This is a genomic window from Kitasatospora sp. YST-16 (assembly GCF_026802215.1).
Taxonomy (GTDB): domain Bacteria; phylum Actinomycetota; class Actinomycetes; order Streptomycetales; family Streptomycetaceae; genus Kitasatospora; species Kitasatospora cineracea.
This window is the reverse complement of record NZ_CP113837.1, coordinates 2,045,068-2,159,216: the sequence shown is the minus strand read 5'-3', so window position 1 is coordinate 2,159,216 and position 114,149 is coordinate 2,045,068. Positions and strand designations below refer to the sequence as shown.

At 73.6% G+C, this 114,149-nt stretch carries 100 protein-coding genes, 3 tRNA genes and 2 pseudogenes (1 of these 105 running past the window's edge); 62 read left to right on the top strand and 43 right to left on the bottom strand.

What is annotated here, in order from left to right; translation table 11 throughout:
• Window positions 1-93: 93 nt before the first annotated feature.
• Complete coding sequence (locus OU787_RS09785) at window positions 94-2,844, top strand: ComEC/Rec2 family competence protein (protein WP_268659121.1); 2,751 nt, start codon at window positions 94-96, stop codon at window positions 2,842-2,844.
• 119 nt (window positions 2,845-2,963) lie between these two features.
• Here OU787_RS09785 and OU787_RS09780 read toward each other — a convergent pair whose 3' ends face one another.
• Window positions 2,964-3,227, bottom strand: coding sequence for a hypothetical protein (locus OU787_RS09780; protein WP_030458214.1), 264 nt, complete (start codon window positions 3,225-3,227; stop codon window positions 2,964-2,966).
• Window positions 3,228-3,405: 178 nt separating this feature from the next.
• Here OU787_RS09780 and holA point away from each other — a divergent pair, with 178 nt between their 5' ends.
• Complete coding sequence (gene holA, locus OU787_RS09775) at window positions 3,406-4,401, top strand: DNA polymerase III subunit delta (RefSeq protein WP_268659120.1); 996 nt, start codon at window positions 3,406-3,408, stop codon at window positions 4,399-4,401.
• Between the two features lie 514 nt (window positions 4,402-4,915).
• On the opposite strand, the gene rpsT is transcribed toward holA, so the two are convergent.
• Window positions 4,916-5,179 (bottom strand): 30S ribosomal protein S20, encoded by a 264-nt coding sequence (gene rpsT / locus OU787_RS09770; RefSeq protein ID WP_030458212.1) that lies wholly within the window; start codon window positions 5,177-5,179, stop codon window positions 4,916-4,918.
• Window positions 5,180-5,391: 212 nt separating this feature from the next.
• Window positions 5,392-5,697: an antibiotic biosynthesis monooxygenase family protein gene (locus tag OU787_RS09765; protein WP_268659119.1), complete on the bottom strand. Its 306-nt coding sequence runs from the start codon at window positions 5,695-5,697 to the stop codon at window positions 5,392-5,394.
• A 104-nt stretch (window positions 5,698-5,801) separates the two neighbouring features.
• Between OU787_RS09765 and lepA the strand changes: the two genes are divergently transcribed.
• Window positions 5,802-7,670, top strand: coding sequence for a translation elongation factor 4 (lepA, locus tag OU787_RS09760; RefSeq protein ID WP_030458210.1), 1,869 nt, complete (start codon window positions 5,802-5,804; stop codon window positions 7,668-7,670).
• Window positions 7,671-7,815: 145 nt separating this feature from the next.
• Here lepA and OU787_RS09755 read toward each other — a convergent pair whose 3' ends face one another.
• From OU787_RS09755 to OU787_RS09740, 4 genes are all read right to left on the bottom strand, one after another.
• Window positions 7,816-8,886 carry an NAD(P)/FAD-dependent oxidoreductase gene (locus OU787_RS09755; protein WP_123555736.1) on the bottom strand — a complete coding sequence of 357 codons (1,071 nt, stop codon included), beginning with the start codon at window positions 8,884-8,886 and terminating at the stop codon, window positions 7,816-7,818.
• A 101-nt stretch (window positions 8,887-8,987) separates the two neighbouring features.
• The gene (gene sigJ, locus OU787_RS09750; RefSeq protein WP_268659118.1) at window positions 8,988-9,905 is read right to left on the bottom strand and encodes an RNA polymerase sigma factor SigJ; all 918 of its coding nucleotides are present in this window, start codon (window positions 9,903-9,905) and stop codon (window positions 8,988-8,990) included.
• A 127-nt stretch (window positions 9,906-10,032) separates the two neighbouring features.
• Entirely contained in the window at window positions 10,033-11,931 is a 1,899-nt protein-coding gene (locus OU787_RS09745) for an ABC transporter ATP-binding protein (protein ID WP_030458207.1), read from the bottom strand.
• Between the two features lie 140 nt (window positions 11,932-12,071).
• On the bottom strand, window positions 12,072-13,805 hold the full coding sequence (locus OU787_RS09740) for an ABC transporter ATP-binding protein (protein WP_081966732.1): 1,734 nt from the start codon (window positions 13,803-13,805) through the stop codon (window positions 12,072-12,074).
• Between the two features lie 250 nt (window positions 13,806-14,055).
• Here OU787_RS09740 and OU787_RS09735 point away from each other — a divergent pair, with 250 nt between their 5' ends.
• From OU787_RS09735 to OU787_RS09720, 4 genes are all read left to right on the top strand, one after another.
• On the top strand, window positions 14,056-15,957 hold the full coding sequence (locus tag OU787_RS09735) for an AMP-dependent synthetase/ligase (protein WP_268659117.1): 1,902 nt from the start codon (window positions 14,056-14,058) through the stop codon (window positions 15,955-15,957).
• 81 nt (window positions 15,958-16,038) lie between these two features.
• On the top strand, window positions 16,039-17,268 hold the full coding sequence (hemW, locus tag OU787_RS09730) for a radical SAM family heme chaperone HemW (protein WP_268659116.1): 1,230 nt from the start codon (window positions 16,039-16,041) through the stop codon (window positions 17,266-17,268).
• Between the two features lie 139 nt (window positions 17,269-17,407).
• Complete coding sequence (locus OU787_RS09725; RefSeq protein ID WP_268659115.1) at window positions 17,408-18,043, top strand: RNA polymerase sigma factor; 636 nt, start codon at window positions 17,408-17,410, stop codon at window positions 18,041-18,043.
• Window positions 18,040-18,840, top strand: coding sequence for a hypothetical protein (locus OU787_RS09720; RefSeq protein WP_268659114.1), 801 nt, complete (start codon window positions 18,040-18,042; stop codon window positions 18,838-18,840). Before OU787_RS09725 ends, OU787_RS09720 begins: the two co-directional genes overlap by 4 nt.
• Before the next feature lie 15 nt (window positions 18,841-18,855).
• On the opposite strand, the gene OU787_RS09715 is transcribed toward OU787_RS09720, so the two are convergent.
• Entirely contained in the window at window positions 18,856-19,701 is an 846-nt protein-coding gene (locus OU787_RS09715) for a DUF3097 domain-containing protein (RefSeq protein WP_030458201.1), read from the bottom strand.
• A 30-nt stretch (window positions 19,702-19,731) separates the two neighbouring features.
• Window positions 19,732-20,502, bottom strand: a complete 771-nt coding sequence (locus OU787_RS09710; protein ID WP_030458200.1) for a DUF2785 domain-containing protein — start codon at window positions 20,500-20,502, stop codon at window positions 19,732-19,734.
• 92 nt (window positions 20,503-20,594) lie between these two features.
• On the opposite strand from OU787_RS09710, the gene OU787_RS09705 reads away from it, so the two are divergent.
• Window positions 20,595-21,260 carry a hypothetical protein gene (locus OU787_RS09705; RefSeq protein ID WP_268659113.1) on the top strand — a complete coding sequence of 222 codons (666 nt, stop codon included), beginning with the start codon at window positions 20,595-20,597 and terminating at the stop codon, window positions 21,258-21,260.
• Window positions 21,261-21,270: 10 nt separating this feature from the next.
• Here OU787_RS09705 and pspAB read toward each other — a convergent pair whose 3' ends face one another.
• On the bottom strand, window positions 21,271-21,858 hold the full coding sequence (gene pspAB / locus OU787_RS09700) for a PspA-associated protein PspAB (protein ID WP_268659112.1): 588 nt from the start codon (window positions 21,856-21,858) through the stop codon (window positions 21,271-21,273).
• Window positions 21,859-21,895: 37 nt separating this feature from the next.
• Window positions 21,896-22,816: a zinc metalloprotease HtpX gene (gene htpX / locus OU787_RS09695; RefSeq protein ID WP_030458641.1), complete on the bottom strand. Its 921-nt coding sequence runs from the start codon at window positions 22,814-22,816 to the stop codon at window positions 21,896-21,898.
• Window positions 22,817-23,118: 302 nt separating this feature from the next.
• Here htpX and hrcA point away from each other — a divergent pair, with 302 nt between their 5' ends.
• From hrcA to OU787_RS09595, 20 genes and pseudogenes are all read left to right on the top strand, one after another.
• On the top strand, window positions 23,119-24,192 hold the full coding sequence (gene hrcA / locus OU787_RS09690) for a heat-inducible transcriptional repressor HrcA (RefSeq protein WP_051816650.1): 1,074 nt from the start codon (window positions 23,119-23,121) through the stop codon (window positions 24,190-24,192).
• 81 nt (window positions 24,193-24,273) lie between these two features.
• Window positions 24,274-25,413 carry a molecular chaperone DnaJ gene (dnaJ, locus tag OU787_RS09685; RefSeq protein WP_030458639.1) on the top strand — a complete coding sequence of 380 codons (1,140 nt, stop codon included), beginning with the start codon at window positions 24,274-24,276 and terminating at the stop codon, window positions 25,411-25,413.
• Between the two features lie 117 nt (window positions 25,414-25,530).
• A complete protein-coding gene (locus OU787_RS09680; RefSeq protein ID WP_030458638.1) occupies window positions 25,531-26,274 on the top strand; it encodes a 16S rRNA (uracil(1498)-N(3))-methyltransferase in 744 nt (247 codons plus the stop codon).
• Window positions 26,275-26,603: 329 nt separating this feature from the next.
• Window positions 26,604-29,798: a S41 family peptidase gene (locus OU787_RS09675; protein WP_268659111.1), complete on the top strand. Its 3,195-nt coding sequence runs from the start codon at window positions 26,604-26,606 to the stop codon at window positions 29,796-29,798.
• 115 nt (window positions 29,799-29,913) lie between these two features.
• The gene (locus OU787_RS09670) at window positions 29,914-30,222 is read left to right on the top strand and encodes a WXG100 family type VII secretion target (protein WP_107066487.1); all 309 of its coding nucleotides are present in this window, start codon (window positions 29,914-29,916) and stop codon (window positions 30,220-30,222) included.
• 66 nt (window positions 30,223-30,288) lie between these two features.
• On the top strand, window positions 30,289-31,845 hold the full coding sequence (locus OU787_RS09665) for a peptidoglycan-binding protein (protein ID WP_268659110.1): 1,557 nt from the start codon (window positions 30,289-30,291) through the stop codon (window positions 31,843-31,845).
• Between the two features lie 82 nt (window positions 31,846-31,927).
• Window positions 31,928-32,323, top strand: a complete 396-nt coding sequence (locus OU787_RS09660; protein WP_030458634.1) for a hypothetical protein — start codon at window positions 31,928-31,930, stop codon at window positions 32,321-32,323.
• Window positions 32,324-32,334: 11 nt separating this feature from the next.
• Window positions 32,335-32,742, top strand: coding sequence for a hypothetical protein (locus OU787_RS09655; protein WP_030458633.1), 408 nt, complete (start codon window positions 32,335-32,337; stop codon window positions 32,740-32,742).
• A gap of 52 nt (window positions 32,743-32,794) precedes the next feature.
• A complete protein-coding gene (locus OU787_RS09650; RefSeq protein ID WP_030458632.1) occupies window positions 32,795-33,148 on the top strand; it encodes an HIT domain-containing protein in 354 nt (117 codons plus the stop codon).
• A 3-nt stretch (window positions 33,149-33,151) separates the two neighbouring features.
• Window positions 33,152-34,069: a ribonuclease Z gene (locus OU787_RS09645; protein WP_030906350.1), complete on the top strand. Its 918-nt coding sequence runs from the start codon at window positions 33,152-33,154 to the stop codon at window positions 34,067-34,069.
• A 195-nt stretch (window positions 34,070-34,264) separates the two neighbouring features.
• Window positions 34,265-35,368, top strand: a complete 1,104-nt coding sequence (locus OU787_RS09640) for a PhoH family protein (RefSeq protein ID WP_380366605.1) — start codon at window positions 34,265-34,267, stop codon at window positions 35,366-35,368.
• Between the two features lie 14 nt (window positions 35,369-35,382).
• On the top strand, window positions 35,383-35,877 hold the full coding sequence (gene ybeY / locus OU787_RS09635; RefSeq protein WP_014135684.1) for an rRNA maturation RNase YbeY: 495 nt from the start codon (window positions 35,383-35,385) through the stop codon (window positions 35,875-35,877).
• Window positions 35,878-35,890: 13 nt separating this feature from the next.
• Complete coding sequence (locus tag OU787_RS09630; protein ID WP_268659109.1) at window positions 35,891-37,222, top strand: hemolysin family protein; 1,332 nt, start codon at window positions 35,891-35,893, stop codon at window positions 37,220-37,222.
• A 165-nt stretch (window positions 37,223-37,387) separates the two neighbouring features.
• Window positions 37,388-37,627, top strand: coding sequence for a hypothetical protein (locus tag OU787_RS09625; protein WP_030458628.1), 240 nt, complete (start codon window positions 37,388-37,390; stop codon window positions 37,625-37,627).
• Window positions 37,627-38,166 carry a DUF4383 domain-containing protein gene (locus OU787_RS09620; RefSeq protein WP_030458627.1) on the top strand — a complete coding sequence of 180 codons (540 nt, stop codon included), beginning with the start codon at window positions 37,627-37,629 and terminating at the stop codon, window positions 38,164-38,166. Before OU787_RS09625 ends, OU787_RS09620 begins: the two co-directional genes overlap by 1 nt.
• Window positions 38,167-38,293: 127 nt before the next feature.
• Window positions 38,294-39,283, top strand: coding sequence for an aldo/keto reductase (locus OU787_RS09615; RefSeq protein WP_030458626.1), 990 nt, complete (start codon window positions 38,294-38,296; stop codon window positions 39,281-39,283).
• 96 nt (window positions 39,284-39,379) lie between these two features.
• Window positions 39,380-39,744 (top strand): annotated as a pseudogene (locus tag OU787_RS09610) (cytidine deaminase).
• A 165-nt stretch (window positions 39,745-39,909) separates the two neighbouring features.
• Window positions 39,910-40,068 (top strand): hypothetical protein, encoded by a 159-nt coding sequence (locus OU787_RS09605; protein WP_157852182.1) that lies wholly within the window; start codon window positions 39,910-39,912, stop codon window positions 40,066-40,068.
• 56 nt (window positions 40,069-40,124) lie between these two features.
• A complete protein-coding gene (gene era / locus OU787_RS09600; RefSeq protein WP_035954266.1) occupies window positions 40,125-41,054 on the top strand; it encodes a GTPase Era in 930 nt (309 codons plus the stop codon).
• Between the two features lie 31 nt (window positions 41,055-41,085).
• The gene (locus tag OU787_RS09595) at window positions 41,086-41,799 is read left to right on the top strand and encodes an alpha/beta fold hydrolase (protein ID WP_268659108.1); all 714 of its coding nucleotides are present in this window, start codon (window positions 41,086-41,088) and stop codon (window positions 41,797-41,799) included.
• 20 nt (window positions 41,800-41,819) lie between these two features.
• Here the strand turns inward: OU787_RS09595 and OU787_RS09590 are convergent, their stop codons facing one another.
• Window positions 41,820-42,086 carry a protealysin inhibitor emfourin gene (locus OU787_RS09590; RefSeq protein ID WP_030458622.1) on the bottom strand — a complete coding sequence of 89 codons (267 nt, stop codon included), beginning with the start codon at window positions 42,084-42,086 and terminating at the stop codon, window positions 41,820-41,822.
• 362 nt (window positions 42,087-42,448) lie between these two features.
• Between OU787_RS09590 and leuA the strand changes: the two genes are divergently transcribed.
• The 4 genes from leuA to OU787_RS09570 all read left to right on the top strand — a co-directional run bounded on the left by leuA (window position 42,449) and on the right by OU787_RS09570 (window position 47,051).
• Entirely contained in the window at window positions 42,449-44,233 is a 1,785-nt protein-coding gene (leuA, locus tag OU787_RS09585; RefSeq protein WP_030458621.1) for a 2-isopropylmalate synthase, read from the top strand.
• Window positions 44,234-44,685: 452 nt separating this feature from the next.
• Window positions 44,686-45,231, top strand: coding sequence for a TerB family tellurite resistance protein (locus OU787_RS09580; protein WP_327059369.1), 546 nt, complete (start codon window positions 44,686-44,688; stop codon window positions 45,229-45,231).
• A 231-nt stretch (window positions 45,232-45,462) separates the two neighbouring features.
• Window positions 45,463-46,209, top strand: coding sequence for a DNA repair protein RecO (gene recO / locus OU787_RS09575; protein WP_030458619.1), 747 nt, complete (start codon window positions 45,463-45,465; stop codon window positions 46,207-46,209).
• Between the two features lie 2 nt (window positions 46,210-46,211).
• Window positions 46,212-47,051, top strand: a complete 840-nt coding sequence (locus OU787_RS09570) for an isoprenyl transferase (RefSeq protein ID WP_268659106.1) — start codon at window positions 46,212-46,214, stop codon at window positions 47,049-47,051.
• 203 nt (window positions 47,052-47,254) lie between these two features.
• Here OU787_RS09570 and OU787_RS09565 read toward each other — a convergent pair whose 3' ends face one another.
• Genes OU787_RS09565 through OU787_RS09550 form a run of 4 tightly spaced genes read right to left on the bottom strand, consistent with a single transcriptional unit; the run spans window position 47,255 to window position 50,698 of the window.
• Window positions 47,255-47,674, bottom strand: a complete 420-nt coding sequence (locus tag OU787_RS09565) for a Fur family transcriptional regulator (RefSeq protein ID WP_030458617.1) — start codon at window positions 47,672-47,674, stop codon at window positions 47,255-47,257.
• Window positions 47,675-47,709: 35 nt separating this feature from the next.
• Window positions 47,710-48,759: a metal ABC transporter permease gene (locus OU787_RS09560; RefSeq protein WP_268659105.1), complete on the bottom strand. Its 1,050-nt coding sequence runs from the start codon at window positions 48,757-48,759 to the stop codon at window positions 47,710-47,712.
• On the bottom strand, window positions 48,756-49,688 hold the full coding sequence (locus OU787_RS09555) for a metal ABC transporter ATP-binding protein (RefSeq protein WP_268659104.1): 933 nt from the start codon (window positions 49,686-49,688) through the stop codon (window positions 48,756-48,758). Before OU787_RS09555 ends, OU787_RS09560 begins: the two co-directional genes overlap by 4 nt.
• A gap of 41 nt (window positions 49,689-49,729) precedes the next feature.
• A complete protein-coding gene (locus OU787_RS09550) occupies window positions 49,730-50,698 on the bottom strand; it encodes a metal ABC transporter substrate-binding protein (protein WP_268659103.1) in 969 nt (322 codons plus the stop codon).
• A 298-nt stretch (window positions 50,699-50,996) separates the two neighbouring features.
• Here OU787_RS09550 and OU787_RS09545 point away from each other — a divergent pair, with 298 nt between their 5' ends.
• Window positions 50,997-52,379: a glycine--tRNA ligase gene (locus OU787_RS09545; RefSeq protein WP_030458613.1), complete on the top strand. Its 1,383-nt coding sequence runs from the start codon at window positions 50,997-50,999 to the stop codon at window positions 52,377-52,379.
• A 170-nt stretch (window positions 52,380-52,549) separates the two neighbouring features.
• On the opposite strand, the gene OU787_RS09540 is transcribed toward OU787_RS09545, so the two are convergent.
• The 3 genes from OU787_RS09540 to OU787_RS09530 all read right to left on the bottom strand — a co-directional run bounded on the left by OU787_RS09540 (window position 52,550) and on the right by OU787_RS09530 (window position 57,005).
• Window positions 52,550-53,239 carry a hypothetical protein gene (locus OU787_RS09540; protein ID WP_268659102.1) on the bottom strand — a complete coding sequence of 230 codons (690 nt, stop codon included), beginning with the start codon at window positions 53,237-53,239 and terminating at the stop codon, window positions 52,550-52,552.
• A 1,203-nt stretch (window positions 53,240-54,442) separates the two neighbouring features.
• Window positions 54,443-55,021: an NADAR family protein gene (locus OU787_RS09535; protein WP_268659101.1), complete on the bottom strand. Its 579-nt coding sequence runs from the start codon at window positions 55,019-55,021 to the stop codon at window positions 54,443-54,445.
• A gap of 1,483 nt (window positions 55,022-56,504) precedes the next feature.
• Entirely contained in the window at window positions 56,505-57,005 is a 501-nt protein-coding gene (locus OU787_RS09530; RefSeq protein WP_268659100.1) for a hypothetical protein, read from the bottom strand.
• Between the two features lie 135 nt (window positions 57,006-57,140).
• Here OU787_RS09530 and OU787_RS09525 point away from each other — a divergent pair, with 135 nt between their 5' ends.
• The 9 genes from OU787_RS09525 (at window position 57,141) to OU787_RS09485 (ending at window position 67,379) form a co-directional block, all read left to right on the top strand.
• Window positions 57,141-58,415 carry a sensor histidine kinase gene (locus OU787_RS09525; protein WP_268659099.1) on the top strand — a complete coding sequence of 425 codons (1,275 nt, stop codon included), beginning with the start codon at window positions 57,141-57,143 and terminating at the stop codon, window positions 58,413-58,415.
• A complete protein-coding gene (locus OU787_RS09520) occupies window positions 58,403-59,050 on the top strand; it encodes a response regulator (RefSeq protein WP_030458607.1) in 648 nt (215 codons plus the stop codon). Before OU787_RS09525 ends, OU787_RS09520 begins: the two co-directional genes overlap by 13 nt.
• A 134-nt stretch (window positions 59,051-59,184) precedes the next feature.
• Window positions 59,185-59,928, top strand: a complete 744-nt coding sequence (locus OU787_RS09515; protein WP_268659098.1) for a DUF4097 family beta strand repeat-containing protein — start codon at window positions 59,185-59,187, stop codon at window positions 59,926-59,928.
• A gap of 267 nt (window positions 59,929-60,195) precedes the next feature.
• On the top strand, window positions 60,196-61,383 hold the full coding sequence (gene dusB / locus OU787_RS09510; protein WP_442788446.1) for a tRNA dihydrouridine synthase DusB: 1,188 nt from the start codon (window positions 60,196-60,198) through the stop codon (window positions 61,381-61,383).
• A 566-nt stretch (window positions 61,384-61,949) separates the two neighbouring features.
• Window positions 61,950-64,658 carry a pyruvate, phosphate dikinase gene (gene ppdK, locus OU787_RS09505; protein ID WP_268659097.1) on the top strand — a complete coding sequence of 903 codons (2,709 nt, stop codon included), beginning with the start codon at window positions 61,950-61,952 and terminating at the stop codon, window positions 64,656-64,658.
• 336 nt (window positions 64,659-64,994) lie between these two features.
• Window positions 64,995-65,879: an IS5 family transposase gene (locus tag OU787_RS09500; protein WP_442788627.1), complete on the top strand. Its 885-nt coding sequence runs from the start codon at window positions 64,995-64,997 to the stop codon at window positions 65,877-65,879.
• 30 nt (window positions 65,880-65,909) lie between these two features.
• On the top strand, window positions 65,910-66,422 hold the full coding sequence (locus tag OU787_RS09495) for a ribonuclease (RefSeq protein ID WP_268659096.1): 513 nt from the start codon (window positions 65,910-65,912) through the stop codon (window positions 66,420-66,422).
• A gap of 118 nt (window positions 66,423-66,540) precedes the next feature.
• Window positions 66,541-67,038, top strand: coding sequence for a hypothetical protein (locus OU787_RS09490; RefSeq protein WP_268659095.1), 498 nt, complete (start codon window positions 66,541-66,543; stop codon window positions 67,036-67,038).
• Complete coding sequence (locus OU787_RS09485; RefSeq protein WP_268659094.1) at window positions 67,035-67,379, top strand: transcriptional regulator; 345 nt, start codon at window positions 67,035-67,037, stop codon at window positions 67,377-67,379. The genes OU787_RS09490 and OU787_RS09485 overlap by 4 nt, the downstream gene beginning before the upstream one ends.
• 219 nt (window positions 67,380-67,598) lie before the next feature.
• Here the strand turns inward: OU787_RS09485 and OU787_RS09480 are convergent, their stop codons facing one another.
• Entirely contained in the window at window positions 67,599-68,354 is a 756-nt protein-coding gene (locus OU787_RS09480) for a GNAT family N-acetyltransferase (protein WP_268659093.1), read from the bottom strand.
• Window positions 68,355-69,007: 653 nt separating this feature from the next.
• On the opposite strand from OU787_RS09480, the gene OU787_RS09475 reads away from it, so the two are divergent.
• The gene (locus tag OU787_RS09475) at window positions 69,008-69,949 is read left to right on the top strand and encodes a PAC2 family protein (protein ID WP_030458598.1); all 942 of its coding nucleotides are present in this window, start codon (window positions 69,008-69,010) and stop codon (window positions 69,947-69,949) included.
• A complete protein-coding gene (locus OU787_RS09470; RefSeq protein WP_268659092.1) occupies window positions 69,950-70,900 on the top strand; it encodes an SGNH/GDSL hydrolase family protein in 951 nt (316 codons plus the stop codon).
• Window positions 70,901-70,996: 96 nt separating this feature from the next.
• Here OU787_RS09470 and nirD read toward each other — a convergent pair whose 3' ends face one another.
• Both nirD and nirB read right to left on the bottom strand, forming a co-directional pair.
• Window positions 70,997-71,344 carry a nitrite reductase small subunit NirD gene (gene nirD, locus OU787_RS09465; protein WP_030458596.1) on the bottom strand — a complete coding sequence of 116 codons (348 nt, stop codon included), beginning with the start codon at window positions 71,342-71,344 and terminating at the stop codon, window positions 70,997-70,999.
• A complete protein-coding gene (gene nirB / locus OU787_RS09460) occupies window positions 71,341-73,968 on the bottom strand; it encodes a nitrite reductase large subunit NirB (protein ID WP_035954255.1) in 2,628 nt (875 codons plus the stop codon). The genes nirD and nirB overlap by 4 nt, the downstream gene beginning before the upstream one ends.
• Window positions 73,969-74,419: 451 nt before the next feature.
• Between nirB and OU787_RS09455 the strand changes: the two genes are divergently transcribed.
• The 3 genes from OU787_RS09455 to OU787_RS09445 all read left to right on the top strand — a co-directional run bounded on the left by OU787_RS09455 (window position 74,420) and on the right by OU787_RS09445 (window position 78,254).
• Window positions 74,420-77,023 (top strand): tetratricopeptide repeat protein, encoded by a 2,604-nt coding sequence (locus OU787_RS09455; protein ID WP_268659091.1) that lies wholly within the window; start codon window positions 74,420-74,422, stop codon window positions 77,021-77,023.
• Window positions 76,963-77,307: a hypothetical protein gene (locus tag OU787_RS09450; protein ID WP_268659090.1), complete on the top strand. Its 345-nt coding sequence runs from the start codon at window positions 76,963-76,965 to the stop codon at window positions 77,305-77,307. The genes OU787_RS09455 and OU787_RS09450 overlap by 61 nt, the downstream gene beginning before the upstream one ends.
• Window positions 77,308-77,501: 194 nt before the next feature.
• The gene (locus tag OU787_RS09445) at window positions 77,502-78,254 is read left to right on the top strand and encodes a sirohydrochlorin chelatase (protein ID WP_268659089.1); all 753 of its coding nucleotides are present in this window, start codon (window positions 77,502-77,504) and stop codon (window positions 78,252-78,254) included.
• A gap of 72 nt (window positions 78,255-78,326) precedes the next feature.
• Here OU787_RS09445 and OU787_RS09440 read toward each other — a convergent pair whose 3' ends face one another.
• Both OU787_RS09440 and OU787_RS09435 read right to left on the bottom strand, forming a co-directional pair.
• Window positions 78,327-79,730 carry an MFS transporter gene (locus OU787_RS09440; protein WP_442788626.1) on the bottom strand — a complete coding sequence of 468 codons (1,404 nt, stop codon included), beginning with the start codon at window positions 79,728-79,730 and terminating at the stop codon, window positions 78,327-78,329.
• A 131-nt stretch (window positions 79,731-79,861) separates the two neighbouring features.
• A complete protein-coding gene (locus tag OU787_RS09435; RefSeq protein ID WP_327059368.1) occupies window positions 79,862-80,485 on the bottom strand; it encodes an ArsR/SmtB family transcription factor in 624 nt (207 codons plus the stop codon).
• Window positions 80,486-80,743: 258 nt separating this feature from the next.
• Here OU787_RS09435 and OU787_RS09430 point away from each other — a divergent pair, with 258 nt between their 5' ends.
• The 3 genes from OU787_RS09430 (at window position 80,744) to OU787_RS09420 (ending at window position 85,310) form a co-directional block, all read left to right on the top strand.
• Window positions 80,744-82,027 (top strand): deoxyguanosinetriphosphate triphosphohydrolase, encoded by a 1,284-nt coding sequence (locus OU787_RS09430; RefSeq protein WP_268659087.1) that lies wholly within the window; start codon window positions 80,744-80,746, stop codon window positions 82,025-82,027.
• Window positions 82,028-82,108: 81 nt separating this feature from the next.
• On the top strand, window positions 82,109-84,016 hold the full coding sequence (gene dnaG / locus OU787_RS09425) for a DNA primase (protein ID WP_268659086.1): 1,908 nt from the start codon (window positions 82,109-82,111) through the stop codon (window positions 84,014-84,016).
• A 145-nt stretch (window positions 84,017-84,161) separates the two neighbouring features.
• Entirely contained in the window at window positions 84,162-85,310 is a 1,149-nt protein-coding gene (locus tag OU787_RS09420; RefSeq protein ID WP_268659085.1) for an RNA polymerase sigma factor, read from the top strand.
• Between the two features lie 97 nt (window positions 85,311-85,407).
• Here OU787_RS09420 and OU787_RS09415 read toward each other — a convergent pair whose 3' ends face one another.
• From OU787_RS09415 to OU787_RS09405, 3 genes are all read right to left on the bottom strand, one after another.
• On the bottom strand, window positions 85,408-86,814 hold the full coding sequence (locus OU787_RS09415) for a glutamate decarboxylase (protein WP_268659084.1): 1,407 nt from the start codon (window positions 86,812-86,814) through the stop codon (window positions 85,408-85,410).
• A gap of 110 nt (window positions 86,815-86,924) precedes the next feature.
• Entirely contained in the window at window positions 86,925-88,364 is a 1,440-nt protein-coding gene (locus tag OU787_RS09410) for an FGGY family carbohydrate kinase (protein WP_030458586.1), read from the bottom strand.
• A 120-nt stretch (window positions 88,365-88,484) separates the two neighbouring features.
• Window positions 88,485-88,757, bottom strand: a complete 273-nt coding sequence (locus OU787_RS09405) for a hypothetical protein (protein WP_123818482.1) — start codon at window positions 88,755-88,757, stop codon at window positions 88,485-88,487.
• A gap of 333 nt (window positions 88,758-89,090) precedes the next feature.
• Between OU787_RS09405 and OU787_RS09400 the strand changes: the two genes are divergently transcribed.
• Window positions 89,091-89,163: transfer RNA gene (locus OU787_RS09400), tRNA-Asn, on the top strand.
• 5 nt (window positions 89,164-89,168) lie between these two features.
• Window positions 89,169-89,241, top strand: a tRNA-Asn gene (locus tag OU787_RS09395).
• A gap of 106 nt (window positions 89,242-89,347) precedes the next feature.
• On the opposite strand, the gene OU787_RS09390 is transcribed toward OU787_RS09395, so the two are convergent.
• Together OU787_RS09390 and OU787_RS09385 are read right to left on the bottom strand one after the other, a co-directional pair.
• Window positions 89,348-89,893, bottom strand: a complete 546-nt coding sequence (locus OU787_RS09390; RefSeq protein WP_268659083.1) for a trypsin-like serine peptidase — start codon at window positions 89,891-89,893, stop codon at window positions 89,348-89,350.
• 358 nt (window positions 89,894-90,251) lie between these two features.
• Complete coding sequence (locus OU787_RS09385; RefSeq protein WP_268659082.1) at window positions 90,252-91,109, bottom strand: trypsin-like serine peptidase; 858 nt, start codon at window positions 91,107-91,109, stop codon at window positions 90,252-90,254.
• A gap of 288 nt (window positions 91,110-91,397) precedes the next feature.
• Here OU787_RS09385 and OU787_RS09380 point away from each other — a divergent pair.
• The 4 genes from OU787_RS09380 to OU787_RS09365 all read left to right on the top strand — a co-directional run bounded on the left by OU787_RS09380 (window position 91,398) and on the right by OU787_RS09365 (window position 94,811).
• Window positions 91,398-91,471 (top strand) — tRNA-Ile (locus OU787_RS09380).
• 574 nt (window positions 91,472-92,045) lie between these two features.
• Window positions 92,046-92,675 carry an ankyrin repeat domain-containing protein gene (locus tag OU787_RS09375; protein ID WP_268659081.1) on the top strand — a complete coding sequence of 210 codons (630 nt, stop codon included), beginning with the start codon at window positions 92,046-92,048 and terminating at the stop codon, window positions 92,673-92,675.
• A complete protein-coding gene (locus OU787_RS09370) occupies window positions 92,672-93,829 on the top strand; it encodes a YncE family protein (protein ID WP_268659080.1) in 1,158 nt (385 codons plus the stop codon). The genes OU787_RS09375 and OU787_RS09370 overlap by 4 nt, the downstream gene beginning before the upstream one ends.
• Window positions 93,830-93,917: 88 nt before the next feature.
• Complete coding sequence (locus OU787_RS09365) at window positions 93,918-94,811, top strand: 1-aminocyclopropane-1-carboxylate deaminase/D-cysteine desulfhydrase (RefSeq protein ID WP_268659079.1); 894 nt, start codon at window positions 93,918-93,920, stop codon at window positions 94,809-94,811.
• 30 nt (window positions 94,812-94,841) lie between these two features.
• On the opposite strand, the gene OU787_RS09360 is transcribed toward OU787_RS09365, so the two are convergent.
• Complete coding sequence (locus OU787_RS09360) at window positions 94,842-96,461, bottom strand: LCP family protein (protein ID WP_268659078.1); 1,620 nt, start codon at window positions 96,459-96,461, stop codon at window positions 94,842-94,844.
• A gap of 173 nt (window positions 96,462-96,634) precedes the next feature.
• Window positions 96,635-97,126: a MarR family winged helix-turn-helix transcriptional regulator gene (locus tag OU787_RS09355; RefSeq protein ID WP_268659077.1), complete on the bottom strand. Its 492-nt coding sequence runs from the start codon at window positions 97,124-97,126 to the stop codon at window positions 96,635-96,637.
• A 91-nt stretch (window positions 97,127-97,217) separates the two neighbouring features.
• Between OU787_RS09355 and OU787_RS09350 the strand changes: the two genes are divergently transcribed.
• A complete protein-coding gene (locus OU787_RS09350) occupies window positions 97,218-98,246 on the top strand; it encodes an NADP-dependent oxidoreductase (protein WP_268659076.1) in 1,029 nt (342 codons plus the stop codon).
• A gap of 165 nt (window positions 98,247-98,411) precedes the next feature.
• Here the strand turns inward: OU787_RS09350 and OU787_RS09345 are convergent, their stop codons facing one another.
• Window positions 98,412-98,972 (bottom strand): DUF4352 domain-containing protein, encoded by a 561-nt coding sequence (locus OU787_RS09345; RefSeq protein ID WP_268659075.1) that lies wholly within the window; start codon window positions 98,970-98,972, stop codon window positions 98,412-98,414.
• 109 nt (window positions 98,973-99,081) lie between these two features.
• Between OU787_RS09345 and OU787_RS09340 the strand changes: the two are divergent.
• Window positions 99,082-99,936, top strand: a pseudogene (locus tag OU787_RS09340) (NADP-dependent oxidoreductase); the annotation flags it as partial.
• A 276-nt stretch (window positions 99,937-100,212) separates the two neighbouring features.
• Window positions 100,213-100,707: a DUF3145 domain-containing protein gene (locus OU787_RS09335; RefSeq protein WP_268659074.1), complete on the top strand. Its 495-nt coding sequence runs from the start codon at window positions 100,213-100,215 to the stop codon at window positions 100,705-100,707.
• Between the two features lie 53 nt (window positions 100,708-100,760).
• Here the strand turns inward: OU787_RS09335 and fabF are convergent, their stop codons facing one another.
• The 5 genes from fabF to OU787_RS09310 form a co-directional block, all read right to left on the bottom strand.
• Window positions 100,761-102,029: a beta-ketoacyl-ACP synthase II gene (gene fabF, locus OU787_RS09330; RefSeq protein WP_030458572.1), complete on the bottom strand. Its 1,269-nt coding sequence runs from the start codon at window positions 102,027-102,029 to the stop codon at window positions 100,761-100,763.
• A gap of 105 nt (window positions 102,030-102,134) precedes the next feature.
• A complete protein-coding gene (locus OU787_RS09325) occupies window positions 102,135-102,377 on the bottom strand; it encodes an acyl carrier protein (RefSeq protein ID WP_014135627.1) in 243 nt (80 codons plus the stop codon).
• Between the two features lie 82 nt (window positions 102,378-102,459).
• The gene (locus tag OU787_RS09320) at window positions 102,460-103,488 is read right to left on the bottom strand and encodes a beta-ketoacyl-ACP synthase III (protein ID WP_030458571.1); all 1,029 of its coding nucleotides are present in this window, start codon (window positions 103,486-103,488) and stop codon (window positions 102,460-102,462) included.
• Window positions 103,485-104,423: an ACP S-malonyltransferase gene (locus OU787_RS09315; protein ID WP_030458570.1), complete on the bottom strand. Its 939-nt coding sequence runs from the start codon at window positions 104,421-104,423 to the stop codon at window positions 103,485-103,487. The genes OU787_RS09320 and OU787_RS09315 overlap by 4 nt, the downstream gene beginning before the upstream one ends.
• Before the next feature lie 90 nt (window positions 104,424-104,513).
• Window positions 104,514-105,710 (bottom strand): PucR family transcriptional regulator, encoded by a 1,197-nt coding sequence (locus OU787_RS09310; protein WP_051816642.1) that lies wholly within the window; start codon window positions 105,708-105,710, stop codon window positions 104,514-104,516.
• Window positions 105,711-105,957: 247 nt separating this feature from the next.
• On the opposite strand from OU787_RS09310, the gene OU787_RS09305 reads away from it, so the two are divergent.
• A complete protein-coding gene (locus tag OU787_RS09305; protein ID WP_268659073.1) occupies window positions 105,958-106,788 on the top strand; it encodes a pirin family protein in 831 nt (276 codons plus the stop codon).
• A gap of 202 nt (window positions 106,789-106,990) precedes the next feature.
• Here the strand turns inward: OU787_RS09305 and OU787_RS09300 are convergent, their stop codons facing one another.
• Window positions 106,991-107,821 (bottom strand): serine hydrolase domain-containing protein, encoded by an 831-nt coding sequence (locus OU787_RS09300; protein WP_268659072.1) that lies wholly within the window; start codon window positions 107,819-107,821, stop codon window positions 106,991-106,993.
• Window positions 107,822-107,935: 114 nt separating this feature from the next.
• Between OU787_RS09300 and OU787_RS09295 the strand changes: the two genes are divergently transcribed.
• Both OU787_RS09295 and OU787_RS09290 read left to right on the top strand, forming a co-directional pair.
• A complete protein-coding gene (locus OU787_RS09295; protein WP_081966773.1) occupies window positions 107,936-108,436 on the top strand; it encodes a MerR family transcriptional regulator in 501 nt (166 codons plus the stop codon).
• Window positions 108,433-109,446, top strand: coding sequence for an aldo/keto reductase (locus OU787_RS09290; protein ID WP_268659071.1), 1,014 nt, complete (start codon window positions 108,433-108,435; stop codon window positions 109,444-109,446). The genes OU787_RS09295 and OU787_RS09290 overlap by 4 nt, the downstream gene beginning before the upstream one ends.
• A 22-nt stretch (window positions 109,447-109,468) precedes the next feature.
• Here the strand turns inward: OU787_RS09290 and OU787_RS09285 are convergent, their stop codons facing one another.
• The 5 genes from OU787_RS09285 to OU787_RS09265 form a co-directional block, all read right to left on the bottom strand.
• Window positions 109,469-110,659 carry an alpha/beta hydrolase gene (locus OU787_RS09285; protein ID WP_268659070.1) on the bottom strand — a complete coding sequence of 397 codons (1,191 nt, stop codon included), beginning with the start codon at window positions 110,657-110,659 and terminating at the stop codon, window positions 109,469-109,471.
• Between the two features lie 143 nt (window positions 110,660-110,802).
• Complete coding sequence (locus OU787_RS09280; protein WP_268659069.1) at window positions 110,803-111,138, bottom strand: MmcQ/YjbR family DNA-binding protein; 336 nt, start codon at window positions 111,136-111,138, stop codon at window positions 110,803-110,805.
• Between the two features lie 40 nt (window positions 111,139-111,178).
• Entirely contained in the window at window positions 111,179-112,402 is a 1,224-nt protein-coding gene (locus OU787_RS09275) for an acyltransferase family protein (protein ID WP_268659068.1), read from the bottom strand.
• Window positions 112,403-112,439: 37 nt separating this feature from the next.
• Window positions 112,440-113,558: an alpha/beta hydrolase gene (locus OU787_RS09270; protein WP_268659067.1), complete on the bottom strand. Its 1,119-nt coding sequence runs from the start codon at window positions 113,556-113,558 to the stop codon at window positions 112,440-112,442.
• Window positions 113,559-113,666: 108 nt separating this feature from the next.
• Window positions 113,667-114,149 carry the 3' portion of a response regulator gene (locus OU787_RS09265; protein WP_030458560.1) on the bottom strand. Its footprint extends 195 nt past the window's final position, so the window shows 483 of its 678 coding nt (coding positions 196-678); its start codon lies beyond the right edge, outside the window; its stop codon occupies window positions 113,667-113,669.

Below are 114,149 nucleotides of genomic sequence, written 5' to 3'. Positions count from 1 at the left end.
AAGGAGATCGCACCAGGAGAAGCGTCGCCATCACCTTGCGAACCATCCCGCCAACCGTTGCCGACTACCGCCGTGCCGAGGGGAGGAGCTTCGATGCCGGCCGCACCTGCCGCCGCCCACCAGCGCACCGACTACCGACTGCTCCTCCCGGCCTGCACCGCATGGGCAGTGACCTCCGCCGTTCTCGTTCTGGACCCGGGGCGACACCCCTCGCTGCTCATGGCCGCTCTGGCAGCCGCAGTCGCCTCCCTCGCCCTGCTCGCCACGAAAGGACCCCGCCGTTCGATCCACCGCCTGACCGCCGCAGTCCTGCTGACCGCCGCCACGGCAGCCACCACCACCGTCCTGCACACCGCGGACCTGCACCGTGGTCCGTTGCCCGCACTGGCCCACCCGGCCGCGCTGCCCGTCGCGGCCGGACAACGGGCCGATGGCGACGGACGGATCGGGCCGGTGCAACCGAAGGAGGAGAAGCCTGCCAACCCTGAGATCACCGTCGAGCTGACCGTCACGGGCGACCCGAAACAGCACGGCTCGCACACCCAGGGCAGTTCCCTGTCCAGACCGACCCTCACCGTCCCCGCCCTCGTCACCCGAGTCCGTACTTCCCCTCACCCCGGCAACGGCTCCCCGCCGACGCCCGTCGCCACCCGTACGCCCGTCACCCTGCTGATCCGCTCCCAGGAGGACTATCCATGGCGGCAGTTGATCCCCTCCACCGAGTTGGAACTACAAGCAGAAGTGCTGTCGGAGCGGCCACCGGTGGCCGGTGCGTCGGGAGGGCGGTCCCGGATCGACAGCGCGGCGCTGCTCGCCCCGCAGGGGCAGCCGCGCGTCGTCACCCCGCCGAACCTTCCGCAGCGGCTCGCGGCCCGCCTCCGCAAAGGGCTCCGGGACGCCTGCGACCACTTGCCGCCGGACACCCGAGGGCTGTTCCCCGGGCTGGTGGTGGGCGACGTGTCCCGGCTGCCCGAAGACCTGTCGGACGCGTTCCGGGCCACCGACCTCGGCCACCTGGTCGCGGTGAGCGGCGCCAACCTGGCGATCGTCCTGGCCGTCCTGGTCGGCGGTACCTCCAGCGAACCCGACGCCCCCGGCCGCGGCGGTCTGGCCGGACTGCTGGGCCTCTCGTTCCGCACCACGGCGCTGCTGGGGACCGTGCTGACGCTGGCGTTCGTCACCGTCTGCCGGCCCGACCCGAGCGTGCTCAGAGCCGCAGCCACCGGGCTGATCGGCCTGCTGGCACTCGCCACCGGCCGACCGCGAAGAGGCGTCCCCGCACTGGCCGGAGCGGTACTGATCCTGATCCTGCTCGACCCGTACCTGGCCCGCTCGTACGGTTTCCTGCTCTCCACGTTGGCCACCGCCGGGCTACTGGTGCTCGGCCCGAGATGGACGGCGGCACTTCGGGCGCGTCGCTGGCCGCACCACCTGGCGTCGGCGGTCGGCGCCACCGCCGCAGCGCAGGCGTTCTGTTCGCCGGTCACCGTGCTGCTCGCGCCCCGGATCAGCCTGGTCGGGGTGCCGTGCAACCTGCTGGCCGAGATCGCGGTCGCCCCGGCCACCCTGCTCGGGTTCGGGGCCCTCGTGGTCGCGCCCCTCTCGAAGGGCGCCGCAGAGTTCCTGGCGGACCTCGCAGCGCTGCCAGTCGGATGGCTGGCCGCGGTCGCACGGCGCGGAGCGGAACTTCCGGGAGCCGAACTTGCCTGGCCCGCAGGTTCGTTCGGCGCGATCCTGCTGATCGTGGTCATCGTCTCGCTGGCCTGGGCGGTGCCGCCGCTGCTGGCCGGCCGCCGGTTCCGGCACCGGCGGACGAGGGTACTGGTGGCGCTCGCGGTCGCGCTGCTGCTGCCAGTGGTGCTGCTGCGCCCGCCCTCCGTCGTCCGGCTGGCAACCGGATGGCCCGCCTCGGGCTGGCGGTTGGCGATGTGCGACATCGGGCAGGGCGACATGACGGTTCTGCCCGTCGGGCCGGGCAGCGCCGTGGTGGTGGACGCCGGGCCCGATCCCAAGACGGCCGACGCCTGCCTGCGGGGGCTCGGCGTCACCAGAGTCCCGCTGCTGCTGCTCACCCACTTCCACGCCGACCACGCGGAAGGCATCCCCGGCGTGCTGCGCGGCCGGTCGGTCGGGGCGATCGAGGTGACCACCTCGGAGGAGTCGAACGGCGAACGTCCCCGGGTGCTCCGCTGGGCGGCCGCCGCCGGCATTCCGGTGGTGCACGCGCAGCGGGGCGAACGCCGCACTGCCGGAGCCGAACTCACCTGGGAGGTCCTGTGGCCCACTTCGCCCCTGCCCGCCGAGGCCGAGGGGCCGAACAACTCCAGCATCGCGGTCCTCGCCGAACTCGGCCCGCCAGCAGCCCCGTTGCGCGTCGCCCTGCTCGGAGACCTGGAACCCCCGGCCCAGGCCGCCGTGCTGGCACTCGGGCTACCGTCCTCGTCCTCGGCGGCGGTTCGTGGATCCGGAGATGAGATGTCAACTTCCATGGATGGAAAGGGCGGTGGGGGTGTGGGCTCTGCGAGGGTGGGCGGGGGTGCCGATCGGGGTGTGGTGCGGAGCGGACCCGGGCCGCCGGGGGTGGGGAGGGTGGACGTCCTCAAGGTGGCGCACCACGGATCGGCCAACCAGGACTGGTCGCTGATGGCCGCGCTCCGTCCGCGGCTGGCTCTGATCTCCTGCGGCGCCGGCAACTCGTACGGGCATCCGGCGCCCCAGACCGTGGCGGGGCTGAAGGCGCTCGGTGCGACGGTGGTCAGGACCGACCGTTCCGGGGACATCGCGGTGCTGGGCGACGCGCAGTCCCTGGCCGTGGCGACCCACCTGCACCAGGGCCGGGGTTGACCGGTGCGCAGCCGGAAAGCGGTCCGGAACGCAAACGCCCGCCCGATCGGGTGCGGAACCTCGTTCGGGCGGGGCCAGGAGTGAGGAGGGAAGGGCTCGGTGGGCGGGGCGGAGGAGTGTCAGCCCTGCTCCCGCCACCCGTCCTGCTCGGCGACGAGCTGGTCGAGTGCGGTCAGCAGTTGGGGGGTCCAGCCGTCCTCCTCGGGGGCCTCGACCACCACCAGCCACTGGGCGTCCTCGGCGTCGTCCTCCCCGGCGAGGGAGTCCCGGACCACCTCGACGTCGCCCAGTTCGGGCCAGCGCGCGCTCAACTCCTCAGCGACCTCCTCCGCCGCATCGCGGTCGGGGAGGACGAGCAACTGACGGTCATTGTTCTCGATCACGTCGTCATTGTCCTCGGCCCCGCAGCCCGCCCGGCACCGCCCCCGCTTCCTCGGTGGGCGGTGCGCGAAGGGCTGAGGGAAAGGGTGCGGGGAGGTAAGGAAGAGAGGTGTCCGGTGAGGTGCGGGACGGGGATGTGGAGTGAGGGGCTGTCGGCGCGGCATGCGATCCTGGTAGGCGATGGCCAGGAAGAGTGCACCCGACGACCTGCTCGCCCCGCTGACCGTTGCGGTCGGCCAGGAAGAGCTGCTGCTGGACCGCGCGGTGGCCGAGGTGGTGGCGGCGGCACGGGCGGCGGACCCGGAGACGGACGTCCGGGACCTCGCGCCGGGCGGCTTGCAGCCGGGGCAGTTGGCGGAGCTCACCACGCCCTCGCTCTTCGCGGAGCGGAAGGTCATCGTGGTCAGGGCCGCGCAGGACCTCTCGGCCGACTCGGTCAAGGAGGTCAAGGCCTACCTGGAGTCGCCCGCCGAAGAAGTGATCATGGTGCTGGTGCACGCGGGCGGCGCCAAGGGCAAGGGCCTGCTGGACGCGGCGAAGAAGACGGGCGCCCGGGAGGTCGCCTGTGCGAAGCTCACCAAGGCGAACGAGAAACTGGCCTTCATCCGCAACGAGTTCCGCACCCTGGGGCGGGCGGCCAGCCCCGAGGCCTGCCAGGCGCTGCTGGACTCTCTGGGCAGCGACCTGCGGGAACTGTCGGCCGCGTGCAGCCAGTTGACCGCCGACGTCGAGGGCCCGATCGACGAGACGGCGGTCGCCAAGTACTACAGCGGCCGCGCCGAGGCGACCGGCTTCGAGGTGGCCGACCTCGCGGTGACCGGCCGGGCCGCCGAAGCCCTGGAGCGGCTGCGCTGGGCCCTAGCGGTCGGTCAGCCGCCGACCGGCATCACCTACGCCCTCGCCTCCGGCGTCCGCAGCATCGGCCGGCTCGCCTCCGCGGGCCGCAACCTGCGGCCCGGCGACCTGGCGCGCGAACTGGGCATGCCGCCGTGGAAGGTCGACCGGGTGCGCCAGCAGATGCGCGGCTGGACGGGCGACGGCGTGGCCGCCGCGCTGACCGCCGTCGCCCAGGCCGACGCCGCGGTGAAGGGCGGGTCCGACGACCCCGCGTACGCGCTGGAACGCGCCGTCGTCGCGGTCGCCCGGGCCTCCCGGGCCGGGTCCCGCTCCTACTAGCACCTAGCAATTAGCAATTAGCGCCAGGGTGAGCAGCAAGGCTTCACGCGGGGGCTCTGCCGCTGGATCTTGGCGGAGGCGGAGGTGGAGGCGGGCAGTCCCCCGGTTCCGGAAGGGGTCCCGTTTCGGGAGGGAGCGGGCGGTCCCCTCGTGCGTCGGGCGGGCCGGTTCCGCGCCTGTACCGGGCTGACGCCCGTTGCCCGTTCCCCCGGCTCCGGAGCGGGAGGCGGAGGAGGGGGGCTGGAACGCCGACTGCCCGCCCGGGAGGCCCGGGCGGGCAGTGGAGGGTGCGGGCCCGTGGACGGGCGCTCGCACTGTGAAGCTGGTGTACCGCACCCGCGTGGCGAACGCAGGCCGCGTGCGGTACGGGTCGTGCGGCTCGTCGGGATCCGGGTAGAGGGCCGGATTGCCGGGAGCGGGTGGTCGGCGGGGCGGGTAGAGGGCCGCGGGTCCGTGTCGACCGGGTGGTGCCGGGTGGCACCGGGGTACGGCGGGCCGTACCGGGGAAGCCGGATCAGGCAGCGGCGTTGACGCGCTTGGTGATCGCGGACTTCTTGTTGGCGGCCTGGTTCTTGTGGATGACGCCCTTGCTCACGGCCTTGTCGAGGGCCTTGGAGGCGGCGCGGGCCAGCTCGGTGGCCTTCTCGGACTCACCGGCGGCAGCGGCCTCGCGGGCCTTGCGCAGGGCGGTCTTCAGCGAGGACTTGACGGCCTTGTTGCGCAGGCGCGCCTTCTCGTTGGTCTTGTTGCGCTTGATCTGGGACTTGATGTTCGCCACGAAAGAGCCTCAGTCTGTGTGAATCGTTGCTACGACGGGTCGCACCCCGGTTGCCGCTCGGGCAGCTGAGAGGGCATGCCGAGGGCGGAGTGCAGCGGCCCACGCTACCAGGGGCGTCCCGGCCCGCCCAAACCGGACCGCCGGTCCCTGCCGCAGGCCCTGTCGCGGGCCTGGGGGCGGGCCCGGTCGCCGGCCCGGCGGCCGACGGGCCGTCAGGCGGTGAGCAGCGGCTCGCCGTAGTGCTCGACGGCCGGGAACGGGTCGTAGAAGCGGTGCAGCAGTTCGCGCCAGCGCGCGTACTCGGGGGAGCGGCGGAAGCCCTCGGTGTGGTCCTCCAGGGTGTCCCAGCCGACCTGGAGCAGGAAGCGCGAGGTGCGCCCCCCGTCCAGGCAGCGGCGCAGTTCGAGGGAGCGGAAGCCGTGCTGGGCGGCGATCAGCGGGCGGGCCTCGGCGAAGGCGGCGAGGAAGTCCTGCTCCTGGCCGGGGCGGACGTCGAGCAGGGCGCTTTCCAAGATCATGCGGCGATCGTCCCGCACACCCGCTCGGGCGGGAAGGCCCGAGGGTCGTTCGGCATGGGAGGATGGACGGAACCATTATTGATCGGATCAGAAATCGGACCAAGGTGCCCGCGACCCCCAGCAACGTGCCAGAGCCCAGCCGTACTGACCCGGCGGTGATTCGCAACTTCTGCATCATCGCCCACATCGACCACGGCAAGTCGACGCTCGCCGACCGGATGCTGCAGATCACCGGCGTGGTGGACCCCCGGCAGATGCGCGCCCAGTACCTCGACCGGATGGACATCGAGCGCGAGCGCGGCATCACCATCAAGTCCCAGGCCGTCCGCCTCCCGTGGGCGCCGCGGTCCGGTGAGCACGCGGGCACGACGCACATCCTCAACATGATCGACACCCCCGGCCACGTGGACTTCACGTACGAGGTGTCCCGCTCCCTCGCGGCCTGCGAGGGAACCATCCTGGTCGTCGACGCCGCCCAGGGCATCGAGGCGCAGACCCTCGCCAACCTGTACCTGGCGCTGGAGAACGACCTCACGATCATCCCGGTGCTCAACAAGATCGACCTGCCGGCCGCCCAGCCGGAGAAGTACGCCGCCGAGATCGCGCACATCATCGGCTGCGACCCGAACGACGTGCTGAAGGTCTCCGCCAAGACCGGCCTCGGCGTCGAGGACCTGCTCGACCACGTGGTCGAGAAGATCCCGGCTCCGGTCGGGCGCAAGGACGCCCCGGCCCGCGCGATGATCTTCGACTCGGTGTACGACGCCTACCGCGGCGTGGTCACCTACGTGCGAGTGGTGGACGGCCAGCTCACCAAGCGCGAGCGGATCGCCATGATGTCCACCGGCGCGACCCACGAGCTGCTGGAGATCGGCGTCATCTCGCCGGAGCCGAAGGTCGCCGACGGCCTCGGCGTCGGCGAGGTGGGCTACATCATCACCGGTGTGAAGGACGTCCGGCAGTCCAAGGTCGGCGACACCATCACCTCGCAGAACAAGGGCGCCACCGAGGCCCTCGGCGGCTACAAGGACCCGCGCCCGATGGTGTTCTCCGGCCTCTACCCGCTGGACGGCTCGGACTACCCGCTGCTCCGCGACGCCCTGGACAAGCTGCGGCTGAACGACGCGGCGCTGGTCTACGAGCCGGAGACCTCGGTTGCGCTCGGCTTCGGCTACCGCTGCGGCTTCCTCGGCCTGCTGCACCTGGAGATCATCCGGGAGCGCCTGGAGCGCGAGTTCAACCTCGACCTGATCTCCACCGCCCCGAACGTGATCTACCGGGTGATCATGGAGGACGGCACCGAGCACACCGTCACCAACCCGAGCGAGTTCCCCACCGGCAAGATCGCCGAGGTGTACGAGCCGGTGGTGCGCGGCACCATCCTCGCCCCGAACGAGTTCGTCGGCGCGATCATGGAGCTCTGCCAGTCCCGCCGCGGCACCCTGCAGGGCATGGACTACCTCTCCGAGGACCGGGTGGAGCTGCGCTACACCCTCCCGCTGGCCGAGATCGTCTTCGACTTCTTCGACCAGCTGAAGTCCAAGACCCGCGGCTACGCCTCGCTCGACTACGAGCCCATCGGCGAGCAGTCCGCCAACCTGGTCAAGGTCGACATCCTGCTGCACGGCGACGCGGTGGACGCGTTCTCCGCGATCGTGCACAAGGACAAGGCCTACAACTACGGCGTGATGATGGCCGGCAAGCTGCAGAAGCTGATCCCGCGCCAGCAGTTCGAGGTGCCGATCCAGGCCGCGATCGGCTCCCGGGTGATCGCCCGCGAGACGGTCCGGGCGATCCGCAAGGACGTCCTCGCCAAGTGCTACGGCGGTGACATCTCGCGCAAGCGCAAGCTGTTGGAGAAGCAGAAGGAAGGCAAGAAGCGGATGAAGATGGTCGGCCGGGTGGAGGTCCCGCAGGAGGCCTTCATCGCCGCGCTGTCGACGGACGCGGAGGCCCCGAAGGAGAAGAAGTAGCTCTGGAGCGGTCCACGCCGGCGGGCCGGCACCCCTGACGAGGGGTGCCGGCCCGCCGCCGTCCGGCCCGCCGCCGTCCGACAGCGACGGACTCGGCGCAGCGACGGACCCGGCGCAGTGACGGCACTCGGCCCGCCGCCGGCGGTCAGCGCAGCGACAGCGGCAGGCCCTTGACGATGCCGGCCTTGACCAGCCGGCCGGCCGGGCCGGTCAGCACCCGGGGCCGCATCGAGTCGTCGCCGTGGATCAGCTGCACCAGCGCCTCGCCGCGCCCCAGGCTCAGGCACTGGGTGACGTAGCGGAACGAGAACGGCTTGCCGGTGCGGCCGGTGAGCAGCTTCGCCAGGTAGCGGCCCTGCGGCATGGCGGTGGCGCAGGCCATCCGGAGTTCGCCGGTGCCGGGCAGGTCGACGGCGGCGGCGTCGCCGATCACGTACACGTCGGGGTGCGAGAGCGAGCGCAGGTGGTCGTCCACCAGGGCGCGGCCGCGGGCGTTGACGGCCAGGCCGGACTCGGCGGCCAGCGGGTGCGGCTCCAGCGAGGCGGCCCACACCACCACCTGCGCCGGGACGTCCCCGTCCGGGCAGGTCAGCCCGTCCGCGGTGACGGCGGTGACCCGGTGCTCCTCGTCGACCCGCACCCCGAGGCGGCCGAGCACCGCCAGGACGTGCGCCCGGCCGCGTGCCGACAGCCAGCCGCCGACCCGGCCGGCGGCGACCAGCCGGACCTGCCAGGCCGGGTACGCCTCGGCCAGTTCGGTGGCCAGTTCGATGCCGGTCGGGCCGCCGCCGACCACCGCGACGGTGCCGGGCGCGGGGGCCCCGGCGAGGCGGCGGCGCAGTTCCTCGGCGCGCTCCGCCGAGTACGCGTGCTCGGCGGCCCCCGGGACGCCGCCCCAGGCGGTGCGGCTGCCGAGCGCGTACACCAGGGTGTCGTAGGCCAGCCGCCCGCCGTCCTCGGTGCGCACCTCGCGGGCGTCCAGGTCGATCCCGACGGCCCGGGTGGCCCGGTGGGCGACCCGGCGGCCGCGCAGCACGCGGGCGATCTCGGGGCGGGCCACCGTCCGGCCCGCGGCGATCTCGTGCTGCCGGACGCGGTGGGCGAAGCGCTGCTCGGGGGCGACCAGGGTGACCCGGTCCGGCCCGCGGCCGATCCCGGCGGCGGCGGACAGCCCCGCGTAGCCCGCGCCGATCACCACGATGTGCTTGCCGGTCATCTCGTCCTCCTCCGTGACCCCGCCGGTGGCGGTTCTGGAAGGGGGACGGGGCAGCCCGGACGGGTGTGACCGTGAGCCGGGTCACACCGCAGCCGGCCGGGTCACTCCGCCGCGAGGTGCCCCAGCTTCTCCGGGTTGACCATCACGTACGCGGCGGTGATCCGGCCGTTCGCGACGGTGAACGCCATCACGCAGCCGACCGTGCCGGGCGCCGCGTACCAGAGCGCGCCGGTCTCGCCGTTGACCGTGGCCGGCAGCAGCGGGTGCTCCGGGTCGACCACGCGGGTGGTGAGCTTGCGCAGCAGCCGGGCCACCCGGAGCGCGCCGAACACCGGGCGGCGCACCGCGTTGACGATGCCGCCGCCGTCGGCGTGCCAGGCCACCTCGGGGTCGAGCAGCTCCATCAGCGCGGCCAGGTCGCCGCCGGTGGCCGCGGCGATGAACGCCGTCACCACCCGGTGGTGCTCGGCCGGGTCGACCGGCCCGTGCCGACCGCCGTCGCGGACCCGGCGGCGGGCCCGGGAGGCGAGCTTGCGGGCGGCCTCGGGGGAGCGGTCCAGGGCCGGGGCGATCTCGTCGAAGCCGACCGCGAACACGTCGTGCAGCACGAACGCCGCCCGCTCGGCCGGGGTCAGCTGCTCCATCACCGCCAGCATCGCCACCGACACCGCCTCGCCCAGCTCGGCCTGTTCGGCGGGGGAGTCCGCGGCGGTGAGCACCGGTTCCGGCAGCCACTCGCCGACGTACGCCTCCCGGCGGGCCCGGGCCGAGCCCAGCTGGTCGTAGCAGAGCCGGGTGACCACCGTGGTCAGGTACGCGCGCGGGTCGGAGACCGTCGAGCGGTCGGCGGACTGCCAGCGCAGCCAGGCGTCCTGGAGCACGTCCTCGGCGTCCGTGACCGAGCCCAGCAGCCGGTAGGCCACCGCGCCCAGGTAGCGGCGCTCGGTCTGGAAGGCGTCCACCGGCCCGGCGGGTCCGGGGCCGGGACGGCGGGTGAGGGCGGGAGTCGGATCGGCCACCCGCCCACGGTAGCGCGCCGTACGGGGGCCGCCGCGTCCGGTGCGTGACCCGGCGTCAGCGGACGGGAAACGCCGGGGGAGGCCCGCCCCGTGGCGGACCTCCCCCGGCGCGGCGGGCGGTGCGGGGTCAGTCGACCTCGGCCACCGCCTGGGCGAACTGGGCCTGGTAGAGGCGCGCGTAGGCGCCGTCCGCGGCGATCAGCTCGTCGTGGGTGCCCTGTTCGACGATCGAGCCGTTCTCCATCACCAGGATCACGTCGGCGTCCCGGATGGTGGAGAGGCGGTGGGCGATCACGAAACTGGTGCGGCCGGTGCGCAGTTCGGCCATGGCGCGCTGGATCAGGACCTCGGTGCGGGTGTCGACGGAGCTGGTGGCCTCGTCGAGGACCAGGATCGAGGGCTGGGCGAGGAAGGCCCGGGCGATGGTGATCAGCTGCTTCTCGCCCGCGCTGACGCCGGTGCCCTCGTCGTCCAGGACGGTGTCGTAGCCCTCGGGCAGGGTCCGCACGAAGCGGTCGACGTGGGCGGCCCTCGCGGCCGCGACCACCTGTTCGCGGGTGGCGCTCTCCGCGCCGTAGGCGATGTTCTCGGCGATGGTGCCGCCGAACAGCCAGGTGTCCTGGAGCACCATGCCGATGCCGGAGCGCAGTTCCTCGCGGGACATCGCGGCGATGTCCACCCCGTCCAGGGTGATCCGGCCGCCGCTGACCTCGTAGAACCGCATCAGCAGGTTGACCATGGTGGTCTTGCCGGCGCCGGTCGGGCCGACGATGGCCACCGTGTGGCCGGGCTCGACCTTCAGGGACAGCCCGTCGATGAGCGGCTTGTCGGGGTCGTAGCGGAAGGAGACGTCCTCGAACGCGACCCGGCCGCGGACCTCGGCGGGGTGCTCGGGGTGCTGCGGCTCGGGGGACTGCTCCTCGGCGTCCAGCAGTTCGAAGACCCGCTCGGCGGAGGCGACGCCGGACTGCACCAGGTTGGCCATCGAGGCGACCTGGCTGAGCGGCTGGCTGAACTGCCGGGAGTACTGGATGAACGCCTGCACGTCGCCGATGGACAGCGCGCCGGAGGCCACCCGCAGGCCGCCGACCACCGCGACCAGCACGTAGTTGATGTTGCCGACCAGCATCATCGCGGGCTGGATGATGCCCGAGATGAACTGCGCCCGGAAGGACGCCTCGTAGAGCGCCTGGTTCTCCTTGTCGAAGAGCTCCGCGGCCTCCTGCTGGCGGCCGAAGACCTTCACCAGGCTGTGCCCGGTGAACATCTCCTCGATGTGCGCGTTGAGCTTGCCGGTGGAGCCCCACTGCTTGATGAACTGCGGCTGGGCGCGCTTGCCGACCTTGGTGGCGACCACCACCGAGACCGGCACCGAGATCAGCGCGATCACCGCCAGCAGCGGCGAGATCCAGAACATCATCGCCAGCACGCCGACGATGGTGAGCAGCGAGTTCACCACCTGGCCCATGGTCTGCTGCATGGACTGGTTGATGTTGTCGATGTCGTTGGTGACCCGGCTGAGCACCTCGCCGCGCGGCTGGCGGTCGAAGTAGCTGAGCGGCAGCCGGGACAGCTTCGCCTCGACCTCCTCGCGCAGCCGGAACACCGTCCGGTTGATCGCCAGCGCGGCCAGCCGGCCCTGGAGGATGCCGAACAGGACGGCCACCAGGTAGATGCCCAGCACCCAGAGCAGGATGCCGCCGATGGCGCCGAAGTCCATGCCCCGGCCGGGCGTGAAGTCGATCGAGGAGAGCAGGTCGGCGATGTTGCCCTCGCCCTTGGCGCGCAGCCCGTCCAGGACGGCCTGCTTGCTGGGGGCGCCCGCGAAGCGCGGACCGGTGGCCCCGGCGACGATCAGGTCGGTGGCCTTGCCGAGCACCCGGGGGCCGGCCACCGCGCAGCCGACGGAGAGCGCGCCCAGGCCGAGCACGGTGAGCAGCAGCTTGCGCTCGGGGCCGAGCAGGCCGAGCAGGCGCTTGGCGGAGCCGCCGAAGTCCTTGGACTTCTCGGTGCCCTGCGCGCCCATGAACCGGCCCGGACCGCCGCCGCCGCGCCGGGCCGCCGCCTCCTGCGAACCGGACGGCTCGGGCGCCTCGGGCGCCTCGGCGGCCCCGTCGGCCGAGGCCGCGGCCGCGGACTTGGACAGGTCGGGCTTGTCGGGGGTGGTCACGCCGCCTCCTGCTCGGTGAGCTGGGAGAGCACGATCTCCCGGTACGTCGGATTGCCGGCCATCAGCTCCTGGTGGGTGCCGGTGCCGACGACGGCGCCCTCGTCGAGGACGATGATGCGGTCGGCGTCGCGGATGGTGGAGACCCGCTGGGCGACGATCACCACGGTGGCGTCCCCGGTCTCCCGGGAGAGCGCGGCGCGCAGCCGGGCGTCGGTGGCGTAGTCGAGGGCAGAGAAGGAGTCGTCGAACAGGTAGATCTCGGGCCGGCGGACCAGCGCGCGGGCGATCGCCAGGCGCTGGCGCTGGCCGCCGGAGACGTTGGTGCCGCCCTGGGCGATCGGGGCGTCCAGGCCCTCGGGGAACTTCTGCACGAAGTCCTTGGCCTGGGCGGTCTCCAGCGCCTGCCAGAGCTCCTCGTCGGTGGCCTCGGGCTTGCCGTAGCGCAGGTTGGAGGCGACGGTGCCGGAGAACAGGTACGGCTTCTGCGGGACCAGCCCGATGATCTCGGACAGCTTCCGCGGGTCGAGCTCGCGGACGTCCACGCCGTCGATCAGGACCTCGCCGCCGGTGGCGTCGAACAGCCGGGGGACCAGCCCGAGCAGGGTGGTCTTGCCGGAGCCGGTGGAGCCGATGACGGCGGTGGTCTCGCCGGGCCGGGCGGTCAGGTCGACGCCGCGCAGCACGGGCGCCTCGGCGCCGGGGTAGCGGAAGTCGACGCCGCGCAGCTCCAGGGTGCCGCGGGCGCGCAGCTCGGTGACCGGGTGCAGCGGCGGCACGACGCTGGACTCGGTGTCCAGCACCTCCTGGATGCGTTCGGCGCAGACCTCGGCGCGCGGCACCATCATGAACATGAAGGTGGCCATCATGACGCTCATCAGGATCTGCATCAGGTAGGTGAGGAACGCGGTGAGCGCGCCGATCTGCATCCCGCCGCTGTTGATGCGGTGCGCGCCGAACCAGAAGACCGCGACGCTGGAGACGTTCACGACGCCCATCACGATCGGGAACATCAGCGACATCAGCCGACCGACCCGCAGCGAGTAGTCGGCGAGCTCGCCGTTGGCGCCGGTGAAGCGCTGCTTCTCGTGGTCGTCCTTGACGAAGGCCCGGATGACCCGGATGCCGGTGATCTGCTCGCGCATGATCCGGTTGACCGCGTCGATCCGGGTCTGCATGCCGCGGAACTGCGGGCGCATCCTGGAGACCAGCACGGTGACCACCAGGCCCAGCGCGGGGACCACGGCGAGCAGCAGGCCGGACAGCGGCACGTCCTGGTTCAGCGCCATGACCACGCCGCCGACGCACATGATCGGCGCGGCGACCATCAGGGTGAAGGTCATCAGGGCCAGCATCTGGACCTGCTGGACGTCGTTGGTGGTGCGGGTGATCAGCGAGGGCGCGCCGAACTGGTTGAGCTCGCGGGCGGAGAAGTCCTGCACCCGGGAGAACACCGCGGAGCGGATGTCCCGGCCGATGGACATGGCGGTGCGCGCGCCGTAGTAGACCGCGCCGATCGAACAGGCGGCCTGGGCCAGCGACACGCCGACCATGACCGCGCCGACCCGGAGGATGTAGCCGGTGTCGCCCTTGAGCACGCCGCTGTCGATGATGTCCGCGTTCAGCGTCGGCAGGTAGAGCATGCCGATGGTGGACACCAGTTGGAGCAGCACCAGCAGGGTGATGTCCCTGGAATAGGGGCCCAGATGGGCACGTAGGAGTCTGAAAAGCACCGTGACACTCTCGTCTGCGAAGGGGATGAGCGCATCCCGATTTCGGGTACCTGTGGGAAAGCTTCACGTCCGGACGGGTCCTGCACTGCCGACCGGGGAGCGTGCCAGCCCGCGCCACCCCCTTACGGATCGGCTTTCCACCCCCTAGGCTGCTGGTGCCCTCTTGTTACTCACCGGTTAAGTCGGTGGCCGGCCGCCCCCACGGCCGGTGTCCGCCCACTCTCGGTCCACCCGCCCCCGGAGGTCCTCGTTGAGTTCCGCGCAGTCCATGATCGAGCGGCGTCCGCCCTCCGTGGCGCACCTTTTGCTCAGCAGGGTAAAGGCCACCCCGAACGGTGAGGCCTACCGGTACCCGGTTCCGGTGGACGAGCAGGCCGCGGACAGCACCCCCGGCGCCGAGCAGTGGCGCTCGCTGACCTGGGCGCAGGCCCACCGGCGGATCACCGCGGTGGCGGCCGGCCTGATGGCGCTGGGCATCCGGGCCGAGGACCGGGTGGCGATCGCCTCCGCCACCCGGATCGAGTGGATCCTCGCCGACCTCGGCAACATGTGCGCCGGCGCCGCCACCACCACCGTCTACCCGAGCACCAACGCCGACGAGACCGCGTTCATCCTGGCCAACTCCGGCAGCCGCGCGCTGTTCGCCGAGAACGAGGGCCAGCTGCGCAAGGCCGCCGAGCAGAAGGCCGCGCTGCCCGAGCTGGAGTGGGTGGTCCTGTTCGACGCCCCGGCCGGCGGCGCCCCGCAGGCCGACGGCCTGACCGTGCTCACCCTGGCCGAGCTGGAGGAGCGCGGCGCCGCGCACCTGGCCGAGCACCCCGACGCGGTGCAGAAGGCCGTCGACTCGCTCGACAAGGAGCAGCTCGCCACCCTGATCTACACCTCCGGCACCACCGGCCGCCCCAAGGGCGTGCGCCTGGTGCACGACTGCTGGGCGTACGAGGGCGTGGCGCAGGAGGAGAGCGGGCTGCTGCGCGCGGACGACGTGCAGTTCATGTGGCTGCCGCTGTCGCACGTGTTCGGCAAGACGCTGATCTCCGGCCAGATCGCCACCGGCCACGTGATGGCGGTGGACGGCCGGGTGGACCGGATCATCCACAACCTGCCGGTGATCCGCCCGACCCTGATGGCCTCCGCGCCGCGGATCTTCGAGAAGGTCTACAACGGCATCGCGGGCAAGGCCCGGGCCGAGGGCGGCGCCAAGTACAAGATCTTCCTGTGGGCGGCCGGGGTGGCCCGCCAGTACGCGCAGACCGTCCAGGCCAGCAAGGTCGCCACCGGGCGGGAGAGCGCCCCGCTGGGCCTGCGGCTGCAGCACTCGCTGGCCGACAAGCTGGTGTACACCAAGATCCGGGCGGCGTTCGGCGGCCGGCTGCGCGGCGCGGTCTCCGGCAGCGCGGCCCTGGCGCCGGAGATCGGCTACTTCTTCAAGGGCGCGGGCGTCCCGGTGCTGGAGGGCTACGGCCTGACCGAGACCTCGGCCGGCTCCACCGTCAACCGGGCCGAGGACTTCCGGGTCGGCACCGTCGGCCTGCCGCTGCCCGGTACCGAGGTGCGGATCGCCGAGGACGGCGAGATCCTGCTGCGCGGCCCGGGCGTCATGCGCGGCTACCACGAGATGCCCGAGCAGACCGCCGAGGTGCTGGAGCCGGACGGCTGGTTCCACACCGGCGACATCGGCGAGCTCGGCGAGGGCGGCTACCTGCGGATCACCGACCGCAAGAAGGACATGTTCAAGACCTCCGGCGGCAAGTACGTCGCGCCCAGCGAGGTCGAGGGCAAGTTCAAGGCGATCTGCCCGTTCGTCAGCAACATCCTGGTGATCGGCAACGGCCGCAACTACTGCACCGCGCTGATCGGCCTGGACGAGGCGGTGATCATGCCGTGGGCCGCCGAGCACGGCCTGGCCGGCAAGCCGTACGCCGAGGTGGTCGCCGACCCGGCCACCGTCGAACTGATCGACGGCTTCGTCGAGCGCCTCAACGGCGAGCTGCAGCGCTGGCAGACGATCAAGAAGTTCGCGCTGCTCCCGCGCGACCTGGACATCGAGCACGGCGAACTCACCCCGAGCCTGAAGATCAAGCGCCCGGTGGTCGAGCGGACGTACGCCGACGAGGTCAGCGCGATGTACGCGGGCGCCAACGAGGCCTGAGCGGCCTCCGCCGCCCGGCCCGTCCGGTGCGGCCGTCGGACCCCTTTCGGGTTTCGCCGGCCGCTACCGGACAATGGGCGCATGCCCTCCGCACTCCCCGACGGCGAACCCGTGCCGTCCGACGGCTCGCTGCCCGCCCCCGCCCTGCACGGACTCGGCGCGCGGCCGTTCGGCTTCTACCTGCACGTGCCGTACTGCGCCAGCCGCTGCGGCTACTGCGACTTCAACACCTACACCGCCACCGAGCTGCGCTCCTCCGGCGCGGTCGCCTCGCAGGAGACCTACGCGGACAACGTGATCGCCGAGATCCGGCTGGCCCGCCGCGTCCTCGGCGACACCGAGCTGCCGGTCGGGACGGTCTTCCTCGGCGGCGGCACCCCCACCCTGCTGCCCGCCCGCGACCTGGTGCGGATGCTGGCCGCGCTGCGCGAGGAGTTCGGGCTCGCCCCCGGCGCCGAGGTCACCACCGAGGCCAACCCCGAGTCCGTCGACCCGGCGTACCTGGCCGAACTGCGCGAGGGCGGCTACAACCGGATCTCCTTCGGCATGCAGAGCGCCCGCCCGCACGTGCTCGCCCTGCTCGACCGCCACCACACCCCCGGCCGCCCCGAGGCCTGCGTCGCCGAGGCCCGCGCGGCCGGCTTCGAGCACGTCAACCTCGACCTGATCTACGGCACCCCCGGCGAGTCCGACCAGGACTGGCAGGCCTCGCTGGACGCCGCCATCGGCGCCGGACCGGACCACGTCTCCGCCTACTCGCTGATCGTCGAGGACGGCACCCGGCTGGCCGCCCGGGTCAAGCGCGGCGAACTGCCGATGATCGACGACGACGTGCACGCCGACCGCTACCTGATGGCCGATCAGGCGCTCGCCGCCGCCGGCTACCACTGGTACGAGGTCTCCAACTGGGCCACCACCCCCGAGGGTCGCTGCCGCCACAACGAGCTGTACTGGACCGGCGCCGACTGGTGGGGCGCCGGCCCCGGCGCGCACAGCCACGTCGGCGGCGTCCGCTGGTGGAACGCCAAGCACCCGGCCGCGTACGCCCAGGCCCTCGCCGAGGGCCGCACCCCCGCGCTCGGCCGCGAAGTGCTCGCCGACGAGGACCGCCGGGTCGAACGCATCCTGCTCGAACTGCGCCTCGCCGAGGGCTGCCCGCTCGACCTGCTCACCGCCGCCGGCCGCGCCGCCGCCGACCGGGCCCTCGCCGACGGCCTGCTGGAACCCGGACCGTACGCGGCCGGCCGGGCCGCGCTGACCCTGCGCGGGCGGCTGCTGGCGGACGGGGTGGTCCGCGACCTGGTCGACTGACGGCGGCGGCGGGCAAGGTACGGGGGCCGGGCACGGGGGCGGGCCGGGCGGTGCCGGGACGGGGTGAAACGGTCCGGCGCGCTGCGGCCAAGTACTCGGTGGAGGAACCGCACGGGGTTCCCCGACCGAGGAGGGACGCATGCGCACACCCCAGCGGCAGCGCCGCGCCGCGAGTCCCGAGGACCGCCCGCCGGAACTGACCGCACCGGACGGCTTCGGCGCGTTCTACCACCAGCACGTCGACGCGGTGCTCGGCTTCGTCACCCGCCGGGTCAGCGACCCGCACCTGGCCGCCGACCTGACCGCCGACATCTTCGTCGCCGCCCTGGAGGCCGCCGACGGCTACCGCCCCGAGCGCGGCAGCGCGATCGGCTGGCTGTACGGCATCGCCCGCCACACCATCGCCGGACACCGCCGGGGCGACGACCGCGAACGCCGCGCGCTCGGCCGCCTCCAGGGCCGCCGGCTGCTCGCCGAGGAGGACATCCTCGCCCTGGAGGAGCGGATCGACGCCGAGCGCGCCGTCCGCGACCTCGCGCAGCGGCACGCCGGGCTCAGCGCCCCGCTGCGCGAGGTGCTCGACCTGGTCGTCATGGACGGCCTGAGCACCGCCGAGGCCGCCCAGGCCCTCGGCATCTCCCAGGCCACCGTCCGGGTGCGGATGCACCGCGCCCGCCGCCGGCTGGGCGCCGGGCCCGAGGCCGCCCGCCCGGCCCCGGAGCCGCCGCTCCGCCGGGCCGCCAAGACCGAACCGATGCTCGAGGTGACCTCGTGACCAGCACCGACCGCACCCCGTCCACCGCCGCCTTCGAGCGCAGGCTCGGTGAGGAACTGATCGCCATGGCCGCCGAGCGCACCGCTGAGCGCACGACCGAGCGCGCCGCCGGGAGCACCGCGGGGAGCACCGTGGGGAGCGCCGCCACCGTCCCCGCCCCGCGCCGCGCGCTGCTGCGCCGCCCGCTGCCGGCCGCCCTCGCGGTCGGCGCGGCGGCCGTCGCCACCGCCGTGGTGCTGCCCGCCGTGCTCGGCGGTGGGCAGGGCGGCAACGCGGCCTACGCGGTCACCGAGGAGTCCGACGGCACCTTCCTGCTCGAACTGCGCGACCCGACCGGGCTGTCCGACATGGTCGCCGAGCTACGGGGGCACGGCGTCAAGGCGGCCGGGCTCAAGCACGTGCAGGGCACCGCCGACGACCACTGCCCGGACGCCCCCGACCAGCCGTCGCGGGCCCCGGCCGCGGTCCGGAGCGAACCGGGCGACCACGCCGCGGAGCGGATCGACCCCAGCCGGATCCCGGCCGGTGCGACGGTGCTGCTGCGGTTCTGGTCCTACGACGCCGACTCGCCCGGGGCGTGGGTCTTCAACGCCACGGTGGTCGACACGGTGCCCGCCTGCCTGCCCGCGCTGCGGGGCACGGAGGTGAGCCGGCAGAGTCCCGTCCCGGTCCCGTCCGACGCACCCCCGTCGGGCGTCCCCTCCGGTGGGGCGACCCCGGTCCCGACCGCGCCCGTCCCCTCCGGCACCGGGATCCCGACCCCGTCCGGCAGCCCGGGCGGCCGGATCCTGGGCTAGGTCCGGCCCGGCGGCTCAGGACCCGTCCGCGCCGGGCAGCGTGACGAAGTCGATCAACTCCTCGACCCGGCCGAGCAGTTCCGGCTCCAGGTCCTTCCAGCCGTCGACCGCGGCGAGGATCCGCCGCCAGGCCGCGGGGGTGTCCACCGGCCAGCCCAGCCGGCGGCACACCCCCTCCTTCCAGACCTCGCCGCGCGGCACCGCGGGCCAGGCGGGGATGCCCAGGGCGGACGGCTTGACGGCCTGCCAGACGTCCACGTACGGGTGGCCGACGACCAGCACGTGGTCGCCGGTCACCCGCTCGGCGATCCGGTGCTCCTTGGTGCCGGGCAGCAGGTGGTCGACCAGCACGCCCAGTCGGCGGCCGGGGCCGGGGGCGAAGGAGTCGACGATGGCGGGCAGGTCGTCCACGCCCTCCAGGTACTCCACCACCACGCCCTCGACCCGCAGGTCGTCGCCCCAGACCCGCTCGACCAGCTCGGCGTCGTGCCGGCCCTCGACGTAGATCCGCGACTCCCGCGCCACCCGGGCCCGGGCCCCCGGCACCGCGACCGACCCCGACGCGGTGCGCCCCGGCCCGCGCGGCGGCGCCGGAGCCGCGGCGACGGGCCGCACCAGCGTCACCACCCGCCCCTCCAGCAGGAACCCGCGCGGCACCAGCGGGAACACCCGGTGCTTGCCGAACCGGTCCTCCAACGTGACGGTGAACCCCTCCGCGGTCCGCTCGCAGCGCACCACCGCCCCGCAGAACCCGGTCGCCGCCTCCTCCACCACCAGGTCCCGCTCCGCCGCCACCTCCGGCGCCGCCTGCTGCCGCTTCCACGGCGGGGTCAGATCCGGCCCGTACTCCCTGCTCCGCATGGGCGGCAGTCTACGGAAGCCGACAGCCCGTCAACCCGCGTACGGCGCCGCCACCGCTAGCACCTCGGCGATCCGCCCGCCGACCGCCGCGCCGTGCGGCAGCGCCCGCACCTGCGGCGCGCCCCAGCGCGGGCGCACGCCGCGCACCGCCAGCAGGTGCACCACCCGCAGGGTGCGCAGGGTGTTGGAGACCTCGGCGGGCACCGGCCCGGGCTCCCCGGTGGCGAACACCTCGGCCACCGCGTCCAGCCAGCCGACCGCCTGGCGCTCCGTCAGCTCCGGCCGGGTCAGGGTCAGCGCGAGCGCGTGGCCGAGGCGGTCGTCCTCCATCGCGTCGAAGACGTGGCCGGTCGGGGCGAGCAGCCGGGCCGCGCCGAGCGCGGTCAGCGGCTCGGGGTCGACCTCCGGGTGCTGCCCGAACGCGGCGAGCAGGTCCGCGCCGTGCGCGACGGCGTGCAGCCAGCCCAGCTCGGGGTGGTGGCCGCGCAGGTCGGTCTCGGCCGGGTACCAGCGGGCGAAGGCGGCCGGCCACGCGGGCCGCAGGGTGCCGGTGCGCACGACGGCGGCCAGCACCAGCGGGGCGAACGTCCGCGCCTGGACCTCGGTGTCCTCGAAGCGGGCCGCCATCGCGTCGCCGAGCGCGAGCCGGCGCTCCTCCGGCAGCCCGGGCACCCAGCCGACCAGCCGGGGGTAGGCGCGCCCGTCGCGCTCCGCCGGGTCGGGCGAGCGCAGCGCCGCGCTGACGGCGGACAGTTCGGCGTCGGTGGGGTCGCGGTCGGCGAGGGCGGTCCAGTCGATCACGGTCGATCACCCTAGGTGCCCCGCCCGGTCGGTGCGTGGGATATTGCGGGGTGGGGACGGCGAACGGGGGATCGGTGCGTGGGCGGGGGTGGGTGGCGGGGGTGGTGGCCGTCGGGGTGGTGCTGGGTGGGGGTGGGTGTGCGGGGCGGGGCGGGGAGCAGCGGCCGGGGCGGTTGCGGGACCTGCTGCTGAGTGCGGAGCGGCTGCCGCCGGGGTACGTGCTGCGGGCGGGGGCGGCGGGCCTGGCCACGACCGGGGCAGCGGGGGGCGGGGCGAGTCCGGGGCCGCTGGTGGCGGTGGACTGCGGGGAGTTCGACACCGGGTCCTTCCTGACCCGGCACGCCCCGCCGCTGGAGGACGTCGCGGTGGGGCTGGAGCGCGTCCCGGCGGGCGGCCGGGACCGGGGCTGGTCGGGCCGGGAGTCGCTGGAGCGCTACCCGCCGGGGCGGGCCGGCCGGGTGCTGGCCGACCTCCGGGCCGCGGCGCTGCGGTGCGCCGCGGCCGGTACCGCGGTGGTCGCCGGGAGCGGGAGCGAGCGGACGGTGGCCGTCGAACCGCTGGGGGACGGGCTGCTGCTGCGGGTCACCCGGCGGGCGACCGGCGGCGGCGGCCCGACCTGGATCGACCGGACGGCGGTGGTGCGCAGCGGCGACGTGCTGCTGGTGGTGCAGGAGAGCGGCGGCGAGCGGGAGTCGGCGGAGCTGCCGGTGGTGCTCGGGGCGGCGGTCGCCGCCTACCGGGACGCGGCCGGGGAATGAGGCCGGGCGCTCAGTCCTCGATGCCCGGGGCGCCCCAGACCGGGAACCAGCGGGACAGGTCCGACTCGACCCGCAGGTCGTTGCGGAGCAGGTTGGAGACCTCGATCTCCAGCGGGTTGTCCCGCTTCTCCTGCCCGGCGACCTTGCACATCGGGTAGAAGGTGCCGCGCTTGTACAGGTACACCAGGGCCAGCGAGCGGCCCTCGGCGTCCCGGAAGGCGACCAGCGAGCAGAGCAGCTGCGGGCCGAAGCCGTTGGCCTCCAGCTCGCTGTTGACCGCGTGCAGGTCGTTGACCAGGTCGGGCAGTTCGTCCGGGGTGTGCCGGGCCAGCAGCCAGGAGTACCCGTAGGCGTCCCGGGAGGCCTCGACGGGGACGCCGCCGTGCCCGGTGTCCGCGTCCAGCAGCGCCTTCACCTGCTGCTGGACCTCGGTGAAGGCGGCGCCCTCGACCGCGGCGAAGCACACCGAGCCGAGGCCGGTCGGGGTGAACCCCTTGGCGGCCTGCAGGGTGAGCGCCGCCGACGGGATGCCGAACAGCTGGTCGAGGTCGGGCTTCACGGGCTTGGTCCGGCCGAACAGGGCGTCCAGGAATCCCACGCGGAAGGCTCCTCACTGGTGGTCGGTGGTGGCGGGCTCAGTGCCCGAGCTCGTCGGAGACCTTCCGCAGCTGGGCCAGCCGCTGCTCCAGCGACGGGTGGGTGGACAGCAGCCGGGAGGCGGTCTCCTTGGCGCTCAGCGCCGGGGCGAAGTAGAAGGCGTTGTACGGCTGGGCCTGCCGCAGGTCCTTGGTGGGGATGGCGCCGATCTGCCCGGTCACCTTGGTCAGGGCCGAGGCCAGCGCGGCGGGCCGGCCGGTCAGCTGGGCGGCGGCGCGGTCGGCGGCCAGTTCGCGGTAGCGGGAGAGCAGCCTGGTCAGCAGGAAGCTGATCGCGTACACCACCATCGAGGCCAGCGGGATCAGCACCATGGCGATCGCCGCGTTCTGGTCGTTGCTGTTGCGGTTGCCGCCGCCCATCATCCCGCTGTAGAAGGCGATCCTGGTCATCGCGCCGGCCAGCACGCCGAGGAACCCGGCCACCGTCATCACCGCGACGTCCCGGTGCGCGACGTGCGACAGCTCGTGGGCCAGCACGCCCTCCAGTTCCTCCGGTTCGAGCCGGCGCAGCAGGCCGGTGGTCACGCAGACCACCGCGTTCTGCGGGTTGCGGCCGGTGGCGAAGGCGTTGGGCATGTCGTTGTCGGCGACCGCGACCCGGGGTTTGGGCATGTCGGCCAGCGCGCAGAGCCGGTCGACCGCGCCGTGCAGCTGCGGGTACTGCTCGGGGGTGACTTGGTGGGCGCCCATCGCCCGCTCGGTGATCTTGTCGGAGAACCAGAACTGGGCGACGAACAGGCCGCCGGAGATCAGCACCACCAGCGGCCAGGCGCCGCGCAGCAGCACGATCAGCAGGCCGGTGAAGCCGACGTAGACCAGCCCGATCAGGAACATGGTGGTGACCATCCGGCCGGTCAGGCCGCGGTCGGGGGTGAACCGGGAGTGCTGTGGCGCCGACATCGCTGCTCCTCCTCGTGCGTCGCGCGGTCCGGACCGCGCCGCCGCGGCCGTCCGTCCCGCTCGCCTTCGATGCTGCCACCGGGCGGCCCCGCGGGCACCATCCGAAACGATGGGAATTCGGTGGGAAAGCGACACGCGCGGGGCGGGCCGCGGGCGCTTCGGTCGAGGATCACGTGGGTGGACCGTTCCTGCCGTCAGGCCCGGGCCGTACACTGGCACGTACGGTTCTGGCACTCTGCCCAGTTGAGTGCCAGGCCGGGTCAGACACCGGGTCAACGGACGACGACGGAGGTGCGTGCCCCATGCCAGAGGACGGCAAGCCCGACGGCCGACTGATCGACACGCGCCCGCCGGTCCGGCCGCTCGACGAGCGGCGCCTCGCGGTGCTCCGGGCGATCGTCCAGGACTACGTGGGCACCGAGGAGCCGGTCGGTTCCAAGGCCCTGGTGGAGCGGCACAACCTCGGCGTCTCCCCGGCCACGGTCCGCAACGACATGTCCGCGCTGGAGGAGGAGGGGTACATCCACCAGCCGCACACCAGTGCGGGCCGGATCCCCACCGACAAGGGCTACCGGCTGTTCGTCGACCGGCTCGCCGAGGTCAAGCCGATGACCGCCCCCGAGCGCCGGGCGATCCGGCACTTCCTGGAGGGCGCCGTCGACCTGGACGACGTGGTGGCCCGGACGGTGCGGCTGCTCGCCCAGCTGACCCGGCAGGTCGCGGTGGTCCAGTACCCGTCGCTGACCCGCTCCACGGTGCGGCACATCGAACTGGTGTCGCTCACCCCGACCAAGCTGATGCTGGTGCTGATCACCAACACCGGCCGGGTCGAGCAGCGAATGGTCGACTGCCCGGCCCCGGTCGGCGAGGCGCTGCTCGGGGAGCTGCGGGCCAAGCTCAACGGGATGGCGGGCGGCTGCCGGCTGCCCGAGGTGCCGACCGTCCTGGAGGACCTGCCGGCCGGCTTCGAGCCCGCCGACCGGCCCGCGGTCAGCACCGTGCTGGCGGTCCTGTTCGAGGCGCTGGCCGAACAGAACGAGGAACGGATCATGCTGGCGGGCACCGCCAACCTGACGCGTTTCGGCCATGATTTCCCGCTCACCATCCGGCCGGTCCTGGAGGCCCTGGAGGAGCAGGTGGTGCTGTTGCGCCTGCTGGGTGAGACGGCGGACTCGGCGATGACGGTCCGGATCGGCCACGAGATCGCCTACGAGGGGCTCAATTCCACGTCGGTGGTCTCGGTCGGTTACGGTTCGGGCGACCAGAGCGTGGCAAAGCTGGGAGTGATCGGTCCGACCCGGATGGATTACCCGGGCACAATGGGGGCGGTGCGCGCGGTGGCACGGTACGTCGGCCAGATCCTGGCGGAGTCGTAGCGGGGCGGCCGCAGCGGAACGGCGCAACAAGCAGCGTGCTGTCGCAGGCACTTCTAGAGGCGGAACAAACCGGAGCATTTGGTGGCCACGGACTACTACGCGGTACTCGGCGTCCGACGCGACGCGGGGCAGGACGAGATCAAGAAGGCGTTCCGGCGCCTCGCCCGTGAACTGCACCCGGACGTGAACCCGGACCCGAAGACGCAGGAGCGGTTCAAGGAGATCAACGCCGCCTACGAGGTCCTCTCCGACCCGCAGAAGCGGCAGGTCTACGACCTCGGCGGCGACCCGCTGTCGCCCAACGGCGGCGGCGCGGGCGGCTTCGGCGCTGGCGCGGCCGGGTTCGGCTTCTCCGACATCATGGACGCCTTCTTCGGCGCCGCGACCGGCCAGCGCGGCCCGCGCTCGCGCACCCGCCGCGGCCAGGACGCCATGATCCGGCTGGAGATCACCCTGGAGGAGGCCGCGTTCGGCACCACCAAGGAACTCCAGGTCGACACCGCCGTCACCTGCACCACCTGCAACGGCGAGGGCGCCGCGCCCGGCACCTCCGCGCAGACCTGCGACATGTGCCGCGGCAAGGGCGAGGTCTCCCAGGTCACCCGGTCCTTCCTGGGCCAGGTCATGACCTCCCGCCCCTGCCCGCAGTGCCAGGGCTTCGGCACCGTCGTCCCCACCCCGTGCCCGGAGTGCGCCGGCGACGGCCGGGTCCGCGCCCGCCGCACCCTCACCGTCAAGATCCCGGCCGGCGTCGACAACGGCACCCGGATCCAGCTGGCCGGCGAGGGCGAGGTCGGCCCCGGCGGCGGCCCCGCCGGCGACCTGTACGTGGAGATCGCCGAGACCAGCCACCCGACCTTCCAGCGGCGCGGCGACGACCTGCACTGCACCGTCACCATCCCGATGACCGCCGCCTCGCTCGGCACCCAGGTGCCGCTGCAGACCCTCGACGGCCTGGAGGAGGTCGACATCCGGCCCGGCACCCAGTCCGGCCAGTCGATCCCGCTGCACGGCCGCGGCATCACCCACCTGCGCGGCGGCGGCCGGGGCGACCTGATAGTGCACGTCGAGGTGCAGACGCCCACCAAGCTCGACCCGGAGCAGGAGGAGCTGCTGCGCCGGCTCGCCATGCTGCGCGGCGAGGAGCGTCCCTCCGGGCAGTTCGCGCCCGGCCAGCAGGGCCTGTTCTCCCGGCTGAAGGACGCCTTCAACGGCCGGTGAGACCCGAACGACCCGGGCCGGGAACGGTGCAGGGGCTGCGCGCCCCCGCCGTTCCCGGCCGGCTTTTTTGACGGCTCCGGTTCCGGCCGGGCTCCTGCTGAGAGGACCGCTGCACCGATGACCGCACCCGTGTTCGTCGTCGACGACCTGACCGGGACCGCCCCCGGCGCCACCGTCCGCCTCGACGGCCCCGAAGGCCGGCACGCCGTCGCCGTCAAGCGCCTGGAGCCCGGCGAGGCGCTCACCCTCGCCGACGGCCGCGGCCGCGGCGCGGACGGCACCGTCGCCGCGCTGCACGGCAAGGACGCCCTCGACGTGCTGGTCACCGCCGTCCGCGAGGAACCCGCCCCCGCGCCCCGGATCACCGTCGTCCAGGCCCTGCCCAAGGGCGACCGCGGCGAACTCGCCGTCGAGACCATGACCGAAGCCGGCATCGACGCGATCGTGCCCTGGGCCGCCGCCCGCTGCATCACCCAGTGGAAGGGCGAACGCGGCGCCAAGGCGCTCGCCAAGTGGCGGGCCACCGCGCGCGAGGCCGGCAAGCAGTCGCGGCGACTGCGCTTCCCGGAGGTCCGGGACGCGGTGACCACCCGGCAGCTGCTGCCGCTGCTCGCGGCCGCGAGCTTCGCGGCCGTCCTGCACGAGGAGGGCTCGCTGCCGCTCGCCGCCGCCGCGCTTCCGGCCGACGGCGAGATCGTCCTGGTGGTCGGACCCGAGGGGGGCGTCTCCCCGGACGAGATCGCCGCCTTCGCGGAGGCCGGCGCCGCGCCGTACCGGCTCGGCCCGTCCGTCCTGCGCACCTCCACGGCGGGCGTCGCGGCCGGCGCGCTGCTGCTGGGCCGCACGGGGCGCTGGGGGTAGCGGGGCGGGACCGCTGCGCGGGCGGGATGGTGCGAAGCCGGGGGCGCGGGGAGACCTGCTGCGCGGGCTGGGGTTGCACAACCAGGGGCGCGGGGAACTGCGCGCAGCGGGAGTCGCACGTCGGTGCGGTCGCGGGATAGTGCAACACACTGTCCTGCGAGGCGATCTGGCTGCGGGTGCTCGGTTGGCCGCGCAGTTCCCCGCGCCCCTGCTTGTGCAGGGCCTGGCGCGGCAGTTCTTCCCGCGCCCCTGGTTTCGCGTCTGCTTCGGCAAGGGCCGACGCAGCAGTTCTCTGACGTTCCGTGAGGTTCGCCGCCTAGGGTGGCAGGATGACGGAATCGACGCGCGGGTATTTGCGCCACCCCCACTTGCACGGTGACGCCGTGGCTTTCGTGGCTGAGGACGACGTCTGGCTGGCGCCCGTGGACGGCGGGCGGGCCTGGCGGGTGACGGCGGATCAGGCGCCTTCGGGGGCGGTGCGGTTCTCGCCGGACGGGGGGTCGCTGGCTTGGACGTCGGCCCGGGACGGGGCGCCGGAGGTGCACGTCGGGCCGGTGGAGGGCGGTCCGGCCAGGCGGTTGACGTACTGGGGGAATCCGTTCACCGCGCTGGTGGGGTGGACCGCGGACGGGCGGCCGATCGCCATCACCGCCGCGGGGCAGGAGACCATCCGGCGGACCTGGGCGTTCGCGTTGCCGCTGGACGGCGGGGAGCCGGAGCGGCTGCCGTACGGGCCGATCGGAGCGCTGGCGTTCGAGCCGGTGCCGGCGGGGGCCGGCGGGGGGCGGGTGCTGCTCGGGACGCACAACCGGGAGGCCGCGCACTGGAAGCGCTACCGGGGCGGCCGGGCCGGGAAGCTGTGGATCGGCGGCGGCGGGTTCGAGCGCCTGCACGCCGACCTGGACGGGCAGTTGGAGTGCCCGATGTGGGTCGGTGACCGGGTCGCGTTCCTGTCCGACCACGAGGGCGTCGGGCGGCTGTACTCCAGCCTCCCGGACGGTTCCGACCTGCGCGCGCACGGCCCGGCCGGGCACGGCTTCTACGCCCGGCAGGCGTCCACCGACGGCGCCCGGGTGATCTGGCAGAGCGCCGGCGAGCTGTGGCTGCTGGACGACCTGGACGGTGCCGAGGCACGCCGCCTGGACGTCCGTCCGGCCGGGCCGCGCACCCGGCGGCAGCCGCACCCGACGCCCGCCGCCGGGCAGGTGGAGACCGCCGCCCCGGACCGCACCGGCCGGGCCGCGGCCGTGGTGGTGCGCGGCACCGTGCACTGGGTCACCCACCGGGAGGGCCCGGCCCGGGTGCTGGACGAGACGCCCGGGGTGCGGGGCAGGCTGGCCCGGGTCGTCCCGGGCGAGGACGGTGCGCAGGGCGCGGTGTGGGTCACCGACGCGGAGGGCGACGACGCGCTGGAGTACGCCCCGGCGGTGCTGGGCGCGGAGCGGCGGCGGCTGGCGGCCGGGCGGCTCGGCCGGGTGCGCGGCCTGGCGGTCTCGCCGGACGGCAAGCAGCTCGCGGTGGCCTCGCACGACGGCCGGGTGCTGCTGGTGGCGCTCAGCGACGGCGCGGTCAACGAGCTGGCGCGCAGCGGCGACGGCGAGGTCGCCGGGCTGGTGTTCAGCCCGGACTCGGCGTGGCTGGCCTGGTCGCAGCCGGTGCTGGGCCCGTGGTCGCTGCGCCAGATCATGCTCGCCGACCTGACCTCGCGCACCGTCAGCGAGGCGACCCCGCAGCGCTTCCACGACTACTCGCCGGCCTTCACCGCGGACGGCAGGCACCTGGCGTTCCTGTCGGTGCGCACCTTCGACCCGGTGTACGACCAGCACGCGTTCGACCTGTCCTTCCCCGGCGGCACCCGCCCGTACCTGCTGACGCTGGCCGCCGACACCCCGTCGCCGTTCGGCCCGCAGCGCGGCGGGCGGCCGGTGGGCGGCGAGGAGGAGGAGGCCAAGGAGGGCGAGAAGGACGCGGTGCCCGGCACCCGGGTCGACCTGGAGGGCCTGGCCGACCGGATCGTGCCGTTCCCGGTGGAGGCCGGCCGGTTCGGTGTGCTGCGGGCGGCGAAGGACGGGGTGCTGTGGACCAGGTACCCGTTCAGCGGCGAACTCGGCGACAGCGCCGCCTCGTTGGACGAGGAGCCGGCCCGCACCGCGCTGGAGCGGTTCGACCTGAAGAAGCGCCGGGCGGAGGAACTGCTCAGCGGCGTCGACGCGTTCGCGGTCAGCGGCGACGGCGCCCGGCTGGCCGTGCTGGACGGCGGCACGCTGCGGATCGTGCCCGCCGACCAGAAGGCCGGCGAGGACGAGGAGGTGGACGTCGACCTCGACCGGGTCCGGGTCACCGTCGACCCGGCCGCCGAGTGGCGGCAGATGTTCGACGAGAACGGCCGCCTGATGCGCGACAACTTCTGGCGCGCCGACCTGAACGGCGTCGACTGGACGGGCGTGCTGGCGCGGTACCGGCCGCTGGTCGAGCGGATCGGCAGCCACGCCGACCTGGTCGACCTGCTCTGGGAGACGGTCGGCGAGCTCGGCACCTCGCACGCCTACGTGCTGCCGCCCGGCCGCGGCACCGAGGCGGCCCGGCTGCAGGGCCTGCTCGGCGCGGACCTGGTGCGCGACGGCGAGGTGTGGCGGGTCGCCCGGGTGCTGCCCGGCGAGTCCTCCGACCCGCGGGCCCGCTCCCCGCTGGCCGCGCCCGGCGCGGCGATCCGCCCCGGCGACGCGGTGCTGGCCGTCAACGGCCGCCCGGTCGACCCGGTGACCGGCCCGGCCCCGCTGCTGGCCGGCACCGCCGACCAGCCGGTCGAACTCACCGTCAGCGGCCCGGACGGCGAGCGGCACCCCGTGGTGGTGCCGACCGACGACGAGGAGGCGCTGCGCTACCACGACTGGGTGGCCGGCCGGCGGGCCGCCGTCCGCGAACTGTCCGGCGGTCGGCTCGGCTACCTGCACGTCCCCGACATGCAGAGCGCCGGCTGGGCGCAGCTCCACCGCGACCTGCGGTTCGAGATGTCGCTGGACGGCCTGGTGCTGGACCTGCGGGAGAACCGCGGCGGCCACACCTCCCAGCTGATCGTGGAGAAGCTGGCCCGCCGGATCGTCGGCTGGAACCACGGCCGCGACCTGGCCCGCCCCGACCCGTACCCCGGCGACGCCCCGCGCGGCCCGGTGGTGGCGCTGGCCAACGAGTTCTCCGGCTCGGACGGCGACATCGTCAACGCGGCGATCCAGGCGCTCGGCATCGGCCCGGTGGTCGGCACCCGCACCTGGGGCGGCGTGATCGGCATCGACAGCCGGTACGCGCTGGTCGACGGGACGCTGGTCACCCAGCCCAAGTACGCGTTCTGGATGGAGGGCTACGGCTGGCAGCTGGAGAACCGCGGCGTCACCCCCGACGTCGAGGTGCCGATCGCCCCGCACGACTGGGCGGTCGGCCGCGACCCCCAGCTGGAGACCGCCGTCCGGCTCGCCCTGGAAGCGCTGGACCGCACCCCCGCCCGGACCTCGCCCGGCCTGGACTGACCATTCGTCTGTGAGCGAACGACCGGCCGCCCGGCGGGCGGCCGGTTCCCGACGCGTCCTTCCGGCGCCGCCCTGTTATCGCTAGGGTGCACGCAGTGACGGCCGAGGGGGAGCGTTGGGGACACCGGATTTCAGCGTGGACCACGAGGCGCTGGGCGAGTGCGGCCGGAAGCTGGACCGGGCGGGCGACGACCTGGAGGCGGCCGGCGGCCGGTTCCGCGGCCCGCCGGACTTCGACCGGGACCACTTCGGCGACTACGGCGTCCCCGAGGCGGCCGGCAACTTCTTCACCTCCTGGCAGGACGAGTGGCGGCTGGACGTCCGGGCGCTGCGCGAACTCGCCGAGAAGGTGCGGCAGAGCGCGGAGAACTACCGCAGCACCGACGCCGAGGTGGCCGGGGCGGCCGGCCGGCCGCACGGCTGAGGGGCACGGGGAGCGCGGGGGAAGGGGACGGACCGTCCGGCACGGCCGAAGGGGAGCCAGCACGGGATGCCGACGCAACGCGAGCAGATCCAGGAGCTCAGCCGCACCATCGGGAGCGCCCACGGGATGTGGGGCGCCGGGGACCTCCGGGACGCCGTCCACGACGCCGTCCGGCTGCCGGGGCCCGCGGGCGTGCCCGGGGCGATCGACCGGCTCGGCCGGGACTTCGCCGCGATGTCCGGGCAGGTCGACAGCGTCCGGGCCGAGGTCGCCGACGTCGCCCGGAGCAGGCTCCCGGACGTCTGGACCGGGCAGGTCGGCGAGAAGGCCGCCGAGGCCGTCACCGCCGCCGCCCAGGACCTGGACCGGATGACCGAGGACTTCACCCGGGCCGGCCGGGTCCTGGTCGAACTCTGCGACGCCCTGGCGCAGGCCCAGGCCACCCATGCCCGGTCGGCCGGCTCGCTGGCCCGGGCCACCGTCCTGCTGGCCGACATCACCACCGTGGGCGGCCTGCCCGACCCGGTGCACTGGGACGACGACAAGATGCACGAGGCCAAGGCGGAGGCCGGCTACGCGATCGGCCTGATGCTGGACGCCGCCGTGCGCGCCGAGGAGGCCGGCCACCGCGCCGCGGCCGAGCTCAACCGGCTCGCCGCGCAGACCGGGGCGGCCCGGCTGACGGGCGGCGGGCTGAGCGCCACCGACCGCCTGGTGCTGGCCGGCGCCGGGGGCTTCGCCGACCTGAACCGCATCCTCAGCGCCACCGACGCCACCCGGGCCGGACAGTTCCTGGACCGGCTCGCCCCCGCGGACCGGCAGCGGCTGAACGCCCTGCTGGCCGGCGCCAAGTCCGCCGAGGAGCGCGCCTACCTGCTGAAGGCGCTCGCCGCCGGCCACAGCGTGGACGAGGTCGCCGCGTTCGACGCGCAGATCCACGAGCACGGCGGCAACCGGGCCTGGCTGGACGCCCGGCTCAGCCCGACCCGGCACGACCCGCAGCCCCGCACCGGCATCGACCACCTGGAGGTGCCGGGCTTCCTGGGCGCCGCCTGGGTGCAGGACGGCAGCACCTGCGTGGCCGCGTCCACCGTGACGGCGCGGGCCGTGGTCGACCCGGTGTACGCGTTCCAGCTCACCACCGGCGGCCGCCCCGGCGACCCGGGGTCCGAGAGCGCGGCGGCCTTCACCGCGCGGCTGCGGGCCGAGCAGCACCGGGTCTACGACGGCAGCCGGGAGTGGTACCAGGACCTGCCGCTGATCGGGCAGGAGGGGCTGAGCGACGACCAGTCCCGGGACGTGGCGAACCGGGAGCTCGGCACCCGCACCGGCACCGACTACCGCAACGTCCCGCTCGACGGCCCGGACGGGCGGCGGGACGTGCTGGTCGACGTGGAGAAGGCCGTGGACGAGGGCAAGCCCGTCCCGGTGAGCATCCGCGGCGGCGACCAGGGCCACCAGCTGATGATCATCGGGCACGACGGCGACAAGCTCCAGGTCTACAACCCGTGGGGCTACACCACCTGGATCACGGAGGACGACTTCGTCAACAACCACATGGACCACGCGCTCGACCAGCCGCCCCGGATGGACACCGCGACCAGCGTCCGCCTCCCGAAGTGACCCCCGAAGTGAACGTCCCGTAGTGAACCTCCCGACGTTGAACCCCCCGAAGTGAACGTCCCGTAGTGAACAGAGAGCACCCATGACCAGCCCCCCGCCCGGCCGGACCGACGCCGAGCTCGCCGCCCTGGACGTGCCCGCGCTGCTGCGCTTCGGCCTGGCCCAGGACGGCCCGCACCGGCGGGCGCTGTTCGCCGACGGCGCGGTGGCCGCCGCGCTCGCCGCCGAGCGGTGCGAGGTGCCCCCGCACGCCGTCGCCTACCTGGCCGAGCTGGTCCGGGCCGCCGGGCTCCGGGCCGCCGCCGAACTGCCGGAGCCGCTGGTCGGCCCCGGCGCGGCCGACCTCGCCGACGACTGGCTGCACGCGGCCGGCACGGTGCTGGACCCGGACGGCGTGGCCGCCGGGGCGCTGGTGGCCGACTGGCTCGCCGCGGTCGCCGCGCTGCTCGAACTGCGCCGCGTGAGCCGCCGCGCGTGAGGACGTGGAGGGTGACGGGGGCCCGGGCCGTCCGGGCGTCGGTGCTGGTGGTGCTGGTGCTGCCGGTCTGGGGGCCGCGGTGGCAGGTCAACCACGGGGAGGTGTTCGCCTCGGACGCCCGGGAGGTCGCGGTCCGGCGCGGCCAGGTGTTCTCGCTGCACTGGGAACTGGCCGTGGACCCGGGGCGGTACCACCGGCCGGTGGCCCCCCGGCCCGACCCGGGGGTCGCCGTCCTCACCGGGGTCGACGAGGTCCCCGGCGACCCCGACCGGCTGGGCGACGGCGGGGAGCTGTACCTGGTGTTCCGGGCGGAGGGCCGCGGCACCACCGAGCTGACGGTCGACAACTGCCGGGAGCCCTGCGGCGGATCCGCCGACGGCTTCCGCGAACGCCGGACCTACCGGATCGTGGTGCGCTGACGGCGGTAAGGTCGTGGCACCAGTGACGGAAACCCAGGAAGGGACGCGGGAGATGGCCGGCGAGCCGCAGGCGGACTGTCTGTTCTGCAAGATCGTGTCGGGGGACATCCCGGCGACCGTGGTGCGCAAGACCGAGCGGACGCTGACGTTCCGTGACATCAACCCGCAGGCGCCCACCCACCTGCTGGTGATCCCGCGGGTGCACTACCCCAACGCGGCCGAACTGGCCGCCGCCGAGCCGCAGATCGCGGCCGAACTGCTCACCGAGGCGGGCGGGGCCGCGGCGGGCGAGGGCCTGGAGTCCTACCGGCTGATCTTCAACACCGGTGCGGGGGCCGGACAGACGGTCTTCCACGCGCACGTGCACGTGCTGGGCGGCAAGCCGCTCACCGAGGGACTGGTCTGACCGTTGTCGCAGCGTGAACTCGTCGTCCTGGGCACCGCCAGCCAGGTGCCGACCCGGCACCGCAACCACAACGGGTACCTGCTGCGCTGGGACGGCGAGGGGCTGCTGTTCGACCCCGGGGAGGGCACCCAGCGGCAGATGCTGTTCGCCGGGGTGAGCGCCACCGGGATCACCCGGATCGCGGTCTCGCACTTCCACGGCGACCACTGCCTCGGGCTGCCCGGCGTGGTGCAGCGGATCAACCTGGACAAGGTCCCGCACCCGGTGGACGCCTACTACCCGGCGTCCGGGCAGGTGTTCTTCGAACGGCTGCGGCACGCCAGCGCCTACCACCCGACGGCCGAGATCCGCGAGCACCCCGTCGAGGCCACCGGCCCGCTCCCGGCCCCCGGCGCGCCGTTCGCGCTGGAGGCGGTGCGGCTCTCGCACCCGGTGGAGTCGTTCGGCTACCGGCTGACCGAGCCCGACGGCTTCCGGCTGCGGCCCGAGAAGCTGCGCGAACTCGGCCTGCGGGGCCCCGCGGTGGGCGTGCTGCAGCGCGAGGGCCGGGTCGAGGTGGACGGGCGGACGGTGACCGCCGAACAGGTCGGGGAGGTCCGGCCCGGGCAGCGGTTCGCCTTCGTGATGGACACCCGGCTCTGCGACGGCGTCGGCGAACTCGCCGAGGGCGCCGACCTGTTGGTGATCGAATCGACCTTCCTCGACCAGGACGCCGCGCTCGCCGAGGAGCACGGGCACCTGACCGCCGCCCAGGCCGCCCGGGTGGCCGCGGCGGCCGGGGTGCGGCGCCTGGTGCTGACCCACTTCTCGCAGCGCTACCCGGACCTCTCCGGCCACCTCGCGGAGGCCGCACGGCACTTCGACGGCGAGATCGTGGTCGCCGAGGACCTGGCGCGGATCCCCGTCCCGCCGCGCCGTTGACCGCCGCCGGACCGCGACCGGCCGCCGCCCGGCCCCGACGTGCGGGAAAACCGCTCGCGCATCGGGCCGCCAGCCCCCACCATCGAAGCCGCCGCGCCGCTCCGGCGAACACCTGCGCGGCGTACCCTGGTGACCCGGAGAGCCCGAGCCACACGACACGACGGATTGGGATGAGGCAGGCCGCAGCGCCGACCCATGACTGACACACCGCAGACCCGAACCGACGGACAGGCACGCCCCGACGGGGCGTCCACCAGCACCCGGATCGTCATTCCGGAGAAGCACCCGATGGTCACCCTGCTGGGTGCGGCCGACTCGCTCCTGCGAGTGATCGAGGACGGCTTCCCGGGCGCCGACATCCACGTCCGCGGAAACGAGGTGACGGCCACCGGCTCGCCCGCCGAGGTCGCGCTCGTCAAGCAGCTCTTCACCGAGATGATGCTGGTGCTGCGCACCGGCCAACCCCTGACGGAGGACGCCGTGGAGCGCTCCATCAGCATGCTCAGGAGCGCCGCCGAGGACCCGGCCCACCCGGCCCCGTCCGAGGTGTTCACGGCGAACATCCTGTCCAACCGGGGCCGCACCATCCGCCCCAAGACGCTCAACCAGCAGCGCTACGTCGAGGCGATCGACAAGCACACCATCGTCTTCGGCCTCGGCCCGGCCGGCACCGGCAAGACCTACCTGGCGATGGCCAAGGCCGTGCAGGCCCTGCAGGCCAAGGAGGTCAACCGGATCATCCTGACCCGGCCGGCCGTCGAGGCGGGGGAGCGGCTGGGCTTCCTGCCCGGCACCCTCTACGAGAAGATCGACCCGTACCTGCGCCCGCTCTACGACGCGCTGCACGACATGATGGACCCCGACTCGATCCCCCGGCTGATGGCGGCCGGGACGATCGAGGTGGCCCCGCTCGCGTACATGCGCGGCCGCACCCTGAACGACGCCTTCATCATCCTCGACGAGGCGCAGAACACCTCGCCCGAGCAGATGAAGATGTTCCTGACCCGCCTGGGCTTCAACTCCCGGGTGGTCGTGACCGGCGACACCAGCCAGATCGACCTGCCGGGCGGCACCCGCTCCGGCCTCAAGGTGGTCCAGGAGATCCTCGCCGACGTGCCCGACATCCACTTCTCGGTGCTGACCAGCACCGACGTGGTGCGGCACAAGCTGGTCGGCCGCATCGTGGATGCGTACGAACGCTGGGACGCCCGGCAGGAGGCCGAGGAGTCCGGCGACCGCAAACCCGTCCAACGGCGGGGCGCCCGGGCGCCCCGGCAGTCCCATCGCACCGAAAGCTGAGTACTGAGCCCTCCATGTCGATCGACATCGCCAACGAGTCCGGGTGGGACGTCGACGAGGAGTCCATCCTCGACGTCGCCCGCTACGCCCTCGACAAGATGCGGATCCATCCGCAGTCCGAGCTCTCCGTGATCCTCTACGACAGCGAGTCGATGGCGGAGCTGCACGTCCAGTGGATGGACCTGCCCGGTCCGACCGACGTGATGTCCTTCCCGATGGACGAGCTGCGTCCGGGCAAGGAGGGCGAGGACCTGCCCGAGGGCCTGCTCGGCGACATCGTGCTCTGCCCCGAGGTGGCGAAGGAGCAGGGCCTCGCCGCCCCCACCAAGCACTCGATGGACGAGGAGCTGCAGCTGCTCACCGTCCACGGGGTGCTGCACGTGCTCGGCTACGACCACGAGGAACCCGACGAGGAGCGCGAGATGTTCGCGCTGCAGAAGCGGATCCTGGACGACTGGCGGGCGGGCCGCGGCCTGTCCGGCCTGTCGCCCGCGCCGACCGTCCACTGAGGGCCGGCCTCCTGTGAGTGGTGAGAGTACGAGCTTCCTGATCGGGGCCCTGCTGCTGGTGGTGCTCGGCTGGCTGGCCGCGTGCGCCGAGGCGGGGATCTCCCGGATCTCCCGGTTCCGCGCCGAGGAGGCGGTCCGCTCCGGGCGGCGCGGCTCCGACCGGCTGCTGACCCTGGCCTCGGACAGCATCCGGTACCTGAACCTGGCGACGCTGATCCGGGTCGCCTGCGAGATGGCCGCCGCGGTGCTGGTCACCGTGGTGTGCGTGCGCGGCTTCCAGCAGACCTGGCAGGCCGTGCTGGTGGCGTTCGGCGTGATGGTGCTGGTGTCCTTCGTGGCGGTCGGGGTCTCCCCGCGCACGATCGGCCGCCAGCACCCGCTGAGCACCGTCACCGCGGCGTCCTGGGTGCTGCTGCCGCTGGCCCGGATCCTCGGACCGATCCCGCGGCTGCTGATCCTGCTGGGCAACGCGCTGACGCCCGGCAAGGGCTATCGGGAGGGCCCGTTCGCCTCCGAGGCCGAACTGCGGGCCCTGGTCGACCTCGCCGAGAAGGACGACCTGATCGAGGACGAGGAGCGCCGGATGGTGCACTCGGTCTTCGAGCTCGGCGACACCATCGTGCGCGAGGTGATGGTGCCGCGCACCGACCTGGTGATGATCGAGCGGCACAAGACCGTCCGGCAGGCGCTGACCCTGGCGCTGCGCTCCGGCTTCTCGCGGATCCCGGTGGTCGGCGACAACGAGGACGACGTGGTCGGCATCGTCTACCTCAAGGACCTGGTGCGCCGCACCCACATCAACCGGGACGCCGAGTCCGAGCAGGTCGACTCGGTGATGCGCCCCGCGGTGTTCGTCCCCGACTCCAAGCCCGCCGCCGACCTGCTGCGCGAGATGCAGCAGATGCGCTCGCACGTCGCCATCGTGATCGACGAGTACGGCGGCACCGCCGGACTGGTCACCATCGAGGACATCCTGGAGGAGATCGTCGGCGAGATCACCGACGAGTACGACCGGGAGATCGCCCCGGTCGAGGACCTCGGCGACGGCTCCTACCGGATCACCGCCCGGCTCACCGTGGAGGACCTCGGCGAGCTGTTCGGGATCGAACTGGACGACGAGGACGTGGAGACCGTCGGCGGGCTGCTGGCCAAGTGCCTGGGCCGGGTGCCGATCCCGGGCTCCTCGTGCGAGGTGCCGGTGCCGGAGGGCAACGGGCTGGCCGCGATCGGCCTGACCGCCGAGAGCTCGGCGGGCCGGCGCAACCGGATCGGCACCGTGGTGGCCACCCCGGTGCGGATCGCCGCCGAGGCGGACGAGGAGCAGGCCGAGCAGGCGGCCTCCTAGCCCCTCCGCTTTTGTGCAGCGCCCTGCGGCGCTTCCACGGGCCCTTGGACGGGCCGTCCCCATACGGGCCCTTGGACGGGCCGTCCTGATCGGCGGTGCCGGTTGGGACGGTGCGTCCCGGGGCCCGTTTGCCTTGCCGCCCGGGGCGTGCGCACCGTGGAAGACATGGCACATCTACTGCGCGCGGAGTACGGCCCGAGCGGGCCGGCCGGCGGGGTGGCCAGGTGGCACGTGGTCCGTGACACCGACCCTTCGCACGGCATGTGCGGCGCCGAGCTCGCCTCGGACGCCGAGAGCAGGCCGGAGGAGGCCTGGGGCACCGGGCTGCACTGCTGCCAGCAGTGCGGGTCGCTGTACCTCCACGAGGTGCCGTTCCTCCGGTCCGACCACGCGGGGAGGACCTGATGAGACTGCACGACGAACTCCCGGTCGACCACCGGCTCGGCACCGTCTACCGCTACGGCGCGGGCCTCGGCGGCCTGTTCCTGGTGGTGTTCGGCATCCTCGGGCTGACCGGCGCCAGCCCGGGCTTCCTGGACACCTCGGGCAAGGAGGTGATCGGCCTGTCCAGCAACGGGGCGCTGAGCGTGCTGTCGCTGGTGGCCGGCGGGATCCTGATCCTGGGCGCGGTGATCGGCGGCAACACCGCCTCCAACATCAACATGGTGATGGGCGTGCTGTTCGTGCTGGCCGGCTTCGTCGGCCTGATGGTGCTGGACTCCAGCGCCAACCGGCTCGCCTTCCACATCTCCAACGTCATCTTCAGCTTCGTGTTCGGCTTCGTGATCCTGACCTTCGGCATGTACGGCCGGGTCAGCGGACACCTGCCGCAGGACAACCCCTACTGGAAGCGGCGCCACCCCGGCGACACCGCCCGACCGGACGGCCCGCCCGCCCTGGTGAAGGTGCTCCGCCCCGGCCCGCCCAACCCGACCGGACACTGAGCGGGGAGTACTGACCCGAAAGGCGCTGACTCGGAAGGCACTGATCGCTTCGCCGTAGAGTGGGACCACCAGGCCCGACGGATCATCAGATCCGTTGGGCCGCAGTCCGCTTGGAGGGGGAACGACGATGACGGAGCGCACGCTCGGAGCGCTGGCCAGCTCGCCGATCGGGTTCGGGGCGATGGTGCTCTCGCCCGGCATGTACGGCGAGATCGACGAACGGCGCGGACAGGACGCGCTGCGGGCCGCGATCGACGCCGGGGCCCGGCTGATCGACACCGCCGACGGCTACGGCGCGGACGGGCACAACGAACAGTTGGTCGGCCGGGCCGTCGCGGGGCGCCGGGACGAGGTGGTGCTCGCCACCAAGTTTGGTTTCCGGGTGCCGGACGGCGCCGAGGCGCACCGTTTCCCGGTGAACTTCGCGTTCGGCGAGCTCGCGGTCAACTGCGAGCCGAAGCACGTGCGGGGCTACGCGGAGCAGTCGCTGCGCAACCTCGGCACCGACGTGATCGACCTGTACTACCCGCACTTCCCGGACCCGCAGGTGCCGTTCGAGGACACCGTCGGCGCGGTCGCCGAACTGGTCGCCGACGGGCTGGTGCGGCACCTGGGCGTCTCCAACGTGACGGCCGCGCAGCTGCGCGCCGCGCACGCGGTGCACCCGGTGGCGGCGGTGCAGACCCAGTGGTCGATGTGGCAGCCGATCGACCCGGAACTGCTGGCCGCCGCCCGCGAACTGGGCGTCGGCGTGGTGGCCTGGAGCCCGCTCGGCGGCGGCTTCCTGACCGGCACCGTGCAGCAGGTCGCCGAGGGCGACTTCCGGCAGCACCAGGCCAGGTTCTCGGCCGAGAACCTGGCCGCCAACAACGACCGGTACGCCCCGCTGCGGGAGATCGCCGCGGAACTCGGCGTCACCCCCGGCCAACTGGCGCTGGCCTGGCTGCTGCACCGGGACGAGCACGTGGTGCCGATCCCCGGCAGCCGGACCCCGGCGCACATCGCGGAGAACCAGGCCGCCGCGGAACTGGCGCTGGACGCGGCGGTGCTGGGCCGGATCGACGCGGCGCTCGCCGCGTTCGCGCCGGCGGGCGAGGGGGCGCTGCTCAAGGGCTGAGTCCGAGGGCAGGGCTCAGGGGTCCGGCCCAAGGGCTGAGTTCAGGGGTCCGGCCCAAGGACTGAGCGGCTCCGGTCGGCGGATCCGGTACGGCCTATGCTCAGGCCCATGACCGAGATTTCCGAGCTGGACCCCGAGGACAAGAAGATCATCACGCTGGCCCGCTCGGCCCGCGCCCGCAACGGCGTGGCCGAGGGGGCGGCGGTCCGGGACGAGACCGGGCGGACGTACGTGGCCGGGACGGTGGCGCTGCCGTCGCTGGAGCTGAGCGCGCTGCGGACCGCGGTGGCGATGGCGGTGGCCAGCGGGGCGAAGGGCCTGGAGGCGGCCGCGGTGGTGTCCGGGGCGGACGCGCCGGCGGCGGCCGACCTGGCCGCGGTGCGGGACCTGGGCGGGGCGGCACGCCGGTGCTGCTGGCCGGCCCGGACGGGGTGCTGAAGGTGGCCGCGGCGGCGGAGTGAGCCCGGCGGCGGGGAGGGGGCCGGAGCGGGGCGGGAGCGGGCCGGAGCGGGGCGAGAGCGAGCCCCGGCCGGCCTTGTGGCGGACCCTGCGGGTGGGATAATCGCACCGGCGAGGGTCCGGTCCCGGTGGGGGAGCGGGGAAGCCCGGGAGCCCGGGGAGGGGACATGGGCGTCGCGGCGTTCTTCTGCGGACTGCTGCTCTGCGTCATGGGCTTCGGACGCTGGCACGAGACCGGCTCCCCGTGGTGGCTGGCCGGAACCCTGACCCTGCTGGCGCTCGTCCTGGTCGGCGCGATCACCGGGGGCGGGAAGAAGACCGGCTGACGCCGTCCCGCGCCCGTTGACCGGGACGCCCCCGGGGATCGGGGACAATGGGTGCCATGAATGCCCCTTCCTCCCCGTACCGCTCCGGATTCGCGTGCTTCGTCGGCCGCCCCAACGCGGGCAAGTCGACCCTGACCAACGCCCTGGTCGGGACGAAGGTTGCGATCACCTCCGACCGCCCGCAGACCACCCGGCACACCGTGCGCGGCATCGTGCACCGGCCCGACTCGCAGCTCGTGCTGGTGGACACCCCCGGGCTGCACAAGCCCCGCACCCTGCTCGGTGAGCGGCTCAACGACCTGGTCCGCACCACCTGGGCGGAGGTCGACGTGATCGGTTTCTGCGTGCCCGCCGACCAGAAGCTCGGCCCCGGCGACAAGTTCATCGCCAAGGAGCTCGCCGAGATCCGCAAGACGCCCAAGGTGGCGATCGTCACCAAGACCGACCTGGTCGACTCCAAGCGGCTCGCCGAGCAGCTGATCGCCGTCCACCAGCTGGGCGCCGAGCTCGGCATCGAGTGGGCCGAGATCATCCCGGTCTCCGCCGTCGGCGACCAGCAGGTCGAGCTGGTGGGCGAGCTGCTGGCCAAGCTGATGCCCGAGGGCGTGCCGCTGTACCCGGACGGCGACCTCACCGACGAGCCCGAGCAGACCATGGTCGCCGAGCTGATCCGGGAGGCGGCGCTGGAGGGCGTGCGCGACGAACTGCCGCACTCGCTGGCCGTGGTGGTCGAGGAGATGATCCCGCGCGAGGGCCGCCCCGCCGACCGCCCGCTGCTGGACATCCACGCCAACGTGTACATCGAGCGGCAGAGCCAGAAGGCCATCGTGATCGGCGCCAAGGGCTCCCGGCTGAAGCACGTCGGCACCACCGCCCGCAAGCAGATCGAGGCGCTCCTGGGCACCCCGGTCTACCTGGACCTGCACGTCAAGGTGGCCAAGGACTGGCAGCGCGACCCCAAGCAGCTGCGTAAGCTCGGCTTCTGACGGGGCGTCGAGCGGGGAGGGGCCGGCCGGGATGGAACTGCACACCCACGAGTGGGGCGGGGGAGAGCGCACCGCCCTGCTGGTCCACGGCATCCAGGCCGACCACCGGACCTGGCGGCTGATCGGCCCCGCACTCGCCGCCCGCGGCTACCGGGTGATCGCCGTCGACCTGCGCGGCCACGGCGCCTCCCCGCGCGGCACCGGCGCGACGCCCCGCGAACGGTACGGGCCCGAGCAGTTCGCCGAGGACCTGGTCGACACCCTGCCCGCCGGGGCCGACCTGGCGATCGGCCACTCGATGGGCGCGCCGGCGCTCTGGAGGGCCGTCGAGCAGCTGAAGCCCGCCCGGGTGGTCTACAGCGACCCCGCCTTCGTGTACGACCGCCCCGGGCTCGGGCCGGAGCCGTTCATCGGCTTCAAGCGCTTCGGGACCAGGCAGTTCATCACCAGCATGCACCCGAACTGGCCGGCCGAGGACGTCGACGCCGAACTCGCCGCGCTCGCGCTCTGGGACACCGACACCGCGCTCGGCCTGTGGGCGCACCCCGAGCTGTCCGTCCTGCCGGGCGTCCCGGTCGTCCCCTCGCTGGTCCAACTCGCCGACCCCAGCGGCCTGGTGCCGGACGGGGACGCCGCCGAGCTGCGCCGCCGCGGCTTCGAGGTGCGCACCGTGCCGGGCGCCGGGCACAGCATCCACCGCGACGACCCGGTGGGCTTCCTGGCCTCGCTGGACGGGTGGATCTGAGCGACCCCCACGCGCGGGGGTCAGGCTCCTTCGCGCAGGACCAGGCTCACCAGCTCGCGCTGGGAGTCGGTGAGCTTCGGGTCGGCGCAGTGCACGGTGCGGCCGTCGACGGTGATCTCGTAGTGGAAGCCGTCGGGCACGCCGTACGCGGGTGCGCGCAGCCCGCCGGCCACCGCCTCCCGGGCCAGGGCGTGCACGTGCGGGGCGTCCGGCCGCTCCGTGGTGTCCATCTCGGCATACCGGAGCAGGCCGGCGAACCCGCCGGTGCGGGTGACCTGGATACGCATGGTTGTCAGTGTGCTACGCAACGAAGGGGTTTGCCGAGGCTTTTCACCAACTCCTCGCAGCGCTCCCTGGCTTTCGGCGGCTCCGCGGGGCGGGCCCGGGCCGTCTCACTGGGTGGGATCGTGGCCCGGCTCACTGCGCCGGCCCGTCCGGTCTTGTTACAGTGGCGACATCATGCGTATCCGGCTGCTTCTTCTTAGCTGCCGCGGCGAGGGCCTGTAGTCCAGTCAAGGCCGGCCCCCTCGCCGCGGGGAGTCGTGTTGCGCCCAGCGTGATCTCTCGCGGCGCATTCAGTCGGCCCAGTCGGGTGTCCTCACCCCCGACCGCAGACCGCCTTCGACAAGGGAAGCCGAGAGCCTCACCCATGACCGAACAGTCCTCCGTCGCCCGCGCGTTCGTCGACCGTCCGACCCCGATCACCGCCGCCACCGTGCAGCAGAAGCCCTCGGGGATGCCGTTCCAGCGGTACGTACCCTTCGGCACCGTCGACCTGCCGGACCGCACCTGGCCGAGCAAGGTCATCACGCAGGCCCCCCGCTGGCTGTCCACCGACCTGCGGGACGGCAACCAGGCGCTGATCGACCCGATGTCGCCGGCCCGCAAGCGCAAGATGTTCGACCTGCTGGTGGGGATGGGCTACAAGGAGATCGAGGTCGGCTTCCCCTCCTCCGGTGCCACCGACTTCAACTTCGTCCGCTCGCTGATCGACGAGGGCGCGATCCCGGAGGACGTCACCATCTCGGTGCTGACCCAGGCCCGCGAGGACCTGATCGAGCGCACCGTGGAGTCGCTGAAGGGCGCGCCGCGGGCCACCGTGCACCTGTACAACGCGACTTCGCCGCTGTTCCGCCGGGTGGTGTTCCGGGCGAGCAAGGAGGAGATCAAGGCCATCGCGGTGGACGGCACCCGGCTGGTGATGGAGTACGCCGAGAAGATCCTGGGCGACGGGACGGTCTTCGGCTACGAGTACTCGCCGGAGATCTTCATCGACACCGAGCTGGACTACGCGCTGGAGGTCTGCGAGGCGGTGATGGACGTCTGGCAGCCGGGCGAGGGCCGCGAGATCATTCTGAACCTGCCGACCACCGTCGAGCGCTCCACCCCGAACGTCTACGCCGACAAGATCGAGTGGATGTCGCGGAACCTGTCGCGCCGCGAGTTCGTCTGCCTGTCCACCCACCCGCACAACGACCGCGGCACCGGCGTGGCCTCGGCCGAACTGGCCGTGATGGCCGGCGCCGACCGGGTCGAGGGCTGCCTGTTCGGGCAGGGCGAGCGCACCGGCAACCTGGACCTGGTCAACGTCGGGATGAACCTGTTCTCGCAGGGCGTCGACCCGATGATCGACTTCTCCGACATCGACGAGATCCGCCGCACCGCCGAGTACTGCAACCAGATGCCGGTCGCCGAGCGCCACCCCTACGCGGGCGACCTGGTCTTCACCTCCTTCTCCGGCTCGCACCAGGACGCGATCAAGAAGGGCTTCGACGCCCTGGAGGCCGACGCGGCCGCCGCCGGCGTCCCGGTCTCCGAGTACACCTGGGGCGTGCCCTACCTGCCGATCGACCCGAAGGACGTCGGCCGCAGCTACGAGGCGGTCATCCGGGTCAACTCTCAGTCCGGCAAGGGCGGCATCGCCTACGTGCTGAAGAACGACCACAAGCTGGACCTGCCGCGCCGGATGCAGATCGAGTTCTCCCGGATCATCCAGGCCAAGACCGACGCCGAGGGCGGCGAGGTCACCCCCGCCGACATCTGGGCGGTCTTCCAGGACGAGTACCTGCCGACCCCGGCCAACCCGTGGGGCCGGATCTCGCTGAGCGGCTCCCGCAGCCTGACCACCGAGGACGGCCGCGACGCGCTGAGCACCGAGGCGGTCGTCGACGGCACCCCCGTCACCCTGACCGGCACCGGCAACGGCCCGGTCTCCGCGTTCGTCAACGCGCTGGCCTCGATCGGCGTGGACGTCCGTGTGCTGGACTACGCCGAGCACGCGCTGAGCGAGGGCGGCGACGCGCAGGCCGCCGCGTACGTCGAGTGCGCCGTCGGAGACAAGGTGCTGTGGGGCGTCGGCATCGACTCCAACACCGTGCTGGCCTCGCTGAAGGCCCTGGTCAGCGCCGTCAACCGGTCGGCCCAGCGGGACTGACCCCGCCCCGGCACCCGCACCGCTCCGAGGGGACCCGCCACCGGCGGGTCCCCTCCGCGGCTTTCCGACGGATCTCCCTTCCCACCGGCGCGAATTGACGGAGCGTCAGGAAGGGTGCGGCCCGGCGGGCGAACATCCGGGCGGCGTCGTCGATCACGTGTGGCCCCGGTCACAAATTTTCCCCTCGGCACCCGTTCAGGGTGCTGACACGAGCCGGTAACCGTGGCAACATCGACGAACCGGAACCGGGGTCGGTGGGACGACTCCGGCGTCCGGTCGCGTGACCTGCCCATTGATGTGCAGGCCGCCTGCCATGTCTGGGGAGTGGCGCCGTGACAGGGTTGTGGGGTGTTCGCCCTCGGTGGCGGACGGATGTCCTCGGTGAATTCTTCTGCCCGGGCTGTGGTGGAGACCGCAACTACCGCCGGCAGCACGGCCGGCGGTGGCTGCGGTTGCTCGGGACGCCGGTGCTGCCGCTCGGCGGCGTGGCCCGCAGCGTCCAGTGCACCTCCTGCCGCGGCCGCTACGGGACCGACGCCCTGGACCAGTTGACCTCGGTCCGGCTCGGCGGGATGCTCCGCGACGCCCAGTACACCATCGCCCTGGCCGCGCTCGCCGCCGGCGGCACCACCGGGCGCGGCGGGCGGGAGGCCGCCTGCGCGGTGATCAAGGAGGCCGGGTTCGACGACTGCGGCGAGGCCCAGGTGCTGGCCGCGCTGGCCGCGCTCTCCGGACACGGCGGCGGCGAACCGCTCGACGTGGACGTCGAGGGCGGCGGACTCACCGTCGAACTGCACGCCGCGCTCGAACCGCTCGCCCCGCACCTCGCCGTCCAGGGCCGCGAACGCCTGCTCACCCTCGGCGCCATGGTCGCCCTCGCCGACGGCCGCTACCTCCCGCAGGAGCGGGCCGCGCTCGCCGTGATCGGCCGCTGCCTGCGCCTCACCGCCCCGCAGGTGGACCGGCTGCTGGAAGCGGCCACCCGCGCCCCGCACTGACCGCCCGGCGCTGACCGCCCGCACTGACCGTTCGTCCTCCGCACCACCCACGACTCGTCCTCCGCACCACCCACGAGCCGGGCCCGAACTCCCCCCTCCCGGGCCCGCCGTGTCCCGCACCGCACGGGTGAAAGCCCCACAACCCCGGTGCGGGTTCACGGCTGCGCGCCGCACTGCCGGGGCCCTCGGCCGGCCGGGCTGTCGGCGGGGTGCGGGACAATGGGTTCCACCATGAGTCTCTTCCGCGACGACGGCATCGTGCTGCGCACCCAGAAGCTCGGCGAGGCCGACCGGATCATCACCTTCCTCACCCGCCAGCACGGCCAGGTCCGGGCGGTGGCCCGGGGGGTGCGCCGGACCAAGTCGAAGTTCGGCGCCCGCCTCGAACCGTTCTCGCACGTCGACATCCAGTTCTTCAGCCGCGGCAGCGAACTGGTCGGCCGCACCCTGCCGCTGTGCACCCAGGTGGAGACGATCGCCCCCTACGGCGCCCGGATCGTCGACGACTACACCCGCTACACCGCCGGCACCGCGATGCTGGAGACCGCCGAGCGCTTCGCCGAGAACGAGGGCCAGCCCGCCGTCCAGCAGTACCTGCTGCTGGTCGGCGCCCTGCGCACGCTGGCCGCCGGCACCCACCAGGCGCACCTGGTGCTGGACGCCTTCCTGCTGCGTTCGCTCGCCGTCAACGGCTACGGCGCGAGCTTCACCGACTGCGCCCGCTGCGGACTGCCCGGTCCCAACCGGTTCTTCTCGCTCCAGGCCGGCGGCGTGCTGTGCGGCGACTGCCGGGTGCCGGGAAGTGCCGTACCCTCCCCTGAGACACTGGTACTGCTCGGCGCGCTGCTCTCCGGAGACTGGCAGACCGCCGACGGCTGCGAGCCGCGGTACTGGCGCGAGGGCAGCGGGCTGGTGGCCGCCTACCTGCAGTGGCACCTGGAGCGGGGTATCCGCTCGATGAGATACGTGGAGAAGTGAGCATGGTCGCGCGACGGCTGTTCGGTAGCAAGCGGACGTACGAGTCCCCGGCCCCGCACCCGAGCGGTGCCAAGCCGCCGAAGATCCCGTCCGAACTGGTCCCCAACCACGTCGCCTGCGTCATGGACGGCAACGGCCGCTGGGCCAAGGAGCGCGGCCTGCCCCGCACCGAGGGCCACAAGGTCGGCGAGGCCGTCGTCCTCGACGTGCTGCGCGGCTGCCTGGAGATCGGCGTCAAGAACCTCTCGCTGTACGCGTTCTCCACCGAGAACTGGAAGCGCTCCCCGGAAGAGGTGAAGTTCCTGATGAACTTCAACCGGGACGTGATCCGCCGCCGCCGCGACGAGATGGACGCCCTGGGCATCCGGATCCGCTGGGTCGGCCGGATGCCGCGGATGTGGAAGAGCGTGGTCCAGGAGCTCCAGGTCGCCCAGGAGCAGACCAAGGACAACGACGCCATGACGCTGTACTTCTGCGTCAACTACGGCGGCCGGGCCGAGATCGCCGACGCCGCGCTGGCCATCGCCCGCGACGTCGCCGCCGGGAAGCTCAACCCGGAGAAGGTCAACGAGAAGCTGTTCGCCAAGTACCTGTACTACCCCGACATGCCGGACGTCGACCTGTTCCTGCGCCCCAGCGGCGAGCAGCGCACCTCCAACTTCCTCGCCTGGCAGTCCGCCTACGCCGAACTCGTCTTCCAGGACGTGCTCTGGCCGGACTTCGACCGCCGCGACCTGTGGCGCGCCTGCGAGCAGTACGCCCGCCGCGACCGCCGCTTCGGCGGTGCGCTCCCCAACGAGGTCGGCGCCGAGGTCGGCGCCGAGGTCCCGCCGCAGCGCTGACCGGCCGGGCGGGTTGGCGGTGCCGGTCGGGCGCGGGTGCGTGTGCGGGTGGGCGCGCGGACGGGCCGGGCGCGCAGGCCGGGCGCGCGGGCTGGCTTGGCTGCGGAGAGTACGGGCGAGGGCCCGGATCGGACTGCTCCGATCCGGGCCCTCGCTGCCGTCCGGGCCGGGTGGCGGTGCTCGCCGCCCGGCCGGGGCGGTGCCTACTCCTGCTGCTGCTTGGCGGCGCACTCTCCGCAGGTGCCGAAGATCTCCAGGGTGTGCGCGATGTCGCTGAACCCGTGTTCGGCGGCGACCGCGTTGGCCCAGCGTTCCACCGCCGGGCCCTCGACCTCGACGGTCGCCCCGCAGTGCCGGCACACCAGGTGGTGGTGGTGCCCGCTGCTGCACCGCCGGTAGACCGCCTCGCCCTCGGCGGTGCGCAGCACGTCCACCTCGCCGGCCTCGGCGAGGGACTGCAGCGTGCGGTAGACGGTGGTCAGACCCACCGAGTCGCCCCGGTGCTTGAGCATGTCGTGCAGTTCCTGCGCGCTGCGGAAATCCTCAATCTCGTCCAGGACCGCCGAGACGGCGGTGCGCTGCCGAGTCGATCGCGCGCGCGGCGACGGGCCTGCGGTGGTCACCGTGGGTCCTCCTGCTGATCGGGTGGTTTCGCACATCATTGTGCCAGCCCCCGACTTGACAGCGACTCCCCCGACAGCGGTGCATCGATCGTCGCCCCTGCCGGTGCCCGGACCGGCTCCGTCCCCTCCAGGACTGCGGCCGGGCCTCCCGCGGTTCCCGGGCCGCCGGAGGAATCCTCAGCGGTGGCGGTGGCGGTGGCGGTGCTGGCATGGGCGGGGCCGGGCAGGACCACGTCGCAGACTGCCGGGCCGTGCTCGGTGGAGGCCCGGTGCCGTCGCCGGGCCAGTGGTGCGGCGATCGCGCTGAACAGCGCGAAGGTGAGGATGGCCAGGAACACGATGGTCGGGCCGGACGGCAGGTCGACCTGGTAGGAGGTGCCGACACCGAGCAGCGCCGTCACCACGCCGACGCCGATCGCGGTGGCCTGGGTGGCCGCGAAGGAACGGGTCAGCTGCTGGGCGGCCGCCACCGGGACCACCATCAGCGCGCTCACCAGCAGCAGGCCGACCACCCGCATGGCGACGGTCACGGTGACCGCGGCCATCACCGCGAGCAGCAGGTTCAGCACCCGGACCGGCAGGCCCGTCACCCGGGCGAACTCCTCGTCCTGGCACACCGCGAACAGCTGGCGGCGCAGGCCCACGGTGACCGCGATGACCACGGCCGCGAGCAGGCCGATCACCACCAGGTCACCGGGGGAGACGAACAGGATGGAGCCCCACAGGTAGCTCTCCAGGCTGCCCGCGCCGGACTGGCTGCTCATCGAGACCAGCAGTTTGCCGCCGGCCATGCCGCCGTAGAAGAGCATCGCCAGGGCGATGTCGCCGCGCTGGTTGCCGCGGGCCCGGACCAGCTCCATCACGACGGCGCCGAGCACGCAGACCAGCACCGCCGTCCACATCGGGTTGGCCTGGAACAGGAAGCCCAGGCCGACGCCGGTCAACGCGACGTGCCCGATGCCGTCGCCCATCAGCGCCTGTCGGCGCTGCACCAGGTAGATGCCGATCGAGGGCGCGGTGACGCCGACCAGCACGGCGGCGAGGAACGCCCGCTGCATGAAGTCGGGTTGGAACATCTCGATCATGCCAGTAGCCCCTGGGTGGTGCGGTGGTGGTCGTCGGCGTGCGGGTGGACGTGGTCGTGGCCGGGCAGCGCGTGCTGGCCGACGCTCCGGGGCGGCGGTCCGTCGTGCGCCACGCAGCCGTCGCGGAGCACCACGGCGCGGTCGATCAGCGGCTCCAGCGGCCCGAGTTCGTGCAGCACCAGCAGTACCGCGCAGCCGCGCTCCACCTCGTTGCGGAGGATGTCGGCGAGCACCTGCTGGCTGTCGACGTCGACGCCGGCCATCGGCTCGTCCATGATCAGCAGGTCGGGCACGCCGACCAGGGCGCGGGCGATCAGCACCCGCTGGTGCTGGCCGCCGGACAGGTGGGCCACCCCGTCACCGGCCCGGTCCAGCATGCCGACGGCGGTCAGCGCCCGGTCCACCGCGGCCCGGTCCTTGCGGCGGAACGGCAGCAGCCCGTGCTGCGGCAGCCGCCCGGTGGAGACCACCTCGCGGACCGTGGCGGGCACCCCGCCCGCCGCGGTGGTGCGCTGCGGCACGTACCCGATCCGGTGCCAGTCGCGGAACTTGCGGTACGGCCGGCCGAACAGCTCCAGGCTGCCCCCGTCCAGTGGCACCGAACCGATCACGCTCTTCACGGTGGTGGACTTGCCGGACCCGTTGGCGCCCAGCAGGGCGACCACCTCGCCCGGCCGGACGGTGAGGTCGACGCCGCGCAGCACCGGCCGCCCCCCGACGCTGGCGACCGCTCCCCGCAGCCCGACGACCGCCGCCCCAGTGCCGCTCCCGGTGCGTCCGCCGGAGGTCCCGCGGGTCTTCTCGTCGGTGTGTTCGCCGGTGCTCTGGTCGGTGTTCTCGTCGGTGTCCCGGCCGGTGTTCCGGTCGGCGCCCCCGGCGGCGGCCGGGTGCGGCCGGTCGGAGTCTGTCGTGGGAATGACAGCGCTCATGGTGGTTCCTCGCTCTGCTCTCGCCGCTCGCCCAGGTCCGCTCAGCTGGCGCCGAGCGCGGCCCGCAGGTTGGTCAGGTTCTGCCGCATGACGGAGAAGTAGTCGTTGCGGTCCGGCTCCTTGATCCCCTCCAGGGGGTCGAGCACGGCGGTCTTGAGGCCCAGGTCGGCGGCCACGGTCTCGGCCAGCTTGGGGCTGACCAGGGCTTCGAAGAAGACGGTGGTCGCGCCGTTGTCCTTGGCGGCGCGCTGGATCGCGGCCATCCGGGACGGGGTGGGCTCGGCCTCCGGGTCGACCCCGTTGATGGCGACCTGCTCCAGCCCGTAGTGGTCGGCGAGGTAGCCGAAGGCGGCGTGGCTGGTGACGAAGGTGTGGGTGGTGGTGTTCGCCAGGCCGTCCTTGAACTCCTGGTCCAGGGAGTTCAGCCGGGTCACCAGGTCGTCGGTGTTGCGCCGGTAGTCGTCGGCGTTGGCGGGGTCGATCTCCGCGAACTCGGCGCCCACACTGCGGGCCACCGCCGCGTACCGGGCCGGGTCCAGCCAGATGTGCGGGTCGCCGGTCACGCCGCTGTGCTCGTGCCCGCTCTCGCCGCCGGGCGTCTCGATTTCGCCCTCCCCGCCCTCGTCGAGGTGGTGGTCCACCAGGGGGGAGGCGGCGGTCGCGTCCACCACGTGCTTGAGGTGGGACTGCGCGACGGCCTTGTCCACGGTCGGCTGCAGGCCCTTCAGGTACACCACCGCGTCGGCCCGCTGGACGGCCGCGACCTGCTTGGCCGTCAGTTCCAGGTCGTGCGGCTCCACGCCCGGGGCCGTCAGGTCGGTGATCTTGACGTGCTCCCCGCCTATCTGCCGGGCCAGGAACTCCATCGGGTAGAAGGAGGCCACCACGTCCAGCTTTCCACCGCCCTTGCCCGCCGCGCTGCTGACACCGCCGCAGCCGGAGAGCAGCAGTGATCCGGCGAGGGCGGTGGCGGCGAGGGCTATCGAAGGGGACGGGCGACGAATCTTCATGACAACCATTCTCATCTTATCTGGAAATGATTGTCAACTTGCATTGGGTGGACCCGTCCCGTACCGCGTACCGCGGGCGCCCTCGTCGCCTTTTGTGTTGACCGGGCGCCGCGCCTTCACCGTGCGACCTCCAACACGCCGGAGAACGCACGGCTGTTCACTCCCGGTACAGCCACCCGGCGGCCCGTCCGTGCCACTATCGAGTTGAACCCCGCCCCCGCATCCCCGGTACCCTGAGTTATTCGGGCGCGCGCAACCAGCCGCGCCCTGACCGTGCCGTCGTACTGAAGAGAGCACTGTGGCCGCCGACAAGATCGACACGATCGTCAGCCTGAGCAAGCGCCGTGGCTTCGTCTACCCCTGCAGCGAGATCTACGGCGGTACGCGTGCCGCCTGGGACTACGGTCCGCTGGGAGTCGAGCTCAAGGAGAACATCAAGCGCCAGTGGTGGCGCGCGATGGTCACCGCTCGGGAGGACGTCGTCGGTATCGACTCCTCGGTGATCCTCGCCCGCGAGGTCTGGGAGGCCTCCGGCCACGTTGCGACCTTCAACGACCCGCTGACCGAGTGCCTCTCCTGTCACAAGCGCTTCCGCGCCGACCACCTGGAAGAGGCCTACGAGGCCAAGCACGGCAAGCTCCCGGCCAACGGCCTGGCCGACCTCAACTGCCCGAACTGCGGCAACAAGGGCGCCTTCACGGAGCCCAAGGAGTTCTCGGGCATGCTGAAGACGCACCTCGGCGTCACCGAGGACGCGGCCGGCCTGGCCTACCTCCGCCCGGAGACCGCGCAGGGCATCTTCACCAACTTCCGCGCCGTCCAGACCACCGCGCGCAAGAAGCCGCCGTTCGGCATCGCCCAGGTCGGCAAGAGCTTCCGCAACGAGATCACCCCCGGCAACTTCATCTTCCGCACCCGCGAGTTCGAGCAGATGGAGATGGAGTTCTTCGTCAAGCCGGGTGAGGACGAGACCTGGCACGAGTACTGGCTCGAGCAGCGCTGGAACTGGTACGTCGACCTCGGCCTGCGGACCGAGAACATGCGCTTCTTCGAGCACCCCAAGGAGAAGCTGTCCCACTACGCCAAGCGCACGGTGGACATCGAGTACCGCTTCAACTTCGGCGGCAGCGAGTTCTCCGAGCTGGAGGGCGTGGCCAACCGCACCGACTACGACCTGACGGTGCACAGCGAGCACTCCGGCCAGGACCTCAAGTACTTCGACCAGGACGCGAACGAGCGGTACTTCCCGTACGTCATCGAGCCCGCGGCCGGCCTCAACCGCGCCATGCTGGCCTTCCTGCTCGACGCCTACTTCGAGGACGAGGCGCCGAACGCCAAGGGCGTCATGGAGAAGCGCGTCGGCATGCGGCTCGACCCGCGGCTGGCCCCGGTCAAGGTCGCGGTGCTCCCGCTGTCCCGCAACGCCGATCTCTCGCCGAAGGCCCGCGGCCTCGCCGCCGACCTGCGCTCCGCCTGGAACGTCGAGTTCGACGACGCCGGGGCGATCGGCAAGCGCTACCGCCGCCAGGACGAGATCGGTACCCCGTTCTGCGTCACCGTCGACTTCGACACCCTCGAGGACAACGCGGTGACCGTCCGCGAGCGTGACACCATGGCGCAGGAGCGCGTGTCGCTCGACCAGGTGAAGTCCTACCTGGGCGCCCGCCTGATCGGCTGCTGACACCGAGCACCGCAAGCAGGAACGCAGTTCTTCGTCCGGCCGGTGGGCCGCCCCTTTCCGGGGGGCGTCCCGCCGGCCGTTCGGCGTTCTGTGCCTGTACGGACAACTACCTTGCGAGGCACGCCTGTTCGTGGGCTGGGGTGGAATCGCAGGGTTTTGCGAAGGCCCGCTCAGCGGCGCTGGCGGGCCTTCGACCGTGACCGGGGCGCCGGCTCGGTCGGCAGACCCGCGGTGCGCAGGGCGGCGAACGCGCTGCGGGCCCGGCTCTCCTCCAGGTCGTCGGCGGCGAACAGCAGCGCGTCGTACAGCTCCGCCGAGCCCTGGATCGCGGCCGCGAACTGTCCGACGTCACTCGCCGAACGCAGTCGCACCAACTCGCCGATCAGCGCGGTCGCCGACTCCTCGTCCAGCGTGGTGGCGATCGCCGCGACCTCCTTGAGCGGTCGTCCCGCCGCCTGGCGCAGGAGGTGGCGGGCGTCGTCGGAGCGCCCGGATGCCCGCAAGTGCCCGGTCAGTTCGGCGAGTTCACCGGCGGGGGCGGAGGCCCGCTCCCATAGCAGGGTCTGCCCGTCGGCCGACTGCCCCGACTGCTCCAGGGCCGCGAGCAGCGCCGGAAGGGCCTGGGCGCTCACCGACCACAGGGTGTGGAACAGGTCTGCGGCCTCGTCCACCAGCCCTTCCTGGCGCAGTTCCGCCAGGGCGGCCGCTGCGTGTTCCGGGGAGCCGGAGGCCACCGACCGGGCCAGGTAGGTGGAGGAACCGGCCGGTCCTTGGGTTCGCAGCAGCGTGGCCAGCCCGGCCAGGTCGGACGGCGTGATCATCAGTGCCACCTGCGCCACGATGGCGGCGGACTCGTGCACTGCTCCCTGCCGGTGCAGGTCGGTGATCCGTTGGGCGAGGGCAACCAGCTCGGCGCCCGTCCGGGCGCGCGGCCCGTTCTCTGGTGCGGTCGCCGTTGGGCCGGTCTCTGAGCCCTGGACCGCGGTGCTGTTGCTGCCGGGTGCGGTGCCCGCTCCGCTGTTCCCGGTCGTGTTGCGCCCTGCGCGCGGGCGGACTGCGCTGTCGGCCGGGGCATCGTCAAGTCCCTTGCCCGGCGCGCTTGCTCTGGCCCATGAGGTGCCGGTGGGTTCTTCCGCTCGGACGCTAGGCCCGCCATTGCGGGTGGCGGTGTTATGTTCGCCGGCGCCAGGGCGGTGCTGGGCGGCGTTGGTGTGCTCCTCGCTCCTCCGGGCCGCGCGGAGAGGACGACCGACCCGGAAGCGGGCGCCGCGCAGCGGCGGGGTGTCGGTGGCCGGAACGGTGGGCGGAGCGGTGGTGCCGGTCGGGTCGGTCGGTTCATGGGCGGGGCCCGACCCGGAGCCTCCGCCGAAGCGGGCCCCGGTCGGGAACGAGCGCTGCGGAGGCACCAGGGGAGAGGCTGGTCCGGCAGGGCCCGGTGCCCAGAAGTCCTGGGCGGAGGTTTCCGGGCTGCGGCCCGGTGCGGGGGAGGGGGCGGAGCGGCCGGCCAGTCGTCCGGCCAACTGTCGGTCCTCGGCTGCCAGGAGGCGGTCGCTCAGTTCGAGGCAGCGGGCGCCGAGTCCTTCGCGGAGGGTCTGTGCCTGGGCGAGCTGTCGCACCAGTTCGGGATCGGGCTGCTGGGGCGGTCGGCCGTACGCGGGCGCGTGATCGGGTTCATGGCCGGCCCGGACGGCCTCGGCGAGTCTGCGCTCGCGCTGCGCGGCGAACTGCCGCGCTCTCAGGAGTTCGTCCAGCTCTGCTCTGAGCATCTGGACATCGACCGAATCCGGCCCCGAATTGCGTACGGTCATCGCGCCCCGCCCGACCTCTCCATGGAGGCCACCCGACTGGCCTCCGAACACAACGACTGGTGGCCATCCTGGCGCTGCCATACGGCGGCCACGTTACGGGAGCAAGTCTTAACCTTTTCGGGCTGGAGATGCGAGTGGCCGGTGTGGCGCGGGAGGCCGGTGCAACTCGTGAATTTCGGCCAACTTCGGTTCGAATCAACCAACTTGCCGGGAGAATGCGCAACTCCCTCACTAACCTCCATAGTTGATGGATCGTCAGCTCGCCAGGCGTGCCCGCGCCTCCATCAGCGCGAAACCGAGCAGGTTCAACCCCCGCCACCGGTCGGGGGACCCGGCACGTTCGTCGTCCGCTGCGAGCCCGATGCCCCAGATCCGGTCGAGCGGGCTGGCCTCCACCAGGACACGACCGCCGGTGCGGAGCAGGTACGTGCGGAGCTGTTCGTCCTGTTCGAACTTCGCGGTGCTGCCAGTCACCACCAGTTCGAAACGGTGCGCCACCCACCGGTCCTCGTCGAACCCCTTGACCATGCGTCCCAAATTCTTCGCCTCCGCGGGTGTCCGTGCCCGGAGGATCTTCGGGACGACCTCCTCGTCTTCGAACAGCCGGGCCTTCCCGGCCATCATCCAGTGTTCGGCGGTGCGGTACTGGACCCCGTCGACGGTGAACGGGGAGGGCCACCACTGGCTGAGCGCGCCGGACCCGATCTGCCCGTCCCGCTGCGGCTGGTGGCCCCAGAAGTGCAGGTACTTCGGACGCGCCCCGGACGCGACCGCGGCCGTCAACTGCTCGAGGGTGCGCACCTCGCTCGGAGAGCTGGTCGGGTTCGTCGTCATGCCCTCATCCTCGCACCGGCCCAGCCCGCCGGACCTGCCATTTTTCCTGCGGCCACCTGCTGCGATACCCGCCCGCCACCGAAAACGCAGCCGCCGCTCCGGCCCGCCTTCGCCCGCCCCATGCTGTGCCTGCGTTCCCAGACATGGGGTGGAGTGCCTGCCGACCACACCCGCACCGGCGGCCAGCGCGGCACCCGGGTCGGGGGCCGATAGTCGGAGCGCGGTCGATGGGCGGCAGAGCGAATCGCACTGTGGAGATGTCAAGGAACGGAAGATGCGGGTGGGAAGGGCGTGTTCACACCGACGGCAGCTCGGGCTGCGAGGTCATCGACAGGGCGGGCCGGCTCCTTTCAACCCGAGACCGGGTCGTCGTCCAGGCGTACCCGGGGCCCGGAGGGCTGCCGGATCCTCCTGGTGCCGGGACGTCCTGCTGCGGGGGTGTGCCAGTACGGCGCTCAAACTCCCGGCGTGGAGCGGCGGGTCGAGCCGGCCGCGTTCTGGCGGAGCTTCCGGGAGCGCAACTCCCGGAAGCAGGTCGGGCGCGCTGTGGCGGGCTGCCGCAGCCCGGGATTGCGCCGTGAGGAGGCGGCCGCCGCTCTCGGGGCGGCGGATGCTGCCCGGCGCGCCCGGCCGGGGCAGGCCCGGGGCCGGGATCCGGCGTTCGGTACCCGGTCGTTCGACCGCGCCGGGTGGTCAGGGCGGCGGATCCCGGCGGCCGTCGCGGCCGGGAGCGTACTGATGGAACGCCCTGTCGCCGTGGCGGTCGGGCCACCGCCCGACCCGCTTCCGGTCGCGGTGACCCGCAACCGGCTCGACATCCCGGTGTACATCCGGTCCGCCGGAGACGCGCAAACGATCCCCGTGGATCGCGCCGTCAGCTGGATGGTCTGCACTGACACTCCTTTCCTGAGGAACCCGGTGGGCGGGCCGCCCACCGGTACCGGGGCCACGGCACACGGCCGGAAGGCCCCGAGCATCCGGAACACCTGGAACCTGCGCCACCGCCCGGTCACCGGCACCGGGCCGCCGCCCACGCCGACTGGCCCGTCGCTGACGGACCCCGCGCAAACAGCCCCCGGTCGGGCCGCCGCCGACCAGCACGCGGCGGCCAGCGGTAGCTCCGCGCACCCCGCCATCAGCAGGGCGACCAGCAATTCGGAGCCGTCGGCAGCCGTCGCCAGGTCGCACCCGGCGTCGGTGACCAGCAGGGCGCCCGCCAACCCGGCCGGCCAGAACGGGCTCCGGCCCTGCCGCAGGCACGCGGCGGCAGCCGACAGAGCCACCGACTCGACCAGGTCGAGCACCGCCCACGGGCGGCCGCCGGGCAGTACGGCCAGCAGCGCCGACCAGGGCAGCAGGACCAGCCCGCAGCCCAGGAACAGCACCTCCGCCCGCAGCCACCCGGCCCGTCGGACCGCACGGGCGGACCGCCCCGCGACGACGATGCCACCGCCGGCCCGGGAGAGCCCGGGAGCGAACGCGCTCATGCGACCCTCCCCGACTCCTGGTGCTCCACGCCGCAGCACGCCGCCGACAACTGCGCCCAGCGGAACCCCCCGGTGGCGGAGGCGAACCAGAACCGGCCCACCACCCGTACGGTCGCGGCATCGATGGCCCGCCGCCGCAGCCCGCCGGTGAGGAAACGCACTGGTGGGGGAGCCCCACAGGGTGGCAGCCGGCCCCAGGCGCACACGACCGGTCCTTCCCCCGGGGCTCCGGCCCGGCCGAGCCGGGCCCCGCGCAATCCGGCGCCGCCGAGCGAGGACTCGACCACGACATCGAGCAGCTCGCCGTGCTCGTAGACCTCCATGGCCGGTCGGCGGCCCGCCCGCAGCCACACCGACCACGGGCCGACCTCGGCGACCTTCCCCAACTCGTCTTCCGTGCAGGGCAGTTCGTGATCGACATCGGAGAACCGGGAGACCGCCGCCCGGGCGGGAGCGAGCGGGCCACGGACACAACGCATCAGGTTCGTATTCGTCATGCCGTCAAGAATCCTTCGGCGGAAGGATCTTGTCGGTAGCGCGCGGTTCCGTCTTTGGGGTGTAGCCAGCTACACCCCAAAGACGGAGGCCCACACCATGGAAGCCGAGATCGGACGGCCTCTACGCTGATCCGCATGTTCCAGTCGAAGATCGACACGCCCCCGCGCCGGGCGGCCGGAGCCACCACGGCCCGGGCCACCGCGGTTCGTGCCGCCGTGGCCGCGCGCACGCCGTGGTCCGCGGGCACGCGGCGGGATTCGCTCTTCCTGGCTGCCGGCCTTCCGTTCGGCCTGCCCTGCATGATCGTCCTCAACCTCCCGGGCGGTGCCCTGCTGCCGGGGCTGGCGCTGCTCGTGGTCCTCTTCGACCTGCTGACGGTCGCCCAGCGCAGCCGGGTCCGTGCCCTGCGCGGGCTGGAGATCCCGGGCCGGGTCCCGCCGGGCGCGCCGTGGCTGGTCCGGCTCCTCGCGGGGCTGACGTGGCGCCAGGCCACCCACCACCTGCTGGTGGCCCCGTTGCAGACCATGTGCGCCGCCCTGGTGCTCGGCCTCTGGGGAACGTCGGCCGTGCTGCTGGGATTCTTCGGCTGGGTGTGGCTGCTGCCGCCCGACAACCCGCTGCAGGCCGGGCCGGGCTGGGCCGTCACGGGCACCGCCGCGACCATCGGAGGCCTGTTCCTGCTCGTCGCCACGCCCTGGCTGGTCGCCCTGCTCGCCGCTGTCGACCTGTGGGCGGTCCGGGTCCTGCTCGGCCCCAACCGGGCGGAGGTGCTGGAGCGCCGCGTCGAGCACTTGGCCCGGAGCCGGGTCGACGTGGTGGACGCGGCCGACGCCGAACGGCGCCGCATCGAACGGGACTTGCACGACGGCGCCCAGCAGCGCCTGGTCTCGCTGGCGATGAACCTGGGCCTGGCCCGGCGCACCCTCAAGCACCTCCCGCCCGAGGCCATGGAGGTGATCGTCGCCGCGCACGAGGAGGCCCAGGCCGCCATCAAGGAACTGCACGACCTGGTCCGCGGCCTGCACCCGGCGGTGCTGGAGGACCGCGGGCTCGACGCGGCGCTCTCCGGTATCGCCGCCCGCAGCCCCGTCCCCGTGCACCTCACGGTCGACCTGCCGGGCCGCATAGCGCCCACCGTGGAGGCGGTCGCCTACTTCACGGTCTCCGAGGCGCTGGCCAACGCCGCCAAGCACTCCCGGGCCTCCCGGGTCGACCTCGCCCTGCGCCGGGTGGCCGACCGGCTGCGCATCACCATCACCGACGACGGCATCGGCGGGGCGGACGCCGGCCGCGGCAGCGGCCTCGCCGGCCTGCGCAAACGCGCCGCCTCGGTCGACGGATCGTTCGCCATCACCAGCCCCCGCGGGGGCCCGACCACCATCACCATGGAGCTGCCATGCGAGCTGTGATCGCCGAGGACTCGGTCCTCCTGAGGATCGGCATCGTCAAGGTGCTGGAGAGCGAGGGCTACGAGGTCGCCGCCGCGGTGGGGGACGCCGAGACGCTGCTCGCCGCCGTCGAGGAGCACCGCCCGCAGATCGTCGTCGCGGACGTCCGGATGCCCCCGGGTTTCACGGACGAGGGCGTCCGGGCCGCGCTGATGATCCGCCAGCAGTGGCCCGACACCGCCGTCGTCCTGCTCTCCCAGTTCGTCGAGGAGCGCTACGCGGCGGACTTGCTGGCCAAGAACACCAGCGGCGTCGGCTACCTGCTCAAACAGCGGGTGGCGAACGTGGACGAGTTCGTGGAGGCACTGCAGCGGGTGGCCGGGGGCGGCACCGCCCTCGACCCCGAGGTGGTCGCCCAACTGCTGCTGCGCCGCGACCGCGATCCGCTGCACCGGCTGACGCCCCGCGAGCGGGACGTGCTGGCGCTGATGGCCGAGGGCCGCTCGAACACCGCGATCGCCGAATCCCTGGTGGTCAGCGACAGCGCCGTCTCCAAGCACATCAACTCCATCCTCACCAAGCTCGACCTGCCGCCCGCCGAGGACACCCACCGGCGGGTGCTCGCGGTGCTGCGCTTCCTGGAGGTCAGCCAATGACGCGACCCGCCCCGCCGGAGCCGCCGACGGTTCCCGCGCCGGGCCGACTCGCCCGTCGGCTGCCGGTTCCGGGGCCGCCGGGCCCGCCCGCCGAACCGAGCCCCGGCGAGCGCCGGGCTTGGCGGCTCATTGGCGTGCTCGCCCTGGCCTGCGTCGTCCTGGCGGGCGTCGCCGTCACGGGGGCGGCCCTCATCCAGCGGGACACCGCCCGGGAGCGGACGTACTTCGAGGCGATCGGCCAGCTCGACATCGACTCCGGCCCGGCCCACGTCACCGTCCGGGCCGGCGGCACCGATCGGGTGGTGCTGGTCGAACAGCTCGGCTGGGCCCTGCGCAGACCCACGGTCAACGTACGGATCGCCGCGGGCCGGATGTCGATCTCCGTCGACTGCCCGGAGGCCCGGTTCACGGGCGGCTGCCCGGTCTCCCTGGCCGTCCAGGTCCCGCCGTCGACCATGGTCCACGCCCGCAACGGCTCCGGGCAGACGGAGATCGAAGACGTGGCGGGCAGCGTCTCGGCGGAGACCGGCAGCGGCCAGGTCCAGCTGACCAGGATCAGCGGGCCGATCTGGGCGAAGAGCGGATCCGGGCAGATCATCGGTACGGGGCTGAGCGCGCCCGAGGCCCAGCTGTCCGCCGCCTCCGGACAGGTCACCCTGCAGTACGACCGCCCACCGGACTTGGTCGCCACCCGCCTCGCCTCGGGAAACCTGCTCCTGCAACTGCCGGACGACCGCAGCCGGTACCGGATCGACCTCAGCAGCGACGGCGGCAGTCAGACGATCGACCGGTCCCTCCAGGACCTCGACTCACCACGGCTGCTCGACGTCGTCTCCGCCTCCGGCACCGTCACCATCAACCGGGCCGGAAAGCCCTGACCACCCCGGGCCGAGCCACCCCGGGCCGAGCCACCCCGGGCCGAGCCACCCCGGGCCGAGCCACCCCGGGCCGGGCCACCCCGCTCCTGGCCACCCCGGGCCGGGCCGCCGCGGTCCTGGCCGCCCCGGCCGCCCCTGCCCGGCGGCCGTCACAGCCGTGGCACCCGCTGCCCGACCGCCCCGGCCCGGCGGGTTCCGCGGGTGGGAGAGAATGGAGAGTCCGGAAGCCCGCCGTTGGGGCCCTACCCGTATGAGGATCTGCCGCGCATGACCACCACGCCCGACACCGCCCAGGCCACCCCGGCAGCACCCGGCACCCCGGAGTTCGCCCCGTTGAACATCGGGCCGATGCAGGTCTGGCCCCCGGTGGTGCTGGCGCCGATGGCCGGCATCACCAACGCCCCCTTCCGCACCCTGTGCCGGGAGCAGAGCGGCGGCCGCGGCCTGTACGTCTCCGAGATGATCACCACCCGTGCCCTGGTCGAGCGCAACGCCAAGACCATGCAGCTGATCAGGTTCGACCCGAGCGAGAAGCCGCGCTCGATCCAGCTGTACGGGGTGGACCCGGAGACCGTCGGCAAGGCGGCCCGGATGATCTCCGCGGAGGGCCTCGCCGACCACATCGACCTCAACTTCGGCTGCCCCGTCCCCAAGGTGACCCGCAAGGGCGGCGGCTCCGCGCTGCCGTACAAGCGCAACCTGCTGCGCGACATCCTGCGCCAGGCGGTCTCCAGCGCGGGCGGCCTGCCCGTCACCATGAAGATGCGCAAGGGCATCGACGACGGCCACCTGACCTACCTGGACGCCGGACGGATCGGGGCGGAGGAGGGCGTCTCCGCGATCGCCCTGCACGGCCGCACCGCGGCCCAGCACTACGGCGGTACGGCGGACTGGTCGGCCATCGCCCGGCTCCGCGAGTCCGTCCCGGCCGACGTCCCGGTGCTCGGCAACGGAGACATCTGGTCCGCGGACGACGCGGTGCGGATGATGCGCGAGACCGGGTGCGACGGCGTGGTCGTCGGCCGCGGCTGCCTGGGCCGGCCCTGGCTGTTCAAGGACCTGGTGTCGATCTTCGAGGGCGACGTCGACTACGCCCGCCCCACCTTCGGGTACGTGGCCCGCGCGATGGTGCGGCACGCCCAGCTGCTGGGGGAGTGGCTCGGTGACGAGACCCGCGGCGTCATCGACTTCCGCAAGCACGTCGCCTGGTACACCAAGGGCTTCTCGGTCGGCTCCGAGCTGCGGGTGAAGCTCGCCGGTTCCAGCTCGCTGGCCGAGCTGACCGAGACGCTCGCCCTGGTCGACCAGGAGCAGAGCTGGCCGATCGGCGCCGACGGTCCGCGCGGCCGGACCAGCGGCAACAACCGGGTGGTCCTGCCCGAAGGCTGGTTGGACGATCCGTACGAGTGCGCCCGGCTGAGCGAAGACGCCGAATCGGACACCTCTGGCGGATGATCTGTACCAACTGGTGGGGTCGGTCCCGGTTCGAGCCTGGCCGGGGCGTCCCAGCTCGATTGTCCAAGCTGGACAACAGGGCTCCTTGAAGGCGAAATCTAGCAACATGGAGTGACCGAAGCGTCAACGGAAAGCGACGCTCGGCGTAGGTTTCCTCGGCCCGTCAGCTGAGATGCGCTCGTGATGCTGGCCACATATCGTGGCGAGTGACAGTCAGTCAGTCGACTTCGCCAAGGTGTACAAGTCCGGATCGCTTCCCGAACGGGCCCTCCGGTGGATCGCCGCCGCTGGCTGCAGGAAATCAAGCCGGGGAAACGTGGCGGACCGAATGCCGTCACCGTGTGTCCGGCTCGTGTGAGCTGGACGTGGCCTTGTGTTCAATTCTTGAACAATGGCTAGCGTCATCCGGACGATTTCAGCAACGCAGGCAAACGCCCGCCCGGGCATTAGATCTGCTGGCCAATCGCCCGCTCCGCGGCTCGTACGGGCTCTTCACGCCCCTAGACGGCCTTCGAAATGGGTATGTTCTCCGGCGTCAGGGCAACCGTGTGCGAGGAGAGCGACCCGTGACGGCGCAGCAGAAGTTTGTTTACTCCTTCACCGAAGGAAACAAGGACCTCAAGGATCTTCTCGGCGGAAAGGGTGCGAACCTCGCCGAGATGACCAACCTGGGTCTCCCCGTCCCTCCGGGGTTCACCATCACCACCGACGCCTGCAAGGTCTTCCTGGAGACCGGCGCCGAACCGGGCTCGCTGAACGAGGAGATCACCGGCCACCTGGCCGCCCTCGAACAGCAGATGGGCAAGCAGCTCGGCCAGGCCGACAACCCCTTGCTGGTCTCGGTGCGTTCCGGCGCCAAGTTCTCGATGCCCGGAATGATGGACACCGTCCTGAACATCGGCCTCTCCGACGCCTCGGTGACCGGGCTCGCCGCCCAGTCCGGCAACGAGCGCTTCGCCTGGGACTCGTACCGCCGCCTGGTGCAGATGTTCGGCAAGACCGTGCTGGGCGTCGACGGCGAGCTCTTCGAGGAGGCGCTGGACGAGGCCAAGCACGCCAAGGGCACCGCCAACGACCTCGACCTCACCGCCGAGGACCTGCGGACGCTGGTCGCCACCTTCAAGGCGATCGTGCTGCGGGAGACCGGCCGGGAGTTCCCGCAGGACCCGCGCGAGCAGCTGGACCTGGCGATCCACGCGGTCTTCCACTCCTGGAACGGCGACCGGGCCCGCCTGTACCGCCGGCAGGAGCGCATCCCGAACGACCTGGGCACCGCGGTCAACGTCTGCACCATGGTGTTCGGCAACCTCGGCGAGGACTCGGGCACCGGTGTCGCCTTCACCCGCGACCCCTCCACCGGCACCCAGGGCGTCTACGGCGACTACCTGCAGAACGCCCAGGGCGAGGACGTGGTGGCGGGCATCCGCAACACCCTCCAGCTGGCCGACCTGGAACAGCTCGACAAGAAGTCGTACGACGAGCTGATGTCCATCATGCAGACCCTGGAGAACCACTACCGGGACCTGTGCGACATCGAGTTCACCATCGAGCGCGGCAAGCTCTGGATGCTGCAGACCCGGGTCGGCAAGCGCACCGCCGCCGCCGCGTTCCGGATCGCCGTCCAGCTGGTCGACCAGGGCCTGATCGACCTGGACGAGGCGCTGCACCGGGTCACCGGCGGCCAGCTCGCCCAGCTGATGTTCCCGCGCTTCGCACCCACTTCCGAGACCAAGCCGGTCGCGTACGGCATCGCGGCCTCGCCCGGCGCGGCGGTCGGCAAGGTGGTCTTCGACTCGTACACCGCGGTGAAGTGGTCGCGCTCCGGCGAGCAGGTCATCCTGGTCCGCCGCGAGACCAACCCGGACGACCTCGAAGGCATGATCGCCGCCGAGGGCATCCTCACCTCGCGCGGCGGCAAGACCTCGCACGCGGCCGTGGTGGCCCGCGGCATGGGCAAGACCTGCGTCTGCGGCGCGGAGGAGCTGGAGGTCGACACCAAGAACCGGAAGTTCACCACCGCCGACGGCCAGGTCGTCCACGAGGGCGACGTGGTCTCCATCGACGGCGCCAACGGCAAGGTGTACCTGGGCGAGGTCCCGGTGCTGCCGTCCCCGGTGGTCGAGTACTTCGAGGGCACCATCCACGCCGGCGCCGACGTCCAGGGCGGGCTGGTCCAGGCCGTGCACCGGCTGATGGCGCACGCCGACGGCCGCCGCCGCCTCGCGGTGCGCGCCAACGCCGACAACGCCGAGGACGCGAACCGCGCCCGCCGGTACGGCGCCCAGGGCATCGGCCTGTGCCGCACCGAGCACATGTTCCTCGGCGAGGAGCGCCGCAAGGAGGTCGAGCACCTGATCCTGGCGGACAACGACAAGGACCGCGAGGCCGCGCTCTCCAGCCTGCTGCCGCTGCAGAAGGGCGACTTCCTGGAGCTGTTCCAGTCGATGGACGGGCTCCCGGTGACGGTCCGGCTGCTCGACCCGCCGCTGCACGAGTTCCTGCCCGACATCACCGAACTGTCGGTGCGCGTCGCCCTCGCCGAGGCCCGCAAGGACCCGAACGAGAACGACCTGCGGCTGCTCCAGGCCGTCCACCGGCTGCACGAGGCCAACCCGATGCTCGGCCTGCGCGGCGTGCGCCTCGGCCTGGTCATCCCCGGCCTGTTCGGCATGCAGGTCCGGGCGATCGCCGAGGCCGCGGCCGAGCGCAAGCTGGCCGGCGGAGACCCGCGCCCCGAGGTGATGATCCCGTTGGTCGGCACCGTGCAGGAGCTGGAGCTGGTCCGCGACGAGTGCGAGCGGGTGCTCGCCGAGGTCGCCGCCTCCACCGGCGTCAGCCTGGACATCAAGCTCGGCACCATGATCGAGCTGCCGCGCGCCGCCGTGACGGCCGGTCAGATCGCCGAGGCCGCCGACTTCTTCTCCTTCGGCACCAACGACCTGACCCAGACCGTGTGGGGCTTCTCCCGCGACGACGTCGAGGCGTCCTTCTTCACCTCCTACCTGGAGAAGGGCATCTTCGGGGTCAGCCCGTTCGAGACCATCGACCGCGACGGCGTCGGCGCCCTGGTCAAGAACGCCGCCCAGGCCGGCCGGGTCACCCGCCCCGACCTCAAGCTCGGCGTCTGCGGCGAGCACGGCGGCGACCCGGAGTCGGTGCACTTCTTCCACGAGGTGGGGCTGGACTACGTATCCTGCTCTCCCTTCCGGATTCCGGTGGCGCGCCTGGAGGCAGGCCGCGCCGCCATCGAGACGGCGGGAAGCGACTCGCGCTGACACGAAGCAGCGCGGTTCACTGACCGCACCCCTCCGAAGGGGAGGGGCGTACGGCGGAGCTCGGCGCAGGAGAGCCGCCGTACGGAGCAGCCGGGGCGGGAACGGACAACGGCGTCCGTCCCCGCCCCGGCGGCGTTTCCCGGCACGACCGCCGACCGCCGACGCCGATCGCTGGCCGTCCCTCGCTCGCCACCGTCCGCCCGCCGGGTGCGCGCCGTACCGCCGTCCGGGTGAGCCGGTGCGGCAGGCTGAGAAAGTGTCGGGTAATTGATCAACTGCGTGGCGTGATCACTGGCGGTGGTCGTCTCGGTCGAGGTGTCCACGATGATCGCCGCTATGTGTGTCTGTGCGTGCAAGCCGTCCTACGAGTCGTCTCTGACGGATGCTCAGTGGGCTGTGATCGAGCCGCTGCTGCCGCGACGCGATCCGCGCAGGACGGGCCGGCCGTTGAAGTTTTCGCGTCGGCTGGTCGTGGACACCGTGCTGTACGTGCTGGTCAGTGGCTGCGCGTGGAGGCTGGTCCCGCACGACCTCGCCCCGTGGGACGCGGCCTACCGGTGGTTTCGCGCCTGGAGTGCGGACGGGACCTGGGACCGGGTCCACGACGCACTGCGCGAGAAGGTACGCGCCGCCGACGGACGCGACCCGCAGCCCTCGGCGGCGGTGCTCGACTCGCAGTCGGCCCGCAGCCACCAAGGCGGACAGGCGATCGGCTACGACGCCGGCAAGCGGGTGCGCGGCCGCAAGCGGCACCTGCTGGTGGACACCTGCGGCCTCGTCCTGCGGGCGGTGGTGCACTCGGCCTCCGTCCAGGACCGGGCGGGCGCGAAGCTGGTCCTCACCGGCATCCGGGAACTGTTCCCGCAGGTCGGGCTGGTCTGGGTCGACGGCGGCTACGTCAATGTCGTCGACGCCGGCCTGGTCGGCTGGGCCACGGCGCACGAGGGCCTGGAGATCGTGGCGGTGCCGCGCAACGCGGATGTGAAAGGCTTCCGGGTGCTGCCCCGCAGGTGGGTGGTGGAGCGGACATTTGCCTGGCTGGGACGGTGCAGACGGTTGGCAAGGGACTACGAGCGCAAGACCGCGCACGCCGAAGCGATGATCAAGGTCGCCATGATCCGCCTCATGGCCGCCCGCCTCGCCGGCGAGGAGATCGAACCACGCGGTCCCATCGAGACCGAAGCAGCCCGCCGCCTTGCCGACGACCTCAACGATCAGTAGCCAGCCAATTACCCCACACTTTCTGAGGGCATGAACAGCCGAAACCGCCTGATCAGCCTTGTCGCCGTGGTCCTCCTCGGTATCGCCGCCGGCGTCGCCGTCCTGCTGAACGGCGGGAACCACCCGGGCGGCGCGAGCAGCGCGCCGTCCCCGTCCGGCGCGTCCGCCACCACCGGCCGCGGCGCCGCGAGCGCGCCCAAGCCCTCGGCCCCGGCCAAGTCGCCCTCGGCCCAGGGCAGCTGGGTGCCCACCAGCTCGGCGCTGGCCGACGTCTGCCGCAGCAAGCTGCCCGCGCAGGCCCTCGACACGCTCGGCCTGATTGCCCACGGCGGCCCCTACCCGTACCGCTCCGATGGCATCGTCTTCGAGAACCGGGAGAGTCGGCTGCCCCGTCAGGGCAGCGGCTACTACCACGAGTTCACCGTGGTCACGCCGGGGTCGGACGACCGCGGGACCAGGCGGATCGTCACCGGCGGCGTCGGCGAGCAGTACTGGACGGCCGACCACTACGCGACCTTCCAGGAGATCGATCCGCGCTGCTGAGCACCCCGCTGACGGTCCGTCGGAAAATTACTTTCCCACCTGGAAAGTATGTGCCAGAGTGGTAGCACTTGATCCGGCAGCGGGCCGGATCCGACGGCATGTCCGCTCGGGGGATCCGATGGTTGACGACAAGCAGCACGCGCACGAGCAGTCCGAGGGGCTCACGCCCGCGGAGGCACTGGCGCTCGCCGAGCGCGCGCAGGCCGCCGCCCGCCGCCCGGCGCCGATGCCCTGGTGGTACGGCCCCGGGGTGGGCGCGGCCCTCGCGGTCTACTGCGCGGCGATCGGGCAGAGCTTCCAGCGGCAGGCGCAGTGGCTGATACCGCTGTGCGCGGCCGGCCTGATGGCGGTGCTGGCGGCGATAGTGCGGGTGGCCATGCGTTCCAGCGGCGTCGCCGCGCGGCTGGAGAAGGTCAAGGTCCCGCCGAACGTCCTGCGGGCGCTCGGCCTGACGATCCTGGCCGCGGTGCTGGCCTGGCTCGTCACCCGGCTGGCCACCGACGACCAGGGGTGGGCCATGGCCGCTGCCGGCGTGGTCGCGGGCCTGGCCGTCTGGGGCGTCATCACGATGGCCAATCGAGAGGTCAAGGAGCAGAGCATGAGCAGCGAGCGGTGAACGGGCTCGACCCGATACTCCACCAGCCCACCAGGCTCACCGTCCTGGCCTTCCTCAGCGGATGCCAGGAGGCCGAGTTCTCCGTCGTCCGCGACTACTGCCAGGTCTCGGACTCGGTGCTCAGCAAGACCGCGGCGGGCCTGGAGACGGCCGGCTACCTGCGGGCCCGCAAGGGTTACGTCGGCAAGCGGCCCCGTACCTGGCTCTCCGCGACGGCGCAGGGCCGTGCCGTGCTGGCCGCGCACCTCGGGGCGCTCCAGCAGATGGCCGCCGCCGCGGAGGCGGCCGGCTCCGCGTCCGCACCGGACGGGAGCACGGACGGGGCCGAGGCCGGAGGCTGAGCCGGGGCGGAGGGTGGAGCGGGCCGACGCAGTGTCAGCAGGATCACACCCAGGAGCGGAGGTGGCCGAACCCCCGTGCTGTCCGCGCTCCTTGACAACTCGACAGAGTGCCGAGAAACCCCGGAGGAGAACCGGCCGGGGCGGGCACACGACATCGCCGACGTCGCGTACCCGCCCCGGGCCGGGACGAGCAAGACCGGAACGGACCGGTCGGCCGGCTCAGGCGGCCGGCATCAGGGAGTCACCGGTCATCGGATCGGCGACCAGGGGGCTGCCGTGTCTAAGGCACTCCTGGTTGAGCGGCGCCGGGTCCGGCGCGCTGGGCGAGGTCGCGGCGGCGATCCGCAGCTCGATGATGTCCCGGACGGCGGGCCACTCCTCGTCCAGGATCGAGTAGAACGCGGTGGACCGGACCACCCCGTCCAGACCGCGCGAGTGCGCCCGGCGGACGCCCTCGGAGGTGGCGCCCAGCCGCTCGATGGCGACCCGGGAGCGGGTGTTGCGGGCGTCGGCCCGCAGCGAGATCCGCTGCACCTGCCACACCTCGAAGGCGTGCCGCAGCATCAGCAGCTTCGCCTCCGTGTTGATGCCGGTGCCCTGCGCCCGCGGGGACAGCCAGGTGTTCCCGATCTCCGCGGCGTCCGGCACCGCCTCCAGCGGGTCGCCGTGCGGGACGCCCGGCGCGGGCGGCCAGACCAGCGGGCCCTGCCAGTAGTCGAGTTCCAGGAACCGGGTCGAGCCCACCACCCGGTTGTCGGCGGTGCTCACCGTGGCGAACGGCATCGACCGGCCCGCCGCCCGATCGGCGAGGGCACGCGCGATGTACTCCCGGGCGGCTTCCAGGCCGTGCGGAACGGGGGTGAAGGCGTAGGTCGTACGGTCCTCGGAGCCGGCCACGGCCAGGGCCGCGGCGTGGTGCTCGGCGAGGGGCTCCAGCCGCACGGTGCGGCCGTAGAGGGTGACGGGTACGGGCACGGATCCTTCGGTCCTTCGGCGGTCGTCGGGGCCCGCGCACCGGGTTCGCGGTGAACGGGCAGTGGTCGTATCGCCCCGGCCCCGGGGGAACGGCCGCCCGGGGGCGCTACGCCAGAGGCTCGGGCGTGCGGCGGGACGGCAGCCCGGAGGCGGGCAGCGCGGTGCCGGTACGGACACGGGTCGACGGACCGATCCGGCGGGATGAGCGACGGGACAGTGTGCGTCCGCGAGATGGCCGAGAGAGAAACGAGATCACGAAGCGAAGCAGGCGGCCAGGTGAAGGCAAGGTGCGCGTTGGATGGCTGGCATCGCAACGGACCGGGGCGTGGCCCACGACGTGACAGACGGCGTGGCGCGACGACGCGACGATGCGAGGCAGCGAGAGGACGATACCCGCCCGGAGGCGGTGCGTCACTTCGCGGCGCGCCAGCGGGGGCGTACGGCTCCCCCCGGCACGCCGGGGCGCTCCGCCGGCCGGCCGGCCGAGCCGGGCGCCACGCCCGCGACCAGGGGCTTTGCCGGGAGGTGAGAGGATTCCAGAGACGGCGTGAAGACTCGTGCGGGGGCGGGAATGTCGACGGGCCCCCGCACGCTGGACAGATCAGATCCGAAAGCATTCCGAGACGACGAGACGGAACGGGGATGGGTGCGCCGTGCGTGATCCCAAGGAGCTGTACGAGCTGGAGCCCCAGGGCGTGACCGCCCTGGCGGCGGCGCGGGCCGCCGCCGAGGCCGGTACCGGCCTGGTGCTGCTGTACCACCTCGAGGGCTTCATGGACGCCGGCGAGGCGGGCGGCCAGGTCGTGGCACACCTGCTCGAGCAGGGGTCCCCGCAGGTGGTGGCCAGGTTCGACCACGACCGGCTGGTCGACTACCGGGCCCGCCGCCCCGCGATGACCTTCGACCGTGAGAGCTGGACGGACTACGACCCGCCGGAGATCCTGCTCCAGCTGGTGCGCGACTCGGTGGGGGCGCCTTTCCTGGTGCTCTCCGGCCCCGAGCCGGACACGGAGTGGGAGCTGTTCGCGGCCGCCGTCGGCGACCTGGTGGAGCGGTTCGAGGTCCGGCTCGCGCTCTCCTTCCACGGCATCCCGATGGGCGTCCCGCACACCCGCCCGGTCGGCCTCACCCCGCACGGCAACCGGGTCGACCTGGCGGCCGGCCACCCCAAGTGGTTCGACCAGGCCCAGGTGCCCGGCAGCGCCCAGGCCCTGGTCGAGTACCGGCTCACCGAGGCCGGGCAGGACGTGCTGGGCTTCGCCGCCCACGTGCCGCACTACATCGCCCGCTCGACCTACCCGGCCGCCGCGGTGACGATCCTGGAGGCCGTCCAGTCCGCGACCGGCCTGGTCCTGCCCGGCAGCGAACTGCGCGCCCGGGTCAACGAGGTCTACGCCGAGATCGAGGACCAGCTCTCCCAGGGCGACGGCGAGTTGCGCTCGGCGATCCAGGGCATGGAGGGCCAGTACGACGCGGTCTCCGGCGCCGTCGACCGGGAAAGCCTGCTCGCCGAGTCCAGCGACCTCCCCTCGGCCGACGAACTCGGCCGGAGGTTCGAGGAGTTCCTGGCCGAGCACGAGCGCGGCGCCGAGTAGGTGCGCCACCGGAGGAGGGCCGCGGCGGCGGTCCTGATCGGCGCCGCTCTGATCGGCACCGCCGGGTGCGGCGCGGGGAAGGCATCCCCGGCCCCGCAGCCCGACCGGGCCTCGCCGACGCCCTCCGCCACCCCGGTCACCGGCCCGTACGTCGCACTGGGCGACTCCTACACCGCCGGCCTGCGGATCCCGCCCCAGGGCGGAGCCCCGCAGGGCTGCGGCCGCTCGGGCGCCAACTACCCGTCCCTGGTGGCCCGGCAGCTCGACCTCAAGGACTTCACCGACGTCAGCTGCAGCGGCGCGCGCACCGGAGACCTGACGGCCGCCCAGCGCACCGACGACGGCACCAACCCGCCGCAGCTGGCCGCGCTCGGCGCGGCCACCCGGCTGGTGACGCTCGGGATCGGCGGCAACGACGCCGGCTTCCTCGACGTCCTGGGCCGCTGCGCGGTCGAGAACGTCCGGCACAGCCTGACCGGCCACGGCGACGCCGCGCCCTGCCGGGCGTACTACACGACGGGCGCCGGGCAGGGCGAGGTCCAGCGGCGGATGGCGGACACCGGCGAGCGGCTCACCGCGGCCCTCGACGAGGTCAGACGGCGGGCCCCGCAGGCCCGGGTGCTGCTCGTCGGGTACCCGGCCCTGCTGCCGCAGGACCCGGCCCTCTGCGCCGAGACCCTGGGCGACGGGATCTCGGGCGCCGACATCGGCTTCGTCGTCGAACAGGAGCGGCAGCTGAACGGCATGCTCCGGCAGCGGGCCGAGGCCGCCGGGGTGGCCTTCGTCGACACCTACGCCCCGTCCACCGGGCACGACATGTGCGAGGCCGCCGGCACCCGCTGGATAGAGCCCCTCGCCGCCGGGCAGGGGCTGGCCCCGATCCACCCGAACGCCCAGGGGCAGCAGGGCATGGCCGCCGCCGTCCTGGCCGCGCTCGGACAGCAGCACTGACCTCGTCCCCGTCGGCGGGACGACGGGGACGAGGTCAGGGACGAGACCTGGGACGGGGTCAGTCGGGCAGCACGCCGGACCGGGCAGTCCGCCGGATCAGGCGGCGCGGACCGTGTGGACGGCGATCCGGACGTCCTCGTCGTCCAGGCACTCCCCGGTCACCAGGTCGAAGCGCTGCTTGAGCAGCGGCGAGGCCACGTAGATCCGGCCGTCCGCGGTGGAGCCCAGCAGGCCCCGGGAGAGGACGTACGCGCCGGTGAACGGGTCGCGGTTGTCGGCGGCGTAGAGGCGGTCGTTGCCGTCGCGGAACACGGCCACCTGGCGGCCGTCCGGCAGCAGGACGGCGATGCCGCGGCCGGGCACCAGCAGGTCCCAGTCGCAGACCGGGGACCAGCCGGAGGCGGAGAGGAGTTCGATCCGGGTGGCAGAGGCGGTGGCGGTCATCGGGCTTCCTCCAGGATGCGGGCGGCCGGGAACGGGGAACGGTCGGAGTCGAGGGCGGCGAGCAACTGCTCCGCGCTGGCCAGCAGCACCAGGTCGGGCTTGACCTGGTCGCGCTCGGGGACGAACCGGATGCTCGGGTCGGGCACTCCGGGGGCGTTGACGAAGGAGACGAACCGGCGCATCCGGTCGGGGTCGGCCAGGGTCGCCGCCCACTCGTCCTGGTAGTCGCCGATGTGGCGGGCCATCAGCGACTCCAGCTCGTCGGCGATGCCCAGCGAGTCCTCGACCACCACCTCGCGGACGTGCGCCAGACCGCCCTCGATCCGCTCCAGCCAGGCGGAGGTGCGCTCCAGCCGGTCGGCGGTGCGGATGTAGAACATCAGGAACCGGTCGATCAGGCGGACCAGCTGCTCGTCGTCCAGGTCCTGGGCGAGCAGGTCGGCGTGCCGGGGCGTGGCACCGCCGTTGCCGCCGACGTACAGGTTCCAGCCGTTGGAGGTGGCGATGACGCCGAAGTCCTTGCCGCGGGCCTCGGCGCACTCGCGGGCGCAGCCGGAGACCGCCGACTTGAGCTTGTGCGGCGAGCGCAGACCCCGGTAGCGCAGCTCCAGCTGGATCGCCATGGCGACCGAGTCCTGCACGCCGTAGCGGCACCAGGTGGAGCCGACGCAGGACTTCACGGTGCGCAGGGACTTCCCGTACGCGTGGCCGGACTCGAAGCCGGCCGCGACCAGCCGGCTCCAGATCATCGGCAGCTGGTCCACGCTGGCGCCGAACAGGTCGATCCGCTGACCGCCCGTGATCTTGGTGTAGAGGCCGAACTCCCGGGCCACCTCGCCGATCACGATCAGCTTGTCGGGGGTGATCTCGCCGCCGGGGATGCGCGGCACCACCGAGTAGGAGCCGTTCTTCTGCAGGTTCGCCAGGAAGTGGTCGTTGGTGTCCTGGAGGCTGCTCTGCTCGCCGTCCAGGATGTGCCCGGAGGCCTCCAGCTCGGGCGCCAGCGAGGCGATGATCGAGGCGACCGTCGGCTTGCAGACCTCGCAGCCCTCGGCGCCCTCCGGCACCCGGCCGTGCTCGGCGAGCAGCTGGCGGTGGGTGGCGACCCGTTTGACCCGGACGATCTCGTAGAGCTCGGCGCGGGTGTGGGCGAAGCACGGGCACAGACCGCGGTCGACCTCGACGCCGCCGGCCTCCAGCTCGTCCGTGACGATCGTGCCGAGCAGCTTCACGCAGGAGCCGCAGTTGGTGCCCGCCCGGGTGCATTTCTTCACCTCGGGGACGGTGGTGCACTCGTGATCGGTGACCGCCGCCCGGATCGCACCCTTGGTGACGTTGTTGCAGCTGCAGATCACCGCGTCGTCGGGCAGCGCGGAACTGCCGAGCGAGACGGCGGTGTCCGCGCCGGCCGGCAGCACCAGCGACTCGGCGGGGACGGGCAGCGGCCGCCCGGTGCCCGCCAGCGGGCGGAGCGTGGCGTAGGCCGAGGCGTCGCCGACCAGGATGCCACCGAGCAGCGCCCCCTCACCGGTCACCACCAGCTTCTTGTAGACGCCGGAACGGGAGTCGGAGTAGACCACGTCGAGCGAGCCGGGCGTCCGCCCGAAGGCGTCGCCGAAGCTGGCCACGTCGACGCCGAGCAGCTTGAGCTTGGTGGAGAGGTCCGCGCCGGTGAACGGCTGCGCGGCCTGCTCGGCGAGCTGCCGCGCCACCGAGACGGCCATCTCGTAGCCGGGGGCGACCAGGCCGTACACCCGGCCGTCCACCGCGAGGGCGCACTCGCCGATGGCGAAGACGTGCGGGTCGGAGGTCCGGCAGTGCTCGTCGACCGCGATGCCGCCGCGCTCACCGACCGTCAGACCGGCCTCGCGGGCCAGCTGGTCGCGGGGGCGGACCCCGGCGGAGAACACCACCAGGTCGGTCGCCAGCTCGGAGTCGTCGGTGAAGGACATGCCGACCGCGCGCCCCTCGGCGACGGTGATCGCCTTGGTGCCGATGCCGGTGTGCACGACCACGCCCATCGACTCGATGGTCCGCCGCAGTGCGGTGCCGCCCGCGTCGTCGACCTGGACGGGCATCAGGCGCGGCGCGAACTCCACCACGTGGGTCTCCAGGCCGAGGCCCTTCAGCGCACCCGCGGCCTCCAGCCCGAGCAGCCCGCCGCCGACCACCGCACCGACCCGGGCCCCGGCCGCGTAGGACTCGATCGCCTGCAGGTCCTCGATGGTGCGGTAGACGAAGCACCCCTCGGCGTCCCGGCCGTCCACCGGGGGAACGAAGGGGTAGGAGCCGGTGGCCAGCACCAGGGTGTCGTAGGAGAGGGTGCGCCCGGCGGCCGTGGTGACGGTCCGGGCCGCCGGGTCGAGCGAGACGGCGGGGGAGGAGAGGTGCACCTCGAACCCGTGCCGATCGGTGAATCCCTCCTCGGCGAGCAGCAGGTCGTCCGCGCTCCGGCCGGAGAAGTAGGAGGTCAGGCCGACCCGGTCGTAGGCGGGCCGGGGCTCCTCGGCGAGGACGACGACCCGGTAGCGGGCGGCCGCCCCGGTGTCGGCCAGGGCTTCCAGGAAGCGGTGGCCGACCATGCCGTAGCCGACCAGGAGCAGTGTGGGCTTGGTGGTGGTCATCGGGAAGTCCCTCCGAGATCGCGCTCCGGACGGTGGCAGTCGGAGCTGGCGGGCCGACCTGGCGCCGGCGAGCCGCGGTCGGCCCGCGGTGCGGCGCACCTCCGGTCCCGCCGGAGGCCCGACCGGGCGGGCCTCCGATGGCCCGCGACCCGGTCGCTGTCGTGGCACCGAGCATGCGCGGGGGGTGTTTCCCGACCGGTGCCGCGCTGTTTCACCGCCGGAACTTCGGCCTCAGCGACACCGGGCACCGGCTGTGAGAGCGGCCGCTCCCCCGCCCGGCCCGGGCCTCCCCGGCCGGGCCCCCCTAGCAGGTGCCGGCCCCGCGCGGGGCGGGACCGCCGATCCGGGACGCGATTCGCGGAGAACTCGGTACGAGGGGGTACGGGAGTGCGTACCCTGCACGCAGGGGAGCGGATTCGAAGATCCGGTCCGAGTCCGGCCGGGAGCTGGCATGACAACAGACGTGCAGATGAGGGGCCGGGCGGCCCGCTCCGCGGTGCTGCGCGAACTCCTGCTGCTCTGGGACGAGGCCCGCCGGGCCGGCGGCCGGACGATCACCCAGAAACGGTTGGCCCGGATCGGCGGCATCGGCCCGTCCACCCTGCACGGCTGGCTGTCCGGACGCTCGGTGCCCCGCGAGGCGGACCGACTCGCCCTGGTCGCCGGGGAGTTGGCCCGCGCCGCGGGCCGACCGGTGCGGCCCGCCCGCTACTGGGCCGCCCTGCTGGAGGCCGACCGCCTCCGGGCCCAGCTCACCCAGCCGCAGACCGACCGCCCGTCGCACGAGCCGACCGGCGGCACGCCCTGCCAGTCCGTACGGCGCTCGGTGACCGTCCGGGGCGTCGACGGTGCGGGCCACCGGGTCCGGTCGACGGCGGCCGTCGGCACCGGCGGCGGCGTCCGCCGGAGCGCGGGCGCAGGCACCGCAGGCACCGCAGGCGGCCCGGGCCCGGCCGGGACACGGCTGGTGAACCGCTACCGCTCGGCGCCACCTGCCGCCCGCGCCGTCGTCGACGCGGCGCTGGACGCGGTCCGCCTCGGCCACCGCCCGGTCCTGCCGGCGGCGCTGCTGGCCGCGTCCGCCCCGCACTACCTGACGTCCCGCGAGCGCAACGCCCTCCGCCCCGGCTGGGTGGCCGACGGGCTGGCCTACCTGCGCAAGGCGGTCCCCGGAACGGGCGCGCTCCTGACGGCCGGCGACACCACCGGCAACCGGACCGCCGACGGCCGGCCCGCCGCCGACCGGGCACCGTACGGCGTCGCGGCGACCCGCGGGGCGGAGACGGCCCGGGCCGCGACGGCGGGCGGGCCCGAGGTGCGGATCGCCGAAGCCCTGGTGCGGCAACTGCGGCCGGAGCGGGAGGGACGTACCGTCCCGGCCGGGCTGTGGGAGTGCCTGGCCCGGTACGCCCACCCCGCCGACCGGTCCGCCCTCGCGCGGTCGGCGGCCACCAGGGGGCTCACCCGGATCGCGGTCGGCCTCTGCGCCTCGGCCGCCGAAGCGGGCGACCCCACCGCGCTGTCGGCCGGCGCCGACCTGCTCGCCGAAGCGGGCCGCACCGCCGAGGCCGCCGACTGGTACGGCGCGGCAGCCGACCGGGGCGTGCCGGAGGCGGCCGTCCGGGCGGCGGAACTGCTGGAACGGGACGGCCGGTTCGCCCAGGCCGTCGACTGGTACGACCGGGCCGCCCAGCACGGGGACGCCGACGCCCACTGCCGCGGCGCCGAACTGCTCGGCCGGCACGGCGAGATCGCACCGGCGCTGCACCGGTTCGAGGAGGCCGCCCGGTCCGGCCACCCCACCGCCCGCCACCGGGCCGGCCGCCTGCTCGTCGAACTCGGCCGCCCCGACCAGGCGTTGGAGTGGTTCGAACGGGCCGCCGCCGACGGGCACCCCGAGGCCGCCGCCGACTGCGCCCGGCTCTGCGCCGCGGCCGGCCGGATCGACCGGGCGGTCGCCTGGTGGGAGCGGGCCTGGGCGATGGGAACGGCGGCCGGCGTGCACGAGGCGGCCCGGACGCTGGAGGCCGCCGGCCGGATAGACGAGGCCGCCGCCTGGTACGAGCGCGCGGCGGGGTCCGGCGACGAGAGCGCCTGGCACGAGGCCGCGGCCCTGCTCGCCCGGCACGGCCAGTACGGCAACCTGCCCTGGTACGCGCACATCGGCGACCCGCAGGCCCTGCGCGAACGCGCCGAGCAGTGCGAGCGGGACGGCGACCCGGACGGCGCGCTGGAGTGGTACCGGAAGGCGGCCGAAGCCGGCTGCGAGGCCGCCCTCTTCCAGGCCGCCGACCTGCTGGAGCGGCACGGCGACCGCACCCGCGCCGTCCGCTGGTACGAACGCGCCGCCGCCCGCGGCGACGTCTACGCGATGCGCGAACTCGGCCGCCTGCTCGGCGAACTGGGCCGCGCCCGGGAGTCCGCCGGCTGGTACCGGCGCGCCCTCGCGGCCGGCGGCCGTCCCGCCGTGCCCGCCCCGGCCGCCACCGCTCCGCTCGCCCCGGGCCTCGGCCGGTTCGCACCGCAGCCGCCCGCTCCCGCCGACCCGGCGCCGCACCTGGTACCGGCCCCCGCGGTCAGGCCGACCCCGGCCGACCCGGCGCCGGCCCGGGCGCACCGGTGCCCGCCCCCGCCGCCGACCGGCCCGGGCCGGTGCGGCTGGACGAGGCGGTGGAACTGCTCAAGGAGGCCGGCCGGTTCTTCGAGGCGACCCTGCTGCTGCGCTCCACCGACCGCCCGGAGCCGGAGCGGCTGCGCGAGGCGTCCCGGATGCTGTCCGGCGCGACCTGCGACGACCGGGCCGTCGCCTGGGTGCAGCGGTTCGCAGACAGCGGCGACCGACCGGCCGTCCGGGAGGCCGCCGAGATGCTGGAGAGCCGGGGCCGGATCGACGACGCGCTCACCTGGTACGGGAGGGCGGCGGACGAGGGCGACCGCGACGCCCTGCTCGCGGCGGCCCGGATGCTCGCCGAGCGCCGCCGGCCGCAGCACGCCGTGGAGTGGTACCGCCGGGCCGCCGAGGCGGGTGACCCGCTGGCCCACCGGGAGGCGCTGATGCTGCTCGACGAGCAGGGGGAGCAGCCGACCCGCTCCGCCACCGGGACGGACACGCCCACCACGGCGGCCACGCTGCGCGGCAACGGCTGGGAACCGGACGCAGTCCCCGCCGCACCGTGGTCGGCCGCCGTCCCCACGGCCCTCCCCCTCCCCGCCACGTCCACCGCGCCCACCGGGGACGGCCGACCCGGCACCGCACCGCCGCTCCCCGTGCGCGTCCCCCGGCAGCCCGGAGCGGCCAGGACGCCAGAAGCACCGGCCCGAGCAGAACGCTGCCCGTGAACCACCGGCCGTGAACCACCGGCCGTGAGTCGCGGATCGCGCCCCGCAGGCCGTGGGCCGTACGGGCGTACCACCGGCACCGAGGCCGGGTGGCGGGCCGCGCTCACCCCCGCGGGCCTTCCGGATGAGGGCGGGGAAACCGACCGTGACCGGCGGGCAACCGGGCCGAAACAGGGGTCCGGCAAGGTGGCGGTATGACCACCACACAGCTTCCCGGCCGTCTCGCCCCGCTGCGGGTGCTGCACGCGGCCCGCCGCCCGGCCCTGGTGCTGGTGGCGCACGGTTCGCACGACCCGGCCGCGTCCGCCGAACTCGGCCGGCTGCACGCCCGGCTGCGGCGGGCCCGTCCGGAGCTGGACATCCGGCTCGGACACCTCGGCCTGAACGACCCGCTGCTGCCCGAGGTGCTGGACGAGCTGAGCGGCCGGGTGGTCCTGGTGCCGCTGCTGCTCAGCCGCGGCTACCACAGCAAGACGGACATCCCCCGGACGCTGTCCGCCGCACCGCACCTGGCGGGGGAGTGCGCCCCGCCGCTCGGACCGGACCCGTTGCTCACCGAGGCCCTGGCCGACCGTCTCGAAGCGGCCGGCTGGCGGGGGGAGCCCGTGGTCCTGGCCGCCTCCGGCTCCCGCGACCAGGACGCCGCCCGGGACACCGGTACGCAGGCCGAACTGCTCGCGGCCCGCCTGGGCGTCACCGTCCGGCCGGGATACGTGGCGGCGGGCGGCCCCAGCGTGGCCGCCCGGGTCGCCGAACTCACCGCCGAGGGCCACCCGCGGGTCGCCGTCGCCTCCTACTTCACCGCACCGGGGGACTTCGCCCGCCTGGCCGCCGCAGCCGGCGGAGCCCTGACCTCCGCCCCGCTCGGCGACCACCCCGCCCTGGCCCGGCTGGTCCTGGAGCGCTACCAGTCCTGCGTCAGCCGCCCCGCCCGGCTGGCCGGCTGACCCCCACCGCCACACCCTCACCGGGCACCACCGACCGGCCACCACCGGGCCGCCTCCGGCCCGTTCCGCCCCTCAGCCCGCGTCGAGCGCGCACACCCCGCCACCGGCCGCAGCGCCCTTCTCGGCAACCCGGCCCTTCCCGGCAACCCGGCCCTTGCCGACTGCCCCGCCCTTGTCGGCTGCTGCCCCGTCCTTCCCGGGCGCTCCGCCCTTCCCGACCGTCCCGCCCGTCGCGGCCCGCATCGCCACCGGCGGCAGTGCCGCGCTGCCGCCGACCGGTGCCCGGCGCTCGGTGGGCAGGTCGCGGACGTGGCGCATCGGCGAGCACCAGAGGATCAGCGCCGCCAGCGGCACGCCGACGGTCATCAGCCACATCGCGGGCCGCACCCCGAGTTGGGTGCCGAGGGCGCCGGCCAGCAGCGCGCCGAGCGGGATGGAACCGAAGTTGAGCACCGCGCTGCTGGCGGAGAGCCGGCCGAGCAGTTCCGGCGGGCAGTAGCGCTGCTGGAAGGTCGCCTTGATGACGTTCCCGGCGACCACCCCGCAGGAGGCGCCGAACCCGCCGACCAGGTACCAGGCCAGCCCGGCGCCGCGGCCGGTCAGCGGGATCAGGACGGTCAGTGCGGGCAGGGCGAGCTCCAGCACCAGCATGGCCCGCGAGGTGCCGAGCCGGGCGGCGATCCGGCGGGCGACGGCCGCGCCGACGATGCCGCCGGTGGAGGCCGCCGCGACCAGCAGGCCGACGGTGCCCTCGCTCACGCCGACCTCGCGGATCAGGAAGACCACCAGCAGCGACTGGTAGCCCGTCAGGACCAGGTTGGAGGCGGCGCCGAACAGCGCGAAGGTGCGGAACCAGACGTCGGAGGCCAGCAGGCGCAGGCCCTCGCCGATCTCCTGTCGCAGCGCCCGGCGGGGCCGCTCGCTCCGGACGGGCTCGCGGTGGCCGATCCGGACGGTGCACCAGAGCGAGAGCAGGAACGTCGCGGTGTTGGCCAGCAGCCCGTTGACCGGTCCGGCCAGCTGGGCGATCAGGCCGCCGCTGCCCAGCCCGGCGATGCCCGCGGCCGAGGCGCTGCCGTGCAGCTTGGCGTTGCCCTCGGACTGGTCGGCGGGGTCGAGCAGTTGCGGCAGGTACGCGGTGTACGCGGTCTGGAAGAACACTCCGGCGGCCCCGGCGAGCAGCGCGACGGCCAGCAGGTGCCAGAGCGTCAGCGCCCCGGCGAGCGCGGCCAGCGGGACGGTGGCGTACAGCAGCAGCGAGGCGGCGGTCGAGACCAGCATGATCGGGCGGCAGCGCAGCCGGTCCACCCACACCCCGGCGGGCAGGCCGATCAGCAGCCAGGGCAGCCAGCCGGCGGCGCCGAGCAGGGCGACCTGGAGGGTGCTCGCGTGCAGGGTGCTGACCGCGATCAGCGGCAGGGCCAGCCCGGTGACCGCGGAGCCGTACTTGTTGGCGGTCTCGCCGACCCACAGCATCCGGAAGTCGCGGTGCCGCCGCAGCAGCCCGGTGGGCGCGGCACCGGCGTCGGTCACGGAGCGGTCGGCGGGCCCACCGGCGGGTCCACCAGCGGGGCGGTCGTCAGGGCGGTCGGCGGAGGCGGGTGCGGTCATGGCCGGTCGGATTCCTTTCGGGGCAGCGCCTGGATCTGGACGATCATCGGTCGCGCCGCCGGGTCGGGGGCGGCGTCCGGATCGGGGGTGTGGCGGGCGACCACGGCGGCCAGGTCGTCGATGAGGGCCTGGAGTTGGGCGGGCGTCAGGCGGAGGTTGCTCCAGTCGGAGACGCTGCCGGTGCCCCGCCACTCGCCCTCCCACTCGGCGGCCATCGAGTCGGCGACCCGCTGGAACTGCCGGCGCAGGTTCTCGGCCTGGTAGACCGAGAGCGCGGCCCGCGAGGCCGGGTCCTGGTCGAAGTCGGTGGCGGCCAGCACGATGGCGCCCGGCACGGCGCGCCACCAGCGCTCCCGCTTGGTGCCGCGGCCGGGCTCCTCCTCGATGAAGCCGTGCTCGGCGAGGTGCCGCAGGTGCCAGCTGATGGTGCCGGTGGACTCGCCGGTGCGCTCGGACAGCCGGGCGGAGGTGGCGGGCCCGTTCAGCCGCAGCTCGTCCAGCAGCCGCATCCGCAGCGGGTGGGCGAGCCCGCGCAGCGAACCCGCGTCGAGCTTGCGGCGCGGCGCCCCGGCGGGGACGGGTGCGCCGGTGGACGGGTCTTCGGGGCGGTGCTCGTTCATGGGTCCAGCGTAGGTTGCAGAGAACTCTCTGCATAGACCTCTTTGCAGAGAATCCTCTGCAATCTTCGAACGGCCGCTCCCACCACCCGCGCCACCACCGCCCACCTGCGCCACCACCGCCCACCTGCGCCACCGCCGCCCACCCGCGCCACCGCCGCCCACCCGCGCCACCGCCGCCCACCCGCCACTTCCCGTTCGCGCTCCCGTTCGCGCGGCGCAGGACCGAATGTCCGTCATCCGGCGTACGGTGACTGGCATATGAAGAACACCGCTCCGACCGCTCCGTACGATCCGCAGTCCGAGGCGCGCTGGGTGCCCGAGCCCGACAAGCGGCCCGGCCGCACCGCCTTCCAGCGCGACCGCGCCCGGGTGCTGCACTCCGCCGCGCTGCGCCGGCTGGCCGGGACGACCCAGGTGGTCGCCCCGATGCGCAGCGACTTCCCGCGCACCCGGCTGACGCACTCGCTGGAGTGCGCGCAGGTCGGCCGCGAGCTGGGCGCGGCGCTCGGCTGCGACCCGGACCTTGTGGAGACCGCCTGCCTGGCCCACGACATCGGCCACCCGCCGTTCGGCCACACCGGCGAGGAGGCGCTCGACCAGGCGGCCCGGGCGTGCGGCGGCTTCGAGGGCAACGCGCAGTCGCTGCGCATCCTGACCAGGCTGGAGCCCAAGCGCTTCGCCCCGCTGGACGAGCCCGAGGTCCGGCTCGCCCCGTGGCCCGGCCGCAGCGTCGGCCTGAACCTGACCCGCGCCGCGCTGGACGCCGCGACCAAGTACCCGTGGCCGCGCGGGCAGCACCCCGCCGACCCCGGCTCCACCAAGTACGGCGTGTACGGGGACGACCTGCCGGTGTTCCGCTGGCTGCGCACCGGCGCGCCCGACGGCCGCAAGTGCTTCGAGGCCACCGTGATGGACTGGTCCGACGACGTCGCCTACTCCACCCACGACGTGGAGGACGGCCTGCAGGCCGGCCACGTCGACCCGGCCGCGCTGCGCTCCCCGCAGGAGCGCGCCGAGCTGTTCCGGGCCGCCGAGCGGTTCGTCCCCGGGGCCGGGCCGGAGGAGTTCGGCGAGGCCCTCGACCGCCTGCAGGCCCAGGACTGGTGGCCGGCCGGCTACGACGGCACCGCCCGCGCCCGGGCCGGCCTGAAGGACCTCACCAGCCAGCTGATCGGCCGCTTCTGCCTGGCCGCCGAGCAGGCCACCCGGGCCCGCTACGGCCCCGGCCCGCTCACCCGGTACGCGGCCGAGCTGGTCGTTCCGCGCAGCGTCCGGCTGGAGTGCGCGGTGCTCAAGGCGGTCGCCGTCCGGTACGTGATGCAGCGCGACGAGCAGGCCCAACTCCGCTCCCGCCAGCGGGTGGTGATTGCCGAGCTGGCCGACGCCCTGATGACCGACGCCCCGCACCAGCTGGACCCGGTGTTCGCCGCCCAGTACGCGGAGGCCGAGGACGACCGGGCCGCGCTGCGCACCGTGATCGACCAGATCGCCACCCTCACCGACGCCTCCGCCCTCGCCCTGCACGCGAAGCTGGTCGGCTAGCGTCCGATCCGGCGGGCCCGCACCGGCCGCCCCCGAACCGGCGGGCCCGGACTGTCACACCCGCTCCCGTAGACTTTCCCGGTGGCCGGTCGGATCAGGGACGAGGATGTGCAGGCGGTGCGTGCCGCCCTGCCGATCGACGCCGTGGTCGGCGACTACGTGCAGCTGGCGGCCGGCGGCGGCGCGCAGCTGAAGGGCGTCTGCCCGTTCCACGACGAGAAGTCGGCGTCCTTCTACGTGCACCCGGGCAAGGGCGTCTTCCACTGCTTCGGCTGCGGCGAGTCCGGCGACACGATCACCTTCCTGATGAAGATCGAGCACTGCTCGTTCGCGGAGGCGGTCGAGCGGATGGCCGCCCAGGCGGGCATCACCCTGCGCTACGAGGAGGGCGGCTACAGTCCGCGCCACCAGCAGGGCGAGCGGACCAGGCTGGTCGAGGCGCACAAGGTGGCGGCCGCCTGGTTCCAGGAGCAACTGGCCACGCCGGAGGCGGAGATCGGCCGCCGCTTCCTGGCCGAGCGGGGCTTCGACGAGGCCGCCGCCAAACACTTCGGGGTGGGCTACGCCCCGGTCGGCTGGGAGCACCTGGTCCGCTTCCTGCGCGGCCGCGGCTTCACGGACAAGGAGATCTCGGTCGGCGGCCTGGCCTCGCAGGGCCAGCGCGGCGGCCTGATCGACCGCTTCCGGGGCCGCCTGGTCTGGCCGATCCGGGACAGCTCGGGCGACGTGGTGGGCTTCGGCGCCCGCCGCCTGCGCGAGGACGACAACGGCCCGAAGTACCTGAACACCCCCGAGACGCCGCTCTACAAGAAGTCGAACGTCCTCTACGGCATCGACCTCGCCCGCAAGGAGATCGCCAAGTCCGGCCGGGCGGTGGTGGTCGAGGGCTACACCGACGTGATGGCCTGCCACCTGGCGGGCGTCACCACGGCGGTCGCCACCTGCGGCACCGCCTTCGGCGAGGACCACATCAAGATCATCCGTCGGCTGCTGATGGACACCTCCACCTACCGCGGCGAGACGGTCTTCACCTTCGACGGCGACGCCGCGGGCCAGAAGGCCGCCCTGCGCGCCTTCGAGGACGACCAGAAGTTCGCCGCCCGCACTTCCATCGCCATCACCCCGGGCGGCATGGACCCGTGCGAACTGCGCCTGGCCCAGGGCGACGAGGCGGTCCGCGCCCTGGTGGACAACCCCGTCCCGCTGTTCGAGTTCGCGCTCCGCTCGGCCGTCGCCCGGCACCGGGTGGACACCGCGGAGGGCCGCGCCGCCGCCCTCGAAGAGGCCGCCGGGATCATCGTCAAGATCAAGGACCGCTCGATCCAGCACGAGTACGCGGTCCAACTGGCGGGCATGGTCGGCATCCTGGACGAGCGCTTCGTGGTCAACCGGATTGCCCAACTGGCCCGCTGGCAGCGCGAGAACCAGCAGAACGGCCAGCAGCGCACCCTGCGTCGCCCCGACACCGCCCAGCCGCCCGCCCGCCCCGAGCGGCCGGTGTTCCGGCTCAACCCGCGCGACCCGGCCCAGTTCGTCGAGCGCGAGCTGCTCAAACTCGCCCTCCAGCACCCCGAACTGGTCAGCCCGGCCTTCGACCAGTACGGCGAGGACGAGTTCCCCACCCCGCCCTACCGGGCCGTCCGCCGCGCCATCGGCCAGGTCGGCGGCACCGCGTACGGCGCGGGCCTGCCCGACTTCACCGCCGCCGTCCGCGAGGCCAGCCCGGACGACCAGGTGCGCGGCCTGGTCACCGAACTGACCGTCGAGCCGATCCGCTCCCGCCGCAAGGCCGACCAGCTGTACGCGGGGGAGTTCCTGGTCAAGCTCCGGCTGCAGGCCGTGGACCGCCGGATCGACGAGGTCCGCGCCCACCTGCGCCGGCTCGGCGACCGGGCCACCGCCGAGCAGCAGCACCCGGTGCAGAGCGAGCTGTGGGCCCTGCAGCAGTACGGCCAGCAGCTCCGCTCCCGCGGCGCCGCCGCGCTCTGACCCGGCGTCAACTCCCGGCACCCACCCACCTGTCGAGTGCCAACCGGCCACCTCACCGCCGCTCGCAGGTGCCCGGGCCCGCCGCGCTGGGTATCCCCTCGGGTGTGGCGCGGCAACCCCCAGGCCGCGCGCGGCCCCTGGAGGGATGCCCGTGGAGCTTTCCGTTGCCCGCCAGCCCCGGACCGGCCCCGCCCGGGACACCGCCATCCCGCCCCAGCCCGGCCCGCCCGACCCCGAGCACACCACCGGCCCCACCCCCCAGGGCCCCGTCGCAGCAGAACCCACCGCGCCAGACCCCGCTCCCGAAGAACCCATCGCCGAAGAGCCCACTGCCGAGGAGCTCGCCGACGAGCCGCCGGAACCCGCCCTGGACGAGGGCACCGGCCCGGCCGCCGACCTGCTGCGCCAGTACCTGCGCGAGATCGGCCGGATCCGGCTGCTCACCGCCGTCGAGGAGGTGGAGCTGGCCCGTGCGATAGAGGCCGGCCTGTTCGCGGAGGAGGCGCTGGACCGCGTCCCGGGCGCCGACGAGCGCCTGCTCGGCGACCTGGACCGGCTGGTCGTGCTGGGCCGGATCGCCAAGCGCCGCCTGATCGAGGCCAACCTGCGCCTGGTGGTCTCGGTCGCCAAGCGCTACGTCGGCCGCGGCCTGACCCTGCTCGACCTGGTGCAGGAGGGCAACCTGGGCCTGATCCGGGCGGTGGAGAAGTTCGACTACGCGCGCGGCTACAAGTTCTCCACCTACGCCACCTGGTGGATACGCCAGGCGATGAGCCGCGCCCTCGCCGACCAGGCCCGCACCATCCGGGTGCCGGTGCACGTGGTGGAGCTGATCAACCGGGTGCTGCGGGTGCAGCGCTCGCTGCTGCAGGAGCGCGGCGTCGAGCCGACCGCCGCCGAGGTCGGCGAGGCGCTGCAGCTCTCACCGGAGCGGGTCCGGGAGGTCCTCAAGCTGGCCCAGGAGCCGGTCTCCCTGCACACCCCGGTCGGCGAGGAGGACGACGTCGCCCTCGGCGACCTGATCGAGGACGCCGACGCCGCCTCCCCGGCGGAGAGCGCCGCCTTCCTGCTGCTGCGCGAGCACCTGGAGGCGGTGCTGGCCACCCTCGGCGAGCGCGAGCGCCAGGTGGTCCAGCTCCGCTACGGCCTCGACGACGGGCGGCCCCGCACCCTGGAGGAGATCGGCCACCTGTTCGGCGTGACCAGGGAGCGGATCCGCCAGATCGAGGCGAAGACGCTCGGCAAGCTCCGCGACCACGCCTTCGCCGACCAGCTCCGCGGCTACCTCGACTGACCCGCCGCGCCCCGCCCGCCACAGCCCGGCCCACCCCGCCCCGACGAACCCGGCCCGACCAACCCCGCCCGACCCGCCCGTCAGCAGCCGCAGCGGCTCAGTGGTGGAAGCCGCTGCGCCGGGGCATCCCCAGCTCGCCGAGCGGCGCGGGCTGGCGCTCCAGCTCGGGCAGCAGCCGCCGCAGGTCGGCCAGCAGCAGGTCCGCCAGGTCCCGGGTGAACCCGTTGCGGCAGACCACCCGCAGCACCGCCAGGTCGGTCCGCCCCTCCGGGAAGGTGTACGCGGGCACCTGCCATCCGCGCTCGCGCAGCCGCCGCGAGACGTCGAACACGTCGAACGGGCAGCCGTCGGTGGTGGTGAACGCGAACACCGGCAGCTGGTCGCCCTTGGTGATCATCCGGAACGGCCCGAGCCCGGCGATCTCCTTGACCAGGTACCCGGCGACGTCCCGGCAGGCCTGCTGGACCGCGCGGTACCCGGTGAACCCGAGCCGCAGGAAGGAGTAGTACTGGGCGACCACCTCCGCCCCCGGCCGGGAGAAGTTCAGCGCGAAGGTCGGCATCTCGCCGCCCAGGTAGTTGACCTTGAACACCAGCTCCTCGGGCAGCGCCGCCCCGTCCCGCCACAGCGCCCAGCCGACCCCGGGGTAGACCAGTCCGTACTTGTGGCCGGAACAGTTGATCGAGGCCACCCGGGGCAGCCGGAAGTCCCACACCAGCTCCGGGTCCAGGAACGGCGCGACCATGCCGCCGGACGCCCCGTCCACGTGCACCGGCACGTCCAGCCCGGTGCGCTCCTGGAAGGCGTCCAGGGCGGCGCAGATCTCGGCGATCGGCTCGTACGAGCCGTCGAAGGTGGAGCCGAGGATGCCGACCACGCCGATGGTGTTCTCGTCGCAGTGCGCCACCGCCTCCTCGGCGCTCAGGTGGAAGCGCTCGCCCTCCATCGGGACCAGCCGTGCCTCGACCTCCCAGAAGTTGCAGAACTTCTCCCAGCAGACCTGCACGTTGACGCCCATCACCAGGTTCGGCCGGGCCCCGGCGGCGTACCGGTCGGCGTTGCGGGCCGTCCAGCGGCGCTTGAGCGCCATCCCGGCGAGCATGCACGCCTCGCTGGAGCCGGTGGTCGAGCAGCCCACCGCGGCCGCCGGGTCGGGCGCGTGCCACAGGTCGGCGAGGATCGCCACGCAGCGCCGCTCCAGTTCGGCGGTCTGCGGGTACTCGTCCTTGTCGATCATGTTCTTGTCGCGGCACTCGGACATCAGCCGGTCCGCGTGCTCGTCCATCTGGGTGGTGACGAAGGTCGCCAGGTTGAGCCTGGCGTTGCCGTCCAGCATCAGCTCGTCGTGGATCAGCTGGTAGGCGACGTCCGGCGGGACCGGCACCTGGGGCAGCCGGTGCAGCGCCGGGGCGAGCTGCATCGCGCCCAGCGGATCGGTCAGCACGTGCAGCGGGCTGAACGGCAGCCTGCGCTCCTCCTCGCCCTGTCCCTTGTGCAACGCCATGGCGAACCGTCCCTCCACTCGTGGAACCTCCACGGTGGCACCGGCCCACCGCCCCCGCACCCGCGGCAGCCGGGGCCGGACCGGGGTCGGACGGGGCCGGGCGGCGGCGGTCAGGACGCGGCGGTCTCCGGGTGGTGCTGCTCGCGGAGGGACGCGAACTGCTGGCGCACCGCGCCGCCGACCGCCAGGTCGTGCTCCTGGTCGGGGGCGAGCACGGTCAGGTCGGGCAGCTCCCAGTGCGGGGGCTCGGGCGTCCCGGCGAGCGCCCAGGCGGCCTGCCGGGCCGCGCCGCGCGCCGCGTGGTCGCCGCCCGGCGGGGGCACCACCACGGGCAGCCCGAACAGCTGCGGCGCGATCTGCTGCACGGCGGGCAGCCGTCCGGCCGTTCCCAGCAGGAACACCCGGTTCACCGCCACCCCGTGCCCGCGCAGCACGTCCAGCGCCTCGGCCAGGTTGCACAGCATGCCCTCGACGGCGGCCCGCGCCACGTGCTGCGGCGCCATCGACTCGGCCCGCAGCCCGGTCAGGGTGCCCGCCGCGTGCGGCAGCTTCGGGGTCCGCTCGCCGTCCAGGTACGGCAGGAAGACCATCCCGTACGCGCCGGGCGAGGACTGCAGGGCCAGCTCGGACAGGCCCTCCAGGTCGGTGCCGAGCATCGCGGCGGTGGAGCGCAGCACCTGCGCGGCGTTCAGGGTGGCCACCATCGGCAGGTGCCGGCCGGTGGCGTCCGCGAACGAGGAGACCAGGCCGGACGGGTCGACCACCGCCCGGTCGTGCACCGCGAAGATCGTGCCGTTGCCGCCCAGCGAGACCACCGCGTCGCCGAGCCCCAGGCCGAGGCCGAGCGAGGCGGCCATGTTCTCCCCGGTGCCGGCCGAGATCAGCAGCCCCTCGGGGGTGTGCCCGGCGGGCTCGGCCGGGCCGAGCACGTCCGGGACGGCCAGCTCGTGGCCGAGCGCCAGCTTGATCAGGTCCTGCCGGTACTCGCCGGTGACCGGCGACCAGTAGCCGGTGCCGGAGGCGTCGCCGCGGTCCGTGGTGCGCCGCTTCGGGCCGCCCAGCAGCTGGGAGACCAGCCAGTCGTGCGGCAGCAGCACCTCGGCGATCCGCTGCGCCGACACCGGCTCGAACTCGGCCAGCCAGCGCAGCTTGGCGATGGTGTACGTGGGGCCCGGCACCGCGCCGATCGCCTCCACCCAGGGCTGCGGGCCGCCCAGCGCGTCCAGCAGGGCGGCCGCCGCGCCCGCCGAGCGGGGGTCGTTCCACAGCAGGGCGGGCCGCACCAGCACGCCTCCGGCGTCCAGCCCGATCAGGCCGTGCTGCTGGCCGGAGACCCCGATCGCCCGGACGCCCTCCAGCAGGCCCCCGGCGGCGGCGTCGCCCAGCGAGTGCAGCCAGCTCTGCGGGTCGACCTCGGTGCTCCGGGCGTCCTCGCCCTCGGGCAGCGGGTGTGGGGCCCGCCCCTTCCGGAGGACGGCGCCGGTGTCGGCGTCGCACGCGACGATCCGGGTGCGAGTGGTGGAGCTGTCGATGCCCGCGACGATGGCCATGCCGAGATCATGCCGCAGTCGGCGCCCGGGGCGGGCCCGACTGCCGCAAGTGTTGCCCAGTCGGTACCGGAACCACCCCGTCCGGCGACCGCCCGCCCCCGCCCGACCGCGTCCGCCGGCTCAGGGGCGGACGGTGCCCCAGTCGTCGTCCCCGCCGTGCTGCTTGGCGAAGTACGGGACGCGGTCGGTCAGCGCGTTCGGGAGCTTCTCGCCGACCTTGTCGGCGACCGCCCCGGCGGCCTTCCCGGCCACCGCGCCCGCCTGTTGCTTGGCCTTCCCGGCCGCGTCCTGCACCCGGGGGTTGTCCCGCACCTGCCGGGCCGCGCCGGCCAGCTGCTCGTAGCGTTCGCGCCCGGCCCGGGTACCGAGGACGTACCCGATCCCGAGGCCCACGATCAACGACACCTTCCACATGCCTGGGTTCCACCCTTCGTCGCCGCGCGATTGTGTGCCGCGTCTACCCGTCCGGCCGGGCCGTGAACCGCCCTGCCGGTGGCGGGTCCGGGCCAGCCGGAGCCGCCGTGCACCAGCATCCCCGTCCGCACCGCGGGGCGCGCGCGGGGCACGCCGGTCCGGCCCGCCGTGGGGGCGGGCCCGGGGTGGGGGAGCGGGCCGGGCAAAGCGATTGGCGGAACACCCCCCTGAGTGCGCTAATGTATGTCCCGCAGCGAGCACCGTGGGCCCCGGAGCGATCCGGAGACCGGGGTGGGCGAGGCGGAAGCACGATCCTCCATAGCTCAATTGGCAGAGCAGCCGACTGTTAATCGGCAGGTTATTGGTTCGAGTCCAATTGGAGGAGCACGGTCCCCCATAGCTCAATTGGCAGAGCAGCCGACTGTTAATCGGCAGGTTATTGGTTCGAGTCCAATTGGGGGAGCTTCACCGGAAGTCGCGGTGATCGGTACAGAGCGAGGGCCCTTCGGCGAGACCGAGGGGCCCTCGTGTTTTCCCGGTCGGACCCGGCTCGACCGGCCGGACCCCGCTCAGCCGGAGGCCCGCCGGTACAGGTCGGCGACGTGCGCGTCGAAGGCCACGCTGTACGAGGTGTCCGGGCTGAGGCCGCCCTCCTGGTGGCCCCCTATCACCCCGACCAGCCGGCCCGCGTCGGTGATCCACGGACTGCCGCTGGTGCCGTTGGTGAACCCGCCGCAGTCGAAGCGCTGCTGGGTGGCGCTGTACGAGGAGGTGCGGGCCCGGCAGGTGATCGGGGCGTCCTGCTCGTTGGGGTAGCCGGTGACGGTGACGTCCAGCCCGGAGCCGAGGCCGGTGCCGAGCGTGTCGGCGCCCACCGCGTCCTCGAGCTGCCGGCCGTCGACGGGGGCGACGGTGAGGAAGGCGACGTCGTGGTCCTCGTCCTGTTCGTTCTGCCACTCGGGGTCGAGGGTCGTCCTGGTGACCGGCCACGTCCCGTGCGGGGCCCGGCCGTCCCGGTAGCCGGGGACGAACACCAGGCCGTCCACCGGGACGCCGCCGGGGGCCGCGCAGTGCGCGGCCGTCACGATCAGGTTCCGGCCGGGGCTGTGCACCACGCCGGCGGTGCAGTCGCGGGCGCCTTCGGGGCCGTCGACGAACAGTGCGCCGATCCGGTCGGCGGTCGGGCCGGCGGTGGCGGGGCGGGCGGACGGCAGCGGTCCGGAGCCGGCCCGGGCGGCGGTGCCGCAGCCGGTCGCGGCCAGCAGCAGGGCCAGCGCGCCGGCGGCGGCCGGGAGGGGCCGGATCGGGGGGAGGTGCGGGGCACCGTCGCTCGCTTCTGCTCGGCGGTTTGCCCGGGGTGCCGGGCGGCGGTCGCAGCAAGGTCTACCAGGGCTCTCGCGGGCCGGGCAACCGGCGGCCGGCGGCCGCCCCCGGAGTCCGGGGCCGCCGCCCGGCGCGGGGACCGACGCGGTGTCACGAGCTGCCGGACGCCTGCTGGTAGAGCGCCCGCACCTGGCTGCCGAAGTAGCTGCTGTAGGAGGTGTCGGCGGTGTCGCCGCCCTCCTGGTAGCCGCCGATCACGCCGATCACGGTGCCGGTGCGGGTCGTCGGGTCGAGCCGGGTGACCCAGGGGCTGCCGCTGGTGCCGCCGGTGTAGCCGGGGCAGTCGATCCGCAGCTGGGTGGGGCTCTGCTCGGTGGTGGTGTTGCTGCAGGTGATCGGCTGGTCGGCGCTGCTCGGGTACCCGGTGACCTTCACGGTCAGGGCGTAGCCCGGGTCGGTGCCGAGCCGGTTGGCGCCCAGCACCTCCTGCACCTGCTGCCCGTTCTGCGGCTGCACGGTGGCGAAGGCCACGTCCAGGTCCTGGTTGCCGCTGCTGCGCCAGGACGGGTCGACGGTCACCGCGTCGACCGGCCAGACGCCGGACGGGGTGTCGCCGTCCCGGTAGCCGGGGACGAACACCAGGTCGGTGCGGGTCCGGCCGGTGCGCGGTTCGACCAGACAGTGCGCGGCGGTCAGGACCAGGTTCCGGCCGGGGCTGTCCACCACGCTGGCGGTGCAGAAGTGGTCGCCGTCCGGGCCGTGCGCGAACACCGCGCCGACCCGGCTGTTCAACGGCGTCGGCGCGGCGGTGCGGGTCGTCCCGCGGCGCTTGTCGACCGCCCCGCGCAGCCGCTGCCGGCTCCAGCCGTGCGCGGCCGGGGCACCGGAGGAGAGCGTGGCCGGGGCCGACGGCGAGGGGCCGTCCGCCGGGCGGCCGGCGGAACCGCACCCGGCCACCGCCGCGACCAGGACCGCCGCCCACGCCGCCGCACCCGCGGACCGCTTCATCCCGGCCACCCGCTCCCGCTCGCGCCAACCCGACGACCAAGCGTCACCCGCCCGTGGAGGGCCCGCCACTGACGCGCCGCCACCACCCGCGGAGGCCCGGCCGACCGGGGCCGCGACCGCCCGGGACCGGGCCGACGCGCGGTGCGGACGGGCGGCGAGGCCGGGCCTACCCGGATGCGCCCCCGGCGCGCAGCACGGGTGATCGACCGGCTATGCTGCCGAGGGCGGCCCTGAGGGGCCGTCTGCTGCTGCCAGGACCGCTTCGTCGGCCCCGGCGGGTCGAGTCGGGGGGCGGTAGCTCAGCCGGTTAGAGCAGGGGACTCATAATCCCTTGGTCGTGGGTTCGAGTCCCACCCGCCCTACCTCGGCCGCTGACGGAGAGTCAGCCGACCGCGCCCCCTGATCAGGGAAGACGCCGGGCACGCCACGCAAACTGTAGAGCACCGCGACGCCGTTCGGCCCGCGTCCGGGCCGGGATTCACCCGCCAGTGGACATGCGCGGGCGGCGGAGTTCACGAGCCGACCGGCCGACCGTCCCGCACGTCCGCACCGCGCCGGAGCCGTGCCGCCACCGCTGGCGACGAGGGCGGGCGCACGGGGCGGTTCCCGACCCCGCCGGTGAAGGCACCCGGCGCCGGGTACGCGGCCGCGGGCCCCGCTCGCGGACGGCGCGGGGGCTGCCGGGCTCTCCGGGCGCGAACACCCGGCGGGCGGTCGCGCATCGACCGATCGGATGATGCCGGGGTCCACCGGAACGCTCGCCAGGACTGGCCGGTTCGCCGACGAAGCACGGCCGGGGGCGGGGCCACCATGGAGGCAGGACACCGAACTTGCCCGCCGCACCGTCGCACCGCTGCACCGCCGCCCCCGCCCGTCGCCCCGCAACTGTTGAGGCATTCCGTGCTGTACCTGCCGTCCCTCAGGAGGAGGACCGTGATGACCGCCAACGACCGACGCCTGCTCACCGCCGCGCACACCGGCGACCTCGACGCCGCCCGGGCCGCCCTGGCGGAGGGCGCCAACGTGGAGGCCCGCGATCCGGACGGGCGGACGGCGCTGCTGCTGGCCGCGCTCGCCGACCGGGTGCCCGTCGCCGAACTCCTGGTCGCCGCCGGGGCGGACCCGGACGCGCAGGACGCGCGGGAGGACAGCCCCTGGCTGGTCACCGGCGTCACCGGCAGCGTGCCGATGATGCGCGCCCTGCTCCCCGCCGGGCCGGACTTCGGACTGACCAACCGGTTCGGCGGAGTGAGCCTGATCCCCGCCGCCGAACGCGGCCACGTCGGCTACGTGCGGGCCGTGCTCGCGGAGACCGACATCGACGTCGACCACGTCAACCGGCTGGGCTGGACGGCCCTGCTGGAGGCCGTGATCCTCGGCGACGGCGGCCGCGCGCACGCCGAGGTCGTCCGGCTGCTGCTCGCCGCGGGCGCCTCCCCGCGGCTGGCCGACGCCGAGGGCGTGACCCCGCTGCAGCACGCCGAACGGCGCGGCTTCGAAGCCCTCGCCGCCCTGCTCCGCGAAGCCGAGGCCCGGACCGGACACGAGGGCGGGGGCCCCCGGTGACCGCCCGCCGCAGGCGCACCGGCCCGCTGCTGCTGGTGGCCGCACCGGTGCTGGCCGTGCTGCTGGCCGGCTGCGCCGACCCGGACGGCGATGGTGCGGCCGGAGCCCCGGCCGCACCCCGTCCGACGGCAGCCGCCCCGGCGGCCCCGGCCGCGCCGGCCCCGGAAGCCGCCGCGGAACCCACCCCGGCCGGGACGCTGCTGGTGGCCGACTTCGGGGCCGACACCGCGACGTTCGTCGACCCGGCGCGCGGCGCGATCGGCTCGGTGCGGGTCGGCACGGCGCCGTACGCGGTGGCGGTCGGGCCGGACGGGCACGCCTGGGTGAGCACCGCGGAGGGCGTCGCCGAGATCGACACCCGGGCCCGCACCCTGGTCCGGAGCATCCCGTACCGGACGCGGACCGGGCCGGCGGGCACCGGCGAGTACCGGGGCGGCGGCATGGGCCTGGCCCTGTCGCCCGACGGCACCCGGCTGTACGTCGGCGTGAACGTACCGGAGGGCAACGGCGTGCTGGAGGTCGTCGACACCGCGAAGGGCGAGGTCACCGGGGTGGCCCCGGTCGGCCGGCGGCCCTTCGACGTCGACGTCTCGCGGGACGGACGGGAGGTCTACGCGACCGGCCACGACTCCTTCGACGTGACGGTGGTCGCGGCGGACGGCCTGGCCACCCGGCGGATCCAGGTCGCCCCCTACGGCACGGAGGGCGGCCTCGGCTCCTGGCTGAAGCCGCACTACACGGCGGTCCGGCCGAGCGACGGCAAGCTGCTGCTGCCCTTCGAGGGCGAGCGCCTCGCCGTGGTCGACCCGGCCACCGGCCGGGTGGAGATCGAACCGATGACCGCCGACACCCACCAGCACGGCGCCACCGTCGCCCCGGACGGACGGCTGCTGGTGGTCGGCTCCGGCCCGATCACCGGCGACGACCGGGGCCCCAGCCTGACGGTCCGCAACCCCGACGGCACCGAACGGGTCTACCCGCTCGGCATCCCGCACGAGAACGTGGCCCTCTCCGCGGACGGGCGGACGGCCTACGTCACCGGCGGCTTCACCCGGGACGGCTACTGGGACGGCATCACCCTGGTCGACCTCGACACCGGCACCACCCACCGCCTGGAGGCCGGCCACCGACCACTGGGGGTGGCGGTGCTCTGACGACCAGGCCAGCCCGGGCCGGGCCAGGCCGGGCGAGCCCGGGCCGGGCCCGGCGGGGCGGGCGGCGGGCAGGCCCTAGGGTGGGCGGATGCTTCCTGCCGCCGCGCTGCCCACGCCGTTGACGCCGGTCGACGACCCGGAGTTCGCCGCTGCGGGTGCGGAGCTGTGGCTGAAGCGGGACGACCTGGCGCACCCGAGCGTGCCCGGCAACAAGTGGCGCAAGCTCGCGCCGAACCTGGAGCGGGCGGTGGCGGACGGCGCCCGGGGGCTGCTCACCTACGGCGGGGCGTACTCCACGCACGTGCGGGCGGTGGCGGCCGCCGCCCGGGGGCTCGGGCTGGCCAGCACCGGCGTGATCCGCGGGGCGGAGCTCGCCGGGCAGCCGCGCAACTGGTCGCTGGCCCGGGCCGAACGGGACGGAATGGTGCTGGAGTTCGTCGAGCGCTCCGCCTACCGGGCGCTGGCGGGCGGCGGGCAGGAGCGACGGGCCGGGTACTACGTGCTGCCGGAGGGCGGCTCCAACGGCCTGGCGGTGCGCGGCGCCGCGGTGACCGCGGCGGAACTCGCCGACGCCCTCCCGAACTTCGGCCCCCGGGACGTGGTGTGCTGCCCGGTCGGCACCGGCGGCACCCTGGCCGGGATCGCGGCGGGCCTGCCGGCCGGCCCGCGAGCGCTCGGCGTGGCGGTCCTCCGCGGCGAGGGCTACCTGGAGGCCGAGGTGACGGCCCTGCACCGGGCCGGCTACGGTCGGGAGTTCCCCAACTGGCAGCTGGTGCACGGCTGGCACGGCGGCGGCTACGGCCGGGTGCCACCGGAGCTGGAACGATTCGCCTCGTGGTTCGGGACGGCGTACGGAGTGCCGGTGGAGCGCCGGTACGTGGCGAAGGCGCTGTGGGCGGTGTACGGCCTGCTGCGGGCGGGCGAGTTGCGGGGGCTCCGGGTGACGGTGGTGGTGACGGGGCTGCCCGACCCGGTGGGCTGAGACCCCCGGTCGTGGACCGGGGGCGGGTGGTCAGCCGAAGTTGAGGTCGCTGCAGAGGTCGGCGTCGGCGGGGCGGGTGTTGCCGGTGATGCCGGACGGGATGGCGGACGGCAGGGCGCCGGGGGAGGCGCTGCCGAGGCCCGCGGTGTCGTCCTGGGCGGTGCCGTCGGGCAGGCCGGGGGTGTCGGCGCGGTCCTGGCCGAGGGTGAGCACGATGCTGTCGGTGGCGGTGCTGCGGAGTTCGGCGCCGGGGTAGAGCTGGGCGAGGTGTTCGGCGGCGGCGCGCTGGGAGGGGGCGTACTCGATCAGGGTGGTGCGGCGGGCCGGGGTGTTGGCGCCGATGGTGATGTCGGTGTAGCCGTTGCCGCGCAGCGCGAGCGCGGTGCGGCCGGCCAGCCCGGCCGTCTTGGCGGCGTTGTGCACGGTGACGGGCACGTCCAGCGTCGCCGCGCCGCCCGGATCGGCCGTCGCACTCGCCGTTGCGGTTGCGGTGGCGGTGGCGGTGGCCGTCGCGGAGGGCGAGGCGCCGGGGCCCGGTTCGAGGCCCGGGCTCGCGCCCGCCCCCTGGCTCGCACTCGCACTCGCCGCCGGGTTCGCGCTCGCGCTCGCGTTGCCGGTGGGGTGGCCGTCGAGGGTGCGGTCCTGGCGCAGCAGGTTCCACAGGATGCTCGCGTCGGGTTCGACCACGGCGACCCGGGCGCCCTGGAAGCGCCAGGGGAGGGTGACGAACTGGATGTCGGAGAGCTGGATGTCCTGGAGGGACTGGGCGAACTCGGCGAGCTTGTAGGGGGAGCCGAGTTCGGGGTCGACGGTGAGCGACCTGGTGGCGGCGTCGGCCAGCGGCAGCAGGGTGGTCAGGTCGAAGCCCCTGCCCTGCACCTTCTTGATCAGCGAGGACATGAAGGCCTGTTGGCGGAGCATCCGGCCGATGTCGGAGCTGTCGCCGAGGCCGTGCCGCGCCCGGACGTAGTCCACGGCCTGCTGCCCGGAGACGGTCTGCCGGCCCTTGGTGAGGTGGATCCCGTACGAGTCCACGTCGTTGGGGACGCAGACGTCGACGCCGCCGACGGCGCTGGTGATGGCGGCGAAGCCCTTGAAGTCGACCACCAGGGTGTGGTCGACCCGCAGGCCGGTCAGCGCCTCGACGGTGTTCTGCGTGCAGGCCGGGTTGCCGGCCTTGAACTCGCCGATGGTGAAGGCGGAGTTGAACATCTGGTTGGTCCGGCTCTGGCTCCACTTGCCGCTGGGCAGCAGGCAGGGCGGGATGGTGACCAGGGTGTCGCGGGGTATCGACACACCGACGGCGTGCTTGTGATCGGCGTAGACGTGCAGCAGGATCGCGGTGTCGGAGTGGCCCACGCCCTCGTCGCCGCCGCCCAGCGAGCTGTTGCCGTCGTCGCGGGTGTCGGAGCCGAGCAGCAGGACGTTGACGGGGCGTCCGCCGGTGGGCGCGGGAGTGGCGACCGGGGGGCGGCTGGAGGCGATGCCCTCGGGCGCGAAGGTCGTGATGTTGTGGTCGAGCCGCTGGTAGTACCAGGCTCCGGTGCCGGCTGCGGCGACGACGAGTGCGGCGGCGGTGGCTCCCAGGCCCCGGGCTATTCGGCGGCCGCGGGAGCGGTTCGGGGCGGCCTTCTGCTTGGCGTCGGTCATCGGTCGGCGGTCTCTCTGCGCGCAGCGGCAACTGGTGCCCGAGGGCAGGCACTCGGCTGATCCGCCGCACTGCGGATCGGCACTCGTCACTACTTGGACGGTTCGGCGGGCGGAATGGTTACACGCGAACCATCTTTTTCGAGAGTTTTTTCGAGCCGGTGGAACCGGGCAGGTCAGCGGCCCTGTTCGGGGGCCGGGGGAGTGCCGGTGGAGTCGAGCATCCGCCGCAGCAGGTCGCGCAGTTGGGCGCGTTCGTCGCTTTCGAGGGCGGCCAGCGGTTCGCGGGCGAAGTTCAGCGACTCGCGCAGTTCGGCGGAGGCGGAGCGGCCGGAGTCGGTGGCGACCACCAGCTTGACCCGGCGGTCCTGCGGGTCGGACTCCCGGGTGACGAAGCCGCGCCCCTCCAGCCGGTCGACGATGCCGGTGATGTTGGACGGCTCGCAGGAGAGGGTCTGGGCGATGTGCCGCATCGGCATCGGCCCGCGCCGGAGCAGGGCCAGCACCTTGGCCTGGGCGCCGGTGAGCGAGCGGGCGGCCGCGGCCTCCTCGTACTCGCGGTGGAAGAGGCCGACCAGGCGCGCCATCAGGTCGACGACCTCCAGCGTGATCGGGTCGGCGGTCGGTACCCGCTCCTCCGTCATGGCCTGCTCCTCCCGCTGTTCCATGCGTTCGAGTCTAGCTGAACATTTGACAACGTGAACCTTTCATCCTCACGATTGCTTTAGTCGATGAATATTTCACTCTGAGGAGTATGTGATGGCAGAGCAGCACGCCCTCCCCGCCACCGGCCGCGAGTGGCACCTGGCCGCGCGCCCGCAGGGCTGGCCCGTCCCCGCGGACTTCGCCCTGGTCGAGGCGCCGGTCCGGCAGCCCGGCCCCGGCGAGATCACGGTGCGCAACGCCTACCTCTCGGTCGACCCCTACATGCGCGGGCGCATGGCGTCCAGTAAGTCGTACGCAGCACCGTATGAGCTGGACGAGCCCATGCAGGGTGGCGCGGTCGGTCGGGTCGTCGCTTCGCAGGCCGAGGGTTTCGCCGAAGGCGACTACGTTCTCCACTTCTTCGGCTGGCGGGAGTACGCAACCTTCGATGCCCGGACGGCCGTCAAGGTCTCCCCGGACGCGGCACCGCTCTCCACCTACCTCGGTGTGCTGGGCATGCCAGGCCTGACCGCTTACGCCGGGCTCACCCGCATCGCGGAGGTCAAGCCGGGCGACGTGGTGTTTGTGTCCGGCGCGGCTGGCGCGGTAGGCGGCATCGTCGGCCAGATCGCCAAGCTCAAGGGTGCGGCTAGGGTGATCGGCTCCGCCGGCTCGGACGACAAGGTCGAGCTCCTGGTGAAGGAGTACGGCTTCGACGCAGCGTTCAACTACAAGAACGGTCCGGTCGCCGAGCAGCTCGCGAAGGCCGCGCCCGACGGCATCGACGTGTACTTCGACAACGTCGGCGGCGAGCACCTCGAAGCGGCCATCGCGGCGATGAACCTGCACGGCCGGATCGTGGTCTGCGGCATGATCTCGCAGTACAACGCGACTGAGCCGACCCCGGCCCCGCGCAACCTGGCGCAGATCATCGCCAAGCGCTTCCGCATGGAGGGGCTGCTGGTCGGCGACCACTACGACCTCCAGCCGAAGTTCGTCGAGGAGGTCTCGGCGTGGGTCCGCTCGGGTGAGCTGAAGTACCGAGAGACGGTGACCCAGGGCATCGACAGTGCGCTGGACGCCTTCCTCGGCATGCTCGAAGGTCAGAACGTCGGCAAGATGCTGATCAAGCTTCCGGAGTAGTCGGACCGGGCCTGCCCGACTCCGCTCGGGGTGCGGGCGGGCCTGTGGAACGTCCTCGAGGGCCAACCTCTGGCGTCACGTGGGAGCAACTATGACTGCAATGACGAAGAACGAGTCAGCCCTGCTGCTCCTGGCGGACGACCGCCAGCGGCTGTGTCCGAAAGGTTACAGGGACCAGTACGCGACGGTGGAGAGGAGAACGTCCGTCGCGGCGATCTTGGCTTCCGGACCTGTGGCGCTACTCGGTGCGTCGAACGCGATGTAGCCGTGGGTCTTCTCGCCTGCGTTCAGGTCCCCCGAGGAAAGGTCTGGCTTGTACCCGGCTGCAGCGAGGTCCACGTCCCAGCGGGAACCGTCCGGGCCGACAAGCGTGAAGTACAACGGATTGAAGGACATGTGTCCGGACGTCACGGCGATGTCCACGGTCGCCACCAGCCAGCCGCCATGTTGGGGCGTACTGAACTGGTCCCCCGGCTTGGTGGTGTAGTGAGCTTGGCTGACCGTTTCGGTGTACGCCCCGTCCTCGTTTTTGACCTGGACGGACTGGCCCATGGTGTAGGTCGGTACTCCGCCCGGGGCTGATGTTCCGGGCGTGTCCGTCGGGCTGCTCACACCTGTCGCTGCGGGCGACGAGGCGGGCGCGGTCGTGGTGCCAGTCGACACGCAGGACGTCAGGAGAGTGAGGGAGAGTGCGCCGAGGCCGATGCCAAATGTGATCTTGGACATCCAATCACGCTAGGTCGAGTAAAACCGACCGGCAACCGCAGACAGGCGCTGACCACAGGACATGGCGGACCGTGTTCGACTCGACGAAATCGGTTGTCAAGGGGCCGACATGCGCGGCCGGATGAACGACGTGAAGTCCTACGTCCCGCCGTACGCGCTGGACGCGCCGATGGACGGCGGGGCGGTCGGGTACGTGGTGGCCTCCGCGGCGGAGGGCTTCGCGGTCGGCGACGCCGTGCTGCACGGGCTGGGCTGGCGCGAGTACGCGACGCTGGACGCCGCGCACGCCGTCAAGGTCGACCCGGAGCTCGCCCCGCTCTCCGCCTACCTGGGCGTGCTGGGGATGCCCGGGCTGACCGCGTACGCCGGGCTGCTGGAGGTCGCCTCGTTCGAGGAGGGCGACACCGTCTTCGTCTCCGGCGCGGCCGGCGCGGTCGGCTCGCTGGTCGGGCAGATCGCCCGGCTCAAGGGCGCGAAGCGGGTCATCGGCTCGGCCGGCTCCGCCGAGAAGGTCGCCACCCTGGTCGAGGAGTACGGCTTCGACGCCGCGTTCGACTACAAGGCCGGCCCGGTCGCCGAGCAGCTCGCCGCGGCCGCCCCCGAGGGCATCGACGTGTACTTCGACAACGTCGGCGGCGAGCACCTGGAGGCCGCGATCGGCGCGCTCAACGTGCACGGCCGGGTCACCCTGTGCGGCGCCATCGCCCAGTACAACGACACCTCCGCCCCGGCCGGGCCGCGCAACCTGGCGCTCGCCATCGGCAAGCGGCTGCGCCTGCAGGGCATGATCGTCGGCGACCACGCCGCGCTGCGCGGGCAGTTCGCCGCCGAGGTCGGCGGCTGGCTGCGCAGCGGCGAGCTGCGCTCCGACGAGACCGTGGTCGAGGGCGTGGAGAACGCCGTCGACGCCTTCGTCGGCATGCTGCGCGGCGCCAACACCGGGAAGATGGTGGTCGCGGTCTGACGCCGCGTCGCCTGTCGGACCGTCAGCACGCCCCCGCCGGAGCGCGATCCGCGGCGGGGGCGCACGCGTGCGGCCGTTCGGGGGAGGTGGGGGCCGTGAGGGTAGACCTCTCGGGCGAACCGACTAGCATGGGGTGAAAGCTTGTCCGTTTTGCTCGATTTGATGACCTAATGTCGAATAAGTTGAGCTCCCCGGGGTAGCCACTGATCAGGACCCACCGGCGACGGAGCGAGGCAGCTGGGGAAGGCGACCCTCGTCCACAGCCAGGAGGTCCCGGTGACGACACGTGGTGTGCTCTACATCCACTCCGCGCCCCGCGCGCTGTGCCCGCACGTCGAGTGGGCGGTCGCGGGAGTGCTCGGGGTACGGATCAACCTCGACTGGATCAGGCAGCCCGCCGCACCCGGGCACTGGCGGTCCGAACTCTCCTGGCAGGGGGAGCCCGGCGCCGCCTCCAAGCTCGCCTCCGCGCTGCGCGGCTGGCAGCTGCTGCGGTACGAGGTGACCAGCGAGCCCTGCGCCACGGCGGAGGGCGAGCGGTACTCCTCCACGCCCGCGCTCGGCATCTTCCACGCCGTCACCGGCGTCCACGGCGACATCCTGATCCCCGAGGACCGGCTGCGCGCCGTGCTGCTGCGGGCCCGCAACGAGGGCGGCGACCTGGAGTCGGAGATCGCCAAGCTGCTCGGCAAGCCCTGGGACGACGAGCTGGAGCCGTTCCGGTACGCGGGCGAGGGCGCGCCGGTGCGCTGGCTGCACCAGGTGGTGTGAACGCGTGAGGGGGTGCGGGGCCCGGCCCCGCACCCCCCTCACGGGCGCTCGCGTCAGACGGTGCGGAAGGCCAGCACCACGTTGTGGCCGCCGAAGCCGAAGGAGTTGTTGAGGGCGGCGATCCGGCCCTCGACCGGCAGCTTGCGGGCCTCGTCGCGGACGATGTCGGCGTCGATGTCGTCGTCCAGGTCGACCACGTTGACCGTGGGCGGGGCGATCCGGTTGTACAGGGCCAGCACGGTGGCGACGGTCTCGATGCCGCCGGCGCCGCCCAGCAGGTGGCCGGTCATCGACTTGGTGGCGGAGATCGCCACGTGGTCGAGGTGCTCGCCCAGGGTGCGGCGCAGCGCCTTGATCTCGGCGGTGTCGCCCTGCGGGGTCGAGGTGGCGTGCGCGTTGACGTGCACGACCTCCGACTTGTCCAGCTCGTTGCGGGCGAACAGGTCGTCGATGGCGCGGGCCACGCCGGCACCGGTCGGCTCGGGCTGGGCGATGTGGTGGGCGTCCGAGGACAGGCCCTGGCCGATGGCCTCGCAGTAGACCCGGGCGCCGCGGGCGGCCGCGTGCTCGGCGGACTCCAGCACGATCACGCCCGCGCCCTCGCCGAGCACGAAGCCGTCGCGGGCCTTGTCGTACGGGCGGGAGGCGTGCTGCGGGTCCTCGTTGTTCTTGGACATCGCCATCATGTTGGAGAAGGCGACGATCGGCAGCGGGTGGACCGCGGCCTCGGTGCCGCCGGCCACGACCACGTCGGCGCGGCCGGTGCGGATCATCTCGATCGCGTAGCCGATCGCCTCGGCGCCGGAGGCGCAGGCGGAGACGGGGGTGTGCACGCCCGCGCGGGCGCCGACCTCCAGGCCGACGTTGGCCGCCGGGGAGTTGGGCATCAGCATCGGGACGGTGTGCGGGGAGACCTTGCGGACGCCCTGCTCCTTGAGCACGTCGTACTGGTCGAGCAGGGTGGTGACGCCGCCGATGCCGGAGGCGATGACCGCGCCCAGGCGCTCGGGGGCCAGCTCGTTGGAGTCGTCGGTGGCGGGCGCCTGGTAGCCGGCGTCCTTCCAGGCCTCGCGGGCGGCGATCAGCGCGAACTGGGCCGAGCGGTCCAGCTTGCGGGCCAGCGGGCGGGGCAGGATCTCGCCGGGCTCGACGGCCACCCGGGCGGCGATCCGGACCGGCAGGTCGGCCGCCCACTCCTCGGTGAGGGCACGCACGCCGGACTTGCCGGACAGCAGGCCCTCCCAGAAAGTGGCGGCGTCGCCGCCCAGCGGCGTGAAGGCGCCGATACCCGTGACGACCACGGTGCGGTTTTCAGCAGTCACTGGTTTCTTCTTCTCTCACATCTGCGGGGAGGACCGGGGGACCGGCGGGAAAGGGGGCCGGTCGGGGCGCGACCCGCGCGCCCCGACCGGGAGCCTGACGGCAGGTCAGACGTTGGCGACGATGAAGTCCACCGCGTCGCCGACGGTCTTGAGGTTCTTGACCTCGTCGTCCGGGATCTTCGCGCCGAAGCGCTCCTCGGCGGCGACGACGACCTCGACCATGGACAGCGAGTCGACGTCCAGGTCATCGGTGAAGGACTTGTCGAGCGCGACGTCCTCGGTGGGGATGCCGGCGATCTCGTTCACGATCTCGGCGAGACCTTCGAGAACCTCTTCGCGGGTAGCCATATCGGCTGCTCCTTCTCGGTGTTGACAGCGTGCGGTCCGGCGGACCGACGCGGGTTTCCAGGGGTGGGGCGGGGAAGAACGCCTAGGGGAGCGTAACGACCGCGGCCGCGTAGACCAGACCGGCACCGAAGCCGATGATCAGCGCCAGGTCGCCGCTCTTGGCCTCGCCGCGCTCCAGCATCCGCTCCATGGCGAGCGGAATGGAGGCGGCGGAGGTGTTGCCGGTCTCCGCGATGTCGCGGGCCACCGGGACGTTGGGGGGCAGGTCCAGCTTCTTGACCATCGCGTCGATGATCCGCATGTTGGCCTGGTGCGGGATGAACGCGCCCAGCTGGTCGGCGGTGATCCCGGCGGCCTCCAGGGCCTGCTCGGCGACCTTCGCCATGTCGTACACCGCCCAGCGGAAGACCGTCTGGCCCTCCATCCGCAGGGCCGGCCACTTGATCTCCTCGCCCGCGCCGTTGACGGCGTCCGGCTTGGCGAACGCGGTGTCCCAGGCCTGGGTCTGCGAGATCACGTCGGCCTGCGAGCCGTCCGAGCCCCAGATCACCCGGCCGATGCCGGGGGTGTCGGAGGGCCCGACGATCGCGGCGCCCGCGCCGTCGCCGAAGATGAACGCGGTCGACCGGTCGGTGACGTCGGTCAGGTCGGACAGCCGCTCCACGCCGATCACCAGCACGTACTCGGCGCTGCCGCCGCGCACCATGCCGTCGGCCAGGCTCAGGCCGTAGCCGAAGCCCGCGCAGGCGGCCGAGATGTCGAACGCCGGGGCGGTGCCGCAGCCGAGCCGCTGGGCGATCTCGGTGGCGATCGCCGGGGTCTGCTTCAGGTGCGAGACGGTGGCGACGATCACGCCGCCGATCTGCTCCGGGCGGATGCCGGCCATCGCCACGGCCTTGCCGGCGGCCTGCACCGACATCTCGGCGACGCTCTCCTCCGGCCCGGCCCAGCGGCGCTCGGCGATCCCGGACCGGGTGCGGATCCACTCGTCCGAGGAGTCGATCCAGTTCAGCACCTCGGAGTTGGGGATCACCCGGGTCGGCCGGTAGCCGCCCACGCCGTGGATGCGGGAGTACTGGGCGCCGGTGGCCGGCCTGATGGTTGCGCTCATGCGCTCTTCTCCTGGTTGCCGTGCTCGGCCACGAGTTCGCGGGCCTTGTCGAGATCGGCGGGGGTCTTCAGGGCCAGCGTGGCGACACCCTTGACGTTGCGCTTGACCAGGTTGGTGAGGGTTCCGGCGGGGGACAGCTCGATCACGGCGGTCGCGCCGAGCTGCTGCAGGGTCTCCATGCACAGGTCCCAGCGGACCGGGTTGGAGACCTGCGAGACCAGGCGGGCGAGCACCTCGGCGCCGGAGCCGACCACCTCGCCGTCCTTGTTCGACAGGTACGCGACGGCCGGGTCCGCGGTGGTCAGGGTCGGGGCCAGCTTCTCCAGCCGCTCCACGCCCGGGGCCATGTGCGCGGTGTGGAACGCGCCCGCGACCTTCAGCGGGATCAGCCGCGCGCCGGCCGGCGGGTCCGCCTTCAGCGCGGCCAGCTGCTCCAGCGTGCCGGCCGCGACGATCTGGCCGCCGCCGTTGTTGTTCGCCGGGGTCACGCCGTGTTCGGCGAGCTTCGCGGCGACCGCCTCCGGGTCGCCGCCGAGCACCGCGGTCATGCCGGTCGCGGTCTGCGCCGCGGCCTGCGCCATGCCCAGGCTGCGCTCGCGGACGAAGCCCAGCGCGTCCTGCTCGGACAGCACTCCGGCCAGCGCCGCGGCGGTGATCTCGCCGACGCTGTGGCCGGCGACCGCGCCGACCTGCCCGGCGAAGCCCTGCGGGAACAGCGCCGCGGCGGTCACCAGGCCGGCCGCCACCAGCAGCGGCTGGGCGACGGCAGTGTCCTTGATCTCCTCCTCGGAGGCCTCGGTACCGGCGTGCACCAGGTCGAGGCCGGCCGTCGCCGACCACTGGCGGAGCCGGTCGGCGGCGCCGTCCAGTTCGAGCCAGGGGTTGAGGAAGCCGGGAGTCTGGGCACCCTGTCCAGGGGCGACGATAACAAGCACGGTTCAACCCTCTCTCGCCGGACGCCCGGGGGCGGGTAGGCGACGATGACGAAGAAAAGCACGTCAGCTTGTGGATTCCCTACAGTTCGCTCAGCCCTGGTCGGACCCGGAACCGAGACGCCCCAGAGCAAGGGCGATGCGCAGGGTGAATGCCGAACGTACGTCTGATGGAGCATAGCCGGTGACATCTGTCACACGACGCAGCCGGTAGCGCACGGTGTTCGGGTGGACGAAGAGCATCCGGGCCGCGCCCTCCAGGGAGGACGCCTGCTCCAGATAGACACTCAGCGTCTCCAGGAGTGCCGAGCCGGCCTCCTCCAGGGGTGTGTAGATCTCCTCCACCAGCTGACGGCGCGCCACCTCGTCGCCGGCCAGCGCCCGTTCCGGCAGCAGGTCGTCCGCCAGCACCGGGCGGGGCGCGTCCGGCCAGGCCGCGCACGCCTTCAGGCCCTGCGCGGCGGCGTGCGCCGAGCGGGTCGCCGACAGCAGGTCGCCGACCGTCGGACCGACCACCACCGGGCCCGGCGCGAACTGACCGATCAGCGCCCGGGCCGCGTGCACCGGCTCCTTGTCACCGCCGACCACCACCACCAGGCGGCGGCCCAACACACCCGTCAGGACGTGCAGTTTCGCGTACCGGGCGGCCCGCCGGATCGCCTCCACCACCAGCTCGCTGTCCCCGTCCGGGGCGCTGCCCATCACCACCCGCACCTGGCTCGGCTGCCCCCAGCCCAGCGCCGCCGCCCGGGACAGCACGCCCTCGTCGGCGTCCCCGGACAGCAGCGAGTTCACCACCAGCGCCTCCAGCCGGGCGTCCCACGCACCGCGCGCCTCGGCGGCCTGCGCGTACACCTGGGCGGTGGCGAAGGCGATCTCCCGGGCGTAGACCAGCACCGATTCGCGCATCCCCGCCTCGTCGCCGGGCGCGGCCACCTCCCCGATGGCCTCCTCCATCACCTCGATGGTGGTGCGGATCAGCTCCACGGTCTGCCGCAGCGTGATCGCCCGGGTCAACTCCCGCGGCGCGGTGCCGAACACGTCCGTGGAGATCGCCTGCGGCGCCTCCGGGTGCCGGTACCACTCGGTGAACGCCGCGATGCCCGCCTGCGCCACCAGACCGATCCACGAGCGATGCTCCGGCGGCATCCGGCGGTACCACGCCAACTGGTCGTCCATCCGGGCGATCGCCGCGGACGCCAGCTTCCCCGCCGACTTCTCCAGCCGCTTCAGCGTGGCCGCCCGCAACTCCGCCCGCTCGGCGGCCAGTCGGCGCTCCTCGGCCGTCATCCGCCCCCGCCCCGGCACCCCGGCCGGGCGCGCGGACGCGGCGGAGCGCCGGGCCGGCTTCTTCTCCGGGGCCTTCTCGGCGGACCGCTCCGGGGAGGAGCGCTCACCGGAGGACCGGTCGGCGGGCTTGTCGGGTTTCGCTGAAGCGGATGGCACGGCACTAGCCTGCCTCACCCCGGCGGGTGCTCGTGCACGCCGGGCCCGATGTCGTCCGGTGGCACCCGTCACACCGGCTACCGTGGTGCCCGTGAGCGTGGATTCTTCGCCCCAGGACGGGCAGGCATTCGAACCCCTCGAACCGGCGTCCGGACCCGCCCGGAAAGAACGCGGCCGGGCCGACCTGCGGCGCGCCGCCGAGCGCTACCTGTCGGAACCCGCCGAAGGCATCACCACCCGGCACGCCTTCTCCTTCGCCGGCCACTACGACCCGAAGAACACCTCCTTCGGCGCGCTGCTCGCCTGCAACGAGGAGACGCTCGCCCCCGGCGCCGGGTACGAGGCGCACCGGCACAGCGACACCGAGATCGTCACCTGGGTGGTGTCGGGCGCCCTCGCCCACCGCGACGACGCCGGCCACGCCAGCGTGGTCCGGCGCGGCACCGTCCAGGTGCAGTCCACCGGGACGGGCATCAGCCACACCGAACGCAACCCCGGCGGCGCCACCGAACCGGTCACCTTCGTCCAGATGTGGCTCCAGCCCGATCAGTACGGCGCCGCCCCCGGCTTCGGACTCGCCCCCGTCCCCGACGGCGACGGCCTCACCCTGCTCGCCTCCGGACGGGACGCCGACGCGGACCGGGCCCTGCGACTGCGCCGCGGCGACGCCGCGCTCTGGCTGGTCCGGACCCCGGCCTGGATGCCGCTGCCCGAACTCCCCGCCGCCCCCTACCGCTACGTCCACGTGGTGGCCGGCTCGGTCGGCTACCGCACCGTCCCCGGCCCGCAGGGCGGCGGCCGCTCGGCCGGGCCCGGCGACTCCGTCCGCATCACCGGCGACGCGTTCGCCGACCCGACGGCGGGGGAGGACGGCGTCGAACTGCTGCTCTGGGAGATGCGCACGCCTGTGCAGTTCGGCTGAGAGCTGCTGCGCGAGCGGGATGGTGCGCACGCAGGGGCGCGGGGAACTGCGCGCAGCGGAGGAGCACGTCGGCAAGGTCGTGGAGCGGGCGGTGAGTTGATGCCGCTTCGCGACCTTGCGGTGGGTGCCCGGCCGGTCGCGCAGTTCCCCGCGCCCCTGGTTTCGCGCTTCGCGTTCCTGGCTTCGCGCTCCTGGCTTCGCGCTATGCCGTTTCGGCGAGGACCGCGTCGCTGAGCCGGGGCCAGACCTCGGCGGCCCAGGGGCCGAAGTCGCGGTCGGTGAGGGCGAGGCAGGCGAGGTCGGCGGTGGGGTCGACCCAGAGGAAGGTGCCGGACTGGCCGAAGTGGCCGAAGGTGGCGGGGGAGTTGGCGGTGCCGGTCCAGTGCGGGGTCTTGTGGTCGCGGATCTCGAAGCCGAGGCCCCAGTCGTTGGGGCGGCGGTGGCCGAAGCCGGGCAGGACGCCGCTGGTGCCGGGGAAGGCGACCTCGCGGGTGGCCGCGTGCACGGTGGCCGGGTCGAGGAGCTCGGGGGACTGCAGTTCGGCGGCGAAGCGGGCGAGGTCGGCGGCGGTGGACAGGCCGCCGGCGCCGGCGGGGGCGCGGTGGGCGGTGTTGATCAGGGTGGCGTGCATGCCGAGCGGCTGGAAGACGGCCTCGGCCGCGTACTGGGCGAACGGGATGCCGGAGGCGCTCTCCAGGGCGGCCGCCAGCACGTCGAACCCGGCGTTGGAGTAGAGCCGCCGGTTGCCGGGCTCGGCCATCACCCGGTGCTCGTCGAAGGCCAGACCGGAGGTGTGCGCGAGCAGGTGGCGGACGGTGGAGCCGTCGGGGCCGGCGGGGTCGTCGAGTTCGAAGACGCCCTCCTCGACGGCGACCAGGGCGGCGTACGCGCTGAGCAGCTTGGTCACCGAGGCGAGCGGGAACAGCTGTTCCTGCGGGCCGTGCGCGCCGAGCAGCGCGCCGTCGCTCCCGCGGACCACTGCCGCCGCGGCGTGGGGTACCGGCCAGTCCTCGATCATCCGCAAGCTCTGCATGGGCGGAACTCTAAACGACGGCACCCGGTGCCGGGCGGACGTGTGTCAGGCTTGCTTGGAGTGCGCTCCAACTCAGTAGCGTCGTTGTCGTCGCCGAAGACGGGGGTCGAGAACATGGCAGGGTCCGAGCAGCGGGCAGTGGGGTCGACGGGGTGCGAGGAGGCGTTCCGGCAGCCGAGCTCCGCACCGGACCTGACGCCGCGGCACGGGATCAGCGAGGTGTCCGCGATCAGCGGGCTGACCGCGCACACGCTGCGCTGGTACGAGCGGATCGGCCTGCTGGAGCCGGTGGACCGCTCGCACGCCGGGCAGCGCCGGTACACCGACGCGGACCTGGCCCGGCTGGCGTTCCTGACCAAGCTGCGGCTGACCGGCATGCCGGTGGCCGACATGGTGCGGTACGTCGAGCTGGTCCGGGCCGGGGACGGCACCCGGGACGAGCGCCGGGAGCTGCTGGTGGCGCACCGCGCGGAGGTGCGCCGGCGGATGGCCGACCTGCGGGCCACGCTCGCCGTGATCGACATGAAGATCGACCACTACGGCGCATCCGGGCTCCCGGTCGGCGGCGACGAGGAAACACCGAACCACTGTGGACAGGACAGGAAGAGCGCATGAGCAGCATCGAGACCACCCGCCTCGGCACCGACGGCCCGATCGTGGGTGTGCAGGGGCTGGGCTGCATGGGCATGAGCGAGTTCTACGGCCCGACCGACACGGACGAGGCGCTGGCCACCCTGGAGCGGGCGCTGGAGCTGGGCGTGACGCTGTTCGACACCGCGGACGTCTACGGCCTGGGCGCCAACGAGGAGCTGGTCGGCCCGTTCGTCCGGGCGCACCGGGACCGGGTGGTGCTGGCCACCAAGTTCGCCATCGAGCGGCGCGCCGACGACCAGCACTACCGGGGCGTCAACAACGACCCGGCGTACATCCGCACGGCGGTGGACGCCTCGCTGCGCCGCCTCGGCCTGGACGTGATCGACCTCTACTACATGCACCGCCGCGACCCGCAGGTGCCGCTGGCCGAGTCGGTGGGCGCGATGGGCGAGCTGGTCGCGGCCGGCAAGGTCCGGTACCTGGGGCTGTCCGAGGTGACCGGGCCGGAGCTGCGCGAGGCGCACGCGGTGCACCCGATCGCGGCGCTGCAGTCCGAGTGGTCGATCTTCGCCCGGGGCGTGGAGCGCAGCGCGGTGCCGGCCGCGGCCGAGCTGGGCGTGGCGCTGGTGCCGTACTCGCCGCTCGGCCGGGGCTTCCTGACCGGGGCGTTCGCCGACGCCGGACAGCTGGCCGACGGCGACTTCCGGCGCCACCTGCCGCAGTTCACCGGCGACAACGCGGCCGGGAACGCCGAACTGGTCGCCCCGATCCGGCGGATCGCCGAGCGGCGCGGGGCGACGGCCGCCCAGGTCGCGCTGGCCTGGCTGCAGCAGCGCGCCGAGGTGCACGGCCTGACCGCGGTGGTGCCGATCCCCGGCACCCGCAAGCGCAGCCGGCTGGAGGAGAACCTGGGCGGGACCAGGCTGGTGCTGACCGCGGAGGAGCTGGCCGAGCTGGAGCCGATCGCCGGGCGGGTGGCCGGCCGGCGCTACGCCGACATGAGCTCCACCGCGGACGCCCGCGAGGTCTGACGGGGCGTCGGCTGCCGGTCCGTCAGCCCTGGGTCTCGGACGGGCCGGTGACGTCCCCGTAGTGGCCGAGCGCGATGGCGGCGAAGTTGTGCCGGCTCTCGGTGCCCTCGGCCAGGTAGCCGGTGTGGCCGTTGGCGCCCAGCGAGGAGATCGACACCGCGCCGAAGGCGTGGGTGGTCGGGTCGGCGCCGTGGCCCAGGCCGCCGACCTCCAGGTAGGGGACGTTCCCGATCCAGTCGCCGGGGTTGCGGGCCGCCCAGACCTGGACGCCGGTGCCCAGCTCGGCCGCCGAGTCGACGCCCATCCCGGGGCTGCCGAACGCCACCACGTCGGTGGGCTGGGCGGCGTGCAGCGTCGGCGCGGTGGTGCCGCACACCACCGAGCCGTACGAGTGGCACAGCAGGGCGGGCGGCGCCTCGGGGTGGGCGGTCTGTTCGAGGCCGCCGAGCAGCCGGTGCAGCCGGGGCGCGGCGGCGTCCGCCAGCCGGGAGGTGACCGCGTCCGGGCCGAGGCCCTGCGGGGTGACGTAGCCGGTCCAGGCGACCACCGCGGTGCGGGTGTCGGGCGACTGGGCGTGCTCCTCGGCGTACAGCGCGCGGGCCATGCCGGCGGGGGAGCGCAGCGGGTCGCCGCTCTGGTCGAAGTGGCCGAGGTCGGCGTCCGAGCCGGGCACCAGGACGGCGATCCGCTGGGCGGTGGCCAGGTCGCCCCAGACCTCGGTGACCAGGCCGCGGCCGCGCGGGTCGAAGGCGAGGATCTGCCGGCCCTCGCCGAGCAGCCGCTCCGAGTCGTTGGCGCGGGAGAGGGACAGCGCGCGGGTGGTGGCGTCCAGGGTGGTGTCCGCGGCGCGCTGCCGGGCCCGGTCCCGTTCGGCGGTGAGCGCCACCCGGTTGGCGCGGTAGCGGACCTCGGGCGGGGCCCCGTCCAGGTTGCCGACCACCAGCGGGTACTCGGCGACCAGCCGGTCCAGTTCGGCGGGTTCGAGGCCGGCGAAGAACGCGGCGACGGCGGCCGGGGTGGCGGTGGCCGGGTCCGGCAGGTCGTGGCCGAAGGAGCGGTCGGCGACCCAGGCGGAGCTGCCCGCGGGCGGGGTGGTGATGGCCAGCTGCTCGTTGGAGGCGGCGGCCTGCGCGGCGGCGGCTCCGGCGTCCACCAGGGCCGCGCAGCCGGCGAACACGCCGATCAGGATCCGCTTCACCCGCCTGCGCTGCATGGCGTCCACTCCCTCGGGCCGTACCTCGCGGCGGGACGGGCCCGACGGTGCAGTGACTTCCGACTACTAGTCAGCCAGAGTAGAGGTCGACCGACGCTGGAGGCAGGGAGCAAACAGTGTTCCCCGTCACATTCGCCCGTACGCTACCCCTCGTACTCCTTCACCACCCGTTTCGGTGCGACCGATCGCCAGGCGTCGGTGAGCAGTTCGCGCAGCTCCTCCGGGTCGACCCCGGCCAGCCGCACCCGCACCCAGCCGAACCGGCCGGTGTACGGGGCCACCGAGTACACCCTGGGTGCGGCGGCGATCAGTTCGGCCTGCTCCGCCGGGGCGGCCTTCACCGAGACCTCCCCCGACCCGGGGCGGCCCATGGCGAAGATCTTCCGCCCGACCCGCAGCGTCACCTGCTCCCAGGTCTCCTCCTGGTGGGTCTGCGGCAGCGCCAGGGCCAGCGCGGTCAGTTCGTCGAAGGTCGCCATGGCCGCAGGGTACGTCCCGGCACCGACAGTTGACGCGATGTCAGACCGCGCCCAGCGCGTACACCGCGAACAGCGCCGCGCCCGCGCCCGCCACCGCCCGCCAGGCCCGGGACGGCCACGGGGCGTCGAAGCGCCGGGCCCAACGGCCGATCAGCGCCAGCACCGCGCCGAACACCGGCAGCCAGGCCAGCCGGGCCAGCGCCCAGGCCGCCGAGTCCGGGGCGGTGGTCAGGCCGGGCAGCGCGCCCAGCCGGGAGCCCGCCAGCGCGGTCAGGAACATCGCGGTCTGGTGCCAGCAGAAGATCGTCATCGCGCCCAGGTTGACCACCACCACCGGCAGCCACAGCAGCGGCCGGCGCAGCGCCCGGCCCAGCCGGTCCTTCAGCAGCACCGCCGCACCGCCCTGCACCGAGGCCAGCGCCAGCACCAGCAGGGACGGCGGGTGCGAGTTGGTGCGGGCCGCGCCCGGCACGCCCACCATGCTCGCCGGGTAGTGGAACACCACCAGCAGCACCGCGAACAGCACCGCCCCGCCGACCGCCAGCAGCCTCGCCCCGGCCCGGGTCAGCCGCCCGTGCGCCCAGTCCACGCCCAGCTGGTAGGCGAACAGCCAGCCCGGCAGCAGGTTCAGCAGGCCCAGCCAGCCCGGCACCGCGGCGCCCCACGGCCCGTACCGCAGCAGGTCCACCAGCGCGACCGCCGCCATCAGCACCGCCGCGCCCCAGCCCCGGAAACGGGCGCCGAACCGGACGCACAGCGGGGTCAGCGCCGTCAGCACCAGGTACACGGCGATGTACCAGAGCGGCTGCACCATCAGCACCGCCCCGGTCCGCACCGTCCCGGCCGGCACGCCCAGCGCGCGCAGCACCGGGATCAGCGCCGCCCACACCGCCGCCACCCCCAGCACCGGGCGCGCCAGCCGCAGCACCCGGCCGCGCAGCCACGCCCCGGTGCGCACCCCGCGGCCGGCCGCCCGGCGCAGCGACAGGGCCGAGGCGCGGCCGCCCACCAGGAAGAACACGCCCAGCAGTTGCAGCACCCAGCTCAGCGGCGCCATCGAGGGCAGCGCGCCCAGCGGGCTGGCGTTGTGCAGCACCCCGTCGGGGGAGTCGAACCCGCCGAGCATCCAGTGCCCGAGCGGGACGGACAGCAGGGCCAGCGCGCGCAGCCCGTCCAGGGCACGGTCACGGGTGGCGGGGGTCTTCGCGTCGATCTTCGCGGCGGTCCGCACGGCGGAGCGGCGCAGGGTGGTCACGGGCGGCATCGGGAGTCTCCTCGAACGGCCGACGGGCGGCGTCACGTCAGGCGGCGGTGGTGGTGGCGGTGAGGGCGAGGGCGGCGAAGGCCGCGAGGGAGGCCGAGCCGGGCGCGAAGTAGTCGCTGTGCCCGTGCGAGCCGGTGGACGGCAGCACCCGGGCGCCGAAGCCGCCCGAGGTCGGGTCGGCGCCGTGGCCGAAGCCGAGCAGCGAGACGTTCGGCACGTCGCCGATCCAGTCCTCGGCGTTGCGGCGCACCGCCCACACCGGCACCCGCAGCTCGTCCGCGCGCTCCAGCCCCATCCCCGGCGAGGCCACCGCCACCAGCCCGGCCACCCGGGCCGGGTCCGGCGCGGACCGCCCGCACACCACCGACCCGTACGAGTGGCAGAACAGCTCCACCGGCCCGGTCACCGGCGCCAGCCCCGCCACCAGCCGGTCCAGCCGGGCGGCGCCGGCCCGGGCCAGCTCCTCCCGGGCCGCGTCCAGCCCGAGGCCGACCGGCGTGGTGTAGCCCACCCAGGCCACCACCGCGACCCGGTCGCCGCTCGCGGCGCGCAGCGCCCGGGCCATCCCGGCGAGCGACCGGTGGCCGGTGGCGGCCTCCCGGTCGTAGTCGGACAGGTCGACGTCCGAGCCCGGCACCAGGACGGCCGTCCGCTCGTCGTGCTCCACGTCCCCGAACACCTCGGCGACCTGGCCCCGGCCGCGCGGGTCGAAGGCGAGCAGCCGGTGCCCGGCCAGCTCGGCGTAGTGGTCGGCCCGCGCGGCGGCCGCCGCGCGCTCGGCGCGGGGCAGCGCGGCGTCCCCGGCCCGGGCCCGCTGGCGGGCGCGCTCCGCCTCGACGGCCAGCGCGTTGGCCCGCAGCCGCAGCGCGACCGGCGCGCCGTCCAGGTTCCCGACCAGCCGCGGGTGGCGCACCGCGAGGGCCTCGCGCCGCTCCGGCGGCAGGCCGGCGAAGAACGCGGCGACCTCGGCCGGCGAGGAGGCCACCGGATCGGGCAGCCGCACCCCCAGCGAGGTGTCCGCCGCCCAGGCCGCCGCGCCCGGCGGCGGCCCCGTCAACGGGGTCTGCGCGTCGGCCGACGCCCACGACCCCACTCCCAGCACCGCCGCGAGCACCAACCCGGCCACGGCCGTCCCCCGACGCAGACGCGACAGCATCCGCTCCTCCTCCTGTTCGGCAACGAGGAGGAAGGTAGGGACGGGGCGGCTGAGCGGGCGTCACCCCGCGGAGCCAACCGGCGGGTCATACCCGGGCGGTAGGGAGGGTCACTGCGCGCCGGGCTGGACCAGGCCGCTCTCGTAGGCGAGCACCACGGCCTGGGCGCGGTCGCGGAGGTCGAGCTTGGCGAGGATCCGGCCGATGTGGGTCTTGACGGTCTGTTCGGCGAGCACGAGGTGGGCGGCGATCTCCTGGTTGGAGAGGCCGCGGGCGATCAGTTCGAGGACCTCGGTCTCGCGCGGGGTGAGCCCGTTCAGCCGCAGCCGCGGGTCGCGGCGCGGGGCGGGGCGGTTCCTGGCGAAGTCGGCGATCAGCCGGCGGGTGACGGAGGGCGCGAGCAGCGCGTCGCCGGCCGCGACGACCCGGACGGCGGCGATCAGGTCGGCGGGCGGGGCGTCCTTGAGCAGGAAGCCGCTGGCGCCGGCCCGCAGCGCCTCGTACACGTAGTCGTCGACGTCGAAGGTGGTGAGCATCAGGACCCGCGGGCGGTGCACCACGCCGGGCGGCGGGTCGAGCAGTCGGCGGGCGGC

What these genes read in the sequence shown, in the direction of transcription:
- dusB (WP_442788446.1), top strand. Translation starts at nt 60,196, where the DNA reads ATGACCACCACGCCCGACACCGCCCAGGCCACCCCGGCAGCACCCGGC.
- OU787_RS09590 (WP_030458622.1), bottom strand. Translation starts at nt 42,086, where the DNA reads ATGCGTATCCAGGTCACCCGCACCGGCGGGTTCGCCGGCCTGCTCCGG.
- OU787_RS09355 (WP_268659077.1), bottom strand. Translation starts at nt 97,126, where the DNA reads ATGGAACAGCGGGAGGAGCAGGCCATGACGGAGGAGCGGGTACCGACC.
- OU787_RS09625 (WP_030458628.1), top strand. Translation starts at nt 37,388, where the DNA reads ATGGCACATCTACTGCGCGCGGAGTACGGCCCGAGCGGGCCGGCCGGC.
- OU787_RS09375 (WP_268659081.1), top strand. Translation starts at nt 92,046, where the DNA reads ATGACCGCCAACGACCGACGCCTGCTCACCGCCGCGCACACCGGCGAC.
- OU787_RS09675 (WP_268659111.1), top strand. Translation starts at nt 26,604, where the DNA reads ATGACGGAATCGACGCGCGGGTATTTGCGCCACCCCCACTTGCACGGT.
- htpX (WP_030458641.1), bottom strand. Translation starts at nt 22,816, where the DNA reads ATGTCGGCGCCACAGCACTCCCGGTTCACCCCCGACCGCGGCCTGACC.
- OU787_RS09665 (WP_268659110.1), top strand. Translation starts at nt 30,289, where the DNA reads ATGCCGACGCAACGCGAGCAGATCCAGGAGCTCAGCCGCACCATCGGG.
- holA (WP_268659120.1), top strand. Translation starts at nt 3,406, where the DNA reads ATGGCCAGGAAGAGTGCACCCGACGACCTGCTCGCCCCGCTGACCGTT.
- OU787_RS09555 (WP_268659104.1), bottom strand. Translation starts at nt 49,688, where the DNA reads ATGAGCGCTGTCATTCCCACGACAGACTCCGACCGGCCGCACCCGGCC.
- OU787_RS09455 (WP_268659091.1), top strand. Translation starts at nt 74,420, where the DNA reads ATGACAACAGACGTGCAGATGAGGGGCCGGGCGGCCCGCTCCGCGGTG.
- OU787_RS09420 (WP_268659085.1), top strand. Translation starts at nt 84,162, where the DNA reads ATGCCCGTGGAGCTTTCCGTTGCCCGCCAGCCCCGGACCGGCCCCGCC.
- OU787_RS09290 (WP_268659071.1), top strand. Translation starts at nt 108,433, where the DNA reads ATGAGCAGCATCGAGACCACCCGCCTCGGCACCGACGGCCCGATCGTG.
- OU787_RS09490 (WP_268659095.1), top strand. Translation starts at nt 66,541, where the DNA reads ATGGTTGACGACAAGCAGCACGCGCACGAGCAGTCCGAGGGGCTCACG.
- OU787_RS09745 (WP_030458207.1), bottom strand. Translation starts at nt 11,931, where the DNA reads ATGGGCGCGCAGGGCACCGAGAAGTCCAAGGACTTCGGCGGCTCCGCC.
- OU787_RS09500 (WP_442788627.1), top strand. Translation starts at nt 64,995, where the DNA reads ATGTGTGTCTGTGCGTGCAAGCCGTCCTACGAGTCGTCTCTGACGGAT.
- OU787_RS09525 (WP_268659099.1), top strand. Translation starts at nt 57,141, where the DNA reads ATGTTCCAGTCGAAGATCGACACGCCCCCGCGCCGGGCGGCCGGAGCC.
- OU787_RS09615 (WP_030458626.1), top strand. Translation starts at nt 38,294, where the DNA reads ATGACGGAGCGCACGCTCGGAGCGCTGGCCAGCTCGCCGATCGGGTTC.
- OU787_RS09410 (WP_030458586.1), bottom strand. Translation starts at nt 88,364, where the DNA reads ATGGCCATCGTCGCGGGCATCGACAGCTCCACCACTCGCACCCGGATC.
- OU787_RS09285 (WP_268659070.1), bottom strand. Translation starts at nt 110,659, where the DNA reads ATGCAGCGCAGGCGGGTGAAGCGGATCCTGATCGGCGTGTTCGCCGGC.
- OU787_RS09440 (WP_442788626.1), bottom strand. Translation starts at nt 79,730, where the DNA reads ATGCTGTGGGTCGGCGAGACCGCCAACAAGTACGGCTCCGCGGTCACC.
- recO (WP_030458619.1), top strand. Translation starts at nt 45,463, where the DNA reads ATGAGTCTCTTCCGCGACGACGGCATCGTGCTGCGCACCCAGAAGCTC.
- OU787_RS09650 (WP_030458632.1), top strand. Translation starts at nt 32,795, where the DNA reads ATGGCCGGCGAGCCGCAGGCGGACTGTCTGTTCTGCAAGATCGTGTCG.
- OU787_RS09280 (WP_268659069.1), bottom strand. Translation starts at nt 111,138, where the DNA reads ATGGCGACCTTCGACGAACTGACCGCGCTGGCCCTGGCGCTGCCGCAG.
- OU787_RS09530 (WP_268659100.1), bottom strand. Translation starts at nt 57,005, where the DNA reads ATGACGAATACGAACCTGATGCGTTGTGTCCGTGGCCCGCTCGCTCCC.
- OU787_RS09275 (WP_268659068.1), bottom strand. Translation starts at nt 112,402, where the DNA reads ATGCCGCCCGTGACCACCCTGCGCCGCTCCGCCGTGCGGACCGCCGCG.
- hrcA (WP_051816650.1), top strand. Translation starts at nt 23,119, where the DNA reads ATGCCAGAGGACGGCAAGCCCGACGGCCGACTGATCGACACGCGCCCG.
- OU787_RS09385 (WP_268659082.1), bottom strand. Translation starts at nt 91,109, where the DNA reads ATGAAGCGGTCCGCGGGTGCGGCGGCGTGGGCGGCGGTCCTGGTCGCG.
- OU787_RS09755 (WP_123555736.1), bottom strand. Translation starts at nt 8,886, where the DNA reads ATGACCGGCAAGCACATCGTGGTGATCGGCGCGGGCTACGCGGGGCTG.
- OU787_RS09365 (WP_268659079.1), top strand. Translation starts at nt 93,918, where the DNA reads ATGCTTCCTGCCGCCGCGCTGCCCACGCCGTTGACGCCGGTCGACGAC.
- OU787_RS09270 (WP_268659067.1), bottom strand. Translation starts at nt 113,558, where the DNA reads ATGCTGTCGCGTCTGCGTCGGGGGACGGCCGTGGCCGGGTTGGTGCTC.
- OU787_RS09295 (WP_081966773.1), top strand. Translation starts at nt 107,936, where the DNA reads ATGGCAGGGTCCGAGCAGCGGGCAGTGGGGTCGACGGGGTGCGAGGAG.
- nirB (WP_035954255.1), bottom strand. Translation starts at nt 73,968, where the DNA reads ATGACCACCACCAAGCCCACACTGCTCCTGGTCGGCTACGGCATGGTC.
- OU787_RS09415 (WP_268659084.1), bottom strand. Translation starts at nt 86,814, where the DNA reads ATGGCGTTGCACAAGGGACAGGGCGAGGAGGAGCGCAGGCTGCCGTTC.
- OU787_RS09765 (WP_268659119.1), bottom strand. Translation starts at nt 5,697, where the DNA reads ATGATCTTGGAAAGCGCCCTGCTCGACGTCCGCCCCGGCCAGGAGCAG.
- OU787_RS09310 (WP_051816642.1), bottom strand. Translation starts at nt 105,710, where the DNA reads ATGACGGCCGAGGAGCGCCGACTGGCCGCCGAGCGGGCGGAGTTGCGG.
- nirD (WP_030458596.1), bottom strand. Translation starts at nt 71,344, where the DNA reads ATGACCGCCACCGCCTCTGCCACCCGGATCGAACTCCTCTCCGCCTCC.
- OU787_RS09660 (WP_030458634.1), top strand. Translation starts at nt 31,928, where the DNA reads ATGACCAGCCCCCCGCCCGGCCGGACCGACGCCGAGCTCGCCGCCCTG.
- OU787_RS09595 (WP_268659108.1), top strand. Translation starts at nt 41,086, where the DNA reads ATGGAACTGCACACCCACGAGTGGGGCGGGGGAGAGCGCACCGCCCTG.
- ybeY (WP_014135684.1), top strand. Translation starts at nt 35,383, where the DNA reads ATGTCGATCGACATCGCCAACGAGTCCGGGTGGGACGTCGACGAGGAG.
- OU787_RS09430 (WP_268659087.1), top strand. Translation starts at nt 80,744, where the DNA reads ATGAAGAACACCGCTCCGACCGCTCCGTACGATCCGCAGTCCGAGGCG.
- OU787_RS09320 (WP_030458571.1), bottom strand. Translation starts at nt 103,488, where the DNA reads ATGAGCGCAACCATCAGGCCGGCCACCGGCGCCCAGTACTCCCGCATC.
- OU787_RS09520 (WP_030458607.1), top strand. Translation starts at nt 58,403, where the DNA reads ATGCGAGCTGTGATCGCCGAGGACTCGGTCCTCCTGAGGATCGGCATC.
- OU787_RS09570 (WP_268659106.1), top strand. Translation starts at nt 46,212, where the DNA reads ATGGTCGCGCGACGGCTGTTCGGTAGCAAGCGGACGTACGAGTCCCCG.
- OU787_RS09535 (WP_268659101.1), bottom strand. Translation starts at nt 55,021, where the DNA reads ATGACGACGAACCCGACCAGCTCTCCGAGCGAGGTGCGCACCCTCGAG.
- leuA (WP_030458621.1), top strand. Translation starts at nt 42,449, where the DNA reads ATGACCGAACAGTCCTCCGTCGCCCGCGCGTTCGTCGACCGTCCGACC.
- OU787_RS09495 (WP_268659096.1), top strand. Translation starts at nt 65,910, where the DNA reads ATGAACAGCCGAAACCGCCTGATCAGCCTTGTCGCCGTGGTCCTCCTC.
- era (WP_035954266.1), top strand. Translation starts at nt 40,125, where the DNA reads ATGAATGCCCCTTCCTCCCCGTACCGCTCCGGATTCGCGTGCTTCGTC.
- OU787_RS09300 (WP_268659072.1), bottom strand. Translation starts at nt 107,821, where the DNA reads ATGCAGAGCTTGCGGATGATCGAGGACTGGCCGGTACCCCACGCCGCG.
- OU787_RS09360 (WP_268659078.1), bottom strand. Translation starts at nt 96,461, where the DNA reads ATGACCGACGCCAAGCAGAAGGCCGCCCCGAACCGCTCCCGCGGCCGC.
- OU787_RS09560 (WP_268659105.1), bottom strand. Translation starts at nt 48,759, where the DNA reads ATGATCGAGATGTTCCAACCCGACTTCATGCAGCGGGCGTTCCTCGCC.
- OU787_RS09715 (WP_030458201.1), bottom strand. Translation starts at nt 19,701, where the DNA reads ATGCGGAGCAGGGAGTACGGGCCGGATCTGACCCCGCCGTGGAAGCGG.
- OU787_RS09435 (WP_327059368.1), bottom strand. Translation starts at nt 80,485, where the DNA reads ATGAACGAGCACCGCCCCGAAGACCCGTCCACCGGCGCACCCGTCCCC.
- OU787_RS09550 (WP_268659103.1), bottom strand. Translation starts at nt 50,698, where the DNA reads ATGAAGATTCGTCGCCCGTCCCCTTCGATAGCCCTCGCCGCCACCGCC.
- OU787_RS09350 (WP_268659076.1), top strand. Translation starts at nt 97,218, where the DNA reads ATGGCAGAGCAGCACGCCCTCCCCGCCACCGGCCGCGAGTGGCACCTG.
- OU787_RS09785 (WP_268659121.1), top strand. Translation starts at nt 94, where the DNA reads ATGCCGGCCGCACCTGCCGCCGCCCACCAGCGCACCGACTACCGACTG.
- OU787_RS09725 (WP_268659115.1), top strand. Translation starts at nt 17,408, where the DNA reads ATGCGCACACCCCAGCGGCAGCGCCGCGCCGCGAGTCCCGAGGACCGC.
- hemW (WP_268659116.1), top strand. Translation starts at nt 16,039, where the DNA reads ATGCCCTCCGCACTCCCCGACGGCGAACCCGTGCCGTCCGACGGCTCG.
- OU787_RS09605 (WP_157852182.1), top strand. Translation starts at nt 39,910, where the DNA reads ATGGGCGTCGCGGCGTTCTTCTGCGGACTGCTGCTCTGCGTCATGGGC.
- OU787_RS09680 (WP_030458638.1), top strand. Translation starts at nt 25,531, where the DNA reads ATGACCGCACCCGTGTTCGTCGTCGACGACCTGACCGGGACCGCCCCC.
- OU787_RS09640 (WP_380366605.1), top strand. Translation starts at nt 34,265, where the DNA reads ATGACTGACACACCGCAGACCCGAACCGACGGACAGGCACGCCCCGAC.
- OU787_RS09445 (WP_268659089.1), top strand. Translation starts at nt 77,502, where the DNA reads ATGACCACCACACAGCTTCCCGGCCGTCTCGCCCCGCTGCGGGTGCTG.
- OU787_RS09345 (WP_268659075.1), bottom strand. Translation starts at nt 98,972, where the DNA reads ATGTCCAAGATCACATTTGGCATCGGCCTCGGCGCACTCTCCCTCACT.
- OU787_RS09620 (WP_030458627.1), top strand. Translation starts at nt 37,627, where the DNA reads ATGAGACTGCACGACGAACTCCCGGTCGACCACCGGCTCGGCACCGTC.
- OU787_RS09325 (WP_014135627.1), bottom strand. Translation starts at nt 102,377, where the DNA reads ATGGCTACCCGCGAAGAGGTTCTCGAAGGTCTCGCCGAGATCGTGAAC.